Origin of the sequence: Paraburkholderia sp. Tr-20389 (assembly GCF_017104565.1) — a bacterium.
Lineage (GTDB): Bacteria > Pseudomonadota > Gammaproteobacteria > Burkholderiales > Burkholderiaceae > Paraburkholderia.
In genome coordinates, this window is record NZ_JAAGPD010000028.1 from 1 (window position 1) to 115343 (window position 115343).

General features: G+C 60.6%; 114 protein-coding genes and 3 pseudogenes (1 of these 117 running past the window's edge). 64 read left to right on the plus strand and 53 right to left on the minus strand.

Translation table 11 applies throughout. From position 1 onward, the window contains the following. The 5 genes from G3N95_RS23765 to G3N95_RS23785 form a co-directional block, all read left to right on the plus strand. Positions 1-302 (plus strand): citrate/2-methylcitrate synthase (locus G3N95_RS23765; protein ID WP_277398029.1); only part of this gene is annotated, 302 nt, incomplete at its 5' end. Positions 303-551: 249 nt separating this feature from the next. After that, a complete protein-coding gene (gene acnD / locus G3N95_RS23770; protein WP_205972519.1) occupies positions 552-3149 on the plus strand; it encodes a Fe/S-dependent 2-methylisocitrate dehydratase AcnD in 2598 nt (865 codons plus the stop codon). 73 nt (positions 3150-3222) lie between these two features. Further along, on the plus strand, positions 3223-4398 hold the full coding sequence (gene prpF / locus G3N95_RS23775; protein WP_205972520.1) for a 2-methylaconitate cis-trans isomerase PrpF: 1176 nt from the start codon (positions 3223-3225) through the stop codon (positions 4396-4398). Positions 4399-4420: 22 nt separating this feature from the next. Beyond that, positions 4421-5065 (plus strand): hypothetical protein, encoded by a 645-nt coding sequence (locus G3N95_RS23780; protein WP_205972521.1) that lies wholly within the window; start codon positions 4421-4423, stop codon positions 5063-5065. 617 nt (positions 5066-5682) lie between these two features. Next, positions 5683-6783: a retroviral-like aspartic protease family protein gene (locus G3N95_RS23785; protein ID WP_205972522.1), complete on the plus strand. Its 1101-nt coding sequence runs from the start codon at positions 5683-5685 to the stop codon at positions 6781-6783. Between the two features lie 26 nt (positions 6784-6809). On the opposite strand, the gene G3N95_RS23790 is transcribed toward G3N95_RS23785, so the two are convergent. The 5 genes from G3N95_RS23790 to G3N95_RS23810 form a co-directional block, all read right to left on the minus strand. Further along, positions 6810-8126, minus strand: coding sequence for an MFS transporter (locus tag G3N95_RS23790; protein ID WP_205972523.1), 1317 nt, complete (start codon positions 8124-8126; stop codon positions 6810-6812). A 132-nt stretch (positions 8127-8258) separates the two neighbouring features. Next, positions 8259-9188, minus strand: coding sequence for a dihydrodipicolinate synthase family protein (locus G3N95_RS23795; protein ID WP_205972524.1), 930 nt, complete (start codon positions 9186-9188; stop codon positions 8259-8261). 43 nt (positions 9189-9231) lie between these two features. Then, positions 9232-10575 (minus strand): MFS transporter, encoded by a 1344-nt coding sequence (locus tag G3N95_RS23800; RefSeq protein ID WP_205972525.1) that lies wholly within the window; start codon positions 10573-10575, stop codon positions 9232-9234. 74 nt (positions 10576-10649) lie between these two features. Continuing rightward, the gene (locus tag G3N95_RS23805; RefSeq protein ID WP_205972526.1) at positions 10650-12239 is read right to left on the minus strand and encodes an aldehyde dehydrogenase (NADP(+)); all 1590 of its coding nucleotides are present in this window, start codon (positions 12237-12239) and stop codon (positions 10650-10652) included. A gap of 16 nt (positions 12240-12255) precedes the next feature. Further along, the gene (locus tag G3N95_RS23810) at positions 12256-13989 is read right to left on the minus strand and encodes an IlvD/Edd family dehydratase (RefSeq protein ID WP_205972527.1); all 1734 of its coding nucleotides are present in this window, start codon (positions 13987-13989) and stop codon (positions 12256-12258) included. 198 nt (positions 13990-14187) lie between these two features. Here G3N95_RS23810 and G3N95_RS23815 point away from each other — a divergent pair, with 198 nt between their 5' ends. After that, the gene (locus G3N95_RS23815; RefSeq protein WP_205972528.1) at positions 14188-15138 is read left to right on the plus strand and encodes a LysR family transcriptional regulator; all 951 of its coding nucleotides are present in this window, start codon (positions 14188-14190) and stop codon (positions 15136-15138) included. Positions 15139-15155: 17 nt separating this feature from the next. On the opposite strand, the gene G3N95_RS23820 is transcribed toward G3N95_RS23815, so the two are convergent. Then, on the minus strand, positions 15156-15908 hold the full coding sequence (locus G3N95_RS23820; protein ID WP_205972529.1) for an SDR family NAD(P)-dependent oxidoreductase: 753 nt from the start codon (positions 15906-15908) through the stop codon (positions 15156-15158). Between the two features lie 14 nt (positions 15909-15922). Next, positions 15923-16768: an ureidoglycolate lyase gene (locus G3N95_RS23825; RefSeq protein WP_205972530.1), complete on the minus strand. Its 846-nt coding sequence runs from the start codon at positions 16766-16768 to the stop codon at positions 15923-15925. Between the two features lie 161 nt (positions 16769-16929). On the opposite strand from G3N95_RS23825, the gene G3N95_RS23830 reads away from it, so the two are divergent. Continuing rightward, positions 16930-17358 (plus strand): DUF3293 domain-containing protein, encoded by a 429-nt coding sequence (locus G3N95_RS23830; protein ID WP_205972531.1) that lies wholly within the window; start codon positions 16930-16932, stop codon positions 17356-17358. 11 nt (positions 17359-17369) lie between these two features. Here G3N95_RS23830 and G3N95_RS23835 read toward each other — a convergent pair whose 3' ends face one another. Together G3N95_RS23835 and G3N95_RS23840 are read right to left on the minus strand one after the other, a co-directional pair. Then, positions 17370-18281, minus strand: a complete 912-nt coding sequence (locus G3N95_RS23835; protein WP_205972532.1) for a hypothetical protein — start codon at positions 18279-18281, stop codon at positions 17370-17372. 235 nt (positions 18282-18516) lie between these two features. Continuing rightward, positions 18517-19158 carry a hypothetical protein gene (locus tag G3N95_RS23840; RefSeq protein ID WP_205972533.1) on the minus strand — a complete coding sequence of 214 codons (642 nt, stop codon included), beginning with the start codon at positions 19156-19158 and terminating at the stop codon, positions 18517-18519. Between the two features lie 665 nt (positions 19159-19823). Between G3N95_RS23840 and G3N95_RS23845 the strand changes: the two genes are divergently transcribed. The 4 genes from G3N95_RS23845 (at position 19824) to G3N95_RS23860 (ending at position 24359) form a co-directional block, all read left to right on the plus strand. Then, positions 19824-21368 (plus strand): hypothetical protein, encoded by a 1545-nt coding sequence (locus G3N95_RS23845; protein WP_205972534.1) that lies wholly within the window; start codon positions 19824-19826, stop codon positions 21366-21368. Between the two features lie 248 nt (positions 21369-21616). Further along, positions 21617-22252 carry a hypothetical protein gene (locus G3N95_RS23850; RefSeq protein ID WP_241018860.1) on the plus strand — a complete coding sequence of 212 codons (636 nt, stop codon included), beginning with the start codon at positions 21617-21619 and terminating at the stop codon, positions 22250-22252. A gap of 251 nt (positions 22253-22503) precedes the next feature. Next, positions 22504-22797, plus strand: coding sequence for a hypothetical protein (locus G3N95_RS23855; RefSeq protein WP_205972536.1), 294 nt, complete (start codon positions 22504-22506; stop codon positions 22795-22797). 383 nt (positions 22798-23180) lie between these two features. After that, positions 23181-24359 carry a porin gene (locus G3N95_RS23860; RefSeq protein WP_205972537.1) on the plus strand — a complete coding sequence of 393 codons (1179 nt, stop codon included), beginning with the start codon at positions 23181-23183 and terminating at the stop codon, positions 24357-24359. Between the two features lie 167 nt (positions 24360-24526). On the opposite strand, the gene G3N95_RS23865 is transcribed toward G3N95_RS23860, so the two are convergent. Next, positions 24527-25411, minus strand: a complete 885-nt coding sequence (locus G3N95_RS23865) for a LysR family transcriptional regulator (RefSeq protein WP_205972538.1) — start codon at positions 25409-25411, stop codon at positions 24527-24529. Positions 25412-25681: 270 nt separating this feature from the next. On the opposite strand from G3N95_RS23865, the gene G3N95_RS23870 reads away from it, so the two are divergent. From G3N95_RS23870 to G3N95_RS23890, 5 genes and pseudogenes are all read left to right on the plus strand, one after another. Continuing rightward, on the plus strand, positions 25682-26428 hold the full coding sequence (locus G3N95_RS23870) for an SDR family oxidoreductase (RefSeq protein ID WP_205972539.1): 747 nt from the start codon (positions 25682-25684) through the stop codon (positions 26426-26428). 56 nt (positions 26429-26484) lie between these two features. Further along, on the plus strand, positions 26485-27618 hold the full coding sequence (locus tag G3N95_RS23875) for an alkene reductase (RefSeq protein ID WP_205972540.1): 1134 nt from the start codon (positions 26485-26487) through the stop codon (positions 27616-27618). A 16-nt stretch (positions 27619-27634) separates the two neighbouring features. Beyond that, complete coding sequence (locus tag G3N95_RS23880) at positions 27635-28033, plus strand: DUF427 domain-containing protein (protein ID WP_205972541.1); 399 nt, start codon at positions 27635-27637, stop codon at positions 28031-28033. A gap of 9 nt (positions 28034-28042) precedes the next feature. Beyond that, positions 28043-28525: pseudogene (locus G3N95_RS23885) on the plus strand (SDR family NAD(P)-dependent oxidoreductase); the annotation flags it as partial. A gap of 46 nt (positions 28526-28571) precedes the next feature. Continuing rightward, positions 28572-30314 (plus strand): recombinase family protein, encoded by a 1743-nt coding sequence (locus G3N95_RS23890; protein WP_205972543.1) that lies wholly within the window; start codon positions 28572-28574, stop codon positions 30312-30314. Positions 30315-31584: 1270 nt separating this feature from the next. Here G3N95_RS23890 and G3N95_RS23895 read toward each other — a convergent pair. From G3N95_RS23895 to G3N95_RS23970, 16 genes are all read right to left on the minus strand, one after another. Next, positions 31585-32022, minus strand: coding sequence for an Lrp/AsnC family transcriptional regulator (locus tag G3N95_RS23895; protein WP_205972544.1), 438 nt, complete (start codon positions 32020-32022; stop codon positions 31585-31587). Then, positions 32022-32948 (minus strand): homocysteine S-methyltransferase family protein, encoded by a 927-nt coding sequence (locus tag G3N95_RS23900; protein WP_205972545.1) that lies wholly within the window; start codon positions 32946-32948, stop codon positions 32022-32024. Before G3N95_RS23900 ends, G3N95_RS23895 begins: the two co-directional genes overlap by 1 nt. Continuing rightward, complete coding sequence (dapA, locus tag G3N95_RS23905; protein WP_205972546.1) at positions 32945-33892, minus strand: 4-hydroxy-tetrahydrodipicolinate synthase; 948 nt, start codon at positions 33890-33892, stop codon at positions 32945-32947. The genes G3N95_RS23900 and dapA overlap by 4 nt, the downstream gene beginning before the upstream one ends. A 24-nt stretch (positions 33893-33916) precedes the next feature. After that, complete coding sequence (locus G3N95_RS23910; protein WP_205972547.1) at positions 33917-35086, minus strand: aminotransferase class I/II-fold pyridoxal phosphate-dependent enzyme; 1170 nt, start codon at positions 35084-35086, stop codon at positions 33917-33919. Between the two features lie 45 nt (positions 35087-35131). Beyond that, positions 35132-35806: an ABC transporter permease subunit gene (locus tag G3N95_RS23915; RefSeq protein WP_241018862.1), complete on the minus strand. Its 675-nt coding sequence runs from the start codon at positions 35804-35806 to the stop codon at positions 35132-35134. Between the two features lie 33 nt (positions 35807-35839). Next, positions 35840-36517: an ABC transporter permease subunit gene (locus G3N95_RS23920; protein WP_205972549.1), complete on the minus strand. Its 678-nt coding sequence runs from the start codon at positions 36515-36517 to the stop codon at positions 35840-35842. A gap of 77 nt (positions 36518-36594) precedes the next feature. Next, positions 36595-37371, minus strand: a complete 777-nt coding sequence (locus tag G3N95_RS23925) for a transporter substrate-binding domain-containing protein (protein ID WP_205972550.1) — start codon at positions 37369-37371, stop codon at positions 36595-36597. A gap of 32 nt (positions 37372-37403) precedes the next feature. After that, entirely contained in the window at positions 37404-38201 is a 798-nt protein-coding gene (locus G3N95_RS23930; protein WP_205972551.1) for an ATP-binding cassette domain-containing protein, read from the minus strand. A gap of 77 nt (positions 38202-38278) precedes the next feature. Then, complete coding sequence (locus G3N95_RS23935) at positions 38279-39709, minus strand: aldehyde dehydrogenase family protein (protein WP_205972552.1); 1431 nt, start codon at positions 39707-39709, stop codon at positions 38279-38281. Next, positions 39706-40785: a homoserine dehydrogenase gene (locus tag G3N95_RS23940; protein WP_205972553.1), complete on the minus strand. Its 1080-nt coding sequence runs from the start codon at positions 40783-40785 to the stop codon at positions 39706-39708. The genes G3N95_RS23935 and G3N95_RS23940 overlap by 4 nt, the downstream gene beginning before the upstream one ends. Before the next feature lie 151 nt (positions 40786-40936). Next, on the minus strand, positions 40937-41428 hold the full coding sequence (locus G3N95_RS23945; protein ID WP_205972554.1) for an Lrp/AsnC family transcriptional regulator: 492 nt from the start codon (positions 41426-41428) through the stop codon (positions 40937-40939). Positions 41429-41459: 31 nt separating this feature from the next. Next, positions 41460-42011, minus strand: a complete 552-nt coding sequence (locus G3N95_RS23950; RefSeq protein ID WP_346778395.1) for a hypothetical protein — start codon at positions 42009-42011, stop codon at positions 41460-41462. A gap of 545 nt (positions 42012-42556) precedes the next feature. Continuing rightward, positions 42557-42853, minus strand: coding sequence for a hypothetical protein (locus G3N95_RS23955; RefSeq protein WP_205972556.1), 297 nt, complete (start codon positions 42851-42853; stop codon positions 42557-42559). A gap of 302 nt (positions 42854-43155) precedes the next feature. Beyond that, positions 43156-43386, minus strand: a complete 231-nt coding sequence (locus G3N95_RS23960) for a hypothetical protein (RefSeq protein WP_205972557.1) — start codon at positions 43384-43386, stop codon at positions 43156-43158. Positions 43387-44212: 826 nt separating this feature from the next. Beyond that, the gene (locus G3N95_RS23965) at positions 44213-45157 is read right to left on the minus strand and encodes an FAD-binding protein (protein ID WP_205972558.1); all 945 of its coding nucleotides are present in this window, start codon (positions 45155-45157) and stop codon (positions 44213-44215) included. 27 nt (positions 45158-45184) lie between these two features. Then, on the minus strand, positions 45185-45934 hold the full coding sequence (locus G3N95_RS23970; protein ID WP_205972559.1) for an electron transfer flavoprotein subunit beta/FixA family protein: 750 nt from the start codon (positions 45932-45934) through the stop codon (positions 45185-45187). A gap of 199 nt (positions 45935-46133) precedes the next feature. On the opposite strand from G3N95_RS23970, the gene G3N95_RS23975 reads away from it, so the two are divergent. From G3N95_RS23975 to G3N95_RS23985, 3 genes are all read left to right on the plus strand, one after another. Then, on the plus strand, positions 46134-46718 hold the full coding sequence (locus tag G3N95_RS23975; protein ID WP_205972560.1) for a thiamine pyrophosphate-binding protein: 585 nt from the start codon (positions 46134-46136) through the stop codon (positions 46716-46718). A gap of 8 nt (positions 46719-46726) precedes the next feature. After that, complete coding sequence (locus G3N95_RS23980) at positions 46727-47332, plus strand: thiamine pyrophosphate-dependent enzyme (RefSeq protein ID WP_205972561.1); 606 nt, start codon at positions 46727-46729, stop codon at positions 47330-47332. Between the two features lie 118 nt (positions 47333-47450). Then, a complete protein-coding gene (locus G3N95_RS23985; RefSeq protein WP_205972562.1) occupies positions 47451-48218 on the plus strand; it encodes a helix-turn-helix domain-containing protein in 768 nt (255 codons plus the stop codon). Between the two features lie 14 nt (positions 48219-48232). Here the strand turns inward: G3N95_RS23985 and G3N95_RS23990 are convergent, their stop codons facing one another. The 3 genes from G3N95_RS23990 to pruA form a co-directional block, all read right to left on the minus strand. Continuing rightward, positions 48233-49393, minus strand: coding sequence for an FAD-dependent oxidoreductase (locus tag G3N95_RS23990; RefSeq protein WP_205972563.1), 1161 nt, complete (start codon positions 49391-49393; stop codon positions 48233-48235). 56 nt (positions 49394-49449) lie between these two features. Then, complete coding sequence (locus G3N95_RS23995; protein ID WP_205972564.1) at positions 49450-50664, minus strand: pyridoxal phosphate-dependent aminotransferase; 1215 nt, start codon at positions 50662-50664, stop codon at positions 49450-49452. Positions 50665-50744: 80 nt separating this feature from the next. Further along, positions 50745-52298: an L-glutamate gamma-semialdehyde dehydrogenase gene (gene pruA / locus G3N95_RS24000; RefSeq protein WP_205972565.1), complete on the minus strand. Its 1554-nt coding sequence runs from the start codon at positions 52296-52298 to the stop codon at positions 50745-50747. Positions 52299-52578: 280 nt separating this feature from the next. Here pruA and G3N95_RS24005 point away from each other — a divergent pair, with 280 nt between their 5' ends. The 8 genes from G3N95_RS24005 to G3N95_RS24040 all read left to right on the plus strand — a co-directional run bounded on the left by G3N95_RS24005 (position 52579) and on the right by G3N95_RS24040 (position 61134). After that, positions 52579-53490 (plus strand): LysR substrate-binding domain-containing protein, encoded by a 912-nt coding sequence (locus G3N95_RS24005; RefSeq protein WP_205972566.1) that lies wholly within the window; start codon positions 52579-52581, stop codon positions 53488-53490. Between the two features lie 106 nt (positions 53491-53596). Continuing rightward, entirely contained in the window at positions 53597-54466 is an 870-nt protein-coding gene (locus G3N95_RS24010) for a MaoC family dehydratase N-terminal domain-containing protein (RefSeq protein WP_205972567.1), read from the plus strand. Positions 54467-54494: 28 nt separating this feature from the next. After that, complete coding sequence (locus G3N95_RS24015; protein ID WP_205972568.1) at positions 54495-55655, plus strand: acyl-CoA dehydrogenase family protein; 1161 nt, start codon at positions 54495-54497, stop codon at positions 55653-55655. Between the two features lie 10 nt (positions 55656-55665). After that, entirely contained in the window at positions 55666-56844 is a 1179-nt protein-coding gene (locus G3N95_RS24020; protein WP_205972569.1) for a CaiB/BaiF CoA-transferase family protein, read from the plus strand. A gap of 27 nt (positions 56845-56871) precedes the next feature. Continuing rightward, complete coding sequence (locus G3N95_RS24025) at positions 56872-58239, plus strand: MmgE/PrpD family protein (protein WP_205972570.1); 1368 nt, start codon at positions 56872-56874, stop codon at positions 58237-58239. Between the two features lies 1 nt (position 58240). Continuing rightward, positions 58241-59068, plus strand: coding sequence for a CoA ester lyase (locus G3N95_RS24030; protein ID WP_205972571.1), 828 nt, complete (start codon positions 58241-58243; stop codon positions 59066-59068). Between the two features lie 20 nt (positions 59069-59088). Continuing rightward, complete coding sequence (locus G3N95_RS24035; protein ID WP_205972572.1) at positions 59089-60567, plus strand: aldehyde dehydrogenase; 1479 nt, start codon at positions 59089-59091, stop codon at positions 60565-60567. 150 nt (positions 60568-60717) lie between these two features. Then, on the plus strand, positions 60718-61134 hold the full coding sequence (locus tag G3N95_RS24040; RefSeq protein WP_205972573.1) for a PaaI family thioesterase: 417 nt from the start codon (positions 60718-60720) through the stop codon (positions 61132-61134). A 417-nt stretch (positions 61135-61551) separates the two neighbouring features. On the opposite strand, the gene G3N95_RS24045 is transcribed toward G3N95_RS24040, so the two are convergent. From G3N95_RS24045 to G3N95_RS24080, 8 genes are all read right to left on the minus strand, one after another. Beyond that, positions 61552-63351: a methyl-accepting chemotaxis protein gene (locus tag G3N95_RS24045; RefSeq protein ID WP_205972574.1), complete on the minus strand. Its 1800-nt coding sequence runs from the start codon at positions 63349-63351 to the stop codon at positions 61552-61554. Positions 63352-63835: 484 nt separating this feature from the next. After that, a complete protein-coding gene (locus G3N95_RS24050) occupies positions 63836-64309 on the minus strand; it encodes a VOC family protein (RefSeq protein ID WP_205972575.1) in 474 nt (157 codons plus the stop codon). A 74-nt stretch (positions 64310-64383) separates the two neighbouring features. Continuing rightward, positions 64384-65190, minus strand: coding sequence for an NAD(P)H-dependent oxidoreductase (locus G3N95_RS24055; protein ID WP_205972576.1), 807 nt, complete (start codon positions 65188-65190; stop codon positions 64384-64386). Positions 65191-65499: 309 nt separating this feature from the next. After that, the gene (locus G3N95_RS24060; RefSeq protein WP_205972577.1) at positions 65500-66225 is read right to left on the minus strand and encodes an ABC transporter ATP-binding protein; all 726 of its coding nucleotides are present in this window, start codon (positions 66223-66225) and stop codon (positions 65500-65502) included. Next, positions 66218-67069, minus strand: coding sequence for an ATP-binding cassette domain-containing protein (locus G3N95_RS24065; RefSeq protein ID WP_241018864.1), 852 nt, complete (start codon positions 67067-67069; stop codon positions 66218-66220). The genes G3N95_RS24060 and G3N95_RS24065 overlap by 8 nt, the downstream gene beginning before the upstream one ends. Next, complete coding sequence (gene livM, locus G3N95_RS24070; protein WP_205972578.1) at positions 67066-68349, minus strand: high-affinity branched-chain amino acid ABC transporter permease LivM; 1284 nt, start codon at positions 68347-68349, stop codon at positions 67066-67068. The genes G3N95_RS24065 and livM overlap by 4 nt, the downstream gene beginning before the upstream one ends. After that, positions 68349-69266, minus strand: coding sequence for a branched-chain amino acid ABC transporter permease LivH (locus tag G3N95_RS24075; RefSeq protein WP_205972579.1), 918 nt, complete (start codon positions 69264-69266; stop codon positions 68349-68351). The genes livM and G3N95_RS24075 overlap by 1 nt, the downstream gene beginning before the upstream one ends. A 74-nt stretch (positions 69267-69340) precedes the next feature. After that, entirely contained in the window at positions 69341-70459 is a 1119-nt protein-coding gene (locus G3N95_RS24080; protein WP_205972580.1) for a branched-chain amino acid ABC transporter substrate-binding protein, read from the minus strand. 491 nt (positions 70460-70950) lie between these two features. Between G3N95_RS24080 and G3N95_RS40620 the strand changes: the two genes are divergently transcribed. From G3N95_RS40620 to G3N95_RS24100, 4 genes and pseudogenes are all read left to right on the plus strand, one after another. After that, positions 70951-71268, plus strand: a complete 318-nt coding sequence (locus tag G3N95_RS40620; RefSeq protein ID WP_241018866.1) for a hypothetical protein — start codon at positions 70951-70953, stop codon at positions 71266-71268. Positions 71269-71295: 27 nt separating this feature from the next. Further along, positions 71296-71639: pseudogene (locus G3N95_RS24090) on the plus strand (DDE-type integrase/transposase/recombinase); the annotation flags it as partial. A 210-nt stretch (positions 71640-71849) separates the two neighbouring features. After that, positions 71850-71945: pseudogene (locus G3N95_RS24095) on the plus strand (electron transfer flavoprotein subunit beta/FixA family protein); the annotation flags it as partial. Between the two features lie 464 nt (positions 71946-72409). Next, positions 72410-75922, plus strand: a complete 3513-nt coding sequence (locus tag G3N95_RS24100; protein ID WP_205972581.1) for a pyruvate carboxylase — start codon at positions 72410-72412, stop codon at positions 75920-75922. A gap of 294 nt (positions 75923-76216) precedes the next feature. Here the strand turns inward: G3N95_RS24100 and G3N95_RS24105 are convergent. From G3N95_RS24105 to G3N95_RS24165, 13 genes are all read right to left on the minus strand, one after another. Continuing rightward, a protein-coding gene (locus G3N95_RS24105; RefSeq protein ID WP_205972582.1) for an IS3 family transposase occupies positions 76217-77352 on the minus strand; the annotation gives its coding sequence in 2 pieces (ribosomal slippage) (positions 76217-77097 and positions 77097-77352; 1137 coding nt in all). A gap of 215 nt (positions 77353-77567) precedes the next feature. After that, positions 77568-77870, minus strand: a complete 303-nt coding sequence (locus tag G3N95_RS24110) for an HU family DNA-binding protein (protein WP_346778398.1) — start codon at positions 77868-77870, stop codon at positions 77568-77570. 566 nt (positions 77871-78436) lie between these two features. Beyond that, positions 78437-78721 (minus strand): hypothetical protein, encoded by a 285-nt coding sequence (locus G3N95_RS24115; RefSeq protein WP_205972584.1) that lies wholly within the window; start codon positions 78719-78721, stop codon positions 78437-78439. A gap of 221 nt (positions 78722-78942) precedes the next feature. Next, positions 78943-79494, minus strand: a complete 552-nt coding sequence (locus G3N95_RS24120; RefSeq protein WP_205972585.1) for a hypothetical protein — start codon at positions 79492-79494, stop codon at positions 78943-78945. Positions 79495-79507: 13 nt separating this feature from the next. Then, a complete protein-coding gene (locus G3N95_RS24125) occupies positions 79508-79675 on the minus strand; it encodes a hypothetical protein (protein WP_205972586.1) in 168 nt (55 codons plus the stop codon). Between the two features lie 7 nt (positions 79676-79682). Beyond that, positions 79683-80186 (minus strand): hypothetical protein, encoded by a 504-nt coding sequence (locus G3N95_RS24130; RefSeq protein WP_205972587.1) that lies wholly within the window; start codon positions 80184-80186, stop codon positions 79683-79685. 28 nt (positions 80187-80214) lie between these two features. After that, positions 80215-80442: a hypothetical protein gene (locus tag G3N95_RS24135; RefSeq protein WP_205972588.1), complete on the minus strand. Its 228-nt coding sequence runs from the start codon at positions 80440-80442 to the stop codon at positions 80215-80217. Then, positions 80439-81512, minus strand: coding sequence for a hypothetical protein (locus G3N95_RS24140; RefSeq protein WP_205972589.1), 1074 nt, complete (start codon positions 81510-81512; stop codon positions 80439-80441). The genes G3N95_RS24135 and G3N95_RS24140 overlap by 4 nt, the downstream gene beginning before the upstream one ends. Further along, positions 81505-82410 (minus strand): lambda-exonuclease family protein, encoded by a 906-nt coding sequence (locus tag G3N95_RS24145; protein WP_205972590.1) that lies wholly within the window; start codon positions 82408-82410, stop codon positions 81505-81507. Before G3N95_RS24145 ends, G3N95_RS24140 begins: the two co-directional genes overlap by 8 nt. After that, complete coding sequence (locus G3N95_RS24150) at positions 82407-82853, minus strand: hypothetical protein (protein ID WP_205972591.1); 447 nt, start codon at positions 82851-82853, stop codon at positions 82407-82409. Before G3N95_RS24150 ends, G3N95_RS24145 begins: the two co-directional genes overlap by 4 nt. Before the next feature lie 5 nt (positions 82854-82858). Further along, positions 82859-83581 carry a hypothetical protein gene (locus tag G3N95_RS24155; protein ID WP_205972592.1) on the minus strand — a complete coding sequence of 241 codons (723 nt, stop codon included), beginning with the start codon at positions 83579-83581 and terminating at the stop codon, positions 82859-82861. After that, positions 83578-83742, minus strand: a complete 165-nt coding sequence (locus tag G3N95_RS24160) for a hypothetical protein (protein WP_205972593.1) — start codon at positions 83740-83742, stop codon at positions 83578-83580. The genes G3N95_RS24155 and G3N95_RS24160 overlap by 4 nt, the downstream gene beginning before the upstream one ends. Then, positions 83742-83966 (minus strand): DNA-directed RNA polymerase subunit alpha C-terminal domain-containing protein, encoded by a 225-nt coding sequence (locus G3N95_RS24165; protein WP_205972594.1) that lies wholly within the window; start codon positions 83964-83966, stop codon positions 83742-83744. The genes G3N95_RS24160 and G3N95_RS24165 overlap by 1 nt, the downstream gene beginning before the upstream one ends. A 961-nt stretch (positions 83967-84927) precedes the next feature. Here G3N95_RS24165 and G3N95_RS24175 point away from each other — a divergent pair. The 8 genes from G3N95_RS24175 (at position 84928) to G3N95_RS24210 (ending at position 89170) form a co-directional block, all read left to right on the plus strand. Further along, on the plus strand, positions 84928-85635 hold the full coding sequence (locus G3N95_RS24175; RefSeq protein WP_205972596.1) for a hypothetical protein: 708 nt from the start codon (positions 84928-84930) through the stop codon (positions 85633-85635). A gap of 28 nt (positions 85636-85663) precedes the next feature. Further along, complete coding sequence (locus G3N95_RS24180; RefSeq protein WP_205972597.1) at positions 85664-85915, plus strand: hypothetical protein; 252 nt, start codon at positions 85664-85666, stop codon at positions 85913-85915. 71 nt (positions 85916-85986) lie between these two features. Further along, positions 85987-86970, plus strand: a complete 984-nt coding sequence (locus G3N95_RS24185) for a hypothetical protein (protein ID WP_205972598.1) — start codon at positions 85987-85989, stop codon at positions 86968-86970. Further along, positions 86948-87478, plus strand: a complete 531-nt coding sequence (locus G3N95_RS24190) for a hypothetical protein (RefSeq protein WP_205972599.1) — start codon at positions 86948-86950, stop codon at positions 87476-87478. The genes G3N95_RS24185 and G3N95_RS24190 overlap by 23 nt, the downstream gene beginning before the upstream one ends. A 2-nt stretch (positions 87479-87480) precedes the next feature. Further along, positions 87481-87987 carry a RusA family crossover junction endodeoxyribonuclease gene (locus G3N95_RS24195; protein ID WP_241018868.1) on the plus strand — a complete coding sequence of 169 codons (507 nt, stop codon included), beginning with the start codon at positions 87481-87483 and terminating at the stop codon, positions 87985-87987. Then, entirely contained in the window at positions 87984-88208 is a 225-nt protein-coding gene (locus tag G3N95_RS24200; protein ID WP_205972600.1) for a hypothetical protein, read from the plus strand. Before G3N95_RS24195 ends, G3N95_RS24200 begins: the two co-directional genes overlap by 4 nt. Positions 88209-88210: 2 nt before the next feature. Next, a complete protein-coding gene (locus G3N95_RS24205; RefSeq protein WP_205972601.1) occupies positions 88211-88567 on the plus strand; it encodes a hypothetical protein in 357 nt (118 codons plus the stop codon). Positions 88568-88771: 204 nt separating this feature from the next. Then, positions 88772-89170 (plus strand): hypothetical protein, encoded by a 399-nt coding sequence (locus tag G3N95_RS24210; RefSeq protein ID WP_205972602.1) that lies wholly within the window; start codon positions 88772-88774, stop codon positions 89168-89170. Positions 89171-89187: 17 nt separating this feature from the next. On the opposite strand, the gene G3N95_RS24215 is transcribed toward G3N95_RS24210, so the two are convergent. Both G3N95_RS24215 and G3N95_RS24220 read right to left on the minus strand, forming a co-directional pair. Then, the gene (locus tag G3N95_RS24215) at positions 89188-91371 is read right to left on the minus strand and encodes a P-loop NTPase fold protein (RefSeq protein ID WP_205972603.1); all 2184 of its coding nucleotides are present in this window, start codon (positions 91369-91371) and stop codon (positions 89188-89190) included. 216 nt (positions 91372-91587) lie between these two features. Next, the gene (locus G3N95_RS24220; protein ID WP_205972604.1) at positions 91588-92925 is read right to left on the minus strand and encodes a hypothetical protein; all 1338 of its coding nucleotides are present in this window, start codon (positions 92923-92925) and stop codon (positions 91588-91590) included. Positions 92926-93451: 526 nt separating this feature from the next. Between G3N95_RS24220 and G3N95_RS24225 the strand changes: the two genes are divergently transcribed. The 3 genes from G3N95_RS24225 (at position 93452) to G3N95_RS24235 (ending at position 96492) form a co-directional block, all read left to right on the plus strand. Further along, entirely contained in the window at positions 93452-94690 is a 1239-nt protein-coding gene (locus tag G3N95_RS24225) for a hypothetical protein (protein WP_205972605.1), read from the plus strand. 211 nt (positions 94691-94901) lie between these two features. Next, the gene (locus tag G3N95_RS40625) at positions 94902-95147 is read left to right on the plus strand and encodes an HNH endonuclease signature motif containing protein (protein WP_346778396.1); all 246 of its coding nucleotides are present in this window, start codon (positions 94902-94904) and stop codon (positions 95145-95147) included. Between the two features lie 538 nt (positions 95148-95685). Continuing rightward, a complete protein-coding gene (locus G3N95_RS24235; protein ID WP_205972606.1) occupies positions 95686-96492 on the plus strand; it encodes a hypothetical protein in 807 nt (268 codons plus the stop codon). Between the two features lie 418 nt (positions 96493-96910). Here the strand turns inward: G3N95_RS24235 and G3N95_RS41040 are convergent, their stop codons facing one another. Further along, on the minus strand, positions 96911-97096 hold the full coding sequence (locus G3N95_RS41040; protein ID WP_346778400.1) for a hypothetical protein: 186 nt from the start codon (positions 97094-97096) through the stop codon (positions 96911-96913). On the opposite strand from G3N95_RS41040, the gene G3N95_RS41045 reads away from it, so the two are divergent. From G3N95_RS41045 to G3N95_RS24345, 22 genes are all read left to right on the plus strand, one after another. Continuing rightward, positions 97037-97198, plus strand: coding sequence for an HNH endonuclease (locus tag G3N95_RS41045; protein ID WP_346778399.1), 162 nt, complete (start codon positions 97037-97039; stop codon positions 97196-97198). The genes G3N95_RS41040 and G3N95_RS41045 overlap by 60 nt on opposite strands. 201 nt (positions 97199-97399) lie before the next feature. Beyond that, positions 97400-98821 (plus strand): DNA methyltransferase, encoded by a 1422-nt coding sequence (locus tag G3N95_RS24245; protein WP_241018870.1) that lies wholly within the window; start codon positions 97400-97402, stop codon positions 98819-98821. Continuing rightward, positions 98811-99149 (plus strand): phage terminase small subunit P27 family, encoded by a 339-nt coding sequence (locus tag G3N95_RS24250; RefSeq protein WP_241018872.1) that lies wholly within the window; start codon positions 98811-98813, stop codon positions 99147-99149. Before G3N95_RS24245 ends, G3N95_RS24250 begins: the two co-directional genes overlap by 11 nt. Next, positions 99109-100920 (plus strand): terminase TerL endonuclease subunit, encoded by a 1812-nt coding sequence (locus G3N95_RS24255; RefSeq protein ID WP_205972609.1) that lies wholly within the window; start codon positions 99109-99111, stop codon positions 100918-100920. Before G3N95_RS24250 ends, G3N95_RS24255 begins: the two co-directional genes overlap by 41 nt. Before the next feature lie 11 nt (positions 100921-100931). Next, positions 100932-101513, plus strand: a complete 582-nt coding sequence (locus tag G3N95_RS24260) for an HK97 family phage prohead protease (protein ID WP_205972610.1) — start codon at positions 100932-100934, stop codon at positions 101511-101513. Beyond that, entirely contained in the window at positions 101510-102913 is a 1404-nt protein-coding gene (locus G3N95_RS24265) for a phage major capsid protein (protein ID WP_205972611.1), read from the plus strand. The genes G3N95_RS24260 and G3N95_RS24265 overlap by 4 nt, the downstream gene beginning before the upstream one ends. 69 nt (positions 102914-102982) lie before the next feature. Beyond that, complete coding sequence (locus G3N95_RS24270) at positions 102983-103264, plus strand: hypothetical protein (protein WP_205972612.1); 282 nt, start codon at positions 102983-102985, stop codon at positions 103262-103264. Positions 103265-103268: 4 nt separating this feature from the next. Further along, positions 103269-104741, plus strand: a complete 1473-nt coding sequence (locus G3N95_RS24275; RefSeq protein ID WP_346778397.1) for a phage portal protein — start codon at positions 103269-103271, stop codon at positions 104739-104741. Then, entirely contained in the window at positions 104735-106423 is a 1689-nt protein-coding gene (locus tag G3N95_RS24280) for a hypothetical protein (RefSeq protein WP_205972613.1), read from the plus strand. The genes G3N95_RS24275 and G3N95_RS24280 overlap by 7 nt, the downstream gene beginning before the upstream one ends. Next, positions 106420-106740, plus strand: coding sequence for a head-tail connector protein (locus tag G3N95_RS24285; RefSeq protein WP_205972614.1), 321 nt, complete (start codon positions 106420-106422; stop codon positions 106738-106740). Before G3N95_RS24280 ends, G3N95_RS24285 begins: the two co-directional genes overlap by 4 nt. Continuing rightward, positions 106737-107138: a phage head closure protein gene (locus tag G3N95_RS24290; protein ID WP_205972615.1), complete on the plus strand. Its 402-nt coding sequence runs from the start codon at positions 106737-106739 to the stop codon at positions 107136-107138. The genes G3N95_RS24285 and G3N95_RS24290 overlap by 4 nt, the downstream gene beginning before the upstream one ends. Beyond that, entirely contained in the window at positions 107135-107638 is a 504-nt protein-coding gene (locus G3N95_RS24295; protein ID WP_205972616.1) for an HK97-gp10 family putative phage morphogenesis protein, read from the plus strand. The genes G3N95_RS24290 and G3N95_RS24295 overlap by 4 nt, the downstream gene beginning before the upstream one ends. Continuing rightward, on the plus strand, positions 107635-107994 hold the full coding sequence (locus G3N95_RS24300; protein ID WP_205972617.1) for a DUF3168 domain-containing protein: 360 nt from the start codon (positions 107635-107637) through the stop codon (positions 107992-107994). The genes G3N95_RS24295 and G3N95_RS24300 overlap by 4 nt, the downstream gene beginning before the upstream one ends. Then, entirely contained in the window at positions 107991-109199 is a 1209-nt protein-coding gene (locus tag G3N95_RS24305) for a hypothetical protein (protein WP_205972618.1), read from the plus strand. Before G3N95_RS24300 ends, G3N95_RS24305 begins: the two co-directional genes overlap by 4 nt. Position 109200: 1 nt before the next feature. Beyond that, a complete protein-coding gene (locus G3N95_RS24310) occupies positions 109201-109533 on the plus strand; it encodes a hypothetical protein (protein ID WP_205972619.1) in 333 nt (110 codons plus the stop codon). A gap of 11 nt (positions 109534-109544) precedes the next feature. After that, complete coding sequence (locus G3N95_RS24315) at positions 109545-109721, plus strand: hypothetical protein (protein ID WP_205972620.1); 177 nt, start codon at positions 109545-109547, stop codon at positions 109719-109721. A gap of 4 nt (positions 109722-109725) precedes the next feature. Further along, positions 109726-111822, plus strand: coding sequence for a hypothetical protein (locus G3N95_RS24320; RefSeq protein ID WP_205972621.1), 2097 nt, complete (start codon positions 109726-109728; stop codon positions 111820-111822). Continuing rightward, positions 111819-112229, plus strand: coding sequence for a phage tail protein (locus G3N95_RS24325; protein ID WP_205972622.1), 411 nt, complete (start codon positions 111819-111821; stop codon positions 112227-112229). Before G3N95_RS24320 ends, G3N95_RS24325 begins: the two co-directional genes overlap by 4 nt. Beyond that, on the plus strand, positions 112226-112924 hold the full coding sequence (locus tag G3N95_RS24330; protein ID WP_205972623.1) for a phage minor tail protein L: 699 nt from the start codon (positions 112226-112228) through the stop codon (positions 112922-112924). Before G3N95_RS24325 ends, G3N95_RS24330 begins: the two co-directional genes overlap by 4 nt. Positions 112925-112944: 20 nt before the next feature. Next, positions 112945-113727, plus strand: coding sequence for a C40 family peptidase (locus G3N95_RS24335; protein ID WP_205972624.1), 783 nt, complete (start codon positions 112945-112947; stop codon positions 113725-113727). Then, positions 113721-114281, plus strand: coding sequence for a tail assembly protein (locus G3N95_RS24340; RefSeq protein ID WP_205972625.1), 561 nt, complete (start codon positions 113721-113723; stop codon positions 114279-114281). Before G3N95_RS24335 ends, G3N95_RS24340 begins: the two co-directional genes overlap by 7 nt. Continuing rightward, positions 114281-115343, plus strand: the 5' end (the start) of a protein-coding gene (locus tag G3N95_RS24345; RefSeq protein WP_205972626.1) for a phage tail protein. The gene runs 2294 nt beyond the window's last position; only the first 1063 of its 3357 coding nucleotides appear in the window; its start codon is at positions 114281-114283; its stop codon lies off the right edge, out of view. The genes G3N95_RS24340 and G3N95_RS24345 overlap by 1 nt, the downstream gene beginning before the upstream one ends.

Sequence of the window (115343 nt, forward strand, 5' to 3'; positions counted from 1 at the left end):
TCGCGAAGAAGCTGTCGAAGGAGCAGTCGAACATGAAGCTGTTCGACATCGCGGAACGCCTCGAAACCGTGATGGCCGACGTGAAGAAGATGTTCCCCAATCTCGACTGGTTCAGCGCCGTGTCGTACCACATGATGGGCGTGCCGACGGCCATGTTCACGCCGCTGTTCGTGATCTCGCGCACGTCCGGCTGGGCCGCGCACATCATCGAGCAACGTGTCGACAACAAGATCATTCGGCCGAGCGCGAATTACACGGGACCGGACAATCTCGCGTTCGTGCCGCTCGCAAAGCGCGCCTGATCGACCAGCCGTTCTTTCGATTGCGGATGTGAGAGCCGCGTCGAACTTGGGCCCTGGTTCGTCGATACCCGCGAGCCAGGGCTGCTTTTTGTCGAACACCCTTTGCTGCACTGCGCGCCCGTTCACGCGCTAAACTTCGCGGAAAGCGCTCGCACGCGATCCGCCCGTATGAAACGGGAGAATACGGCGTGACGCCGTGGCCTTCCGCGCAAGGCCGCTCCCGATAATTACCGCATGTGTCCCTACGTCATGAATACTGCATACCGCAAACCGCTGCCCGGCACCTCGCTGGACTACTTCGACACACGCGCCGCCATCGACGCGATTCAACCCGGCGCGTACGACAAGCTACCGTACACGTCGCGCGTGCACGCCGAGAACCTCGTACGGCGCTGCGATCCCGCGACGCTGAACGATTCGCTCAAACAGATCGTCGAACGCAAACGCGAACTGGATTTTCCGTGGTTTCCGGCGCGCGTCGTGTGCCATGACATTCTGGGTCAAACCGCGCTCGTCGATCTCGCCGGCCTGCGCGACGCAATCGCCGATCAGGGCGGCGATCCTGCGAAGGTGAACCCCGTCGTGCCCGTGCAACTGATCGTCGATCACTCGCTCGCAGTGGAGTGCGGCGGCTTCGATCCCGATGCGTTCGCGAAGAATCGCGCGATCGAAGACCGGCGCAACGAAGACCGCTTCGACTTCATCAACTGGACCAAGAAAGCGTTCAAGAACGTCGACGTGATTCCGCCCGGCAACGGCATCATGCATCAGATCAATCTGGAGCGGATGTCGCCCGTGATTCATGCCGTCGATGGCGTCGCGTATCCCGACACGCTGGTCGGCACGGACAGCCACACGCCGCATGTGGATGCGCTCGGCGTGATCGCGGTGGGGGTCGGCGGGCTGGAAGCGGAGAACGTGATGCTTGGCCGCGCGTCGTGGATGCGTCTGCCGGATATCGTCGGTGTGGAGCTGTCAGGCAAGCGCCAGCCGGGCATCACCGCAACCGATATCGTGCTCGCGTTGACCGAATTCCTGCGCAAGGAAAAGGTGGTCGGCGCATACCTGGAGTTTCGCGGCGAGGGCGCGTCGAGCCTTACGCTCGGCGATCGCGCGACGATCTCCAACATGGCGCCCGAATACGGCGCGACGGCCGCGATGTTCTTCATCGACGAACAGACGATCGATTATCTGCGCCTCACGGGCCGCGACGATGCGCAAGTGAAGCTCGTCGAAACCTATGCAAAAACAGCGGGTTTGTGGGCGGATACGCTCAAGCACGCTGAATATGAGCGCGTCCTCAGCTTCGATCTGTCGACGGTCGTGCGCAACATGGCGGGTCCGTCGAATCCGCACAAGCGTCTGCCGACGTCGGACCTCGCAGAGCGCGGCATCGCGGGCAAGTGGGAAGAAGTGCCTGGACAGATGCCCGATGGCGCGGTCATCATCGCGGCGATCACGAGCTGCACGAACACGAGCAATCCGCGCAACGTGATCGCGGCCGCTTTGCTCGCGCGCAATGCGAACGCCCGAGGACTGACGCGCAAGCCGTGGGTGAAATCGTCGCTGGCGCCGGGATCGAAGGCCGTCGAGTTGTATCTGGAGGAGGCGAACCTGTTGCCCGATCTGGAAAAGCTCGGCTTCGGCATCGTCGCGTTTGCGTGCACGACGTGCAATGGCATGTCGGGCGCACTCGATCCGACGATCCAGCAGGAGATCATCGACCGCGATCTGTACGCGACGGCTGTGCTGTCGGGCAATCGCAACTTCGATGGCCGCATTCATCCGTATGCGAAGCAGGCGTTTCTCGCGTCGCCGCCGCTCGTGGTCGCGTATGCGATTGCAGGCACGATCCGGTTCGATATCGAACGCGACGTGCTCGGCACCGACCAGGACGGCAAGCCGGTGTATCTGAAGGACATCTGGCCGAGCGATGAAGAGATCGACGCGATCGTCAAACAGAGCGTGAAGCCCGAGCAGTTCCGCAAGGTCTATGAACCGATGTTCGCGGTCACGGCGGCAAGCGGCGAGCCGATCAGCCCGCTCTACGACTGGCGCGCGCAAAGCACGTATATTCGCCGGCCGCCGTATTGGGAAGGCGCGCTCGCGGGCGAGCGCACGCTGAAGGGCATGCGGCCGCTGGCCGTGCTCGGCGACAACATCACGACCGACCACCTGTCGCCGTCGAACGCGATTCTCGCGAACAGTGCGGCAGGCGAATACCTCACGAAAATGGGCCTGCCCGAAGAGGACTTCAATTCGTATGCGACGCATCGCGGCGATCACCTGACTGCGCAGCGCGCGACGTTCGCGAATCCGACGCTGATCAACGAAATGGCTGTCGTCGATGGGCAGTTGAAGAAGGGATCGCTTGCGCGCATCGAGCCCGAAGGCAAGGTCACGCGCATGTGGGAAGCCATCGAGACTTACATGGACCGCAAGCAGCCGCTCATCATCATTGCGGGTGCGGACTACGGTCAGGGTTCGTCGCGCGACTGGGCCGCGAAGGGCGTGCGGCTCGCGGGCGTCGAGGCGATCGTTGCCGAAGGCTTCGAGCGCATTCACCGCACGAACCTGATCGGCATGGGCGTGCTGCCGCTCGAATTCAAGCCGGGCGTGAACCGGCTTGCGCTGGGCATCGACGGGACGGAGTCGTATGACGTGATCGGCGAACGCAAGCCGCGCGCGGACCTGACGCTCGTGATTCATCGAAAGAACGGCGAGCGGGTCGACGTGCCCGTGACGTGCCGACTCGACACGGCAGAGGAAGTCTCGATCTACGAAGCGGGCGGCGTGCTGCAGCGCTTTGCGCAAGACTTCCTGGAGTCGTCGAAAGCCGCTGCCTAAGGCCGACGTTTTTCATGCATTCCATGCGGGCGGCGCGCGATGTGCCGCCCTACTCTCATCAGGATCACCACACATGGCACACGCACCTCAGATCAGGATACCCGCGACCTACATGCGAGGCGGCACCAGCAAAGGCGTGTTCTTTCGCTTGAAAGACCTGCCCGAAGCCGCGCAAGTGCCGGGCGCCGCGCGCGATGCGTTGCTGCTGCGCGTAATCGGCAGCCCCGATCCGTATGGCAAGCAGATCGACGGCATGGGCGGCGCGACGTCGAGCACCAGCAAGACGGTGATCGTCGCGAAGAGCAGCAGGCCCGATCACGACGTGGATTATCTGTTCGGTCAGGTATCGATCGACAAGCCGTTCGTCGACTGGAGCGGCAATTGCGGCAATCTGTCGGCGGCCGTGGGACCGTTTGCGATCAGCGGCGGACTGGTGGATCCGGAGCGCGTGCCGGACAACGGTGTTGCCGTCGTTCGAATCTGGCAGGCCAATATCGGCAAGACGATCATCGCGCACGTGCCGATGACCAACGGCGCCGTGCAGGAAACGGGTGACTTCGAACTCGACGGCGTTACGTTCCCTGCTGCCGAAGTGCAGCTCGAATTCATGGACCCCGCCGCCGAGGAAGAAGGCGCAGGGGGTTCGATGTTCCCGACGGGGAATCTCGTCGACGATCTCGAAGTGCCGGGTGTCGGTACGTTGAAGGCGACGATGATCAATGCGGGCATTCCGACGATCTTCGTCAACGCCGACGCGATCGGGTACACGGGCACGGAATTGCAGGACGCGATCAATGGCGACGATGCCGCGCTCAAGAAGTTCGAGACCATTCGGTCTTATGGCGCGTTGCGGATGGGGTTGATCAAGAGTCTCGACGAGATCGCGAAGCGGCAGCATACGCCGAAGATAGCGTTTGTCGCTGCGCCTGCCGGGTATGTGGCTTCTAGTGGCAAGACCGTGGTTGCTGATGATGTCGATCTGCTCGTGCGGGCGATGTCGATGGGCAAGCTGCATCACGCGATGATGGGGACGGCTGCTGTCGCTATTGGCACCGCTGCTGCTATTCCTGGCACGCTTGTTAATCTTGCCGCCGGCGGTGGGGAACGTGAAGCTGTGCGGTTTGGGCATCCCTCTGGCACCCTGCGGGTGGGGGCTGAAGCCGTTCTCGTGAATGGCGAGTGGGTTGTGAAGAAGGCTGTTATGAGTCGTAGTGCCCGGGTGTTGATGGAGGGATGGGTGCGGGTTTAAGGGATTTGCCTGCGGCGCGGAGTTGCTGGTTTTGGTTTTTTGGTTTTGGTTTTTTGGTTTTGGTTTTTTGGTTTTGGTTTTTTGGTTTTGGTTTTTTGGTTTTGGTTTTTTGGTTTTGGTTTTTTGGTTTTGGTTTTTTGGTTTTGGTTTTGGTTTTGGTTTTGGTTTTGCTTTGGTTTTGCTTTTGCTTTTGCTTTTGCTTTTGCCTTCGCTGGCATCCGCGTTGTGTCTCTGGTTTGCTGGCGTTGCCCCTGTGCGGGGCGGCACCTACTTTTCTTTGCAGCGGCAAAGAAAAGTAGGCAAAAGAAAGCCGCTCACACCGCTAGCTTTTGTACTTGCCTGCGGGCCCCCTACGGGTCCCGCACTCCACACGGCAACACATCGTTTTGCGCCCGTTGCCAGCGCCTCGAACAGGCGCATCACCCACTCCAATCACCCGCAGGCAGCCCGCGGCAGCGACCCGTCCGCGCCGCCCAGGTGGCAAACTGTGTGTAGCTTGTCGCGCCGTATGCGTTGGCGATACTACGACACCGAACCCGCTTTTCAGTCCGGAGTGGTGCACTTCCATCGCGACAGCCTACACACAGTTTGCCACCTGGGCGGCAGTCGAATTCTGGTAACGCGGGCTATGACGTGGGAGTGTGAAGCGGGTGAGGCGTGCACGTAGCACGCTGGCAACGGGCGCAAACCAGTGCGTTGCCGCGTGAAGCGTAAGAACTGTCGGGGGCCCGCAGGCAACAACAAGCACTGGCGGGGTTAGCCCGCTTTCTTTGCTTACTTTCTTTGCGGCGGCAAAGAAAGTAAGTGCCGCCCCGCACAGGGGCAACGCCAGCAAACCAGAGACACAACGCGGATGCCAGCAAAAAAAACCGGCAACGCGGCGCCCTTCGTCGCGCAGCATCGTCACGAAACGCCATTCGGCATTGAGCTTCGAGTTCGATTGCAAAGCGCTCAATATTCCAGCGTTGCAATTGCGCCAACCCGCGCTATCGCGCAACGCGCAACGCGCAACGGTGTTCCTGTCATCTTCGTATGGCAGGTCCGCAATGGGCATGTAACAAATCGAAGCAATTACGCTTTGTAATGCCAATTATTGGATATGCACGGAGCTAACATGCGCACGAGATATCGAGCAAATGTCCCTTGGCACAAAGATCAGCCACGACGCATTTAGCCTACGCAGACCTAGCCCACATGACATCACGATCCAGAATAAGCCCGCCCTATAGAGCGATCTATGTGGTCACTGCCGTGCTCGCCAACAGCACTCCGGCAGCAGCCCAGGTGAACCATGTTTCTTCGAACGATGCGTGCCAGCTTCACGAAGAAGCCCGCTTGCCGATGGTCGAATCGCGCGGCCACTATTTCGTCGCGGTCGATATCAACGACTCTCAGCGGCTGCTCGGTGTCGACACGAGTGCCGAACGAACCATACTGTCCGCTGATACGGCAGACGCGCTCAATCTGCCTGCCGATACGTCAAAAGCCGAAAACCTCGTCAATGTCGGCGAGCGCATGAAGCCGGTTTATCCCCGCGTAGTCGCTTCGTTGAAGCTCGGCCCCGCCGAATGGTCCAACCTCACCGTGCCGACGGTCGAGAGCCTGTTGCCCAGCCCTCATACGCCGACACCCGTCGCTGGGGTGCTCGGCGCGAACATTCTGTCGCGCTATGACGTCGAACTCGATTTCCCCGCCGGCACGATGACACTGTACTCGGCGCAAAACTGCGCCGGACGGTTTGCGCCGTGGCACGGCGATTATCAGGCGTATTCACCCGAATACACGAAGCGTCATCGTTTCATCGTGTCGGTTGCGCTGAATGGTCATCCCATGCGCGCGGTTCTCGACACGGGAGCGACGCACTCTCTGGTATCGCGCGCGGCGGCGCTGGATGCCGGCGTAGACGAGGCGGAACTCGCACGCGATCGGACGGTTTCGGGAACAGGCCTGAACGGCAACTCGATCGGGGTCCACATCCATCGCTTCGAACAGTTCCGAGTGGGTTCGCGGGCGTACGACAACATCGTCCTCGAAGTCGGCGACACGCAGTTGTCGACGGACATGCTGCTCGGCATGGACTTCATGAAGTGGCGCCGGGTGTGGCTGTCGTATTCGACGGGTTGGGTCTTCACGCAACTCGCATCGCTGCGTGCGGATGGCGGTCTCGTAGAGCCGCATTCCGTGTCGGGTCCCGGTCGGGCGCTCGATGCCGGCGCCGAACTGGCCGCGATACCGCATGCGGCCAGCACGCCCGACGCGCTTCCGCTCGACCGTCTCCGTGAGTTTTCAAGTCACTCGCACATCACGTATTACCGAAGCCAACGGCTGATCGAAGCGCCGCGCATGCCATCGGGCGGTTACAAGCCGGGCGATACTTTCCCCTGATGCATACGGGAAGCGCCGGCCCGGAGTCAGATCGATGCAGCCTCGTCCACGATGCGCCGCCGCGCCATGAACCAGTAAAACAACGCCGCACAGCCCGCAATCGCACCGCCGATCACGAACGCAAGCGAGTACGAACCCGTGCGATCGACGATGAAACCCGCCGCCACCGGCGAAAACGCACCGCCAAAATAACCGCCGAAGTTCTGGATCGCACTGACGGAGGCCACCATCGACGAAGGCGCGATATCCGCTGCGAGCGCCCACGCATTGCCGATCGTCGCGGCGATGAACGCGAGCCCGACCGTCATCAGCACGATCGTCATCGTGATCGACTGGGTGAAGGGCAGCGCAATCGCGCAGACAGCCGCGCCGAGCGAACAGCAGACAATGATGATGCGCTTCGCGCCCATCGACGTCGCCACGCCGCGATCGACGAGCTTCGTCGCGATCCACCCCGCCAGGATTTCGCCCAGCGCGCCGCCGAACCACGGAATGCTTGCGTACACGCCAAGCTGCGCGAGCGAAATATGGAAGCGGTCGAGCAAATAGAGCGGCAGGAACACGAGGAACAGATTCCACAGCCAGATCGCGCAAAAGTAGCCGAGGATCATGCCCCACACGCTGCGATGCCCGAACAGCGAGCGCCACTTGATCGACGACGTCGCGAGCGACTGCTCGTGTCCGCCGCCGCCCGCTTCGATATACGCGAACTCTTCGCGCGAGAGCCGCTTGCTCTGCGCCGGGTTGCGATAGAGGAACAGAAACAGAATGGCGAACGCGATGCCGACGGCACCCGTCACATGAAACAGCGAGCGCCAGCCGAAGGCGATCATCAACGCGACCAGCACGGCAGGCGCGAGCGCCGGTCCCCACTTCGACGACGAGTCCCACACGCCCGTCGCGAAGCCTCGCTCCTTGCCGGGAAACCACGCGGCCGTGATCTTCGCGGAGGTCGGCCAGCACGGTGCCTCGCCCACGGCGAGCAGCACGCGCATCACGATCAGCCCGGAGATCGAACCGACCACACCCGTCAGCCACGTCGCGACGCTCCACCAGATCATCCCGATCGCATACGCTTTCTTTGCACCAAAACGATCGATGATCCAGCCTGCGGGCAACTGCATCACCGCATACGTCCACGCGAACACGGTGCCGAGCAAGCCGATCTGCGTGCGCGTGAGGCCGAGATCCTGAATCATGCCGGGCGCCGCAATCGAAAGACTCGCGCGGTCCATGTAGTTGATGATGCCGCCTAGCAGCAGCCAGATCAGCACGTGCCAGCGGAAATTCATGCGCGTCGTGCCTGCCGCCGACGCCTGTGCTGCCGTGAGCTTCTCATCCATTCTGTCTCCTCCTTTCGTTGCCTGCCGTGAACTCTGTCTGGTCCCACTCGATGCTGGCTGGAGTTGTCCCTGCGTTCATACGCCGGAACATGCGCGTCGCCCTTCGAGGCCGGCGCGCATCGCGCTACGCGTTCACTTCCCCCAACGCAGCACCAGCGGATCGAGCCTGCGCGCGATGTCGATCAGTTCGGCACGCGTATCGGGATGCATCGCCGGCAGCGGATGGCGCGGGTCTTCGCACGCGATCACACCGCCCTCCTTCATCAGCGCCTTCGCGGCGAGCAGACCCGTCTGGCGGTTCTCGTGATTGATCAGCGGCAGCCAGCGTTGATAGTGCGCAAACGCTTCGTCGCGCTTGCCTTCGCGGAACGCTTCCAGAATGGGGCGAATGCCGTCGGGATAGCCGCCGCCCGTCATCGAGCCCGTTGCGCCCGCGTTGAGGTCCGCGAACAGCGTGATCGCTTCTTCGCCGTCCCACGGGCCTTCCACTGCATCGCCGCCGAGGCGGATCAGTTCGCGCAGCTTGGCCGCCGCGCCCGGCGTTTCGATCTTGAAGTACGAGACCTGTTCGAGTTCGCGCGCCATGCGTGCGAGGAACGGCGCCGACAGTACCGTGCCGCTCGCGGGCGCGTCCTGAATCATGATGGGAATGTCGATGCCGTCCGACAGCCGCGCGTAGAACTCGTAGATCTGCGTCTCGGGCACGCGGAACGTCGCGCCGTGATACGGCGGCATCACCATCACCATCGACGCGCCCTGTTCCTGCGCGCGGCGGCTGCGTTCGACGCACACCGCACTGCTGTAATGACTCGTCGTCACGATCACGGGCACGCGGCCCGCGACGTGTTCGAGCATCGTGCGCGTGAGCGTTTCGCGTTCGTCATCGGAAAGCGCGAACTGCTCGGAGAAGTTCGCCAGAATGCACAGGCCGTCCGAGCCTGCATCGATCATGAAATCGACGACACGCTTCTGGCTTTCCAGATCGAGCGCGCCCGTTTCGGTGAAGGTGGTCGGCACCACAGGGAAGATGCCGCGATAGCGTGGAGTGGTTTGCGAGGTCATGGCGTGTGTTCCGCTAGAGATGAGTTGAACGAGGCGGCGCGAATCAGCGCGCCGGAGCCTTCGGTTCGGGCAACGATGCCCGCACGACGAATGTGATCACCACGGCGAACAGCAGCGTCGCCGCAAGGAAATAGAGGCCGGCGGCAAGGCTGCCCGTCGCGTCCTTGATTAGACCGATGCCGTACGGTCCCACGTAGCCGCCGAGATTCGCAAGCGAGTTGATCGTCGCGATGCCCACGGCAGCGCTTGCGCCCGTCAGGAATTGTCCCGGCAGCGCCCACACGACGGCCTGAATCGAATACAGCGAGAACGCCGTCAGGCAGATGAACAGGAATTGCAGCGCGGGCGAATGCGCCCATGCGCTCAACGCCATCGTGATGGCCGCGAAACCCGACACGACGACGATATGCCAATAGCGTTCGCGCTTGCGGTCCGAGTGACGCGGCACGACGCACAGTCCGACCACCGCGAACAGATATGGCACGGCGGACAGCAGGCCCGTTGTCGCATCGCTGACGCCGAAGGCCTTGATGATGGTCGGCAGCCACAGCGACAGGCCGTAGATGCTCAACGGAAACGGCAGGAACAGCAGCGCGAGCAGCAGCACGCGTTTGTCCTTCAGCGCCGCAAGCGGATTGCCGTGCGACTTCAGACCGTACGAAGCGCTATCGGCCGCGAGTTCGCGTTCGATCCACGCGCGATCCGATGCCGCGAGCCATTTTGCATCGGCAGGCGACTCGGGCAGCAGACGCAGCGTCGGCACGCACAGCAGCACGGCAGGCAGGCCGCTCAGCACGAACAGCGTCTGCCAGTTCGACAGGCCGAACACGCCATGCGTCGACAGCACGAAGCCCGCGATCGGCCCCGTCAGAATCCCGGCGAGCGGTTGCGCGAGCACCAGCAAACCGATGATGCGCGCGCGATGCCGCATCGGAAACCACTTCGTGAGGAAATACAGAATGCCCGGATACAGACCGGCTTCCGCCGCGCCGAGCAGAAAGCGCAGCACGTAGAAGCTGGTCGGCCCGTTCACGAGCGACATCGCCATCGTGATGACGCCCCACGTAACCAGAATCCGCGCGAACCACACGCGTGCGCCGAAGCGTTCGAGCGCGAGATTGCTCGGCACTTCGCACAGGAAATAGCCGATGAAGAAGAGCCCTGCGCCAAGGCCATACGCAGCGTCGCTGATGCCGACTGCCGCGTTCATGTGCAGTTTCGCGAAGCCGACCACGGAGCGGTCGATGTACGCGACGACGTAGATCAGCGCGAGAAACGGAATCAGCCTGCGAACCAGCAGACTCATGATCCGCTGTTCGTCGGCGAGCGCCGCGCCCTTGTCCGCGATGGGCACGGCCTGCTGTGCGCCGGCGTGAGATGGGGTCATTGCAATGTCTCCATTGATATCGTTATGCGCCGGCTGTCAGTCTTGTCTGTGCTGTCAGCCGGCGTTCCGGCGCGTCAGCCGGAAGTTCGTTCGTAGCGTCCCGCCACACGCCGATGCACGCCGAGCGGATTTGCGTCGCGCAGTGCTTCGGGCACCAACGCAGCGGGCAGGTTCTGATAGCACACGGGCCGCATGAAGCGCTCGATGGCCGCCGTGCCGACCGACGTGCTGCGTCCATCCGACGTCGCCGGGAACGGGCCGCCGTGAACCATCGCGTCGCATACTTCGACGCCCGTCGGAAAGCCGTTCGCGAGAATGCGACCCGCCTTGCGTTCGAGAATCGGTAATAGCGCCTGTGCAGCGGACTGATCGGCATCGTCGAGATGCAGCGTGATCGTCAGCTGGCCTTCGATCCGGTTCAGCACCGTGCGCAACTCGTCCGCGTCCGCGCATTCCACCAGCACGCTGCACGGACCGAACACTTCGTCGGCGAGCGTGTGGTCCGCGAGCAGGTTCTGTGCGCTCACGCGAAACAACACGGCTTGCGCTCGACGGCTGCCGGCTTCCGGCACCTTGCCGCGCGCCAGCGTCGTTACAGCGGGATTCGCAGCGAAGCGTTCGATGCCGGCTTCGTAAGCGCGCAGAATGCCGCCCGTCAGCATCACGCCCGCGCTTACGTCGGCGAGCATCTGCGCAGCCGTTGCAGCGAAGCGCTCGAAGCCTTCTCCCGCGATGCCCACCATCAAGCCCGGATTCGTGCAGAACTGCCCGCAGCCCAGCGTGACCGACGCGACGAAATCACGCGCGAGCGTGTCGGCGCGTGCGGCCAGCGCAGCCGGCATCAGCAGATTCGGATTCACGCTGCTCATTTCGGCGTAGACGGGAATCGGCTCGGCGCGCGCGGCCGCAATCGCCATCAGCGCGCGTCCGCCGGCACGCGAACCCGTGAAGCCCACGGCCTTGATCGCCGGATGTGCGACGAGCGCCGCGCCCACTTCATGCCCCGCGTCGAATAGCATCGAGAACACGCCTTCAGGCAGTTCCGCGTGACGCACGGCTTCCTGAATCGCGCGACCTACCAGCTCCGAGGTGCCGGGATGCGCGGGATGCGCCTTTACGACCACAGGGCAACCGGCAGCGAGCGCAGCCGCCGTATCGCCGCCTGCAACCGAAAACGCAAGCGGGAAGTTGCTCGCGCCGAACACGGCGACGGGACCGATGCCGATGCGCTGAAAACGCAGATCGGTGCGCGGCGGCTGGCGTTCGGGCAACGCGGGTTCGATGCGCGCATCGAGTGCATCGCCGCTGCGCACGAGCGCCGCGAACATGCGCAACTGGTTGGCCGTGCGCGCACGCTCGCCTTCGAGACGCGCGCGCGGCAAGCCCGATTCGCTCATCGCGCGTTCGATCAACGCATCGCCCAAGGCTTCGATGCGTGCCGCGGCATCGTCGAGAAAGCTTGCGCGCCGTTCTGCGGGCAGCGTGCGGTAGACGTCGAACGCGCACTCGGCGAGCGTGCAGGCCTCGTCGACATCGCTCGCTTGCGCGCTGTTGTAAGTCGGCGTGAGCAACGCCTGCTCGCTGGCTGCGTCGATCGCGTGAAACTCAGCGCCTTTGCCGCGACGCGCACGTACGCCGATCAGCAGTTCACCTCTCAGGTCCATGTTCTCTCCTCGATGTTCAATGCGAATGGCGGGGCACGCCTGCGCCCCGGCAGCCGACGAGGAAGTCCAGATCGCAGCCCTCGTCTGCCTGCAACACGTGATCGATATACAGGCGCTGATAACCGCCGCCTGCGGGCATCTCGGGCGGCGTGTGCTGCTCCAGCCGGCGCGCCAGTTCTTCGTCGCCGATATCGACGCGCAGCGTGCCCGCATCGCAATCGAGTTCGATCCAGTCGCCGTCCTGCACGGCGGCGAGCGGACCGCCGTCGGCCGCTTCCGGCGTCACGTGCAACACGACCGTGCCGTAGGCGGTGCCGCTCATCCGTGCATCGGAAATGCGCACCATGTCCTTCACGCCTTGGCGCAACAGCTTCGGCGGCAAGCCCATGTTGCCGACTTCGGCCATGCCCGGATAACCCTTCGGTCCGCAGTTCTTCATCACGAGCACCGAGTTCGCGTCGACGTCGAGCGTTTCGTCGACGATGCGTTCCTTGTAGTGCTCGAAGTTCTCGAACACGACAGCGCGGCCGCGATGCTTCAACAACGCGGGCGTCGCCGCCGACGGCTTCAGCACCGCGCCGCGCGGCGCGAGATTGCCGCGCAGTACGCGGATGCCGCCGTCTTTCACGAGCGGCTTGTCGAGCGGACGGATCACTTCGTCGTTGTAGATCGGCGCGTCCATCACGTTGTGCCACAGCGCCTTGCCGTTCGCGGTCATCGCGCCCGGATGCGGCAGCAGGTCCGCTTCACCGAGACGCCGCAGCACGGCGGGCAATCCACCCGCGTAGTAGAACTCTTCCATCAGGAAGCGGCCCGAAGGCATCAAGTCGACGATGGTCGGCGTATTGCGGCCGATGCGCACCCAGTCGTCCAGATCGAGCTTCACGCCGATGCGCCCCGCAATCGCCTTCAGGTGAATCACGGCATTGGTCGAGCCGCCGATCGCCGCATTCACGCGGATCGCGTTCAGGAAGGCTTCGCGCGTGAGGATCTTCGACAGCGTGAGACCTTCATGCGCCATCTCGACGATGCGCATGCCCGACATGTGAGCGAGCACGTAGCGGCGCGCGTCGACGGCGGGAATCGCCGCGTTGTGCGGCAGCGAGGTGCCGAGCGCTTCCGCCATGCAGGCCATCGTCGACGCCGTGCCCATCGTGTTGCAGGTGCCCGCCGAGCGCGACATGCCTGCTTCCGCCGACAGGAACTTGTGCAGATCGATCTCGCCCGCCTTCAGCGATTCGTGCAGTTGCCACACGGCCGTGCCCGAACCGATGTCCTTGCCGTCGAGCTTGCCGTTGAGCATCGGCCCGCCCGTGACGACAATCGCGGGCACGTCGCAGCTCGCCGCGCCCATCAGCAGCGCGGGCGTGGTCTTGTCGCAGCCGGTGAGCAGCACGACGGCGTCGATCGGGTTGCCGCGAATCGCTTCTTCGACATCCATCGCCGCGAGGTTGCGCGTGAGCATCGCGGTCGGACGCAGATTCGATTCGCCATTGGAAAACACGGGGAATTCGACAGGGAAGCCGCCCGCTTCGTAGATGCCGCGCTTGACGTGTTCGGCGATCTTGCGGAAGTGCGCGTTGCAAGGCGTAAGTTCCGACCACGTATTGCAGATGCCGATCACAGGGCGTCCGTCGAATTCGTGATCGGGAATGCCCTGATTCTTCATCCAGCTTCGATACATGAAGCCGTTCTTGTCGGCCGTGCCGAACCATTGAGCCGAGCGCAGCTTCGATTTCTTATCCGACATGCTTACTTCCTGAAGGCAAGTGCTGATGTTCTGAGCCGCCGCACGGCCCGACACGACGCTGCGTGCGCAACGTTCGGGATGAGGCTGGGTCGTGGTCGCGGATCATGGGGAAAAGAAAAGTGTACGAAGCCGTCTGATATCTTTCTAATGAAAATTGGCGTCAAACTGATATCGCTTTAATTATTGGTATTAACCCTTATGCTCGATTCGAACCCTTGGTACGTCCGCACGCGGCTCAAGACGCGGCAATTGCTGCTGCTCGTCGCGCTCGACGAAGAAGGCAACATCCATCGCGCCGCCGACGCGCTCAGCATGTCTCAGCCCGCCGCGTCGAAGCTGTTGCGCGAACTCGAAGAGATGCTGGATGCGCCGCTGTTCGAGCGGATGCCGCGCGGCATGCGGCCCACGCTGTACGGCGAGGTGATGATTCGTCACGCGCGTTCGGTCGTCGGCAGTCTCGATCAGGCGCGCGAGGAAGTGCTCGCGCTGAAGTCGGGGCAACTCGGGCGCGTGGCCGTCGGCACGATCACGTCGCCTGCCGTCAGTCTGCTGCCCGCCGCCATCGCGCAGGTCAAGGTGAGTCATCCCGGCCTGAGCGTGAGCGTCGAAATCGACAGCAGCAACGTGCTGCTCGAAAGCCTCGCGCAGGACAAGCTCGATCTCGTGATCGGCCGGCTTTCCGCTGAACATGACAAGCTGCATCTGCGCTACGAGCCTCTCGCTGAGGAACAGGCGCTCGCCGTCGCCCGTTCGGGTCATCCGTTGCTGGCGGCGCAATCGCTGACGCTCGCGGACGTCGTCGACGCGTCGTGGGTCGTGCCGCCCGCGCAAAGCGTGTTGCGTCATCGCTTCGAGCTGATGTTCCAGCGTCAGAGCCTCGCGCCGCCGTCCAACGTGGTGGAAAGCGCGGAACTGCTGTTCGTCACGAGCCTGCTGTCGCAAAGCGACATGCTCGCCGTGCTGGCCGCCGAAGTCGCGCATTACTACGCCGCGCACGGCCTGCTGTCGATCTTGCCGCTCGACATGCCGCTGCGCATGGACGACTTCGGCATCATCACGCGCACCGGACAGCTGCTGTCGCCCGCTTCGACGCAGGTCGTGCGCGCGCTGAAGGAGGTGGCCGGCACGCTTTACGGCGCGCTCGCGTGAAGCGCGGTGCGCGGCGCTCAATACGTCGCGCGCCCGCCCGACAAATCGAACACCGCGCCCGTCGTGAACGAGTTTTCCGCCGACACGAGCCACGCGACCATCGCCGCGATTTCCTTCACTTCGACGAAGCGGCCACGCGGAATCTTCGACAGCATGTAGTCGATATGCTGCTGCGACATCTGTTCGAAGATGCGCGTGCGCGCCGCGGCAGGCGTGATTGCGTTGACCGCGATGTCGAGCTGCGCGGTCTCCTTGCCCAGACTTTTTGTGAGCGCGATGACGCCGGCCTTCGCCGCGCTATACGCGCTCGCATTCGGATTGCCTTCCTTGCCCGCAATCGACGCGATGTTGACGACGCGCCCATAGCCGCGCGCGATCATCGTCTTCACGATGGCCTGATTGACGTGAAAGGCCGCGTTCAGATCGACGTCGATCACGCGCGACCATTCTTCCGGCGCGTAGTCGGCGACGGGCGCATTCGCGCCTGCGATGCCCGCGCTATGCACGAGAATGTCGATCGCGCCGAGTTGCGCGACAGTTGCCTGCGTTGCCAATTGCACGTCGTCGCGCTGTGTGAGATCGACCAGCACGGTCTGAACGTCGCCGAAGCGCGCGAGACTCGCCTTGGCTTCGGCAAGCGCCGCCTCGTCGCGGTCCCACAGCGCAACGCGCGCGTGGCCCTGCAACAGCCGCTCCGCGACCGCGTACCCAATGCCTTGCGCCCCGCCTGTCACGACGGCGGCGCGCTGCGTGAAGTCGTACTGGTTCATGCGCGCGCTCCCGGTTATGCCGCGATGGTTCGCTGCTGCTGTTCGCCGAGCCCTTCGATGCCGAGGCGCATCGTCTGCCCGGCACGCAGATAGACGGGCTCGGGCTTCTGGCCCATGCCGACGCCCGGCGGCGTGCCCGTGGAGATCACATCGCCCGGTTGCAGGCTCATGAAGCGGCTCAGGTACGAGACGATCTGCGCGACGTTGAAGATCATCGTGCTCGTATTGCCGTTCTGATAGCGCTTGCCGTCCACTTCGAGCCAGAGGCCGAGGCGCTGCGGATCGGGGATTTCGTCGGCGGTAACGAGCCACGGGCCGATCGGGCCGAACGTGTCGCAACCCTTGCCCTTGTCCCACGTGCCGCCGCGTTCGATCTGATACTCGCGTTCGGAGACGTCGTTGACGACACAATAGCCCGCGACGTGGCTGAGCGCGTCGGCTTCGTCGATATAGGTGCCGCCCTTGCCGATCACGACGCCGAGTTCGACTTCCCAGTCGGTCTTCTGCGAGCCGCGCGGAATACGCACGTCGTCATTCGGACCCACGACAGCGGAGGTCCACTTGCCGAACACCACGGGTTCGGCCGGCACGGGCAGATTAGATTCGGCGGCATGGTCCGCATAGTTCAGCCCGATGCAGATGAACTTGCCGATGCGGCCCACGCACGGGCCGATGCGCTCGCTGGCGGAGACGGGCGGCAACGCGCCGATATCGAGCTGGCGCAGACGCGCGAGCGTTTCGGGCAACAGCGTCGAGCCGGCGACATCGTCGATCGCACCGGACAGGTCACGAATTGTGCCGTTGCCGTCGAGAATTCCGGGTTTTTCCTGACCGGGTGCGCCATATCGCAGCAATTTCATGGTGATTCCTCGTCTCCAGTTATCTGAGCTACATTGCATCTGCCGCACAATGTAGGGAAACTGGTCGCGCTTGAATAATGAAAGCTGCTGCGGGGGTGATAACTTCGAGTTATCTCTCTGGATCGTCGACGCGGCGCTCGCTTCCTTAGACGGAGGGTGGTTTGTTTTCAGACTCAGAGATTCCTCGCGAAACCATCCAGGCTTACCTGGAAACCGAATACTTCGCCTTCGACGACGCATCCACGACATTGAGGATCGGCGAGGCCAATCCGAAGCTAGCCGCTTTGCACGCGGTTTACGGTGTCACGTGCAGCGCATTCATCACTGCGTGTAATCCCTTTAGCCAGGATTGCAGTGCCGAATTCAACGCCGATCGTCAGCAGGCATTGGCGCGCGAACTGGAGAAGCCTGGTCTCGTTGCCATCGAGGGTAGCGGCAGGCATCCGTCGAATAACTGGCCCGGCGAGGCAAGCTTTCTTGTATTGGGACTTTCGCTCGACGCGGCAAAGGCGCTCGGCACGCAATACGGTCAAAACGCGATTGTCTGGTCAGCGGACGACGCGACGCCTCAACTCATCCTTTTGCGTTGAGAAATCACGGCCTACCTCGCGTCGCGCCGCCGCTGCATCGTCTCGCGTGCGCCGCCTGAAGAAAGGAGCCATTTGTCGATCGCTGCCTTCATCGACGGCACGGCGACTCTGAAGAGCTTACGCATGCCTTCATCGCAACCCACTCTGTTTTCGACGTTGTGAACCATCGTCTCCATCACCGACTCGGGATACACGTCGGAAAACGACGTCAGCACGCCGTGCTTCGCGAACACCTCATGAAGATACGAACCCGCCGGCGGCCCGATTCGCTTGAATAGCCCCATTTTGACCACGCGGTTATTCCACAGGTGCAGCGTATAGGCGTTCGAGCACAGCTTCATGCACTCATCGGCGAAGCGCGGCAGAAACACCTTGTAGTAGTCGTCGAAATGAACGGGATAGAAATAGGTGGGCGCATACGTGTCCGCTACGCCATAGACGGCAGTCAACAGACGCGGACCCGTGTCGCCCCATTTGATCGGCAGTTCCTTGATCGCGTCGACCTGGCGAATCAGCGTCGGCAGGCGTGCGTCGTTTGGATCGAGACGCAAAATCGCAGTGCAGGCGCTGTCGGCCGTTTCCCGGCCGATCAGATTAAAGGATTCGGGAAGATCGAATTCCCTGAGCAGCAGCATGTCGGTGTCGACCCAGATCTCGTCCGTTCGGGTGAACATCATGTAACGGAAGTAGTCGGTGAAATGCGCCATCGACGGCAGTCCGTTGACCCTGAAATGCTGTGTGGTTTCGATCGGCAAGATGCGACGGGCGTCCTTGATTTGAATACCTGACGGCACGTTTGTAGGTTTTTCGTAGCAATAGAGGGAAACCTCGTTACCGTAGGCCGTGAAGGACGCGAGGCACGCATGCTCATACGGCGACAGTTCCGGACCATGCCAGAACGACGCGAATTTCACCTCGCTCATTCTCTTCGTCCTCTTTTCGATCACGCGTTAATAGGCACATGCGGGGGCAACTGCGCGATGTAAAAAGCAATAACAGCGCCACCGGTTTCTGCCGATGATAGAGAGGACTCAGGTAAAAGGCGCCAGGCGAGGCGCGAATCGCGTGATGATTGGCGCGTGCTGCGCGACGGAAATGCGTGACGCGAGGCGCGAACTCTGTCAGTGCGGAGCGCGCGCCTCACTTCACACGTGCGAATCAGTCCGCAAGCGAACCGAAATCCGTGAGCGAACTGAGCGCTGCGGCGACATGCTCCGGCTTATCCGACTTCCGCATGTCTTCGAACATATGAGCGGGAGCCGCCGTGCCGGCTGCGGCTGCATTGACCACCGCTCCCGCACCCGTCATTGCGGCGTCGCCGAACTCGAGTTTTGCCCCGTGCTTCAACGCGTCCCCTGCAAATCCAACCGCCTCGGTCAGGTGCGCGCCGACGAGATGCTGCTTGCCCTCATGCAGGCCCTGCAGATTGCCGATCACGCCATCGTGCGACGATTGCGTGATGCCGAACTTGTTGTCCTGCAGCGCCTGGCTCACGAGATGGACGGCGTGCGGGTAATAGGTCGCACCGGGCTTGGCAGCGTATTCGGCCGCTGTCTGCGTGACGTTCGGTCTGAGATCGGCTGGACTCTTTGACGGCGCACCGCCCGCCGATTTGCCGAAACTCGTGTTCTTGTGCCCGCTCGGCTTGTCGATCTCGTTGAACATGCCAAGCGCGGCCGGCAAGGTTTTCTGCTTCGATGGAGTGTGTCCGGCCTTGGGCGCATTCGCCGGACTCGTCGCCGCCGACGACGCTGCCGTGCTTGAGATGTGCGAAGTCTTCGGGAGGCTGTTGATAGGCATTTTCGTCTCCGATAGCAAGCGAAAGAAAGTGGCTCTTCGAGAGCCACATTGCCCGAAGTGTAGGGATCTGCCAGGCGAAGCCATGCGTCGGCGCGAAACAGTCCCGCAAAAAGCGAAGCTGCCTTTTCTGGAGACGATCCATACGCGATCTGTCACCCTTTGAATGCTCATAAAATCGGATCCGATCAGGAATGTTCTTTTCACGGCTCCCATCCGCAGAAGTCGCATTTTTCTCTCGTCCAACCAGCCCCTCAGGCTGCACAGTCAATCAGCGCGTCAATCCGCATCAAAGCGAGAACAATTTCCAAGCCGCCTATTTGTCAGAAGATTCAACCTATTTCGCGCTCACCTCTAACGTCCGGCCGGTTTTGTGCCGACAGCCAGGTATCAATTACATCAGAACAAAGACGATCGGGAATAAGTTACCGATTCGACTCTTGCGCCCTCGTGAATCGGCGAGAGCAGTCGAAGTCCGTGTTCTGAGCGTATTTCGATAACGCATTGCGGCGCCCGGGTGGCACTCCGCAGTCGCGGGCAGATCGATTCGCACCCACGGAGAATTATTAAGGATCCCGAATCACACAAGGATTCCCCGTTCGTCGCGACGCGACTCGGCAATGACCACCTGACACTTTTCGCCGGAACTTCCGGCGGCGGACATTCTCGTGATTAATCGACGTCATTTTCTCGGCTGCCTGACCGCGCTCGGCGGCAGCTATGTTCTAACGGGTTGCGGGGGCGGCGGCTCCGACGGCGGCGCCGTCGCCAAGGCCATGAGCATGGCGGCCGCTAACGCATCAGCGAACGGCACGACCGTTCCACCCGCCGCTTCGATCATCGACTATCAGGGCTCCGTCTGGACCCTGACGGGCGGCTCGGTCTACAAGGACGGCGTGAAGGCCGGCAACAACTACAACGTCTCGCTGATCCTGTGGTTTGGGGGCGGCGTCTACCATCAGGGCTCGGGCGGCCAGTTCTATGGATGGAATGGAACAACGTGGATCGCGTGCAACGATCCGCGGCTTGGCGGCACGTCCGCGGACGGCACGACGATTCCGTCCGCGTCGTACATCATCGACAAGGCCGGCGCCGTCTGGACGGTTGTCAACGGTGTCATCTATCGCAACAACAAGACGGTCGGCAACACCTACAACGTTACGCTGCTGCTGTGGTACGGCGGCAAGATCTGGCATCGCGGTACGAGCAGCCAGTTCTATGTGCTGAGCGACGTCAGCACCAGCTGGCTGCCGTGCAACGATCCGCGTATCGTCACGGCCGCGACGGCGGGCACGTTCTACGGCGTCAACGGACACTACGACTATCGCTACACGCCCGCTCAGGTCGTGTCGATCCTGAAGAGCGCAGGCTGCTCGACATACCGTGTTGGCTGCACCGACGATCCAACGCAACTGAATGCCGTCGCGAACCTCGCGCGTGCGTTCCAATCCGCGGGACTGACGTTGTTCGTGCTCGTCAACCAGGGCATCTACGACAACAATCGCGTGCTGCTCGCGAACGAATCGGTTGCGTACAACCGCGGACGCGCCTGTGCGGCAGCCGTCGCGACGGCGCTCGCTCCGTATGGCGTGACGATGTACGAGTGCGGCAACGAGTTGACGCGCGAGAACGACATCATCCTCGACTCCACCAATGCCGGCACCAAGGCCGTGGATTTCAGCAACACGAACTGGCCGATCATGCGCGGCGTGATGCGCGGAATGATCGACGGTGTGAAGTCGGTACAGCCGGCCGCGAAGTGCGGCATCAATTTCTGCGTGGCCGATATCGGCGCAGCCGATGCGCTGTGGGACGGCATGCAGCCGGACGGCAGCGGTGGCTACCCGAAGGTGCGCTGGGACATGACGACGTGGCACAACTACGAAGTCTACGGCGACATCTTCAACATCGGCACCGACGGCGCAGGCCCCGGCTTCGATCTGCCGACGTATTGCAAGGCCCGTTACGGCGTGCCGTTCCTGATTACCGAGTGGAATACGGGGCCGGAAAGCACCCAGGCGTATCGCGCGACCTACATCAGCACGCAGTTTGCCAACTACTTCAAGGCCAGAAAGACGAAGAACGTGCAGTCGGTGATGTACTACGTGCTCGATAGCGGCGACGCGACATACGGCCTGATGATCGACGGCGCCGTGCTGACTCAGCCGTACGGCGCCTTCACCGGATTCATCGCAGGCAATCCTGACGTCTGATGGACAACGCGCGGCGCGCACGCCGTCGATAGAAGAATGCGGGCGTCACCTGCCGACGGCTGACGTCCGCCCGCTTTTAGCCGAGTCTGTCAAGATATGCGCGGCCCGATCCACTTGATTGTGGCGAAAACACACACCGCATTTTTTCTCTGATCATGCCGCAAACGATTGCTTATACTCTGTGCACCTCTTTCTCCGAGGCGCACTGTATGTGGCAGGAATCGCTTCAATATCTCCAACGAATCAGCTTGAACACGCCGATCACGCTGGCGCTCGCGTCGGGAGCGGTCGGCTCGGTCATCACCCTCGCCTGGATCTCGGCGCGCGACGCCAGGGACCGCAGGCGCCAGCGACGCGACACCGCGCTGGATCTCGCACTCGCGCTGGAAAGCTACGCGCGCACCTGCCGGACCATGATGCACAAGGCTGCGTGGGCCGCTGCGAAACCTGTCGGCCCCATGAGCCTCGAAGCCATCGAGGGCGTGTCCATTCCTGCTTTTGCCTATCCGGACCGGCTCTCGTGGCCCGTCCTGAACCGGAAGGTCATTTCCGAACTGCGCGAGTACCCCGCCATGGTGCACGCCGCCCGCGAATACCTCGAGGCATTCCGCGAACTCGGTGAGCCGCTGGATCTGTGTAGCCGCGTCGAATACGAATGCGCGAAACTAGCCACCTCCGCGTTGGCGCTGGCCCGCGCCACGCGGCGCCGGCACGGTGCGGCGGCATGGAAGCCGGGCGCGAAAGATTCGGTCATGGAACGCGAACTGTTCGACTTCATCGCGAACGCCGAAGAAAAGCGCAAGGCATCGCTTGAGCGTCGCGCGGAATTCTCCGCTGAGCGCCGAGCCGACGCGCAGCCGTTCAATCAGGCGGTAAGCGCCTGAAAGTTGGTGGGTGGGTGCCGCGAGCATCGCTGGCACTCACCCACAGACAAAGCCCGTTTAGTTCGACACGCCTCAGTACATCCACGCGCGGCACCCTCTCTCCATTTCGCCGATTACGCACGAATCCAGCAAGTAAGCCTTCCTGCCGGACGCCTTATTCTCCAGAACTCCGCTGACTAGACTTGGCATCAACGTTGACGCACTGCTGTTCAACGAACTTTCGATCCCTGATCTGTCTTTGGAGAACTGTCATGAAAACCAGGCTCGTCGCCGCTGCCCTTCTTGCCGCTACCGCATTCGTTTCCGCTCCCGTGTTCGCAAGCGGCTTCGGTCCGGCTCCGTACTATAGCCCTGAAGCAGGCGCCCCGGCTTCGCAGCGCGGCCCGGTTGCACAAGCGTCTCAAGCCGGCGACAACGCGGCATCGTCATATGGCGGCACCGCTTCGGGCACCTCGCAAGGAGGCGGCCTGTTCCACAAGCGCAGCACGGGTGCCGATTCGTGCGTGGGTCCTGTCAGCTACTGCAACATCTACTTCGGCAGCTAGGCATTCATGCGTGCCTTCGCGTTCGACATGAACGGTAGTTTGCGTCAGCGGCCCGCTTCGTTCCGAAGCCGCTGCTGACGCGCAGCGCATCGGCCCTTCCGAATCTTCTTTTGTGCGCTTGCCAGTCGCGCAGCGAGCTTGCCCAACGTGATGCGTGAAGCCTCTGAAGAATGATTCGCCATCGTCAACGGCATGACCCATATCCGTGTCGCACCGCACGCAGCAATCTGGCGGTTCTGCCCGCGATCACATAGAGTGTAGAGAGAGCGTCGCGTGATCTCGTGACGATCATTTGCAGGTTGCCGCGTCGTCGCGGCATTCACGTCGTTGTTCAAAGCGTTGCAAGAGAATCCTTTCTCTCGGTCTCGAGCCGGAGCGCACAAATGAACAAGTTGCTTATAAGCGGTGCGACAACGATGATCACGCTGGCCGGCGTAGCGCATGCGCAAAGCAGCATCACCCTTTACGGGTTGATCGACGCGGGTCTGACCTACACCAACAACCAGATCACCGGAACGGGCAGCGGACACAGCAACTGGCAGATGACGAGCGGTGCCGTCCAGTACAGCCGCTGGGGTCTGCGCGGAGCTGAAGATCTGGGTGCCGGACTGAAGGCCGTCTACACACTGGAAAGCGGCTTCAACCTGAACAACGGCCAGTATTCGTCGAACAACCGGATCTTCAATCGCCAGGCTTATGTCGGTTTGTCGAGCCGCGATTACGGCGCGCTCACACTGGGCCGCCAGACCGACAGCATGGTCGATTTCGTCGCGCCGCTTTCATTGACGGGCACGGAGTTCGGCGGCACGCATTTCGCGCATCCATTGGACAATGACAACCTGAACGATTCGTTTCAGATCAACAACTCCGTGAAGTACCTGAGCCCGAATTTCGGCGGCCTCAAGGTCGGCGCGCTGTACGGCTTTTCCAATCAGGCGGGTGGCTTCTCGAACAATCGCGCGTATAGCTTCGGCATGTCCTACGTGTGGGGTGGCCTGAATTTCGGCGTTGGCTATCTCGGGCTCAGCAGTTCGGCGCGCACGCCGGCGGAGTTGAATACGAATGGCGCCGTCACCGATACGACCGGCGCGTCCCTGCAAGGCGCGCTCGCTCCGACGGGTGTGCCTCTAGGCGTGCTGGCCAGCAGCCAGAAAACCTTCGGCGCCGGCGTGAACTACACCTTCGGTCCGGCTGTTGCCGGGTTCGTGTACTCGCACACCAAGCTCTCGCAGTTCTTCCAGTCCGGGCTGAGCGGAACGTTTCAGAACTTCGAAGGAAACATTCGCTATGCGCTGACGCCTGTCATCGAACTCTCCGGCGCGTACACCTACTCGCGCGCAGGCGGAAATGGTGGAGGCGGCCTTCCCCATTGGAATCAGCTCAGTGCGATGGCCGACTACCAATTCTCGCGACGCACCGATGTCTACATTCAGAGTGCCTGGCAACGTGTGAGCCCGAGCGGCACTTCGCCATTGGGCGTCGCGTGGATCAACGGCGTCACCGCGCCGTCTTCCACGACCAATCAGGTCGAGGCCACTGTCGGCTTGCGGCATCGGTTCTAGTGCGTGTAGCAGTCGACGTTACCTGCTTCGCAGCAGCGACATCGCACCAGGTGCGACAGAAATAAAACTTGCTCTGCTCTTGCGCAGCCGCCGAAAACGAACCGGTATCGACGACGCGGATAACGATTTCGATCGCCGCGCGGCGGTCCATCGCGATTCTCCCTCACTCAGTTGGCAGCAATCAGTTCATCCGCTCTCGACAGAAACATCTTCAATACCGGCGATGCATTCGAACGACTGTAGCCGATCGCGAGATCGACAGTCGGCGCCTCGCCTTCCAGCGGCCGGCTCACCACCGACCAGGGCAGCAGGTTGTTCGCGTACTCGGGCATCAGCGACAGCCCGCGCGTCGACGCGACGAGCGACATCGCCATCGCGAGATTGTCGACACCATGCTCGGGCTTCAGATCGAGTCCGTTCTCACGCAGATAACGCGCGACCACATCGTGCAGCACGCGCGCCTTATTCGACGCCATGACAAATGTCTCGCCTCGAAGGTCTGACGGATTGATCGCTGCTTTTGCCGTCAGCCGATGATCGCTCGGCATCAGCACGACGAGTTTCTCGCGATAGACGATGCGATAGTCGAGGTCCAGCCCCGGCTCCGTGCGCACGAATGCGAGATCGAGTTTGCCGCGCGCCACCGCGTCGGCGAGATCGGGCGAGTAACCGCTTGACACCGTGACGTCGATGTTCGGCAACTCGTCGCGCAACACCTGCATTGCCCGCGGAAGCCACGTCATCTCCTGGCCTGTCAGAAAGCCGAGCGCGAAGACCTGCTTAGCGGGATGCGCAGCGCGGCGCGCGGCCTCGATCGCGGCGTCGACCTGCGCGAGCGCAAGCCGCGCATGGTCGAGAAAGGCCTTGCCGGACGCCGTCAATTCGACCCCACGCGCGCTGCGGCTGAACAGTTCTGCGCGGACTTCATCTTCGAGGTCGCGGATCTGCCGGCTAAGCGAAGGTTGCGACGTGTACAGCCGCTGCTCTGCCGCGACGGTGAGACTGCCCGTTTCGGCGACGGCGACGAAATAGCGCAGATGGCGTAGCTCCATGCTTTCTCCGGTTTTGCCCCGTTTACTGGTCCCATTTGCTGGTCCCATTTGTTGGCCCCATTTGTTGGCCCCATTTGTTCCCGCCGCCTCAGGGCCATGCCTCACAGGCATGCCAACAAGCCTACAAAGTCTTTTTCCTTTACGCAAGCGAAGGCTAGATTAGCTGCCAGCAGTCCCATCGCGCAACGCGGAAGCCGACAGCACAGATTCGAAGCCATACCCGCGTGTTATCGCTGAATGGCCCGCCGATCAACCAGACGGAGCTTCGCCATGAATGACCTCGCAGGAAAAACCGCGCTTGTCACGGGCGCATCGCGCGGCATCGGCCGCGCTATCGCTCTTGCGCTCGGCCGCGCCGGCGCGCAGGTGCTCGTGCACTACAGCAGCAACGAAGCGGCGGCCGATTCCGTCGTCGCCGACATCATCGGGAGCGGTGGCCATGCGCAGAAAATTGCCGCCAACCTGCGCATCGCCGACGGCGCGCACACGCTCGCCCGACGTGTGCGCGCCGTCGTCGGCGGACGGCTGGATGTGCTCGTCTCGAATGCGGGCATTGCCAGCGCTGCGAGCATCGAAGAGACGACTGTCGAAAGCTTCGACGACCTCTTTGCTGTCAATGTGCGCGCGCCCTACTTCCTCGTCCAGCAGCTACTGCCGATGCTGTGCAAAGGCAGCAGCGTCGTGCTGCTTTCCTCGCTGGCAGCGCGCGCATCGGTTGGCGATCTGACCGCGTATGCAGCGACCAAAGGCGCAGTCGATACGCTCGTGCGCCACTTCGCTTTGGTGCTCGGCGAGCGCGGCGCGCGCGTGAATGCGGTTGCGCCCGGTGTCGTCGCAACCGACATGTCGAGCTTCGTGACAACGGCCGGAGGCCGCGACTACGCGCTGAACCTGCAGGCCCTGAAGCGCATCGCGCAGCCCGACGATATCGCCGGCGCCGTGACTTTTCTTGCTTCCGACAGGGCGAGCTGGATCACAGGCGATACGTTACGCGTCGACGGCGGATCAAAGCTTTAATCGTCGCCCGATAGTGGCAACGCCATCGCTCCACACCCATCGATAAGGCATCCAAAATGATTAACAAGAACTCTAGATTGTTTTCACCCACGAAGGTAGGACGACTGCAACTGTCACATCGTGTCGTTCACGCACCGATGACGCGCCTGCGCTCCGATTCCGACGACGGACCGAGCGCAATGATGGTCGAGTACTACCGGCAGCGCGCGTCGCAAGGCGGCCTGCTCATCACGGAGAGCGCGCACCCTTCGTACGACAGCCGTGGCTACCTCGGTGCACCCGGCATCTACACAGATGAGCATGTCGACGCGTGGAAAACGATCACCGACGCCGTCCACGCAAAAGGCGCGCATATCTTCATGCAGATCGCACATGACGGACGCCAGTCGCATGTCGATTTGAGCTGGGGCAACCCGCCCATTGCACCGTCCGTCGTGCCGTACGAAACGACCGTATTCACACAGAACGGCTGGGTTCCCAACTCGCCGCATCGGGCGCTGGAAATCGACGAGATTCCGGCCGTCGTCGAGTCGTTCCGGCGCGCAGCGGAACGTGCGAAGGCCGCGGGTTTCGATGGGGTCGAACTGCACAACGCGAACGGCTATCTCGCCGACACCTTTTTGCAGGACGGCACGAACAAACGCATCGACGCGTACGGCGGCACGATCGAAAAGCGCGCGCGTTTTTCGCTGGAGCTAGTGGATGCGTTCGCGTCCGTGTGGGGCGCGGATCGTGTCGGGGTGCGCGTGTCCCCGAGCGGCCGCTGGGGCGCGATATCCGACAGCGACCCCGAAGCGACGTTCGGCCATTTCGCAGCACGTCTGAACGGATATGGCCTTGCGTATCTGCATGTGATCGAACCGCGTGTGATGGGCACGGAAACGCTCGACGAGGGCCAGCCGCCCGTCGCGTCGTCGTTCCTGCGCAAGGTGTTCGACGGCCCGATCATCGCCGCCGGCGGTTTCGATCGCGACGGTGCGGAGCAGATCCTCCAACGCGGCGATGCCGATCTCGTTGCGTTCGGCCGCTGGTTTTCGTCGAACCCGGATTTGCCCGAGCGCTTGCGTCGCAATCTGCCCTTGACACCGTATCAGCGCGACGCGTTCTGGGGCGGCGACGAACGCGCGTACACCGACTTTCCCGCCCACGATGCTGCGCGCACCGATGCGCCGACAGATGAAACCGTTTGATTCGAGGAGTCACAGCATGTCCAACAGCAACAGCGTGAACACGGCCAAACCCGTGAAGGTTCCGGGCAGCGATCACCCCATCACGATCGAACGCAATACGTCGCGCGTGGTGGTGACGGTCGCGGGCCAGATTGTCGCCGACACGCGCGATGCGCTGACCTTGAGTGAAGCGCACTATCCGCCCGTGCTCTACATCCCGAGAAAAGATGTCCGCATGGCACTGCTCGAACGCACCGACCATTCGACATATTGCCCGTACAAGGGCGATGCCGCGTACTTCTCGATCCCGTCAGGCGGCGAGCGCGCGCTCAATGCGATCTGGACATATGAGTCGCCCTATCCGGCCGTCGAGCCCATCCGCGATCATCTCGCGTTCTACACCCACCGCGTCGATTCGATCGAAGAGCATGCGTAAGGAGCCTGCATGAACGAACAGACTGTGGTGCTCGTCACCGGCGCATTGAGCGGCATCGGCCGCGCGACGGCTCTTGCCTTCGCGCGCTCGAAAGCCCGCGTCATGATTTCAGGCCGGCGTGCAGACGAAGGGCGAGCGCTCGCCGATACGCTTCGCTCGCTCGGCGCAGAGGCGGCGTTCATCGAGGCCGACGTACGTGTCGAAGACGACGTGCAGGCGCTCGTTGAGCGCACGGTCGCGCGCTTCGGCAGGATCGATATCGCCGTGAATGCGGCCGGCACGGAAGGTGAATCCGCGCCCGTCATCGAACAAACTGCCGCGCGCTACACAGCCGTGTTCGACGCGAACGTGCTCGGCACCTTGCTCGCGATGAAGCACGAGTTGCGCGCGATGTCGGCGCAACGCAGTGGCAGCATCGTCAACCTATCGTCGACGATGGGCGCGCGCGGCGCGGCGGGCGCGTCACTGTATGTCGCCAGCAAGCATGACGTCCCATTGTATAATTACGCTTTCTTTAGCAAGACAGCAGGAGGTGCGCATGGCTACCTCGCGCACAAAACGGGCAAGCCGGAAGGACGAACCCATCGTCTATAGCGGCCCCGTCTTTTCGTATATCCGGTTCAGTTCAGCACGTCAGGCAGCAGGCACCAGCAAGCAGCGGCAAGATGACTATGCCGCCAAGTGGGCCTCGCGTCATAACCTTCCTCTCGATACCACCCTCAAGATGTTCGACAAAGGTCGGAGCGCCTTCAAAGGCGATCACCTCTCGAACGGCGCGCTCGGACGCTTCATGGACAAGATCAGGGACAGCAGCGTGCGGCCCGGCTCGACACTTATCGTCGAGGCGTGGGACCGCTTCTCGCGGCAGACCCCGATGCAGGCCTTCGCGCAACTGAGCGAGATCATTAACGCTGGCGTGCGGGTGGTCACCTCGACGAATGGCAAGGAATGGACGCCCGAGATCATCGCGCAGAACGACTTTGCGCTGCTGGAGGTGGTCATCGACATGTCCCGAGCGCACAACGAAAGCAAACGCAAGAGCAGCCTAATACAGGATGCCTATGTCACGAAGTGCATGCAGTGGCAAAGCGGTGTGCGCCATGACACGATGAAGGGGCTGATCGGTGGGCCGAACACCGATCCCGAGTGGGTGACATTCAATTACGACGAGAAGCGCTTCGACCTGATACCGGACAAGGCCGGTCCCATCCGCCGCATGATCGAGCTCTACTGCGAAGGTTATGGAGCGATGGCGCTTACACGCGTCATGCGCGATGAAGGATACGAGTTCGGTGGGCGCTTCCCGACGAACCGCGTGAGCCGCCTGGTTTCCAGTCGCGCGCTCATGGGCGACAAGGTGGTCACTGCCAGAGGCCAGCCTTTCGTGCTGGAAGGCTACTACGGTGACGCAGCGCTGATCTCGGCAGAGAAGTTCGAGGAGTTGCAGCACGTCGTTTCGAAGCGCAGCTCGCGCAAGGTAAAAAGCGTATTGCCCGGTATCGTGACGGGGCTGCGCTTGCTGTGGTGCGGACATTGCCAGCAACTGATGGTCAGCCATAGCCAGTTGAAAGAAGAGAACCGGCTCGCGGACGGCACTTATCGGCTCGGCGCGCGACGCCTGCGTTGCGGTAGCTACTATCGGCTCGCGGTGAGGTGCAAGGGTGGCGAGTCCTGTTCGGCGGTGCCTGTCGAGCACGCCATCATGATGTACTGCTCGGACCAGATGAACCTTGACCGGCTACTGGCCACCAAAGGCAAACCCGACGCGCGCATCGCTGCGCTCACAAAACAGCAGGCCGAGCTTGCAAAACTCGAGTCACGGCTGGCAGAGGTGCAGCAGGCGATAGAAAGCGGCAGCGGGAGCGTCATCACACTCGTCAAGGCTGCGGAAACGCTGGAGGAACAGCAGCGCCAGCAGCGGGAGCGCGTAACGACACTCGAACGCGAGATCGCGGTCGACCAGCGCGGCAAACGGTCGACCGCAGAGGCATGGGCGGCGCTGATGGAGGACGTGCGGATGCTCGATTATGATGCGCGTATGAAGGCGCGCCAGCTTATGGTGGATACCTTCGAGCGCATTGAGGTCTACATGAAGGGGGCTGAGGCCGACCAGCCGAACATACTGCGCCTGCATCTCACTTCCAAGAGCGGTGTCGTCCAAGAGATTGAGATTGACCACGTTAGCGGTCAGCGGATCGATGAACAACGCTTCAACCTGAAGGACATCGATGCCAAGGCAAAGCCGGCGCGCGCGCCGCGTACGCGAACTGCACGGAAGTGAGCGAGCGAGATCACGCCTGGCCGAATCCTCGTACACGGCTATCGGTGAAGTCGACCCGATTCGGCTATACCTGTCATCATGATGGATGGCTGCTATGGGAGCGTTCCGAACGGCGAAATGCTTAAAATATCCAAGGCATTTCAATCCGTTAGACGGATATGACCGTGATAAGGCGCGGGTTATCGCGGCCAGATCGAAGTTCACCCGAGACGGCATCTGCGCGGTCCGGTCTGCAGTACATTGGCTGTACATGTCAGATCCGGTGGTCGACCTACGTAGCTCCGCAAACCCTCATGCTGTTGTCTTATCGGGTGACGGTTGGCGCCCGCAGATATACAAAAAGTTGTCGACTTTACTTATGTCGAGTCGTTGCACGAAGCACTGACAATCGCCATGGAAGACTATGCGATTGATCCTAGGATCGATCGCTAAGGGTTCGTCCGCGAACCGCTGGCCGAGTTTGGTTCAGTCTAAGAGGTCGAACAGTGTGACCTACATCTCGCTCCTGTCGCTGAACCCGCGATGCGTTTCGAGTTGAGAGAGCATGATGCCGAAAGTGCACATAAAAGAAACGTGCCACTTGTTGGCGGCGCTTCGTTCCGGGAAGACTTGCTACGATTCTGAGTCCGCAGTACGTGGTTTCCGCACTCGCACTGTCGCGCGATAGGTCTCACGAGCCTTCTGTTCCGTCAATGCGCCGCTCTCGGCCGCTGCCTCCGTACGTTGGAGGATCACGGCAACGCCGCGCTTCTGCAGCGCTATCACTCGGCCGTTTCACGCGCGAACTGCTCGTCGTGTCCTGCGAACGTCATTACGTCGACGAAAAAGACCCAGGTGACGTGTCCCCTCGAAGTCGATGCCGCCAGCCTCGATGGTGGCGTCCACGGCTACCGGCCCGGAAACGCGCAATACGCCCGGACCGCCAGTCCCCGCGGAAAAGGCGCAGCAAGCAGCGCATTGTCTAACTTTAAATAATCCTTTTTTCATGCCTTTGGCAGAAGATAAATTATATATCGCTATCCTAACTAACATCGATAGTTGGTATCATGTCAAATGTTGGCCCACAAACGTCGTCGCGTTCAGGCGTAGACGTAACGTCCGTGATCCCTCTTCTTCCTCCTAACATTCGGAACCAAGAGTTGACGATGACCTGGAGGGTTACTTCTTCATCTTCGAGGACGATCACGACGTGGCTATGTCCGCTCGGCAGACTACGTCGCTCGTTATAGTCGATTTCCTGGAGCGATGCGCAGCCGGCCCATCTCTTCACCTAACGCTTATGTATAACCGAGTCGAGCACGAAACAGGTCGTCATGTTCTGCACGCCGTCCATTGCGCTGATTGTCGCCCAGATTTCGCTGATACGCTCATGAGATGCGGCCTCGATCTGTACGAGCAGATCCACCTCGCCACTCAACACCGCGCAATCGCGCACCTCGGCGATTCGCTCCAGCGCGGCGAGCACGTCCGCGCCCCGCATCCGATCTTTCCGGTAGACGAGCATCACGGCGCGCACTGGCGTCACGTCGTCGGGTAACGCTAGTCGCACCGTATATCCCGCAATGATATTCAACGCTTCGAGCCGGTCGATGCGGTGACGGACCGCCTGTCTCGACAGGCCGATCCGATCGGCCAGCACTGCAAGCGGTATCCGAGCGTCGGCGCACAACGCATCAATGATCTTCTGGTCGATACCGTCGATCTTCATTACGCAGACCAGGGTTGACCGACGTTGCGTGCATCGACCGCGCCGCGCAACGCCGCGATGTGATCGGGACCGATCCCGCAACACCCGCCGACGATCTGCGCGCCTAACGCGATCCATTGCTCTGCCCACTTCATATAGCCGGGTGGGTCGAGATCGCGACGCAACTCGTGCAGTTCCGCGTTTGCCTCCGCGTCATCGCGTTGCGGCGGAAACGCGTTTGCATAAACGCCGATTGGCAGCGTGACGCCAGCGCACTCGAGAATGCCCCGGACAGTTTTCACCGCCGCGCTCATCACCTCGGGCTGGCTGCAGTTGAACAGCAAGGCGGACGCCCGCGCGGACAACGCAGCATCGATCGCCTGATCGAGCGTCTGTCCCGACCGCAGTACAGGCCGCGCACTGTCGTCGATCTCATCGCGCAACGTGAATGACACCCACAACGGTTTCGGGTTCGTGCCGAGTGCGCGCCGAACCGCGCCGATCTCGTCTGTCAAGCTCTGTGTCTCGGCCAGCCACAGGTCGACATACGGTTCGAGTCCGTTGACGAGTGCCGCAAGAATCACATCGGCGCGCGACGCGTCGAACAGGTCCGGCCGGTACGACCCACCGGTCGGTGGCAGCGAACCTGCAACCCGTACCGTCCTGGGCGCCCGGCCAACCGACTGCTTCGCGAGTTTACCGGCGAGCGCCGCGAGCCTGATGCCATCGCGGTGAAACCGGTCTTCGCCGATATGGAACGGTACGATCGCATAGCTGTTCGCGGTGATGACGTCAGCCCCCGCCGCGATGAACGCATCGTGCGCAAGGCCAACGTAGTGCGGCGCTTCCATCAGCGCGAGTGCGGACCATTCGGGCTGCCTGAAAGGCGCGCCGATCCGCACCAGTTCGCGCCCCATACCGCCATCGAGTACCGTGACGTCGCTCACTGTCCGGGCCTCCTTTCCTTCAACCGCCCTTCTCTCACCAGAATCGCCTCGCATGCGGTTTCCGCCCGATCCAATGCATCCGCCAGCGTCGAATGAAAGCGTTCGTCGTGCTGCGTCAAGGGCAGCCGGATGCCGCCACGGATCTTGCCCATTCGCGCGAGCAGCCATTTCACCGGGATCGGATTCGCTTCCACAAACAACGCGTGATGCAGCCCGATCAACTCAAGCTGTATCACGCGCACCGTGGCCGCGTCTCCGGCAAGCGCCGCATCGCACAGCGCGGCCATCGCGCGCGGCATCACGTTGGCCGTCACCGAAATGTTGCCGCTGCCGCCCATCAACATCAGTAACGGCGCGGTCACGTCATCGCCGCTGTAGACCGCGAAGCCGGGCGGTGCCGCGTGCAGCAGGCGCATCCCGCGCTCCAGGTCGCCCGTCGCGTCCTTGATGCCGGCAACACCCGGCACGCGCGCAAGCCGCAGCACGGTTTCGTTGCCGAGATCGGCCCCGGTCCGACCCGGCACGTTGTACAGGATCACGGGAAGATCGACAGCCTCGGCAATGCTCGCGAAATGCCTGTACAGGCCTTCCTGCGTTGGTTTGTTGTAGTACGGCACCACTTGCAGCGACGCGCTCGCGCCAAGCGCTTTTGCACGCACGGTCAACTCGATCGCCTCGGCTGTCGAGTTGGCGCCGCTGCCCGCGATCACCGGGATGCGGCCGGCCGTGCGCTCGACACACGCTTCGATCACGCGCAGATGCTCATCGACAGAGACGGTCGGCGATTCGCCGGTGGTACCAACCGCAACGAGTGCGACCGTGCCGCTTGCGACGTGCCAGTCGACAAGCGCACGCAGTGCCGGAAGATCGAGGCTGCCGTCGTCGTGCATCGGCGTCACGAGCGCGGCAATGCTGCCGCGAATCGGATGGGAAAGATCATTCATGTTTCGTGTGGATGAGCTGGAGACCTAGATATGTTCGAGGGCCTGTGCGACATCAGCCTTCAGGTCGTCGACGTGCTCGACCCCGACCGAGTAGCGGATGAAGTTGAGCGGAATGTCCGCCGCGCGCATCTGCTCCGCGGACATCGTGCCGGCCCACATCGCCGCCGTATGGATCGCTAGCGAATCGACCCCGCCCAGGTTCCCCGCGTTAAGCGGCAACCGCAGCGATTCAACAAAACGCTGGGCATCGTCATAGCCGCCCCGAACGCCGAACGCGACCACCCCGCCGAATCCGCGCATCTGCCGGCACGCGAGCGCATGCTGGGGATGGCTGCGCAGACCCGGGTAAAACACCCGCTCGATTTTTGCGTGCCCTTCGAGGAATTCCGCGAGCGCCTGTGCGTTCGCGTTGATCCGTTCGATGCGCAGCGGCAACGTACGCAGTCCGCGCAGCAGCAGCCACGCATCCATCGGTGAAAGAACCGAACCGAGCGTAATGTGCGTATGCCAGATTTGCTCGGCAAGCACTCGGCTCGTGCAGATCACGCCGCCCGTGAGGTCATGATGGCCGCCAAGATACTTGGTCGCGCTGTGCACGACAATGTCGACACCCAGGCGATGCGGCTGCTGGTTGACCGGCGACGCGAACGTGTTGTCCGCAAGTGTCAGGATGCCCCGCGCCCGTGCGATTTCGGTCACCGCGGCGATGTCGGTCACGAGCAGCAACGGATTGACCGGCGTCTCGAGCACGATCAGCCGTGTGTTCGGGCGGATCGCACGGTCGAACGCGGCCGCATCGGTCTGATCGACGAACGTGACCTCGACGCCGAATTTTCGCAGCATGTCATCGAGCATCTTCGTCGTGCTCATGTAATGACGCGTCTGGCCGATCACGTGATCGCCGGCCTTCACGACACTGAGGATCGCTGTGGCAATCGCCCCCATCCCGGAGGCCGTGACGAGCGCGGTCTCGGTGCCTTCCAGCCCGGCCATGATCGCCTTCACGCGCTCATGAACGGGATTGCCGTATCGCGTGTAATTGCGCGGGTGCTGAGGCACGCTCGACATCTCGGCGAATTCCTCACTGCCTGCGGCCTTGAACACGGCTGAGTAGTGAATAGCCGGCGCAACCGTCTTTTCATCGGTCACGTCGCGGTCAGCGGCAAGCGCCAGCGTTTCAAGCTTGTATCCCATGTCGTCCTCGGATCGTTCGATAGGTTTCGTCAATGCGGTGCCGGGCTAAGCGCGTGCGTTTCTCAAATGCCGGTTCAGGACGCTTTCAGCCCGTTTCAGCACAGCCGACAGGACGGCCGTGATGCCGACGTATACGACGCCCGCAAGAATCAGCGCATCGGTCGTATAGGATTCGATCGAGATGCGCCGCACGACCCCCGTCAGATCGAGCACCGTGATCGTGCTCGCGAGTGCGGTCGACTTCAGCTGCAGTACGATCTCGTTGCCGAGCGTCGGCGCGACGATGCCGATCGCGCGCGGTACGACAACGAACCACGTCAACATGAAACGGCTCATCCCGAATGCAAGCGCGGCCTCCTTTTCGCCGGCGGGCACACCGCCGATGCCCCCGCGGATGTCTTCCGCCATGTAGGCAGCGAGATTCAGTGTCAGCGCGCACAACGCGCACGAAAACGAGCCACCGACCAGCAGCCATAGCGGCGACGCGCGCACCCACGAAAACTGCGCGAGACCGTAATACAGCACGAAGATCTGCACGAGCAGTGGTGTGCCGCGAAATACCGACATGAAGAGACGGCTCGGCGTCGACAGCCAGCGACTGTCCGACGTGCGCGCGACAGCGAGCGGTACCGCGAGCGCGAACGCGAGCGCGCACGACAAAACCAGCAACTGCAGCGTGATCCACAGACCGTGTGCGATGTCCAGGCCAGACTGGGTCATCAGAGAAAAAAGATCGTTCATGACAGGGACTGTTCAGGTGCGTTTCGCGTAACCACGGCCCGCGACGCGTTCGAGCCACGCAAACGCGGGATTGGAGACGGCGAGGAAGCTGAAGTAAACGACGCCGACAGCGGCGTAAAAGACGAACGGCTGCTTGGTGAACTGCGCGGCGATATTCGCCTTGCGCAATATGTCCTCGAGACCGACGATCGATACCAGCGACGTGTCCTTCAGCAGGTTCTGCCACATGTTGTTCAGGCTCGGCAGACAGATGCGCCACGCCTGCGGCAAACGAACGAACCACAGGGTCTGGAATTGCGACATCCCGTACGCGCGGGCCGCCTCGATCTGCCCGACCGGCACCGCGAGAAATGCGCCGCGGAACATCTCCGACGAGTACGCACCGAACACCAGTGCGAGCGCAATCGCGCCCGCCGAGAACGGACTGACCGTTATTGCACCGTCAAATTGCGTATTGAGCAGATGCGACAGCCCGAAGTAGCAGATCAGCAGGATCAGGAATTCGGGAATGCCACGCAGGAAATTGGTGATCGCATAGGTTGCGCCGCTCAGCCACCGGACGCCCGACAACTTCGCCGACGCACCGGCGACGCCGAGCAGCATGCCTAGGCATAGCGCGGCGACTGCCAGTTCCAGCGTGACAAGCGCGCCCGCCGCGATCTGGGCGCCGTAACTCAATAACATGTCCATCGCGTTATCGCTCCTTGTGTTGCGCAGACCGTGCGCGCGCCGCCTGGCTGCGGCCGCGCGATCCGGGGACGCGCGTATTACGGCGCGATGCTGAACGGGAAATATCGCTTGTTGACGGTCGAGAACGTCCCGTCGGTCTGCACCTGCGCGATGCTCCTGTCGAACATCGCCTTCATAGGTGCGTCGCCCTTGCGTACAGCGATTGCCGTGCCTTCGCCAAAGATCTCGGCGTCGGCAATTGGCTTGCCGACGAAGTCGAAACCGTCCTTCTTGCCGGTCTTCGAAAGCCAGTCGTATGCGACTGTGCTATCGGCAAACACCGCGTCGATGCGGCCGGCCTCGAGATCGAGCCATGCCTCGTCGAGCGTCTGGTAGACCTTCACGTTGATGCCCGATTTGTTCGTCGGAAGTCGGCGACGCAGATAGGACTCGTGCGTCGACGCAGTCTGCACGCCGATCGTCTTGCCGTGCAGCGCGGCCGGGTTGTCCGTGACGCCCGAACCTTGCTTCGCGACGAGCTGCACCGGCGCCGTCGTGAAGATGCGGGTGAAGTCGACGGACTGTTCGCGCTCCGGCGTCTTCGACATCTGAGCGAGCACCGCATCGATCTGTTTTGCTTTCAGCGCCGGAATCAGCGCATCGAAATCCATCGTTACCCACTGGCACCTGACCTTCATCTCATCGCACATCGTCTTGCCGATGTCGATCTCCATGCCTTGTAGCTTGCCGGACGCGTCCTTATATTCGAACGGCGCGTAATCGGCGAGCGTACCGACCCGTACCACCTGCTCGGCGTGCGCAACGGGTCCCAGCAATACAGCGCCCAGACACAGCGATTGAAGCAGCTTCTTCATGATTTCCCCTCCTAGTTGACAATGGATCCGCATCAGACGATGCTGGACAAGAATTTCTGGAAACGCGGCGATTTCTGGTTGGCGAACACTTCGTTGGGACTGCCGTCCTCTTCGATCCGTCCCTGATGGATGAACACAACGCGATTCGAAACTTCGCGCGCAAATCCCATTTCATGGGTGACGACCAGCATCGTGCGACCTTCATCCGCAAGCGAGCGCATCACCTTCAGCACTTCGCCGACGAGCTCCGGATCGAGCGCCGACGTCGGCTCGTCGAACAGCATGACTTCGGGATCGGTTGCGAGCGCGCGCGCAATAGCCACGCGCTGCTGCTGGCCGCCCGACAACTGGTTCGGGTAGTGCTCGCATTTGCCCGCGAGCCCGACGCGTTCGAGCATCGCGATCGCCTTGTCACGCGCTTCGCGCTTCGGCACGCCAAGCACCCGAACCGGCACGAACATCACGTTCTGCAGCACCGTCATATGCGCCCACAGGTTGAACTGCTGGAACACCATCGCGAGCTTGCGGCGCACACGCATGACCTGCTTCGGATCGGCAGCGGCAAGCGCACCCTCTTTGCCCACCGGCTTTAGCGTGAGCGTTTCGCCGTTCACGCAGATCTGGCCGCGGTCGGGTGTTTCCAGCAGGTTGATGCACCTGAGGAACGTGCTCTTGCCTGACCCGCTACTGCCGAGGATCGACACGACCTCATGATTCCTGGCGGTCAGCGATATGCCTTTCAGCACCTCGACGCCGCCGAACGACTTATGAATATCCTCGACCACCAGCACGTCAGCCGCTGGTTTGCATGCAGGAATTGCTGCTGGCATTCCCGACTCCCTCTTCGATACGTTGCACATTGCCCCAGTCCCCAAAGTGCCGGTACGCCACGCACCGGCACTTCCCGTCAGATCGGCAGCGCCCGGTTGCGCCTGAAACAGACCACCTTCGGCTGCGTCATCTCCGTCATCGCGAACCGCACCCCCTCGCGGCCGAGCGACCCATACTTGAATCCGCCGAACGGCATGCCATCGAAGCGGTAATCGGATGAGTCGTTGATCATCACGCCACCCGCCTGAAGACGCTCCGCTGCGCCGAGCGCAATCTCGAGCCGGCTCGTGAACACGCCCGCGTGCAGGCTGCTCTCAGACGCGTTCGCGGCATCGAGGGCCTGCTGCAGATCAGTGAACTTTGTGATGGTCACGACCGGCGCAAACACCTCGTCGGTCCATACGCGTGTGTTGCATGGCACGTCAACGAGCACCGTCGGCTCATACAGTGCGCCATGCCGACGATGGCCGGTCAGCACCGTCGCGCCTTGCGCGACCGCCTCTTCCACCCAGCGTTCGGTCCGCTTCGCCTGTTCCTCACCGATCATCGGCCCCATGTCCGTCGTGTCGTCGAGCGGATCCCCGACGACCATCTTGCGGGTCAGCTCGACGAAGTAACGGACGAAAGGCTCGTATGCAGGCTCGGCCACGAAGATGCGCTGTGTACCGATACAGTTCTGACCGGCGGCCCAGAACGCGCCCGACACGCATGACTCAGCAGCATCCTTCAGGTCACAGTCGGCCATGACGATCACGGGAGCGTTGCCGCCGAGGTCCATCGCGATCTTTTTGAGACCTGCGTCACGTGTGATCGCCTCGCCGGTCGCCGGGCCACCGGTGAACGTCACCATACGGATGCGCCGGTCCCGTACCAGTGCAGACGCGATCTCCGCGCCGCCATGCACGATCTGCAGTGCATCGTGCGGCGCGCCTGCTTCCCACAGAATTTCGACGAGCGCCTGCGCGGACAGGGGGGCGAGTAGCGACGGTTTCAGGATCACTGCGTTGCCAGTCGCAATGGCCGGACCAAGCTTGTGGGCGACGAGATTCAGTGGATCGTTGAACGGCGTGATCGCGAGAATCACGCCAAGCGGCTCCAGCGTGTAGTAGCCGTTGCGATCCTCGGAACCCGGATACGAGTCGAATGGAATGGTCTCGCCGACCAGCCGTTTCGCCTCTTCTCCGGACAGCCGCAGCGTATTCACGCAACGCGCCACCTCCTTGCGTGCCTGGCGGAGCGGCTTGCCCGCTTCGCGCGAAATTGTGCGTGCGAGTGTGTCCGCGCGGGCTTCCACGAGCACGGCCGCTTGGGACAGGATGTCGGATCGACGGCTTCGCGGAAGCGCCCCGGCCACGGTTGCCCCCGTAAGCGCACGCTCGACGATTGCCGGTGCCGCATCGAGCGGCGCCGCGCGAACCGTCCCGACGATGGCACCGTCATACGGCGACCGAACATCGATCACGCTGGCAGACTCGAGGGCGCGAGTCACGGCATCACGCGCGGTCATTCGAGCACCTCCGGTGCGGCAGCAGCGATGCGGTCGACCAGCTCGATCAGGTCTGACAGGATCGCGAACGCGGTCTCCTGACGACCCGCGCCGGGCCCGCTAATCGTGACGCTGCCAAGCACGTCGGTGTCGAACATGATTGCATTCGTCACGCCGCTTGCGGCACGCAGCGGATGGCTGGCCGGCAGCTTGCGCGGCTCGACGCTCGCCGTTACCGTGCCGTCCGGTCGACGGACCGCCGACCCGACCAGCCTCCATGACATCCCTTCGGCGGCCGCGACACGCACGTCCTCCCCGGTCAGCCCGACGATACCGCGGCAGTGCACGTCGCGGCGCTGGAGACCCGCGTTCCACAGCGTGTTCGCGAGAATCACGACTTTCAGCTGCACGTCCGAACCGTTGACGTCGGCCGCGGGATCCGCCTCCGCATAACCACGCTGCTGGGCTTCCCTGATCGCCGCGTCGAAGTTCGCGCCCGCCTCGACCTGTCCGAGCACGAAGTTCGACGTGCCGTTCAGAATGCCGGCGAAGCCGTTCACATCGCAGCCACGAAGCGTCGTCGCGATCTGGCGCAGCACCGGCGTGCCGCTCATTACCGTTCCCTCATACATGAGGCACGCATCAGACTTTGTCGCGATCCGGGCCAGTTCCTGCTGCGCCAGCGCAATCGGCCCCTTGTTGGTAGTGATCACGTGCTTGCCGCATTCGAGCGCCGTGCGGCAGTGCGACAGCGCGGGTTCACCCGTGTTCGGATCGGTGAAGGTTGCTTCGATGACGACATCGACGTGCTCCGACGCAATCGCTTTCAGTACCGCGTCGAGATTGACGTCGGGCGAAACCAGCGTGCCGGGGTCGCGGCGCAACGCCATCGCATCAACACCGCGCCGCGCGGTTTCATCGAGCACGTCGAGCGCAATGCCGCGGGGATTCGTCGCGATGCCAAGCCGCAGGTCGGCAACCATCGTAATCAACACATCGAGCCCCGCGCCCGCCAGCGTCTCACGCTTTTTTCTGAGCAATTCGACCAGTCCCTGGTTGACTCCGCCGAAGCCGACCAGCGCCAACTTGAGTTCCATCTCGTTCATCTCCTGTTCAGTGAAATCAGGAAATATATTAGTAGTGCGAATTGCATGACAAATTATGCGATTCGACCGAAATCCACACGAGCGCTTTGCGGTTTGTCATGCGGGACGGACAGATCGGCCGTCCTCGCACCGTGCGTTCCCGTCAGGTCTCGGGGGGCTCGTCGTCTGGCTCGACCGGCACGAATAGCCCTACCTTGATCGAACCCAGTACGACGTTCGTATTGATGCGGCGAATCATGGGATTGCTCTGCATGATCCTTGCGCTCAACCGGTCATATGCCTCGACGTCCGGGGCAGTGATGATCGCGATCAGATCGACCGAGCCCGTCACATAGTAAATTTGCTGGATTTCGTCGTATGCCTTCGACCACTCACGGAACTTTGCAACCGTCTCATAGTTTTCGCGTTCGATCTCCATGGCGGCGATGAACGTCATCGGGCGTCCAACCGCCGCGCGATCGACTACCGCAATTTCTGCTGAAATGATCTTTTCGGTGCGCATCCGCTTCAGACGTTTCTGTACGGCGGACGTGGATAAGCCGATACGGTCGGCGATGGCATCCGCTGTCGCCGTGCAATCGCGCTGGACAATATTCAGGATCTTGCGGTCGAAGGCATCGAGTGCGTCAGTCATGGCTTGAGCTGCCGGTTGAAATGCGTGAAATTCAGAGGTAGAACGGGCGGCCCGACTTGAGCCCGACGAGGTGCCGGACCCTGTCGAATGTCGCAAGGATGGCTTCGCGCCATTGGGTGGCCGGCCCATCAATGCAGACCGGCGCGAAATGGACCGTGTCCACGCCGCTCGGGATGCGGAACGGACGCTCTATGCCGTCATCCGATTCGGTCACGAGCGCAGTACCATCGATCGCCGTGAGGCTCATCAGCATATGCGCGGGCGCCCTCACACCGAGTTGCTCTAGCAGCGGCTGGATGATCACTGGCAACTGCTCGAGGAGCGGCAATTCGTACGTGCCCGGCCACCACGCGTGGTGTTCGGCAACCCAGCGGCCAACACCCGGCATTCCCACCATCTCGATAGTGCGATCCGTGGTCAGGCGTACATAAGCACGGCACCGGCCGTCAGTATCTGGCATCGAACGGGCAAGCCAGCCATTCGAGTAGGTGGCTCCGTGGGTCAACCTAACGTTCGCAGGTTTAAGGCGGGCCAGCAGTTCGGCCGAGCGTGCGAACCGGATCGGCTCGAGGTCGACTTCCACAGCGGGGCCTGGCACAATCTGGCAAACCCATTTCGGACCTTCCTGCAAGGCAACTGGCACGTCGCCAGACCGAATCTCCGCGGCTCTCCTGCGAGCGCTTTCTACGATGACCAATGGCGTGTCCGACATGCAACTCTCTCGATACTGGCGGGACCGGGTCGCAGACATGGACACGCGCCCCTGAGGGTTCAACAAACCTGATGTTGTGTTGGAGAGATAGTATCGCCCTGTCACGATTAACAAAATCTCACTTGCGGCACTCAACGCTCAAAAGCGTACAAATTTCGCATGCAAAAGATGAAATTCGTCGCTCCGCGGCCGAGGAGAAGGCGCGAATGACGATTTGCGGGATCCTCGCCACAAGGATTCCGGGGCGCGGCGGTGGCGATCTGACGCTTCGCGCGACCGTCTGGTTGACATAAATCTAAGCGAGATCCGCCGTAATCGGTCGAAGCCTTGCTGGTCAATTAAGAATATTGCGAAAAATTGATAAATTGGTCTAGTCACATATTTTGGATCTCGAAATTATGTCGACCTGTTCACCGTCAACGACCGACTATGTGCGCCGGACGTTCGGTCAGTTCGTCGAGCAAGTCGTCCATTTCGCACAAGGCACGAAAACCATCCTCGTCAAACTGATCCACGTGATAGCGCCGCAGGTCCCGCATCGTCTCCCCGAGGCGGCGCAACGCATTGGGTGTGCTGTCGATCATCGGCCAGCAATGCATCAGATACACAAGTGGTGTGACGCTGCGCGTCTCGCACCACTTATCGAACAGACGCATGCAGATCGCGTTGATCTGCTCGACGGCGTTCTCCCACTCAGACAAATAGGCCATCATGGCTCAACGGATTTGACGTTGCGTTTCAATGTAGAGACAGCACTGCTGTCGAGTTGCCATCGGAAAATCCCGACGGCGTGCTTTTCAACAACCCGTTAAATTAAGGGCCGGAAAGGGTTTCAGAAACTTCATAGTTAAGCATCCTCGCGGTTGATCACTAGCAAGTCCACCGCGCGACACCTACTTGCACCCTTCGAATCTTGATCTACTGAAAAAGGGCAACTGGCGATCAATTGCGATGACAGCTAGTACGGTTGACGCTGGCTTGGCCCGTTAGCATTGGGTAGGATTCGGCTCAATTTCTAGTCAAGACCGGCAAATGGAACATTCGAGTCCATCCAGTCATAGTCCAAGTGCGCTGTCGTCCATGCCCAGTTCGAGACCGGATTTGACTCGACTTTTTGGTCGTCCTCACTTGAGCGGGCGCGGTTAATTTGTTGGTTCAAGTCACGGTTTGGCTGTGCTGGTGTGCTGGTCGTCTTTCGTTCTTTCTGCAGTTCATTTTGGTCTGCGTCGTCGAAGTTGATGAGCATATAGCGGTCGGGCAACGCAGGATGCTGCCGATCGCAGGAACTCTTGTCGGCGCAGTATCGGGATCAATCGGGCTCGCGTGGCACACGCCAGACTTGAGCCAATTTGGAGACGTCCATCGTCAATCGTCTGGTATCTGGCGGAAACACGTACCACGAGCCGTCCTCATGTCGAAAAAAGATAAGTTCAAGCGTGTCGGCAGAACGTGTTGCCTCGACACGGACACACCTCCACTGTTTGCATCGGATGCGCATGGATCGTGTGACTCGTGCCCGTGTATCTGACCCAGCACCAAACCATTTCTCGACCACGGATCGCAAGGAGCCTTCACGGAAACCCATCGCCCACCTCCATGCGCCATGATTGATTGACTCTTATCCGTACTCCGCAGCCGCTGCGGAGTCAGGAACGTCTTGCGTTTACAACGGCATGTGCAAAAAAAGCCCGGGAACACCGGGCAAAAGGCTCGCGCTCTCACACGCGAACACCGGAGATGCATGCGCGCTCCCAAACTTTTCGCAGCTCTATGCCACGCTTCGTCGTGGTAACTCGCGATTTTCCTTTTCGTCCCATCGTCGACTGCGCTGCCGGGCGGCTCGTATCGCGTGATCAAAATTTTCGTCTGTCGCAACGTGCCTGTGATCCACACTCACCAACCAGCAACCATCAGCAAGACACCATCGGATACGACGCTCCTCGACTAAGCCTGCAAACCATCGCCAAATGTCTGCGTCCTCTGCATTGACCGCATTCGCGGCGTTTTGTCGGATCTGAGTTGAGGTATCCAAAGGCTCCTCCTTCAGTGAAAGGGCTCAAATCTCAAGGAGCTTAGATACCCGCTACCAGTTCGGGCACGACTGTGAACAGATCGCCAACCACGCCGTAATCCGCGACGCTGAAGATCGGCGCCTCTTCGTCCTTGTTGATGGCGACGATGACCTTCGAGTCCTTCATGCCCGCCAGGTGCTGAATGGCGCCCGAGATGCCGACCGCGATGTACAACTGCGGCGCCACGATCTTGCCGGTCTGGCCGACCTGATAGTCGTTCGGCACGTAGCCGGCGTCGACGGCTGCGCGCGAGGCGCCCATTGCTGCGCCGAGCTTGTCGGCCAACGGTTCCAGCACCTTCGTGTAGTTTTCGCCGCTGCCCAGACCACGGCCGCCCGACACGATGATGTTCGCCGACGTCAGTTCCGGACGATCCAGCTTCGTCACTTCACGGCTCACGAACTGCGAGATACCGGAGTCGGCTGCAGCTTCGATCTTCTCGACCGAGGCGCTGCCGCCTTCCGCTGCCACCGGATCGAAACCAGTCGTACGCGCCGTGATGACCTTGATGGGATCAGCCGATTGCACGATCGCAATCGCATTGCCGGCGTAGATCGGACGCTCGAACGTATCGGCGGAATCGACAGCCGTGATGTCGCTGATCTGCGCGACGTCGAGTTTCGCGGCAATACGCGGCGCGATGTTCTTGCCGTAGGCCGTCGCGGGCGCGAGGATGTGCGAATAGTCCTTCGCGATGTTCAGCACCGTCGCCTCGACGTTTTCCGCGAGGCCTTCGGCCAGTTGCGGTGCGTTGGCGAGCAGCACTTTCGCAACGCCAGCCACCTTCGCTGCTGCATCAGCCGCGCCTTGGGCGTTGTGGCCAGCGATCAGCACATGCACGTCGCCGCCGACGAATTTTCCAACTGCGTGCGCGGCAGCAACCGTATTCAGCGTCGCTGCTTTCAGCCCCGCGTTGTCGTGTTCAGCAATTACCAGAATCGTCATTTCATTCGTCTCCGTGTGCCCGAAAAATCAAAGCACCTTGGCTTCGATCTTGAGCTTCTCGACCAGCGTCTTCACGTCGGCCACCTTCACGCCCGCCGAGCGCTTCGGCGGCTCGCTGACCTTCAGCGTCTTCAGACGCGGCGTCACATCGACGCCCAGGTCTTCCGGCTTCACGGTTTCGAGCGGCTTCTTCTTCGCCTTCATGATGTTCGGCAGCGTGACGTAGCGCGGCTCGTTCAGGCGCAGATCGGTCGTCACGACTGCAGGCAGCTTCAGTGACAGCGTTTCCGCGCCGCCGTCCACTTCACGCGACACGGTCGCCTTGCCGTCGGCCACGACGACCTTCGAAGCAAACGTCGCCTGCGGCAAATTCGCCAGCGCAGCGAGCATCTGGCCCGTCTGGTTCGAATCGTCGTCAATCGCCTGCTTTCCGAGAATGACGAGCGAAGGCTGTTCCTTGTCGACCAGCGCCTTCAGCAGCTTCGCGACAGCCAGCGGCTGCAGGTCCTCATTCGATTCGATCAGGATCGCGCGGTCTGCGCCGATCGCCAGCGCCGTGCGCAGCGTTTCCTGACATTGCGTGACGCCCGCCGACACGGCGATCACTTCCGTCGCCACGCCGGCTTCCTTCAGGCGCACGGCTTCTTCGACGGCGATTTCGTCGAACGGATTCATCGACATCTTCACATTGGTAATGTCGACACCCGTGTTGTCCGACTTCACGCGCACCTTGACGTTGTAATCGATGACACGTTTGACTGGCACAACAATTTTCATGAATATCCTCCAATCAGGTTGATGACAAGTTTGCTCACTACCGCTGTCAGACGGAATTCGCCATTCGCAAACAGCGCGTTTCAACGACTCGAACACTTTTGATGTCACTCACCAGTGGCGGAATCGTTAACCTGAAGCTAACCACGCCTTCCGGAATCAAAAATTGAGTGAACGGTGTCGCCAGGGCACGCTGTTATGCATGACGGCGCGTCCAAGCAACAACTTCGGCCGCATCCCTTTTTCAACTCATCAACGTGATTTCGACACCATGTCCGTTACCTGGCCTGAAGCAATCTTCGAGCATTTCAAAGCCGCTGACGTGCGGCAAGTCGCGTATGTGCCTGACGCGGGACACAAACGCCTTATCAACCTCTGCGAAGAAGATGCGGAAATTCACGCGGTTTCGCTTACGACTGAAGAGGAAGGCGTTGCCATGATGGGCGGCGCTTGGGTCGGCGGACAGCGTGGCGTGCTTCTTTTGCAATCGAGCGGTGTAGGCAACTGCATCAACATGCTTTCGCTGCAGCACGAATGTCGCATGCCCATCGTCATGCTCGTCACCATGCGCGGCGAGTGGGGCGAATTCAACCCGTGGCAAGTTGCGATGGGTAAGTCGACGCAGGACGCACTCGAGTCGGCAGGTGTCTACGTCTACCGTGCCGACGATGCAGACGACGTCGCGGAAACCGTCCAGGCAGCGTTGAACTTCGGCTACAACACCTCCCGTATGGTTGCCGTCCTCATCGGACAGCGTGTGATCGGCACCAAGAACTTCAAAAAGTGAGTACAGACATGACACAGCAGACGAAGCCCTTGAACCGTCGGCTGGCGGTGAAGCGGATCCTCCGCGATCGACAGCAGGACGTCCTTGTTGTAACGAGCCTCGGCAATCCGACGTTCGATGTCGCCTCCGCCGGCGACACTCCTCAGAATTTCTATCTGTGGGGTGCAATGGGCGGGGCCGTGACGTTCGGCCTCGGGGTTGCGCTGGCGCAACCGAAAAAGCGCGTCGTCGTTTTCGTCGGTGACGGGGAAATGATGATGGGCCTCGGTTCACTCGCGACGGTTGGTGTCGACAAACCGTCGAACCTATCCATTGTCGTCATCGATAACGAACACTACGCCGAAACAGGAATGCAACTCGCGCACGCCGGGCGCGGCGTTGACATCACAGCCATCGCGCGCGCGGCGGGCTTCGAAAACGCAGCAACGCTCGAAAGCGAGCGCGAACTGGACGACTTCGTCGACGTCATACTGAAGGCAGCTGGTCCTGTCCTCGCGACGGTTAAGGTTGGCACCGACCCGGAACCGACCGCCCTTCCTCCGCGCGACGGCCCGTGGCTGCGTAGCCGCTTCCGTGAAGCGTTGCTTGGAAGCGCCGCACACGCGAGTCAGTAAGTTCAGGCGGTAGCCGTGTCGCAGGGCGGGCCAGCATACGCTGCCCGCCTGTTTTCGTTCCGGTTCAGATTTTTCGAGCCTGTACAATCGGAGTCAACCTGACCCAGACGCTGACTCCATGCCGCCCCCGAAGGTCTTCTCCGATATGCTGGTTGAGGTACTGAAACAACTAGACACGCAGCCCGATCTGCTGGCACGCGTGTTCGATTGCCTGCCGGACGTGCTTTACTACATCAAGGACGCGGAGGCACGCTATCTCTCGTTCAATCAAACCCTGATCGAGCGCAGCGGCCTTCAGCGCGACGAAGTAGTCGGAAAGACTGCTGACCAGCTGTTTCCGGTAACGGGTGCGAGCACGAATGCACAGGATCTCGGCGTCATCGAAAGCCGCACCCCCATTCTTGAACGGCTGCGTCTTTACTCGACAGCGTCAGGACATCGGTATTGGTGTCTCAGTTCGAAATTCCCCGTTCTCGACGACCAAGGACACGCTATTGGCTTGATTGGCATTTCCCGCGATCTGCCGAGGCCGGACGAGCGTCATCACGGCTACAGGCGTTTGCAGGTCTATCTCGAGTATCTTGAGGGAAACCTCGGACAGAACATTCTCGTCAGCGAAGTCGCCGAACGCGCATCGATTTCGGTCGACACGTTGGAGAGGCTTTCGCGCGAAGTCTTTCATCTCACGCCGAAGCAGATGCTCATGAAGCTTCGCGTCGATCACGCATGCAAGCTTCTTGAAACGACGGACCACAGCATTACGGATATCGCGACCGAGTGCGGGTACGCCGACCATAGTGCATTCACCCGACAATTCAAAACGGCCACGCACCTCACACCCCGGCAGTACAGGAACGCTCGAGGGCGAGGCCTGAACCCGCACTGATGTGCGGGCTCCTGTCAGTAGACGCCCTCTTCGACGATGAGATTTCCAGAGGACAGTCGAGCCGGCGACAACGACGACAGGTCAATGGTGCGGAACTCGCCAAAACCAAGCAATTCCGCCATGCCTCGCCCTACGCCAGGACTATGCATCATGCCGTGACCGCTGAATCCAGCTGCCACGTATGAGTTCCCCGGCCCCATTTGCCCGACAAGGCCGTTATGGTCCAGGTAGTTGTATTCGTAATAGCCTGCCCAGGTGTGCTCAATGCGCAATGCCTCGAACGCCGGGATTCGTTCCGCCAGCGCCGGCCAGATAATCTCTTCGAATTCGGCAAAATTCGCATCGAGCGGCAAGTCGTCCAGATCCTGTTCAGCGCTTGGCGATACGATACAAAGAAAGTGATTCTGCTCGCGACGCAGATAAACACCTGACGTATCGATCAGGATCGGGAGGTCAGCTATCGGCGTCGGGCAAGACACGACAAAGGCAGAGCGCCTCCGCGCACGCACCGGCAGCTCAACGCCTAGCGAGCGAGCCAGCGGCGCACACCACGCACCGGCCGCATTGACAAACACATCCCCTGCGATTTCCCTGCCGTCGGACAGTTCGACGTGCGTGATCCGCTCGCGCGCTGTTCGATACCGAAGAGCTTCTCCCGTCACGAAGTGAACCCGAGCTTCGCGTGCACGGTTGCGGAACCATTGCATGACGCTGTAACCGTCGAACCACCCTTCGCCGCCCAGTCCTTCGACAGCGTAGGCCAGATCGTCGGCGTTGAGCCAGGGATAACGTCCCTTGAGGTCCGCGGGCGTGTATTCGCGCAAATGCACCCCAAGCGATTTCGCGAGCACACTGCGCCGCCGGAGCGCTTCTTCCTGTTGCTCATTCCCGAGAAACAGGTATCCGCAGTCCACGAGATCGACGCCCGCACCATAACGGGTCTTTTCACGCTCGCACGTCGCGAAAAACTCGTAGCCGAACTGCGACAACTCGATGCAGACTGGCGTAGAGAACTGTTGTCGAATGGAGCTCGCCGAAAGCGCCGACGAGGCTCTCTGGTAGGTGGGGTCTCGCTCGACGACCCAGATTTCCCGATCAGCGGATTGCTGACTCAGGAAATAGGCGATGGAACAGCCAATGGCGCCGCCGCCGACAATTACGACACGTTCACTCATGATTTACCTTTAACCGCGCGAATGGCCTTCAGGAGCCGTCGTGATGCGGTAATGATTCAGGCTGTCACAGCCTCAAGAGATTCACACGCGGACCTGATTCGGCCAAGTGCCTCGTTCAACTCTTCGATGGACGCCGCATACGACAGCCGGAAGTAGGGCGACAGCAAGAAGCCGGAGCCGGACACCACGGCGACGTTTGCGTCCTCAAGCAGATACATGACGAAGTCCTGATCCTTGGTGAGCAGCTTTCCGCTCGCAGTGCGCCGCCCCAGCACGCCGTGGCAACCTACATATGCGTAGAACGCGCCTTCCGGTTCATGCACCTGCAAGCCCCGGATCTCGCGCAGCCCGTTCACCACCCGATTGCGCCGTTCATCAAACGCAGCCAGCGACGCTGCAACGAACGACTGATCGCCCGTCAAGGCCTCCAACGCCGCGTACTGCGACACAGAAGACGCACTCGTGATGATTTGCCCCTGCACCAGATTCATGGCCTGGATCAGCGCCGTAGGTGCAGCTGAATATCCGATCCGCCAGCCCGTCATCGAATAGACCTTCGATACGCCGTTGATGACCAACGTTCGGTCGTAGAGATCGGGCGCAACGTTCAGAATGTTCACGAACGCCCGCGACGTGTAGACGAGCTTCTCGTAGATGTCGTCAGACAGCACCCAAACATGCCTGTTACGCCGCAGAACGTCTGCAAGCGCCTGCAGTTCTTCGGCTGAATACACCGCTCCCGTCGGGTTCGACGGCGAGTTGAGCATCAGCCATTTGGTCTTCGGCGTGATCGACGCTTCCAGTTGTACGGCCGTCAGCTTGAAACCGGATTCTTCGCCGCAGGTCACAACGACAGGCGTCCCTCCGGACATCTTGACAATCTCCGGATAGGAGACCCAGCAGGGAGCCGGAACAATCACTTCGTCGCCCGCGTTCAGCGTTGCGAAGAAAGCAGCAAAGATCGCCTGCTTGGCGCCTGCCGACACACTGATCGCGTCGGCGGCATACTCGAGGCCATTGTCGGTTTTCAGCTTCCCCGCGATGGCCTCACGCAATTCCCGCGTACCGGCCGCTTCCGTGTAGCGGGTCTTCCCATCCCGCATCGCCCTGATAGCAGCTTCCTGAATGTTCGCTGGCGTGTGGAAATCCGGTTCACCCTGGGACAGCGAAATCACATTCTTTCCAGCTCGGCGCAGTTCGGCCGCCTTCGCCGCCATTGCCATTGTTTGCGCGGGCGCAATCTGGCCAATGCGGTCTGCGATGAAGCCCATTCTCGTGTTTTCCGTTTGTGAGTGACAAAACATGTTTGCCCGGAGCGCCGTAGAACCGGCGCTCCGACATTCGCCCTTGATTACAGGCGCTCGGCGACTGCCTTCATCTGCAGGAATTGCAGCAGATAGTCGGGACCACCCGTCTTGGTGTCAGTGCCCGTGAGGTTGAAACCGCCGAATGGCTGAATCCCGACCAGCGCACCCGTGCACTTGCGATTGAAGTAGAGATTGCCCACGTGGAAATCCCTGCGCGCGCGTTCGATCCGTGCTCGGTCGTTCGAGAACAGCGCCCCAGTCAGTCCATACACCGTGTCGTTGACGACGGCCAGTCCTTCCTCAAAGTCCTTCACCCGAATAGCAGCGACGAACGGACCGAACACCTCTTCCTGCGCAATGCGCGCTTTCGGCGAAACATCGCCGAAAATCGTCGGTTCGATGAGGTACCCGGCTGCACCTTCGACAGCCTTGCCGCCTGTGAGCAGCTTGCCCTCGCCGCGACCGACGTCGATATAGGACAGTACCTTCTTGTACTGCAATTCGTTGCAGACCGGACCGAAACTCGGGTTGTCCTGCGCCTGCGCGACGACCAGTTCCTTCGTCTTCGCGACGACCTTCTCCAGCAACGCATCGTAGACGGAGTCGACCACGATCAGGCGCGAGCACGCCGAGCACTTCTGGCCTGAATAACCGAACGCCGCCTGAATGACCGCTGTAGCCGCATCGTCGAGATTCGCTGTTTCGTCAACGAGGATTGCATCCTTCCCGCCCAGTTCCAGAAACACGCGCTTGAACCACCGTTGTCCGTCCGCGAGTTTTGCTGCCGACTCGTTGATCTGCGCGCCAGTTGCGAGCGATCCGGTGAAGTTGATGAAGCGCGTCTTGGGATGCGCGACGAGATAGGAACCGATATCGCGACCCGTGCCCGGCAGATAGTTCACGACGCCCGGTGGCAGACCCGCCTCGGCGAAGATATCGAAGATCTTTGCGAGCGACACGATTGTGTCCTCGGCTGGCTTGCAAACGAGCGTATTGCCGACGACGATCGCGCCCACCGTCATGCCCGTCATCAGCGCCATCGGGAAATTCCAGGGTGAAATCGTCACCCCTGCACCCAACGGAATGTAGAAACTTTCGTTCTCCTCCCCCGGATAGTGGATCAGCGAACCCAACGCACCCACGTGCTTCAGCGCCTGTCGGGCATAGTATTCGGTGAAGTCGATCATTTCGGCGACTTCAGCGCTCGCTTCGACATAGTTCTTGCCGATTTCGTAGACAAGCCATGCTTCTAGCTCGCGCTTGCGGCGGCGCATGATCGCGGCGGCCTTCAGCATCACCCGGCTACGGTCTTCCTGGGTCCAGCGCTTCCACGATTCGAATGCCTGCCACGCGGCGTTGAGGGCTGCGTCGGCATGCTCTTTTGTTGCTTTCGCCGAGTAACCGACGACGTCCGAAGGATTCGACGGGTTCGTCGACGTCAGCTTTTCCTGCGTTTGAATCCGTTCGCCATTGATGATGAGCGGATAAGTCTGACCGAATTCGGCGTGCACCTTTTTGAGTGCTTGCTGCATCTCGGCCTTCGCGCTATCGGTGTCGAAGAGATCGAACGGCTCGTTCTTGTACGGCGCAATCAACATTGCATTCTCCAGGTTGAATGATTCCGGTTGCGGCGCTCGACGAGGCGCGCTTCCATTCATTGATTGTCCCGGGCGAAAAACCGTCCGTCTTGATCTGCCTCCACGATTTTCTGCGGAAATTTGCACAGTCATAAAACGATCAGGGAATACCTCTCCCAATGAGTCTCCGCCTGATAAGGCATACTCGTCGATATCACGCGCGCGCTGAGAATTAGATATTGCGGTTTTTCGTCAATTGGTAGACCATGAAAAAGCAACGAGACTTTTCAGGACACGCAAAATGGGCATGCACTTCGATCTTATTGATCTTCGCCTGATTACCTGCATCGCGGAGACCAACAGCCTGACGCGAGGAGCGGAACGGTTTCACATGTCCGTCCCGGCAGCGAGCACGCGCATCAAGAACCTCGAAGAGAGCATGGGCACGAAGCTGCTCTATCGAACGAGCCAGGGGGTCACACTGACTCCGCCCGGACAGGCGTTCTTGCATCACGCGCGGCTCGTGCTGTCGCAACTTGAACAGTTGCGCGGTGACATGCAGGAATATGCGCGAGGCGTTAAGGGCCATGTCCGTATTTTCGCCAATACGACGGCCACGACCGAGTTCCTGCCCAACGATTTGCGGGACTATCTGGCGAGCCATCCTGACGTCAACATCGAACTCCGTGAGCGCCTGAGTCACGATATCGTGCGCGCTGTCAGTGAGGGCACGGCAGATGTAGGGATTGTCGCGGGCAATGTGCGACCCGAGTCGCTACAGACACTTCCCTATCGATCAGATCGCCTGATACTCGCTGTCTCGACCTCACATCCATTGGCCGAACGTGAATCGGCGTCATTTCGCGACGTTGCGAACTATGACTTCGTCGGGTTGCCCGAGGCCAGTGCAATCCACACATTCCTGATCCGCGTGGCCAGCGATCTGCACACGAAGCTGCACGTGCGGATAGAAGTCGGAAATTTCGAAGCACTGTGCCGGATGATCGAAGCGAACGTCGGCATCGGCGTATTGCCAAGGTCTTCGGCAATACGCTACGCGAAGACCATGCAGATCCGTCTGGTGGAGATTGAAGATGAATGGGCGACCCGTGACCTGCTCATTTGCGTGCGCAGTCTCGATCTCTTGCCCTCATTCGCGCGTGAACTTGTCGATCAATTGACCCGGAAGTGCGCTGGCACGGCGGAAGTCTGACACCGGCAAATAGTTAGGCTCTGCCTAAAGCCCCCTTCTCCACACACAAATTGTAGTCAGCAGTCCGGTGCGTCAATCTATCGTGACTGACGCCAAAGGACTGCAAATGCCCTCCAACAACGATCACCCGCGCTCATGGATCGGTCGCACGCAGACTGAAAGTGAGCTTGTCTCCCCTCGCCTCGCCCAGCAACTGGCTGCCACATTGGACTATCCACGTGCGCCGAAGGCAGGTGAAGCGTTGCCCCCGCTGTGGCACTGGGCTCTGTTCCCGCATATCGCAACGCAATCGCATATCAGCGCGGACGGACATCCCCAGCGCGGCGGGTTCCTTCCCCCTATTCCGCTCCCCAGACGCATGTGGGCGGGAAGCCGGGTCAGGTTCGAGCGCCCCGTTGTGGTCGGTAGCGAGGTGACGCGCACGTCTCAGATCATCGACGTCGCCAGCAAGGAAGGACGGAGCGGGAAGCTCGTGTTCGTGCGCATTCGCCATGAGTTGGAAGATTACGAAGGGCCGCTGATTTCAGAAGAACAGGACGTCGTCTACCGCGAAGCCGCCGCCGAGCCCTTCGCGCCGGCGACAGGCCCGCTTGCCCCGACCGAAACGACGTGGAGCCGGACGATCGTGCCCGACCCAGTTTTGCTGTTCCGCTATTCGGCGGACACGTTCAACGGTCATCGTATTCACTATGACCGGACCTATGCAACCAGCCAGGAAGGCTACCCCGCACTCGTCGTACACGGCCCCCTCACGGCCACCCTGCTGGTCGATCTCGTGACGCGCAACGCACACGATGAGGACGTTGCATCGTTCTCGTTCAGGGCGGTGAATCCTCTTTTCGACAACGCCCCCTTTCAGGTCTGTGCCGCCCGTGCGCCTGATTCGGACGAAGTCAGACTGTGGGCAGTCAATGAGGCCGGCGTTCTGTGCATCGAAGCGACCGCAACGCTGCGTGCATCCGTCGTTGCCCTTTGAACATTGATATGACAGGAGTAGACACAAAGTGACGCACACCATTGACGCATACCAGGACATTCGTGAAGCCGTCCGCGACCTTTGCTCGAATTTTCCGCCCGAGTATTTCCGGAAGACCGACGAAGAGCGAGCCTATCCGGAGACGTTCGTCCAGGCACTGACGGACGCTGGCTGGCTGGCCGCGTTGATCCCGCAAGAATACGGCGGATCGGGACTCGGCTTGACTGAGGCGTCGGTCATCATGGAAGAAATCAATCGCAGCGGCGGCAATTCGGGTGCTTGCCATGGACAGATGTACAACATGGGCACCTTGCTGCGGCACGGTTCGAAGGAACAAAAAGACCACTATCTGCCGCAGATCGCCAGCGGCAAGCTTCGACTTCAGTCGATGGGCGTCACCGAGCCGACGACGGGCACCGATACGACGAAGCTGAAGACAACTGCGGTCCGCAAGGGTGACCGGTACGTCATCAACGGGCAGAAGGTCTGGATCTCGAGGGTTCAACACTCCGATCTGATGATCCTGCTGGCACGGACCACACACGTCGACAAGGTTGCAAAGAAGTCTGAAGGCATGTCCATCTTTCTGGTCGATCTGCGCGAGGCAGTGGGACATGGGATGACTGTGCGGCCCATCCCGAACATGGTCAATCACGAGACCAACGAACTGTTCTTCGACAATCTTGAGATTCCTGCGGACAACCTCATCGGCGAGGAAGGCAAAGGCTTCAAGTACATTCTTGACGGCCTCAATGCCGAGCGCACGCTGATCGCCGCCGAATGCATCGGCGATGGGTACTGGTTCCTCGACAAGGTGAGCGCCTACGTCAAGGAGCGCGTCGTGTTCGGCCGGCCAATCGGACAGAACCAGGGTGTGCAGTTCCCGATCGCCCGCGCATTCATCAACGTCGAAGCCGCGAGCCTCATGCGCTACAAGGCATGCGAGCTGTTCGATGCGAAACAGCCGGCCGGCGCGCAAGCCAATATGGCGAAGTTGCTCGCCGCAGATGCTTCCTGGGAAGCCGCCAACGCGTGCCTTCAGTTCCACGGCGGGTTCGGCTTCGCCAACGAGTACGACGTGGAACGCAAGTTCCGCGAAACCCGTCTTTACCAGGTCGCGCCGATCTCGACCAACCTGATTCTCTCGTATGTGGCCGAGCATCTGCTGGGGCTGCCGCGTTCATTCTAAGGAGGCACTCATGAAACCGCTGGACGGGGTCAAGGTCATCACGCTTGAACACGCAATCGCAGCGCCGTTCTGTACGCGCCAGCTCGCCGACCTCGGCGCGCGGGTAATCAAGGTTGAGCGTCCGGGAGTGGGTGACTTCGCGCGCGCATACGACGAAAGGGTGAACGGGCTGGCCTCCCATTTTGTCTGGTGCAATCGTTCAAAGGAGAGCCTCTCTCTCGATGTCAAAGCACCGCAGGCTGAGGCCATCCTTGACGGCCTGCTCAGGGACGCCGATGTGCTTGTGCAGAATCTGGCCCCCGGTGCCGCAGCCCGATTGGGCCTGTCTTTCGAAGCACTGCACCTAAAGTATCCAAAGCTGATCGTCTGCAACATTTCCGGATACGGATCGGACGGCCCCTACCGAGACAAAAAGGCGTATGACTTGCTCATCCAGAGCGAATCAGGTTTCTTGTCGATCACCGGCGGGCCCGACTCGCCCGCGAAGGCGGGTTGCTCGATTGCAGACATTGCCGCAGGCATGTACGCGTACACCAACATTCTCTCGGCGTTGCTACAACGCGCAAAGACGGGACTTGGGCGCGAGATTGACGTTTCGATGCTCGAAAGCATGGTGGAATGGATGACGTATCCCCTCTACTACGCCTTCGACGGAGCGTCTCCGCCCCCTCGTGCCGGCGCAGCTCACGCGACTATCTATCCCTATGGCCCCTTCCCGGCGGGCGACGGCAAGACGGTAATGCTCGGCCTGCAAAACGAACGTGAATGGGCCACGTTCTGTTCGAAGGTACTGCTCGCGCCTGAACTCGCAACTGACTCGCGCTTTAGCTCGAACTCGAAGCGCGCAGCGGCGCGAGACGAGTTGCGAGACATCATCTGCGCCGCGTTCAGTGAGCTGTCATCAGAGGAAGTGATCCGTCGACTCGACACTGCGCAGATTGCCAATGCGCGAATGAATACGATGGAAGACGTGTGGTCGCATGAACAGCTGAAAGCACGAGGACGCTGGACGACCGTCGGAACGCCGACCGGTGATGTCCCGGCGCTGCTGCCACCGGGCATCGCTCATGTCGAAGAAATGCAACTGGAAGCCGTTCCGTCTCTCGGTCAACACACGGAAGCGCTCCTCCTGGAAATGGGCTATATGCCTGAAATGATCCGTGACCTACGCAATGCGGCTGTTATTTGATGACATCATCTCGTCCGGAACCATGACATGACCAATACCGAAATCCTGGCTGCGTTCGCGGCCAACCTGAAATACGAACAGATTCCCACCGAAGTCGTACGACGCACCGAAGACCTTTTCCTGGATTGGTTCGGCGCAGCGTTGGCGGGACGCGGCGCGCGCCCGGTGGAATCGATCCAGAAACTCGCGCTGGATTTTGGCCCGCAGTCGGGCCCCTGCGAAATCCTCATATCGCGTCGGACTACAAGCCCGCTGTTTGCGGCCATGGTAAACGCCGCCGCGTCGCACCTCGCAGAACAGGATGACCTGCACAACAGTTCGGTGCTGCATCCGGCCACGGTTGTTTTTCCCGCAGCATGGGCTGCGGCTCAGGCGCTGGGACGCAGTGGCAAGGAATTCATCGCGGCCTCAGTCGCCGGCTATGAAGTTGGCATCCGGATCGGCGAGTTTCTCGGCCGATCGCACTACAAGATTTTTCACACGACCGGCACGGTCGGCACATTGGCCGCCGCAGCCGCCGTCGGCAGCCTGCTTCGTCTCGACGAGGTGCAGATGCTTCATGCCTTCGGTTCGGCGGGCACACAAGCGGCCGGATTGTGGGAATTTCTGCGCGATGCGGCAGATTCCAAGCAGTTGCACACCGCGAAAGCCGCGGCGAACGGGCTGCTTGCAGCCTACCTTGCAGCGGACGGATTCACCGGCGCGGAGGACATTCTGGAAGGCGTCAAGGGTATGGGCGCCGGTATGTCGGCGCAGACGCACCCACAGAAACTTGTCGACCGTCTGGGCGAACGTTGGGCGCTCGTCGAAACGTCGTTCAAGTTCCACGCTTCCTGCCGGCACACTCATCCCGCCGCGGACGCTCTTCTCGATGTGTTGAGGCGCGAGAAGCTTTCTCCTGGTGACATCGACACGGTCGTCACGCATGTGCACCAGGCCGCGATCGACGTTCTCGGACCGGTCACGGATCCGAAGACTATTCACCAGGCAAAGTTCTCGATGGGCACCGTCCTTGCACTGGCCGCCGAATACGGTCACGCAGGCGTTCGCGAGTTCGACGCACACTACAAGGAAAGCCGTATCGCGCGGTTCCGCGACAAGGTTTCCATGGTGCTCGATCCCGAAGTCGACGCGGCCTACCCTACGCGCTGGATCGGCAAGATCACCGTGCAGACAAAGGACGGACAGACATTCACTGGCCGGATCGACGACCCGAAAGGCGATCCTGGCAATACGCTGTCGCGCGCCGAGCTCGAGCATAAAACCACGACGCTGGGTCTCTACGGTAACGCAGCCGCCGAGGATGAAATCCAGCATGCGATTGCGTCAGTATGGTCTCTTGCAGATTACCCCGTCGTTCCGCGGCTGCTTCCTGAAGTCACACTGGAGTCATAACATGGCTGACCTCGCCCCCCGCTCATATCTTTTCGTTCCGGGCAACCGGCCGGACCGGTTCGCCAAGGCGGCCGCGTCGGGCGTCGATGTGGTTGTCATCGATCTGGAAGACGCTGTTCCTCCCGAAGAAAAGAAAGTCGCTCGCGCTGCGCTATCAGAGTGGCTTTCCGCAAATGACACACCGATTACCGTGCGTGTGAACGACGTCAACAGCGAGTGGTTTCGCGACGATATCGGCGTGTGCCGCGCGCCCTCCGTAAAGGCCGTGATGTTGCCAAAAACAGAACGAATCGACGATATCTTCCTGTGTGAATTCGCCGGCAAGCCGACGGACATCCTGCCGATGATCGAGACGGCCCAAGGGTTTCGGAACGTCGCCGCAATCGCCCAACATCGCCTGACGACTCGACTCGTATTTGGCAACGTCGACTTCCAGCTGGATCTGGGCATCGACGGCGACGATGAGCAACTGTTGTATTTCAGATCGCAAATCGTGCTGGCCTCGCGAATCGGCAACCTTCTGGCGCCGGTTGACGGCGTCAGCATCACCCTCGACGACACAGCGCAAATCGAACGCGACACACTGCGCGCCCGGCGGTTGGGATTTGGGGCCAAGCTTTGCATTCATCCCAAACAGGTCGCAGCTGTCAACGCGGCCTTTGTCCCGACAGCAAAGGACGTGGAATGGGCCACGAAAGTAGTCGCTGCGGCAGCCGCGTCGCATGGTGCGGCTGTCGCTGTCGATGGCCGTATGGTCGATCGGCCCGTCATCCTGAAGGCTCAGGAAATCCTCGCTGAATCGCAGCGGCGCGTGCCTGTCGCGGCCTGACATAAGTGGAGCGTTTACTCATGCAGCAATTCGAGATGTATATTAACGGCGAGTCTGTGTCCGCCTCCTCGGGCGAATGGTTCGATACCGAAAATCCGTTCACAGGCGAAGCATGGGCGAGGATTGCCAAGGGCACTACCGCCGACGTGAACCGCGCAGTGGAGGCGGCTCATGCAGCGTTCACGACTGGGCCGTGGGCGGAGATGACGCCAAGCCAGCGTGGTCTCCTGCTGCACCGTGTGGGCGACCTTATCGCACGGGACGCCAAGCGGCTAGCGGAGCTGGAAGTGCAGGACAACGGCAAGCTGATGGCCGAGATGTACGGGCAATGTCAATATCTCCCGCAGTGGTATTACTACTTTGGCGGTCTTGCGGACAAGATTCAGGGCGCGGTCATCCCGCTCGACAAGAAGGGGTACTTCAATTTCACCCGCAATGAGCCGCTCGGCGTGGTAGCCGCGATAACGCCGTGGAACTCGCCCCTGCTCCTCGCGACCTGGAAGATTGCTCCCGCTCTGGCTGCGGGCTGCACTGTCGTCATCAAGCCGTCGGAATTCACTTCGGCATCCACAATCGAGTTCGCAAAGCTGTTCACCGAAGCCGGCTTTCCGCCTGGCGTCGTCAATGTCGTCACCGGGTTCGGCAAGGATGTCGGCTCTCCGCTCGTTGAGCATCCGCTCGTCAAGAAGATCACGTTCACGGGCGCAGACTCGACAGGACGCGCCATTAACGAGGCCGCCGCGCGCCAGTTCAAACATGTCAGTCTCGAACTGGGTGGCAAGTCGCCGAACATCGTGTTCGAGGACGCGGACCTTGAAGACGCCGTGAACGGCGCCGTATCGGGCATTTTCGCAGCGACCGGTCAGACGTGCATCGCGGGCTCACGACTGCTATTGCAGGACAGCATCTACGATACCTTCGTCGATCGCCTTCTGACACTTGCGCGCACAGCGAAAATGGGCGATCCATCGAAAATGGACACACAGGTCGGCCCGGTGACGACGCGCCCGCAATATCAGAAGGTCCTGTCTTATATCGAGACCGCGAAGGAGGATGGGGCAACGCTGTTGCTCGGTGGCAAACCCGGTACAGCACCTGAATGCGGTCGCGGCTGGTTCGTCGAACCGACGATCTTCGGCGACGTGAAAAACAGCATGCGAATCGCACAGGAAGAAGTATTCGGTCCGGTGCTTTCGATCATTCGGTTCAAGGATGAAGACGAAGCCGTCGCCATCGCCAACGATGTGCGGTTTGGCCTGGGTTCCGGCGTATGGACCAAGGACATCGGCCGATCCATCCGGGTAGCGGAAAAAATCCAGGCCGGCATGGTCTGGGTCAACAGCTATCGCGCCGTAAGCTACATGTCCCCTTTCGGTGGCTACAAGGACTCCGGGCTCGGGCGCGAGAACGGTATCGACGCGATCCGCGAATACCTGCAGACCAAGAGCGTGTGGATCAACACGGGCGTGAAGACGGCAAATCCGTTCGTCATGCGATAAACGAAAGGCTCAACGGCGAAGCGGCCATTGAGTACATCTACACCAAAACGCCCCCGCGCTTCACATGAATGGGGCGTTTTACATTCGGACCAATACTGCATCAGATGCCGCGCAATGCGCTGCTTTCATGCTTCTAACGCGATAGACCAAATGTCCCCCCCTCCTCTTGCGCAAGCGTTCACACTCGACAATCCGTTCCTTGAAAACCTAGGCGTGCGCCTGTCGGTTTGGCGCGAAGGCTACGCGGAGCTGGATATGCCGATCGATGCAACCAAGCTCAATCGCCAACGCGTTCTTCAAGGTGGAGCAATTGCCACGCTGCTGGACGCAGCCGCCGGTTACTCGGGACTCTTCACCGAGCCGGGGGAAGCCGCGCGGCATGCCTTCACCCTTTCCCTCACGACGAACTTCCTCGACAAAGGTCTCGGGCAGACCGTTACGGCGATCGGCAAGCTGGAGCGAAAGGGTCGATCGATTTTCTTTGCGCGTGCCGAAGCGTGGATTGATGACACGCTTCTCGTTGCCACTGCGCAAGGGACGTTCAAGTATGTAGGTGCCTCACGCTAAGCGCCTCTTCAAGGCGCGGTGCGGCGCGCATGCGACGTGACCATTCCGGGGACCACGACGAATGCGGCATACGGACAAACAAGGCCTTTACCACAAGGTAGCAAGCAACAGGATTGCGGGGTCGATCCGTGCCTGGTCCGCTGAATCACCGCTGGGCGCATAGAGTTCACGCTCGATTCCGGCCAGCGGGTTGAACAAGGCGGCACAGCAAGTCTTCAGTTTTTTCCCGAAAGACACAGCCGCGCGACTGTCGATTGCGTTTGAGCGAGGGGGTGTCACGTGTGACGGACGCATAACATAGTCTCCTAGGAACGGGCCACCGAAACTTCGATCACCCTGTTTGTCTATGTGCGGGCCGCAAGGAATTAGTTCTTGAGGCTCTAGTTCGCTTGAGTGTTCGCCTGGCGCCATATCCGGTCAGTCTAGTTTGAACTGGCTGACTGAAGTTGCGAGACTGCCGGCCTGTTCCCGAAGAGCACTTGCAGCGGCCGTCGACTGCTCTACGAGCGCAGCGTTTTGCTGCACCATCTCGTCGAGCTGGCTCACCGCGCGATTCACTTCCTGTATGCCACGAGTCTGCTCGTCGGCTGCATGGGTGACCTCCGCGATGATTGTCGTAACCCTCGAGACATTCGCAACGATCTCATTCATCGTTTCGCCTGCTTGCCGCACCTGCGTCGAACCGGATTGAACACTTGCGACTGTGGACTCGATCAAGTCCTTGATTTCACGCGCCGCGTGGGCGCTGCGCTGCGCGAGACTGCGCACTTCGCCGGCCACGACCGCAAAGCCACGTCCATCTTCGCCGGCGCGCGCCGCTTCGACTGCAGCGTTCAGAGCCAGGATATTAGTCTGGAACGCGATGCCGTCGATAACGCCGATGATGTCCGCGATTTTCACTGAGGCGTTTTCGATCTCGCCCATTGTCGTCACGACTTCCGCGATCGCCTCGCCGCCGCGCGATGCCACGCGCGACGCAAAAGCGGCGGTCGTGTCGGCCTCACGCGCAGCACTCGCAGATTGTCCCACGGTGGCGGTGATTTCTTCCATCGACGCGGCCGTCTGCTCGAGACTCGCCGCTGCCGATTCTGTGCGGCCCGAAAGATCTATGTTGCCAGCAGCGATTTCATCTGATGCAACTCGTACGGATTCACTCGCTTCCCGAATCTCCAGCATCACGCAACGAAGCATGTCCATGAACGAATTGAACGCACGCGCAATCTGCGCTACTTCGTCACCGCCATCTGCCGGCAAGCGCTGTGTAAGATCACCTTCGCCTGCGCTTATTGCCTCCATCGCGTTGCGCACCTTGGCGAGACGTTGAAACGAAGCTGCCGTTACCGCCGCGACCACGCCCGCCGCCAAGCAGCTAATCACGATAAGCGCAATCACTGATGCGTGCAGTAGCGATCGCATTCCCGACGTGGCATCCCACTTGTCGAGTGCGACCACGATACGCCAGTCGGTTCCAGGGACCACCTCCGCTCGCACGAGTTTCGTGCTGCCGGCGATCTTTACATCCACTGGGAGTGCTGCATTGAGGGCTTCTGCGATCCGTTCGAGCGTAAGATCGGGCGTAAGAACCGCAAGTGGCTTCAACGTCAGTTTCTCGTCCGGATGCGCGATGATTTGTCCGCTGCTGTCCACAAGCATGCCGAAACTGCCAGGTGTCGGACGAATGGCCTTCACATTGGCGATCACGCTGTCCATTGCAACATCACCGGATACGACGGCCTTGACGACCCCGTCACGCACCACTGGGGCTGCGAACGCCACCACGAGCTTGCCGGTAACAACATCGACATACGGAGGCGTGACTACTCCTCTGCCGGCCGCTGCAGCCTGTTTGTACCACGGTCGGCCAGTAGGATCGTAATCGGCAGGAACGCCTGCTGCATCCGAAAACCTCGCTGTCTTGTTGGCATAACCGACGTAGACATTAGTGAACCCTCCCGCAGCTGCGACATGCTTGAGCGCGGGGACTGGATCGGATTGCAGCACCGCATCTTGCAGAGATCCGATCATCTGTCCGTGTATAGCCGCCCACTCAGCGATGGCATTGGTATGACTTTCTTCGACGGCGACCAACGTACGGCTAACTGCATCAAGGTTGTAGCTGTTGGCAACATAGTAATTAAGGCCTGCATTTGCCATCAATGAGGCAATTACGATGACGACACAAAGCGCGACGATACGGGCGCGGATTGACGTGAACATGGGTTAAGAGAACAAGGAAAAAAGTGGCTTCTTGAGATCTAACTACGACATTTCTTTAACTGACACCATTTCGTGCGCTCCTGATCCTGTTCAGGACAAACCCTGCGCACCTAGCCTTCCGTCGATCGGCACGATGCTTTCGCACTGCAGTCTGGCGCCTCCCTGGTCAGGCCGCGCGGCCACCCTCTCCCTCCAAGCTATTCCCGATGACGGTCTGGTCGATCAGTTGAAGAGATGAAGTCGGAAACGGTGTATCCGTCCGCCGATATCGACAGATCCATTACCAGCGCCGGGGACCCCGTCCAGCATCGAACACGGTCTGTACGAGCGGCGGCGCGCGCTGCACCGTCGTGCTCCGGGGAAACGACGGTTGCAGTGAGCGCCCCGGATAGTCTGGGGACGCGTACCGGCGCATGCGGGTGCGAACTTCGTCTTGAACGACAGCTCGCTACGTTGAGCAGCGGACTACACTGTAATGGCGCTGTTAGGCTTTAATGCCCTTATTCGCTTGAGCGCTTGCCTTGCGAACCACCAGCGTTACGCCTGCTCCTTTTTCGGCCGTGTTGAAGTAGGTAAAGCCGCTTCGATCGTCAAGACGCCCCGATCCAAGGAGGGGTAGACCTGCATCGACACCCTGCTGCTGGGCCGCATCAACATCGTCAACCATGAATCCCAGATGGAACACACCTTCACCACACGTGCCCAGGAAGCGACGCTGCGGCGTATCGCCCTGCCCCGGTTGACACAGCTGAATTTGCACGTTGTCGCACGTCGCAAACTTGTAGCGCAGCTGCAGGAACGCTTCGCGGTTATAGCCGTTGAGTTCATAGGCATCCATCGGCGGGAAATCTTTCCACGGACCCACACCGGTGGACTCATAAAACTTCACCGCATCCTCAATATCGCGCACGACGATGCAAACATCGTGCAACTGCCGAAAAATGCCAAGGTCTTTCATTCGCAACCTCACCTACGTTTAACCACAACGGTCGCACGCGCGAGCAGCGCGTGCATCGCCTCGTGATGATCAGTTCAGCCAGCGCTTGCGAACTTGCGGGTGAATTCGTCAGCCGCTTCATCGTGCGCCTGCCCTGCACCAGGATTCCATTGAAAACCCGAGCGGGCGATCACACCGGGCTTCAGACGTTGGTCCGGACCGTAGTCAGCGAACGGGTGGAAGAACAGTGGGTCCGCGTTCTCGATTTGATGAAGGCGCGTCGCATAGGAGTCGAGATATGCCTGACGCTCGTCCGCCGACACCCGCGACGGCATCCACGATACGTGCGGAGGCAGGACCTCGAAACCGAGGTAGCGGAAGATACCATTGTGAATCGGCCAGAGAATGTGATTGATCGCCCCATCGACGCCGTCGGGCTCATACAAGCTGGAGGCGGTGCCCGTCGTCGTCGATATCATCGCTTTCTTACCGTTGAACATCCCCGTGTCGTACTTGCGGCCCGTGGCGTAGGCGAACCCGCGCGTCATCACGCGATCAACCCAGCCCTTCAGGATGGCAGGCATGCCGAACCACCACATCGGATACTGAAAAATCACCATGTCGCACCAAAGCACCTTCTGCTGTTCCGCGTGAACATCGGGTGTTGGCGGTGTCGACGTCGTGAACATGTGTTCCTGTTCGACCGAGAGGTCGAGGAAGTCGTCGTTCAAACGTTCGCCTACGAAATCGTCGACGTTCAGCTCCGCGCGCCAGTTCAGCTTGTACAGATCACTGACCTGGACTTCGTGACCGAGCGACTCCAGTGTCGCGACGGCGGTGTCCTTGAGCGCGCCGTTGAACGACTTCGGTTCGGGGTGTGCAAATACGATGAGGACTTTCATCCGATAACTCCCGACTTTCTTCGTATTGGAGGCGAGTCATTAACGCTCGTCTTTCTTCATGTTTCTCGCCGAGGATGGCTCCCCGCTTTTCGAGCTTGTCGCGCAGCGATGACGTCACCTCTTGATCGTCATTCTGCCCTGTTCACTGCTCTTCGGCTTGAACCGGTTCAAGGCTGGTGGTGCGGTATTCTGCACAATCGGCCACCGCATGCTGACGGGACATCACCCAACGCTTTCGCCATGCCGTGCATGAGGCTTCGATGAGGATGCGGATATCCGCCGGATACCCGCATTTACCATGCCGCGAGGTCAGGCCGCGTCCAGCTGAGCCGTATCACCTTCCAGATAGGCTGCGCGCACCGCAGGGTTGGCGAGCAACTCGCTTCCCGAACCCTCCAGCGCGATTTCCCCATGCTGGAGAACATATCCGCGATGGGCTACGCGCAATGCGTGGTGTGCATTCTGTTCAACGAGCAGGATCGTCATGCCCATCTGCTCGTTCAACTCTTTGACCACGGAGAAGATCTTGCGGATGAAGAGCGGGGCAAGTCCGAGCGACGGCTCGTCAAGCAGCAGCAATCTCGGGTGAGACATGAGGGCCCGTCCGATAGCCAGCATCTGCTGCTCGCCTCCCGACAGGGTTCCCGCGCGCTGTGAGGCCCGGCTCTTCAGAATCGGAAACATCTCGTACATCCCATCGAGATCCTTCGCAGTCGTCCGCCGATCCGCCGTACAACCCATCAGCAAGTTCTCGAGGACAGTCATCCGCTGGAAAATGCGACGCCCTTCAGGCACCACCGCAATGTCTAGTCTCCCAATCGCATGCGATGGAAGCTTCGATATATCCTGCCCCTCGAACAGGATCCGGCCACCGCTCGCGCGCGGGACACCGAAGATCGAATTCATCAGCGTTGACTTTCCGGCGCCGTTAGCACCGATCAAGGTAACGACTTCGCCTTCGTTGACCTGGACGTTAACGCCGCGCAGCGCCTGAACGCTTCGATAGTGCGCGCTCACATTCTGAATTTCAAGCATGAGCCGACCTCTCATGGGACATCGGTTCGTCCGATGACGAATCATCGTCTTCGCCAAGATAGGCACTGATGACGTCCGGATTGGATTTGATCTCGGCCGGGCATCCTTCAGCGATCTTCTTCCCGTGATTCAGAACAACGATGTGGTCGGAAACCTTCATGACAACGCTCATGTCATGCTCGATCAAAAGAATGCCGATGCCCTGCTCTTTTGCGAGCGACCTGAGAAGCGCCGTCAGTTCCGCGGATTCACGGGGATTCAGCCCAGCGGCAGGCTCATCAAGGCAAAGCAGGATTGGTCCAGCACACATGGCACGCGCAATCTCCACCCGGCGTTGCACGCCGTAGGGCATATCGCCGGCGGCCTTCTCGGCCACGTCCCGTACACCGAGCCGCCCCAGCCACGTCAAGGCGTTGTCAATCGCCTGCTCACTCGCACGCCGGTACGATGCCAGGTTGAGCGCGCCCGCGATCGAGAAACGTGAGGCCTCCTGCAAAGTATTGTGCTGCGCGACCATAAGGTTTTCGAGCACCGTCATACGGGGAAACAGACGAATGTTCTGGAAGGTGCGGACAACCTGCGCAGTGCGCGCCACATTGACGCTGCGCATCGTATCCAGACGCAGTTCACCACGCCGCGGATGAGACAAGGTGAGCGCGCCCCGTGTTGGCCGATAAAACCCGGTCAGACAGTTAAAGAAGGTTGTCTTTCCCGCGCCGTTCGGACCGATCACGGACGTGACCTGAGCCGCTTGCGCGCGCATCGAAAGGTTCTCGATTGCGCGCAAACCGCCGAATTGCATGGTCAGTTCTTCAACGCGAAGCAAAGGATGATCGATTGTCATTGTTTTACCTCCGACGGCACGTTGATGGTGGCACGACGGTGGCTAATCAGCCCGCCCGGTCGCACTATCATGATCAGCACCATCGCCACGCCGAACGCGAGCATGCGGTATTCTGAAAAGTCACGTCCAAGTTCGGGCAATACCACCAGGACGGTCGCGGCAAACACCACGCCAAGTTGGCTGCCCATACCTCCGAGTACCACGATGGCCAGAATGGTGGCCGACTCCGGAAACGTGAAGCTCTCCGGCGAAATAAAACCCTGACGCGCAGCGAAAAATACGCCAGCGAATCCGGCAAGCATTGCGCCCGTCGCGAACGCTGAGAGCTTGACGTTGGTCACATTGATGCCCATCGCCTTGCAGGCGATCTCGTCCTCGCGCACGGCCTCCCACGCTCGACCGACCGGCAACCGTCGAAGTCGGTTAACAAGCAGGCTGGTCAGAAGCGCCAGTCCGAGGATGAGGTAGTAAAGAAAGACGACTCGCTGTCCCGGGGTGTAATCGATTCCGAACACACTCGAAAAGGTCGCCCCCTCGGCGGAGGCGGCCATCGGCAACCCGAAAAACGTTGGCTTCGGAATCGACGAGATGCCGTTTGGCCCGCCGGTAAGATCGCCCCAATTCACCAACACCAAACGGATAATTTCCCCAAAACCCAGCGTGACGATCGCCAGATAGTCGCCACGCAGCCGCAAGGTCGGATAGCCAAGTACCATACCGAACAATGCAGCGAGGGCACCAGCAACCGGGAGGGCCTCCCAGAAGCCAAATCCGAAGTGCGTCGACAGAAGCCCATAGGTATACGCACCGACGGCATAGAAGGCGACATATCCCAAGTCGAGCAGCCCGGCAAGACCTACGACCACGTTTAATCCCCAGCCTAGCATCACGTAGATGAGTACCGTAGTAGCCGTATCGACCACGTATCTATTACCTGCAAACAGTGCGGGTAACAAAACGGCAAACGCGACACATCCGGCGCCCACCCACGCGAGCGCACCATTACCCGCGACACTTGGAGCGGGACGTGTCGCTGCCCGTCGCTTCGGGACAAGGTTCAGCCGGTGCATCACGGTCTGGAGGGCGAACCGTCCCGCAAATGCGATCGCGATAAACGCTGCCAGCAGCGGCCAACGAGTCTCAACCTGTAATCCGTGCATGCCATCCCGTGTCGTGAGGCCAAGCAACGGAAGACCAATCAGTCCGGCAATGACGGATGCCCAGAGGGCATCGCGTACCCTCAGTGACAGGCCAGATTCTTTCATGATGGTTGCGCTCATTACACTTTCTCCACTTCCGGGCGTCCAAGCAAACCTGAGGGACGAAACATCAGAACAATGATCAGGATGACGAACGTTGCAACGTCTTTGTACTCGGGCGAAAGATAAGCCGCCCAGAATGCTTCGATGAGTCCAATGATGACGCCACCAAGCATTGCTCCCGGCAGAGAACCGATGCCGCCCAGGACTGCGGCAGTGAACGCCTTGATGCCCGCCTGGAAGCCGATCGAGAAGTCCACTACACCGTAGTAGAGCGTCACCATCACACCAGCGACCGCTGCCAGGCCCGCACCGATCATGAAAGTCAACGCGATAATTCTGTCGACGTTGTAGCCGAGAAACTGCATCATGCGTTGGTCCTGTTCACACGCGCGCTGTTGCCGGCCGAACGGGGTTTTGTTGATAAAAAAGGTGAACCCGCACATCAGCAAAACCGTTACTGCGACGATCAGAATTTGCGTGTACGAAACGTACGCGGCATGATGACCTTCTTCGGCAATCAGGTTCACGCCACCCGTCACCAGCGGCTGGATTGATTTTACGCGTGCACCCTGTGTGATCTGCACTGCGTTCTGAAGGAAGATGGATATGCCGATAGATGAAATCAGCGGTGCCAGACGGCTCGAGCCGCGCAGCGGACGATAGCCGACCCGCTCGACCGTCCATCCAAATGCCGCTGTGAGTGCGATACAAACGACAAGCGTGATCGCGATACTCGCGACCACCGACGATATGCCGGAGCTCGCCACCAGTGTGAAGCAGGTCACGGCGATGAAGGCGCTGACCATATAGATGTCGCCGTGCGCAAAGTTGATCATGCCGATGATGCCGTACACCATCGTATAGCCGATCGCAATCAAGCCATAGATGGCACCCAGGGTGATACCGTTAATCAGTTGTTGCAACGCCTGGCTCATGTCTACTCCGGTGAGGCTTGTTCGGAGGCGGCGCAACATACACGCACCGCCTTAATTCATGCCAGTCCAGGCGCCTACTTATTCACATACTCGTAGTTGTTGCCTTTCCATCGATAGACGGCGTAGCCAGGGCTTTTGAGATCGCCCTTCGCGTCGAAGTCGACCGGACCCACGACGGTGTTGAAGCTCGCGTTGTGCAGTTGTTTGACGACAGCCGCGTAATCCGTCGAGTTCGCGCGTTTCGCGGCGTCGGCGAAGACCTGCATGGCGGCGTACGAATACAGCATGTAGCCTTCCGGTTCGATCTTTTGCGCGCGCAATGCTTCCACGACTTTTGCCGCAGCAGCGTTCTTTCGCGGGTCTGGCGGGAAGGTGAAGATGACCTTGTTGATTTCGGGTCCCGCAGCATTGACCAATTCGTTGTTGGTCAGGGTATCGCCACCGATCAGCGTCAGCTTCAGGCCCGCCTGCGCCGCCTGCCGCAGAATCAGCGCGACCTCCTGGTAGTAGCCACCATAGGCAAGAACCTCGACGCCGTTTGCCTTGAGCTTGCTAACGAGGCCCGAGTAGTCCTTCTCGCCTGCCGTGATCGATTGACGCAGAACGACGGAGGTCTGCTTTGCCGAAAGTTCCTTGGCAATTTCGTCAGCGAGACCACCGCCGTAGGCAGTCTTGTCGTCGACGACGGCGATCTTCTTCCCCTTGAAATTCGCGGCGATGTAGTCGCCCGCTACCTGCCCTTGTTGATCGTCCCGGCCAGTAATGCGGAAGATGCCTTTGATGCCGCGCTCGGTGATTTTCGGGTTAGTCGAAACTGTCACCTGAGGGATTTGAGCATCGTTGTAGACATCCGATGCGGGCAACGTCGAACTAGAGCACCAGTGTCCGTCGACGAATGCAACCTTCTTGTTCACGAAGCTGTTGGCGACCGAGACAGCCTGCTTGGGATCACACACATCGTCGCCCACGACCAGATCCACTTTCTGCCCAAGCAAGCCACCGGCCGCATTGATGTCCTTCACAGCCTGCTCGGCGCCTTTCCGGAACTGCTCGCCGCCCGACGCATATTCGCCCGTCATTGGACCCGCAACCCCTACAACGAGGTTTGCAGACGCGGCAACTGACCAGGTCAACGCAAGGCCGCCCAACCCGATTCCCGCAACTATGTTCATTGAATTTTTCAGGCCGTTCATTCCCATCTCCAAGTGCACGCTTTCGATGCGGAAACGATCGGGGCTTGCTTCGATCGTCTCCTGTGGGGCCTCGTAAAACACGAGGTTACGTGGAGGTTGCCGAAGCCAAAAACCATCTGGAATTTGATTGTGCGAAAGTTGGGTTTAGGCCGCGCCTAATGATGCGAAAACCCTTCGCTCCATCCCGGAAAACTGCACATTCTGGCACTAAGGTTGCCCGATGGCGGCGTTTCTCAAGCTGCTAGTGAAAACCCCAAGACGCTGTGCTGGACAATGAATTGGGGGCGTGCGGGATCCGATGCAACTGAAACTTCCCTGTCGCCGAGGAGCGTCAACACATCCAATTACGCAGTCACTGAAACTGGTCCGTAATGGGACTCTTTTGAACCTTCCCGTCCTGGATAACCCATTCGACCGTTTTGTTCGATCGCGAGAGCACGCCGATATCAACGAGAGGATCGGCGGCTTCGTCGTCAATGGAGCAATTCGGGATGTATCCATCCATTCACCAAGATCGCCTGCCCGTGTTCGCGGCCGGTGCAACGCACCGCGGCCCCTACAAGGATGGCCCAGGTGCGATTAATGTCCCTGCTGCAGTATGGGGGATGTGCGTCGAACCCGGTGACCTCATAGTCGGCGACGCGGATGGCCTGCTCTGCATCCCATTTGATCGGGTCGATCAGGTTCTTGCCGCCGCTCAGACGAAGAGCGCGGGCGAAGAAAAGACGCTCGCCGAGATCGCGGAGGGGCGACTCGACACGAGTTGGATCGATGAGCGGTTGCGGTCACAAGGCTGCGCAGGTATTTGACCGGTCCGAACCTCTAAACGAGGACGCATTGAGTTCATCGCAAATGCAGCAGACGTGATTCTGACGTGCGCGCGTTGTTATGTGGCGTATCCGCTGAGCCTTTGACACCTGGAAGAGACGATGGCGGAGCGTGGAACCCCGGTCGACCAAAAGGCCTTTCGCCGCCATGAGAAAGCCGTCGGTCGGAGCTGGCGAATGGATGAAACGGATATCAACGTCCACGGCTAGTGGAATTACTTGTACCGCGCAGTCGACGAAAGGAGGCTAACACGGTGGATTTTCTGCTGCGCCCCCATCGTGACAAAGCTGCCGCGCGACGCTATTTCGAAAAGTCAATCGAGCAAAACGGTGCCACTGTCAGCATGAAGCGACACGCCGTCATCCATAACAGCGTGCCCTGGCGACATCGTTCATCCAATTAGTGATTCCGCAACGCGTTGTTAGCTTTAGGTTAACGATTCTGTCGCTGGCGATCGAAATCAAAAGTGTTAGACGCGTTGAAACGCGCCGTTTTCGAATGGGGAATTCCCTCCGCTAGCGGTAGTGAGCAAACTTGTCACCAACATGATTCGAGGACGCTCTTGAAAATTTTGGTGCCAGTCAAACGTGTCATCGATTACAACCTGAAGGTGCGCGTGAAGTCGAACAACACGGGCGTCGACATTGCGAATGTGAAGACTTTCTTCCGCACGAAGTGTGCGCGTGAGGCAGTTGAAGGGATGAACCAACGAACTCTAAGGAGCAGGTCAATCATGAAATACGGTGCAGAGGTGCAGGATGCGGCCCGAGGCGATGACGGGCTGAATAATGCGCAGGACGGTCTAGACCGAGACGGTCGCAATGTGCCGTCAGATTCGGTCAGAAACTGGGCGTGGACCACCTCGCACAGTCAGTACGATTGGATGGACTCACATGCGCCGTTCGCGTGCGTCGACTAGATTTTGAGTGCAGTGGTGTTCGCGGGTTTCTCGTGCCACCAGTGCCCGGGGCTTTCCCTATATTCACGCGGCATCCGCTTAATGGGGTTTTCCGTCCCGTTCGCATTGTAATCCTGAGTGGCTTTTGAGACCGTCGATCAATCGCCTGCCTAATGCCGCGCGACGCGTAGATGTAGTTTGCGTCCAAACAAACAGTGCTTATCATGAACCAATCTCCAATCCGATCGTTGCTGATTGCCAACCGTTCTGAGATCGCGATTCGCGTATTGCGTGCGGCCGCCGAGATGGACATCCGCACTGTTGCGATCTACTCAAAGGAAGATCGCCTCGCGCTTCATCGCTTCAAGGCCGACGAAAGCTACTTGGTGGGCGAGGAGAAAAAGCCCTTAGCCGCATACCTTGATATAGATGACATTCTGCGTATTGCGCGGTTGGCGAAAGTCGATGCCATACATCCGGGCTATGGCTTTCTTTCAGAGAATCCAGATTTTGCACAAGCCGTTATCGATGCGGGCATACGTTGGATCGGACCGTCGCCGAAAGTCATGCGCATGCTTGGGAACAAGGTGGCTGCACGCAACGTTGCTATCTCTGCGGGCGTTCCGGTCATGCCTGCCTCGCCCCCCCTTCCTCGAGAACTCGACGAATGTAAGCGACTTGCGGTCGAAATCGGTTATCCACTGATGCTCAAGGCAAGCTGGGGCGGGGGTGGGCGCGGCATGAGGGTACTGGAAAGTGAACTCGAGCTTGAGTCAGCGATCGTCGGAGCCAGACGGGAGGCGCTAGCCGCGTTTGGTAGCGACGAGGTGTATCTGGAGAAGCTTGTGCGCAATGCCCGCCACGTCGAGGTGCAGGTGCTGGGCGATACACACGGAAACCTAGTGCATCTCTATGAACGCGACTGCACTGTTCAGCGGCGCAACCAGAAGGTCGTGGAGCGGGCTCCAGCGCCGTATCTCGATGACGGCGCCCGTGCAGTGCTCTGCGAGTCGGCACTGCGTCTGGTGCGCGCTGTCGGCTATACGCATGCAGGGACGATTGAGTTTCTGATGGACGCAGACTCAGGCGAGTTCTACTTCATCGAAGTCAATCCGCGCATCCAGGTCGAACACACGGTAACCGAAGTCATTACCGGCGTCGATATCGTCAAGGCCCAAATCCGCGTCACTGAGGGCGGGGCCATAGGACTTGTGGACGACGTCCTTGACCAAGATGGTGTGGTCGAACAACGTGCAGCGGGCGTGCCAGCACAAGCGGAGATCCCTCTGAACGGCCATGCCCTTCAGTGTCGCATCACGACAGAGGACCCTGAAAACGGCTTTCTGCCCGACTACGGACGGCTGACCGCATACCGGGCAGCATCAGGATTTGGTGTCCGTCTCGATGCCGGCACAGCATACAGCGGAGCAGTTATCACGCCGTACTACGATTCACTGCTTGTCAAAGTGACGACTTGGGCGCCGACGGCAGCTGAATCAATCCGGCGGATGGACCGCGCGCTGCGCGAGTTTCGGATTCGCGGTGTCGCGTCGAACCTTCAATTTCTCGAGAATGTCATCAATCATCCCGCTTTTGCGCGAGGCGAACTAACGACGCGCTTCATTGACCTGACACCGGAACTGCTCGCTTTTGCGAAACGCAGGGATCGCGCTTCGAAGCTGCTGCGCTATCTTGGTGAAGTGTGCGTCAACGGACACCCGGAAATGAAGGGCCGTTCATTGCCCACGTTGCCGCTACCGCAACCGGTGCAACCAAAATTGGCCGCTGTCGGTACTATACCTGCGGGTACACGAGATCGTCTTAAAGAATTGGGCGCTGAAGGATTTACGCGCTGGATGCTGGACGAAAAGCGGGTGCTACTTACCGATACCACGATGCGCGACGCGCATCAATCGCTCTTTGCCACGCGAATGCGCACGGCCGACATGCTACCGATCGCTCCGTTCTATGCCGGAGGGCTATCGGAGCTGTTTTCGATGGAGTGCTGGGGCGGAGCGACTTTTGACGTGGCACTCCGCTTTCTCAAGGAAGACCCATGGCAGCGTCTTGCGCAGTTGCGCGAGCGCGTGCCTAACATCCTGTTCCAGATGCTCCTGCGCGGCTCGAACGCCGTGGGCTACACGAACTACGCGGATAATGTTGTTCGCTTTTTCGTGCAGCAGGCGGCGGATGCTGGCGTCGACGTGTTTCGCGTGTTCGATTCGCTCAATTGGGTGAGCAATATGCGTGTCGCAATTGACGCTGTACGGGAAAGCGGAGCGCTGTGCGAAGGGGCAATCTGCTACACAGGCGATCTGTTCGACGCTTCTCGCTCGAAGTACAACCTCAAATACTATGTCGGGATCGCCCGCGAATTACAGCGCGCCGGCGTGCACATTCTGGCCATCAAAGACATGGCGGGCATCTGTCGTCCCCACGCTGCTGCGGCGCTCGTGAAGGCGTTCAAGGAGGAGACAGGCCTGCCCGTCCATTTCCATACGCACGACACCAGCGGCATTTCGGCCGCTTCGGCACTCGCCGCGATCAATGCCGGATGCGATGCCGTGGACGGCGCGCTCGATGCGATGAGCGGCCTCACGTCGCAACCGAACTTGTCGAGTATTGCTGCTGCACTGGCAGGGACCGAGCGTGATCCCGGGCTCAGTCTTGAGCGGCTGCACGAGGCGTCGACGTACTGGGAAGGCGTGCGCCGGTACTATGCACCATTTGAATCAGAAATCAAGGCCGGCACGGCCGACGTCTACCGTCACGAAATGCCGGGCGGCCAGTACACGAACCTGCGCGAGCAGGCACGATCGCTTGGAATTGAGCATCGCTGGACAGAGGTGTCGCGCGCGTACGCCGACATCAACCGGGCGTTCGGCGACATCGTAAAGGTCACGCCGACCTCTAAGGTGGTCGGTGATATGGCATTGATGATGGTGGCCAACGATCTGAGCGCTGCTGATGTCTGCGACCCCGCGAAGGAAATTGCTTTTCCTGAATCAGTGGTGTCCCTTTTCAAGGGAGAACTTGGGTTCCCCCCCGACGGATTTCCAGCGGAGCTGTCACGCAAGGTGCTGCGGGGCGACCCGCCCGTGCCATATCGTCCAGGAGATCAGCTTCCGGCAGTCGATCTGGAAGCGGCGCGCGCGCAGGGCGCGGTAGCCTGCGAACAACCGCTCGATGACCGTCAGCTCGCTTCGTACCTGATGTATCCGAAACAGACGGCCGACTACTATGCCCACCTGCATTCGTACAGCGACACTTCCGCACTGCCTACGGCTGCGTTCCTGTATGGCCTGCAACCGCAAGAAGAAGTTGGCATCGATATCGACGCCGGAAAAACGCTGCTTGTGTCGCTGCAGGGACATCACAAAGATGTCGACGAAGGGGTGGTGAAGGTCCAGTTCGAACTGAACGGTCAGTCGCGCACGGCCGTCATCGAGCAACGTAATGCTGCGCAGACGGGGCCAACACGTAAGAGCCGCCCGATCGCCAACCCGGAAAATCGTTTGCATGTCGCCGCACCGATGCCGGGCCTGATCGTAACCGTGCCGGTTCAACCGGGGCAGCGCGTGTCGGCGGGCAGTACGCTCATCGCACTGGAGGCGATGAAGATGGAGACGCATATCGCCGCAGAGCGCGACTGTGAGATCGCCAGCGTGCATGTGCAGCCGGGTGAACGCGTTGCAGCAAAGGACCTGTTGATCGAATTGAAAACGCCAGCAGAATGAAGCCGGACATTCGTTGAACGCCGATTTGCAGAGGCTTGACGCCCTCCCCGCCCTCAGCCTGCGGCTGCCGCGCATGGCGCGGAAAGGACGGGGATTCCTTCTGCAAGACGGCGACGTCCCGCCGCGAGAATGTTCACTGCCGCATTGACGCCGCACTGGTGATACGCGCCACATTCGAGACAGGCTCAATCCCTTATTCCAAGACCTTCCCGGCCCTTCGGGCCAGTGCGCCTAGAGGTGGCGCCGCTTGTTCGGACAGGGTTCCGAGATTTTTAAGTGGAATTGTTGGGGGAATCAAGCTGCCGATTTTATCGCTGGCAGCGTGGCGAAGCATGCTTCATCCGGCGTCTGATCGGCTAGCCTCGAATGAGGTCGATTCTGGTTATACCAGTTCAGGTAATTGCCGATTGATCGACGCGCGTGACCTACCGAGTCGTACGCTTTCAAATAAACCTCTTCATATTTGACGCTGCGCCACACCTGTTCGACGAACACGTTGTCACGCCAGGCACCTTTTCCGTCCATCGACAGGAGAACCTTCCGGCCGAGAACCGCGTCGGTGAATTCGGCTGCAGTGAACTGGCTTCCTTGATCCGTGTAGACGATCTCAGGCAGCCCGTATTTCGCAAATGCTTCCTCCAGCGCCTCGACAGCATGGCAGCTCTCCAGCGTGGTCGCCACCCGGTGCGCCAACACCCGGCGGCTCGCCCAGTCCACGACGGCCGTCAGATAGACGAAGCCCCGCGCCATCGGGATATAGCTCGTATCGAGCGCCCAGACCTGATTGGCCCGATCGATTTTCCGGTTGCGCAGCAGGTACGGCCAGATCCTGTGGGCTGCATGCTTGCGGCTCGTATTTGGCTTGCGATACAACGCCTCGACGCCCATGCGCTTCATCAAGGTGCCGACGTGCCTGCGTCCGACTGAGATACCTTCGCGACGCAGTGGACGTGCCAACATTCGCGCCCCGGCAAATGGATGCTCGAGGGGAAGCTCGTCAATCCGGCGCATCAATTTCAGATCCGCTTCGCTGACCCCACGCGGCTGATAATAGGCACTCGAGCGGCTTATGCCTAACAGCCGGACCTGCTGCGCCACCAGCAGGGCGTGATCACGATCGATCATCGCTTTACGCCCAGCAGTCCCGCCTTGCTGAGCGCGCTTTCTAAAAAATCATTCTCCAACGTCAGCTGTCCGATCTTCGCGTGCAACACCTTCACGTCGATTGGCGGTGCAGCTGGGGTCGCGTTGCCCGCGTCGAACACATCGGCAACTCGCTCCTGCAACTGCTTCTTCCAGTCCGTGATCTGGTTCGGATGGACATCAAATTGCTGGGCCAACTCTGCCAGCGTCTTGTCGCCCTTGAGCGCCGCTAGTGCCACCTTTGCCTTGAATGCCGGTGAGTGTGTCCGTCGGTTTCGTTTCGTCATCTTCTGGTTCCTTTGCCGGCATTATGCCAGGCTCACGCCCCAGCTTTTCCACTCAATGATCTGTCCGAATTTCCGGAGCCACCTCTCCGTTTTCCTATCGCCAACGCCGTGCTGTCTCGAAAACCGTCACGATGATCTGCGCCTCAGTAGGGGTAACAAACGCACGCACGTCACGAACCGTGGCGGACAGACGAAGCCAAGTGGGATGCTCCACGTCAGGCACCGTTCACCGCATCCTTGAACGCCTTGCCCGCCGTAAACTTCACCGTCCTCGCCGCGGCAATCTGGATTTCCGCACCGGTGGCGGGATTGCGGCCCGTCCGCGCGGCACGTTGACCCGTCGAAAACGAGCCGAAGCCGATCAGCTGCACGGTCTCGCCCTGCGTGACGGCCGTGGTGATGGTGCCGATCAGTGCTTCGAGGGTGTCGGCGGCGGCGGCCTTGCTCGCGCCGGTTTCAGCGGCGACCGCGTCGATGAGGTCCTGCTTGTTCATGGGGGTGCTCCTGCTGGTTGTTATGGATGCCGTCACCCTACCCGATCCCTGCGCGTCCGCGCAATCCACGCGCGCTGACACGAGCGGAACGGCCGGACGCGCGTCCGGTGCTCACCCGACCGGCCGCCCCGTTAATCGAGTAATTGGTTAGCTAAAAAAATGTCCCGAAATGAAGGGTATACTATGGCCCTAATTATCTACCCCTTCATTTCGCCGTTCTTTACTTCCCCACCGGGGGGCTTTAATTGCCATCTTCCTTCAGCATGACCAGACGCCCGCTGAAAGGTATCGTGAACGCAACCAATCGCAAGGCGGCAGCCAAGCCGAGATAACTGCCTCATTATCACGGCCACCCCGCCCCGATGCGATCGACCATCCAATCGATGCCGCCCCTTCGCTATCGCACGACACCCGGCCATTTCAGTGTCTCTTGCCAAGGTTGAACCGCCGCTCGAATGACCATACGCGGACGTCAGCGAACGGCTGCCACTGGCCCGAGTATCGACGACGGACTTCAGGTCTCCTCGCCGGACTGAATCCGATAACTGCTCGACCGTCGTCGCGACACGTTTGGATTTGGATCTCAGGGTCTAGCGGCCCTTTTCCTGAAAGAGCCCGTCGGGCGACGATATGATCGTCCGAAAGGTCTCGCCCTTCAGATAGCGACGGTACGCGAGAATCGCAATATTCCAAATCTCGCGTGCGACCTCTGGGCCACTGTCCAGCACGTTGCCGTCTCGGTCAATGATAGCCAGCGTGGCGGGTTGACCGCGCTCGTCCATAAAGACGTAACGGTCCCAGGCTCGGGCGCTGACAATCGAGTGCTTCAGTATCGGCCCGCTCTCCGGGTCATGTTCGATCTGATCCTCTCGCATCTCCGTTCTCCCTCGGGTGTGATCCCGTTCGGCAGCGTGCTCCTCCGGAGCCGGCAGGCTCGCCCCACGTGTAGACGCATCACTTGGTCCCGTCGTACACAATTACACCATCCGCCCATACTTTTCATACAGGCGATTCTCTGCATGCCTCGCAATGCCGAAATAGTCGCCCTCGCTTTTCGACGCTCACCGCATCGAATACGGACGCAGGCTCGGGCACCCTAAGATTCACACGTCACTTCACGTTCCGCGCAGCCATAGTCGACTCCCTTCGAAACGGGTTTGAGCTTCTTGAGATCGAACAGATACGTTGGCGCAACGAGCCGCATGATCTGGCGGCGCGTAGGCTTCACGACCGGCACCGGCTTAAGGCGTGCATGGACGTCGACAACATCCGCGTGCAGGCGGAAGGCATATGCGATCTCACGCAGCGTCTGAGGCCATTCGGCGGGCAGGTTCGCGTCATGCATGCCCTGCAGGTCGCGTAGCAAAGGCATGTGGATGTAAAGGAAGCGTGCGAAGCGTCCCGCGTCGCCGCTTTCCGTGGCTAAACGCACAGCGATGTCGCGTACGCCGAAGAACTCAAGCGACTTCTCATAGACCTCGTCAGGTACCAGCCAGCCGATCGCGCAACGCTTCCCGTCCGGTGCGCGGTACATGCACTTCACGCCGTCAGCGGTGGCGCGCGCGTTCTGCCGGAGCATGGCGGTGGCCACGATATCGAAGACGTCCTGCGCGCTCAGGAGCGGTAGCATAGTGGTAGTGATTCGCATGATATTGGACTCCTTAATTTATGGGGCAAACTGCGAGAACCGCGAACAGCCACCGCACGATTGCCACGATACCCGCGAACGAACCGATGATCATCAGGCTAATCAGCCCGAGGCTCGCCAGCCCGATCAGCGCAACGACCGCGCGGGCGATCGGCGGCAGCGGGCGGCTCGGCTCAGTCATGGTCGTCCTACTCGTCGGTGTAGAACGCGTTCGTCATGTCGACCGTAGCGGGCACCTCGTGCTTGAGCAGGCCGACGAGCTTTGCGGTTTCGTCTGGTGTGGGAAGCACCTGCGCACGCGCCACGCAGGCGCAAGTGCCGCCTTCCTTCGGGGTGACCGTGAGCTTGCCGAACTTCGACTCGATGAACAACAGGTCGCCCTTGCCGCGTCCGTTGCCAAGATGCAGGTGCAGGCTCACCGACTCGAACTCACCGGCCCACCTGAGCGTGCCGAGCTGCGGATAGCGCACATGCGTGAGGTGATCGTCATCGGTCCCCGGCACCGGCATGTTCCGGTCGTCAGGCGGCGAATAGAGTGCACCGCGCAGCCCGAAGGCGAGCGAGTCGAGATAGCGGTTCGGCACATCAAAACCGAGCTTGATGTCAACGGCGGTCTTTTCTTGGTCGCCATGCAGTTCGCTTCTGACGTTCAGGCGCAGAATTTGTACGGGATGCTTCTGTAGCGCGATCATCGGGTTCTCCTCGCGATCATGGTGCGGATCAGAGCGAAGCGCCGAAACGGTGCGACTCAATGTGAAGCCCTTCGAGTTCGAGCACCGCGCTCGCCTCGTCGAGTTCGGCGATCTCAAGGTTCGCATCAAGCATGGCCTTAAAGCCCGCGTAAAAAGCGATACGCAGGTCATGCACGACCGCGGGCGATGCATAGGCGATGTGACGCGCGGAGAAGTCGTTCCAGCGCGCGTCGATCGACTTGACGCCGGGCTTCATGACTGCGCTCCCTCGAACTCGGCCATTCGTGCGCGGAACAGTCCTTCGAGTTCGACTCGCTGCTTCTGGTCCTTGACATACCGGATGAGGTCTGCCGCTTCGTTTGCAGCGTCGGGGCCGGTCGCAGCGTTCAGCGCATCGGCCACCTCGGCATAGGTAACCATGCGCTCGTCGCTGCCTTTGTTCTTCTTCGCACTCGCCTTCATGCGACTCTTGACGGCAGCGGTGCCGCCCCCCTTGCCGTCTGGCGGCGCACCATCAGCATCAGCCGGTTCAGCCGCTTCCTCACTACCCGTCTCAAACCATTCCGACGCCTCGCTCATCTCGTCCCGCAGCGATGCATAGATACGCTTCAGGCTGACCACCTGTGCGGGCGTGATCGCATCGAGCCTGCGCTGGATGCGCTTCTCGATCTGCTCTTTCGTGACGCTGAAGTGCGCGAACGCCTCGACCATCTTGCCCATCGCCTCGGCGCTGGTGTCGGCCCTCGCCTTGAGCGTCGCGTCGGCCTGCGCCATCGCCGCGTCGACCACGTCGCCCGGTATCACGGCTTCGAGGCACGCACGCACCCGGCGCTGCGCCATGTTTGCGCACAACTCGTAGACGTCGCGCTCGTCCTTGAGCGCGTAGCCCCCCTGTTTCGTGTCGCGCCAGTGCGAAACAACGAAGCCGATGCGTTTGCGCGTGCGAGTCTGCATGTCGACCGCGACCGCCTCGACTTCGGAGTACGGGATACCGCGGGCGTCGACGCCGCGTGAACGGATGCGCCATGCAGCATCGACGTTTTCCCACTCTGCGGCGATCGCCTCCATTGCCTTGATCGACGGGCCGCGAATGTCGGTGCCACCCCGCGCATACTGGTACTGACTCTTCTCCGCGAGCGTGGTGCGCGTGAAGGCGTTCAGGATGCGGTCCATTGCCTTGACGGGATCACGCGGGAAGCGCTGCGCCATCATGAACACGACCTGCATTTCGGCCATTTCGCGGCTCTGGTCCTGCCGCGCGCCGGCCGACTCGGTGACATCCTTGCGCGGGCCGCCGCCGAACGGGGACTCGACGAGATCACTCATTCGTTGCTCCTTTCTTTGCAGAAAAGCGGAAGTCGATGTACCGCATCGCCGCCACCTCGTATGCCTTGCGGTCGATAACCTTGCGCGTGTAGCCACCGCCGTTCGGCAGCAGGCCCACGCTCGCCTGACCCATCATCTGCAACAGCCGCGCACGCGCCGCGTCCGAGCCGGCATTCATGAGCTTTTCCTGCTCGTCGAAATCGAGCTTCGCGTAGTGCATGGCCTCGGCCTCGGCCGGAAGGCGGATCGTTTCGCCATTGGTGCCGTGATACAGACGTTTCATGAAACCGATCGCGGTGGCGTGATTGAAGTCGAGTTCGGGCGGCTCGCGCTTCTCGACGTGTTGCCAGAACCGATGCTCGCCCTCGACCAGCATTTCCTCGAGTTCGAGATCGCGCACAAGGTGATAGACCACGAGCCGGTTGCCACCGACACAGGCGGCAAGGTCCCACTCGGGATAGTCGAGCGTGGCCATGTAGTGCGCCGTCTGCAGCAGGTAGGCAGTCGGCACCTGATCCGATCCTGGCTCACCCCATTCGTCGTTGAAGCGATAGGCGATGCTGTCGACATTCTTGATCTCGACGCCACGCTTCTTGCCTTCGATCAGCCGGTCGACGTTGGCGAGCATCCACGGATGCTTCGGGTGACGGATGATCGCGTTGCGCCGTCGCAGCTTCACGTCGAAGCACCGCGCGTACTGCGCCGCGATCACGTTTTCCATCAGCCTGCCGAAGTCAGTGCGCTCGTCGTCCGTATCACGCGGTGCGAACGGAGTGCCGAGCTTGATGTGATAAAGCTCCAGCGCGGTCATGTGCGGGCTCTGCCCCAGCGCAGCGGCGGCGTCGGAACCACCGATGCCCGTCTTGCGCTGTTCGAGCCACTCTTCGCGCGCGTTCATGACTGTGCTCCCTGCTCGCGCGAGGCCGCGCGTGCGAGCCGGTAACGCTGCAGTTCGGCAGCATGCTCGAAGCAACCGGTGCCCATTACGGTGAGTTCGGCTTCCTTCTCCGCAATCTGCTCGTCGGTCATATCGTCAATCGGGATCGAAACGGTAACGCCTTCTTCCTCGATCAGATATTCCTTCTGGACGCGCGTGAAACCCGGCAGCACCAGTTGCTCGTCGGGCACGATCGCGGTCGACAGCTTCGCCCGACCGAGCCGCTTGCCGACCATCGAGCGCACATACCCGCGTGCGCACACGAGGTAAAAATCCCGGTCCTCACCATCGGGCTGGTTATGCCGTTGCATGACGACCTCGGTAATCCAGTCGGGGGGCTTCTTTCCCACCGTGGCCTCGATCACTTCATCGATCTCACAGTTCAGGTCGTTCGCGTTGAACATGCTTGCTACTCCGGCAGATTGACGACGAACCTGTCGAGCCACGCATCAATGACCGCGATGCGATCGCGCAGGGCCTGCCGCTCGTGCGGCTTGAACGCGCGTGCGATGCGCGCGGGATCGTGTGCGGCGCAGTAGTCGGCCAGCCTGTTGAGCGCGCCTTGCGCCTGCGTCGCGCTGGCAAAGTCGGCGGGGTCGATGCCTTCAAGGTCGACCAGCGGTCGCACCTTCTTTCCCTGTTGCGTGAGCGTTGTCACGGTCGGCGGCGCGTCGCTCTCGACCTGCCGCTCGAAGTCAGCCTTCGGCACGGCAGCAACACGCAGCGCAGCCTTGATTTGTCCCGTGCTCATGTTGGCATCGTGACCAGCCGCGTAAATTCCATCGACGCGCTTCAAGCCGTCTGTAACGAATTCGCTCGAAGGACTACTTGGATTGACGCCTGCCCGAGTAGCTTTGTGCGTCGGGCTACCGCCCGGATTGCGTGGCACGCTCGCGAGCAGTTCGCCGCACCGGCGCGTGGCGCGCGCCTGAATGCGGATTGCCATCTTGTGCAGCCGGTCGTCGCGTGACTGTCGTGCATAGGATGCGAGCGCCATCGCCTTGTCGGCCCACGACTGGCACTCGTCGATCGCGGTGGCCTGCTCCAGCGCGGTGACCGCGTGCTGGTATGTGTCGGGCAGGCGCGCCTCGCTGATCGTGGGTAGCGTCGCCATCATGAGTGGCGTGTTCATGCATGCCACCCGGCATCGCCATGCATGCGCCTAATCGCGACGCGCGGCTCGGGATAGCGCCAGCGCATCGACCACCACCTGCGGCGCAGCGCCTTCGGCATCGAGCGCAGCATCGCGCGATAGCTGAACGGTGAGCGGCTCGTGAAACGATAGCAGTTCATCACGCCTCCTCCGCGCGCAGCGTATGACCGGCCTGATGCATCGCGTGCTGAATGTCACGGATCGATCGCGGGCCAATGCCGGGGAACTTGCGCAGGTCACTCGCGCGACACGCACGCAGATCTCGCACGCGCAGGATGCCTTCCGAACCGAGCCGGTTCAGGATTCGCAGGTTCAGGTCCAGCGTGTCAAGCCACGTGTCGATATCCACCGCGGTTTCATCCATGACTGCCTCGCCACGAAATTTGAAAACTTCAATCGGCTATCTCGCGTTTTTGTATTTTTCGATTAAGCGGGATCGCAATTTCGATTAATCGTAGCCATTCGATTTTTCTTCGCAAGGGGCGTTATGTCGACAGTGCGGATTAACGAGTGGAATATTGTGTCTGCATTAAGTTCGCGATATCGTTTATTAAGTGATTTGAGAATGTCTTGTGCCGTAAGGGCCAGGAGGAAATTCTCGCCAGCAGTTCGCCATCTGCGCGCCACGAACTTCGCCAGCGCTTCGCCACCCAGAAGAAAAACCCTGATCGGGTTTACTCTACTTGTCGCCGCTACTTGACACAAAAGTCGATGTTGGCAACGGGCGCATCAAGGGTCTACACTCACCTGACGTTTCCCTCACGTCCACGGTCTGGAGGCCAGCGGAAATGGGTTTCGGTCGAAAGGTGAGTCGTGTGCCGCAGCAGCTAGAGCCGCTGCAGAGGGCGATCGCGATCTGTGGATCGCGGCGCGAGCTTGCGCGTCGCCTGCGTCATTACGAGCCATGCACGTCGGGCAGGATCGATATGTGGTTCACCCGCGATACGGTCGTGCCACTCCACATGGCCCCGCTCATTTCGGCGGCGGTCGAAGGGCAGGTCTCGGTTGAGGAGCTTGAGAAGGCAACTCAGCGTCACCTCAGAAAGCGAGAGCGGGGTCGAGGTTTAAACACCTCTGATTGAGGGACCCGGCATCTCCTAATTACTCGAATAAAGCGGGTTTCAGTGCCAAGTAATTGACTAGGCGTGGGCTTTCTTTCGCCTTTTGTCCTGAAAAGAAAGACACCGGAGGAGCTAACTCCGGTGTCTTTTGAGCCTTCCCGTTTGTTAACCGGGAGAGAGGACGAGCGAAAAGTATCACGTTGGACTTAAAAAGCAAAACCGGGGGAACGCTTAACCCGATATCTAGATACGAGGACAGTTAAATTGCACGCCGATATCTTTTACCTCGAGGGCGCTGAGGTGGGTTCGCTGGAAACACACCCTCTCAGCGAGTTTGCGCCGGTCAGCACAAAGGTGGACGTGCGCGGCGAAATCAGGAATCCGATCGTGCTTCTCGACGGTCGGGTGTTCGATGGTCGTGCGCGCGTCGCCGCCGCCGCTCGGGACGGCCTGCGTTGCCCATGCGTGCGCTACCAGGAACGCGATCGCCATCCCGCGATGGTCATCGCGAATACGGCTGCCGCCCGTCTGTCGAAGCAGCAATGTGCGGTGCAGGCGGTGCGCATGCTGGCGCTGTTTGCGAGCCGTCCGGAGTGGCTGAGCCGGCTCGACCCTTCGATGCCTGACCGCGTCACACGCACGCACGAGGGCCGCGTGCTGGTGCTGGACGCCTTCGGCGTGTCTGAGCGCAATTACCAGCGTGCGAAGGCACTGCCCGACGATCTGCTTGACGCGGTTTTCGATCATTGCGCCTCGCTGCCGAACGCTTTCTCCATGCGCGATCTTCCATCGGCCACCCGTCGCCGCGTCCTCGGACATGCGCTTCCCGATCAGCGCACCGCGATCAATCGCGCGCTCGCCAAGCACAGGAAGCCCGTTATGGCGCGGAAGTGGATCAAGAACTTCGACGCCGCCGAGATCGCAGCTTTCCTCGAAAAGCAGATGGGCCACGTTCGCAAATTCAAACCGTGAGCGGCGCGGCGTCTAACCGGAGACAACGATGGATAAGCACGTAAGGATCAGCTTCGAGATTAAGGCCTCGCCTGCTGCGGGCCGCGATGCATGGCTGGCAGCGACCCGCGAGCTACGCGCCCACGGCGTGCTCGACGCATGCCGTCGCCATTCGATTGTCGACCCGGGACATACCCACGGTCGCGAGTGGCTTTATGCAGACTCCCATGTGGATCCACAGCGCGAGATGATGGCGCGCAACCTGATGAAGGTGCGGCGCTTGCCGTGTGATCGCGAGTAGGCCGGAGCGCGATCATGCCTATGAACTACCCGAACAAGGCGCGCGGTCGCTTTCGCACGATCTACATGCGCATGTGGGGCGACGAGAAGTTCCGCAAGCTCTCACCGATCCCGGCGTGCGGACAGGGCCTGTGGGTGTATCTGCTCACAGGACCTCACACCGGGCCGATTCCCGGCATTTTCGAAAGCGGTCGCGCCGCGATGGCCGAATCACTTGGCTGGACCTTCGAAGACTTCGATAAAGCCTTGGGGGAAGTCTTGTCGCAAGGCCTCTGCGAGGTGGACTGGGACGCGCGAATGGTATGGGTTCCGAAAGCTGTCGAGTACAACAAACCGCAGTCACCGAATGTCGTGCTGTCGTGGCTGGCCGAGTGGGAAAAGCTGCCCGAATGTGATCTCAAGTGGCGCGCGTGCGAAGCGCTCAGAGCCTTTATCTGCGGGCTAGGAGAAGGCTATAAGGAAGCCTTCGCGCAGGCTTTCGGGGAGACTAGGCATAAGCCTTCCCGAAAGACTATCGGGAAGTCGCGCGCGCGTGGAGAACAGGAACAGGAACAGGAACAGGAACAGGAACAGGAACAGGAAGAGAGTCAAAACCATATGTCGACCTCGTCGCACGCGACGACGCTCGACCACGCGAACGGACACGACGAGATCGCCAAAATTTTTGCGTACTGGCAGGAGCGCATGCGCTCGCCACGCTCGGGTCTGAGCGACAAACGCAGGCGGCTGATCTCGACCGCGCTCAAGGCGCACAGTCCAGCCGACCTGTGCAGGGCCATTCGTGGCTGCTCCAAGGACGCATGGCATATGGGCACGAACGATCGCGGCAGGCCGTTCAACTCGATCGAACTGATCCTGCGCGACGAAAAGCACATCGATCAGTTCATGGCTTACGACGAGAACGCGCCGCTGCCGGTGCGCAATGCCGGCCCCGTCTCGCGGCAGGATCGACGCCGCAAGACTGCTGAGGCGTTCGGCTTCGTGCCGCATGCACCTGACGAGTCGATCGTTGATCTGCCACCGGAGGACGTCCATGTCGTCGACGTCAAGCACTGAATCGCGCGGCGCATGGCTGTGGCGAAAGATGATGCAGGTCTACGGCGCGCGTTTCCTCGACATGTGGGAAGGCGTCGACGTCGACGAGATGCAGGTGACGTGGACCGAGGGTCTGCGCGGCCTGTCGCGCGAAGCGATTCAGCGTGGCATCGCAGCGCTATTCCACGCAAAGCATCCGCCGACGCTGCCCGAGTTCATCGCGCTATGCGACCCGCCGTCGACCATGCACCAGCAGCATCCGCTCGTGCTCACAGCGGAGAACCGCACGTCGCCCGAGCAGGCACGCGAGCAGCTTGCAAAGGTGCGGGAGGTTGCGCAATCGATCCTGCGTGATCCGGGCGCGCCTTGCAACGGCATCGCGTGGGCACACCGACTGGTCGAGCGGGCCGAGCGCGGCGAGCACGTGACGCTGCAGCAGATCAACTGCGCGAAGGCCGCAATCGAGCTGTGGCAGATCACCCACGGCACGATGCGCCACGAGCGCGAACCCGGCAGCGACGACGAATGAGGATGAGCACCATGCGAATCGAGTTCACGATCTACGGGCAGCCCGCCTCGAAGGCGAACTCGCGGAAGATTGTTCCGCGCAAGATCCACAGCAAGACGACCGGCGAACTCGTCACGCGCCCCATGTCCATCAAGAGCGAAGCCGCGCGCGAATACGAAACGACCGTTCTCAAGCAGGTTCCACCGAAGGCCCGCCAGCGCCTCGAAGGTCCGGTGCGTGTCGCAATCCGTATCTGGTACGCGAGCGAGCGGCCCGATCTCGACGAGAGCGTGATCCTCGATTGCCTGCAGGACCGCTACGACTGGGTCAAACGTGGCACCGGCGAAAAAAAGGTGCTCGTGCATCGAGGCGTCTATCGCAATGACCGGCAGGTTCGGCAGAAGGTGATCCTGCATGGCATCGATCGCACGAACCCACGCGCTCATATCGTCGTCGAGCCGCTTCACGCGCAGCAGATGCAACTGGCGCTGCTCGACTCCACTGACCCGTTTGCAATGATCGAAAAATGAATCGCAACCAGTTGAAGACCCGCGCGTTGCATGATCACAAGCGCGCATCGCACCTCGCTCACGACAACGATCGTATGCGCGAGGCCCTCGCCACGATTGCCGACATGGCCGAGCACACCACCAGCGCGCTTACCATGACCGATATCGCGCGCATCGCACGCTCGGCGCTCGTCGGTGGCCCGCCCGCAGACCCGACGCTTCAACATCCCAAAGGAGCGTGAACATGGGCTACGCCATCCAGCATCAGATCGCCTTATCAACGATCACCTGCTGCTCGTGCGGTGTCGTGTTCGCCATGCCCGATCAGTTGAAGAACCAGCTTCGTCAAAGTGGTGACTGGTTCTTCTGCCCGAATGGCCATCGCCAGCACTTCGCGCAGACCGAAGCCGATCGCTTGCGCGCACTGCTCGAACAGGCGAACCGGCGCAACACCGACCTCGTCGACGAGGTCGCGCGCGTGCAGCGCGAGAAGAAGCGCATCGAGCGGCGCGTGAATGCAGGCGTGTGTCCCTGCTGCAATCGCACGTTCGTCAATCTCGCGCGCCACATGGTCTCGAAGCACCAGGACGCGAAACCATGAGCCACCGCTGCCGTTGGCCAGGATGCACGGCGATCGTCGGCAATGACCTGTGGGGCTGCAAACCTCACTGGCGTGCGCTGCCCGACAGCCTGCGAGCATGGATAGGTCGCTCGTATCGCTACGGCATGGATACCGATACGCACCCCACCGCCAGCTACGTTCGCGCACATCGTGCGGCGATCGCTTTTGCCAGGGAGGTCGAACGTGGACGCCATTGATCGCCTGCTGCTCGACTGGCACGAGTGGAACCTCGGATGGGAACTCGTTCCCGGCTATCCGCGTGATGCTGGCCTTGGGGGCTTCCAGAGCAGCAGGCAATGGATGGACCTTGACGACCTCAACGATGAAGTCGATCGGCGTATCATCGAAGGCCACGCCCGCGTGATCGATCCACTCGTGCTCGCGCTCGATGAGCGCCTGCGCGTCGCCGTCAACATTGCCATGCTCAACCTTGCTGCCGGTGTTGAGGTATGTCGCAACCCGCGCTGGCCAGCAACGCAGGATGCCGACTATCAGCGCGCGAAAGAGGTGCTCGAACCGCAGTTGATCCAGCGTGGCCTTCTTGATCCGGGTATATACGACATACAACATCCGGTCCGTTAGGATGTGATCTTTTTAGGCTAGCCAGCAGACCACGCGTCGTCGAGATAGAACCCATCTGGATCTTTGCCTTCTCTGATCCGTTGCATGCCTTTTAGATATCGATTGATCGCAGCCCGTTGACGAACAGTCAGGTCGTTTCGGGCTTGCAGGGAGAGAATTCGAGGCTCAATTTCCTCCAGGTTCATCACCGCACCTAGCGTCGCCATCGAAAGATGGTAGGTTTCAGAGAACTTCTTCCCCGTCTGACTCGATCCCGTCCTTAGGAACTTTTCGAGCAGGAGTAACAAACGATCGTCATCGACTGCAGGTTGGAAAATAGCTCGCATTCGATCGGGATCTCCCCATACCTTCCATCGATCAACGAGGTGATCCAACTCGCCCATAGACAACAGTTCTTCGAGAGAAGCTTGATTGAGTCTCGATCCGAGTTTGGCCGCAAGAGATTCCGGAAAGCCTTCCTCGAGATCAAGCAAACCCTTTGGCGCCTTTGCTGGATCTTTTTTTGCGTCTAGTGCTAGGTCAGCAAGAAACACGAGTCCCGTTAGGGCTGGCGACTGTTCCGCGAGACTCATTAACAACTTCTGTCGATCTGACGATTCAATTCGCTCCAGCAGCGCGGTTATCAAAAAGATGATTCGCCAACGATTCGGAAACGTAAGAAAGCCGCGCTCGTCGTCTCGACGTAGCAAGACGTCCGATACAGAGATGAGGGCAGTGATCAACTTGGATGCTTGCGCTGCATCGAGGTCGTCAAAATCATGGAGACGATCGATTAGATCTCGAGCCTTCGAATGGCCGTCAGGAAAGATAAAATCTTTCGAGTCTCGTAGCAAAGCAGCCATCTCTTCCGAAGTATCACTGTTCACAAGACGTTCCAGTTCGGCTCGCGTGACATGTCCCTGTGGGACGCCAAACTGAAAATACACGTCGAAGCATTCAGGACTGCACGGTCGAAGCTCTTTTCTCCACTCTTCTTCTCGTCCTCCTGACGATGTCCAAGAATCACGAAGTATTTGGTTTACTTTGGGAAATAGCCTGCCCACCAACGACACGACCCTCTCCCTTTTTTCTTCGGGCAAAGACTGCTTCCATTTCTCGAAGCTCTTCTTCTCCGCATCCTTCCGATAATCGACGTTCGTCGGACGCCCGCAAAAGAATTCTTTACCATCTCGAATACTTGCATAAGCCGAGGGTTCAAATAAACGCAGAAACTCCAGCGCGATCAGATCTACAGGATTAACCTCACCAGCGAGCGGCGGGTACACAACCGAAATCGCGTTTAGGACACGGACGATATCCCTAGGCTTCTCGATGCATCTGTCGAGCCCGTTGGAAAACACCTCTACCCAGCGGCTCTGATCAAATGGAAACGGCATAGGTCGCGATTCGAGAATCGCGTCGAGACCCTTGAACAGTTTGAGCTGCAATCTACCTTTGTCGACAGCGGGCAAATGAAATGGGGCTTGGATGATTTTTTCAAGGTACGCTTCACCGTTCATTTTCAGCGAGGAGCTTAATGCGTCGGCGACCTCATCGCGATCGAAGAAAAGAACATAGACGACCTCTGGAAAATCGGCCAGTGCCTTGATCGCGCGGAACAGATCTCTTGCCTCGTCCGGTGTGAGTCGATCAATGTCATCTACAAAAAAAACAAAGCGCTTGCCGCTTGCCTTCAAAGCGGCAGCGACTTTCTTTTTTACCTGCGGCACGCCCGTCTTTTCGGTCAAAAACTTCAGTCCTGGAATTTTTCCAAGCGCCCACGACAAGGGACCTTTTATCCATGACGTCCCGGAGTAATCTGCGGCAACCGAAGCGATCTGCTTGGAGTACGTCGCGACAAGTTTGGCAAGCGTACGAACATGCTTCAGTCTGTCCGGTAACTGCGCGGAGAACTGCTCAAGAAGCTGCGTGGCAATCTGCTCCCGACCTTCGAACCACCAAGGGTTGAAATCTATCAAGATTGGCCGAGCGCTCTCCGGCAACTCTTTAAGGTCATGCTTGATAAAGTTCATGAGGCTAGACTTTCCACTGCCCCACTTCCCATGAACGGCTAGAACTAACCCTTGCGGATTGCTGTTTTCGACTATGGCCTTACCGAGCTGGGAAGCGAACGGCGCGTACCCAAATTCATCACTTGCGGGGTCAATTAGCGGCAGATCCGATCCCAAGTCCCAGTTGTTTGTGGCGGTCGCTTCAACCATCAAAGCACATCCTTTTAGTTGACTTATGTTCACTCAGGTGGCCGCGGTCGTGGGCCACAAACGGCATCCCGGTGTCGTAGCCGCCAATATCTTCAAGTTTTCGTACGCTCGGCCATCATCGACACCGCCCATAACATCCGCGCGCGAACTAGTTGTACAGCGATCGCTGTCAAATAAGCCAATCAGCGCGCGGAGGCTGGACGTACAAGGTTGCCTCTACGAACTGACAGAACTACTGCCCTCTGCGCCCTTTTTGTGACGCAGCTTTCTGAAGAGTTCTGCAAAATCAATCTCTTCGCAAGACTCACGAGCTATCCTCAAATCTTCCAACTCTTGCGCATAAACGCCGCGGAAATCGCTCAGCAGATCACCTTGTCCTAAAACGGAAAGCGCGCGCTCAACGAGGTCGGGCCGATCAGAGACGCGCCTTGCTAGATAATCGGGTGCTCGTTCGAGATCGAACTGAATAGCAGCATCCTCGTCGGTCGGTCGAGGTATCAAGAATGACTCGAACTGCTCCGGATAGACGGTAGGCGAACCGACCTGCAAGAGCCCAAAGACTGCTGAACGTTCCTCGAGATCCAGGGACGCCAAGGCGCCCTGAGATCCGGTCGAGGCGCTATGCAGGCGCACAAAGGTGTCCCGCTTTAGAGCGTCGATCGGGATAGACTTGCCGATAAAGCGGGCGAGTGCTCTTTTTTCCTGAATGATGTCGCAAGCTTTTTGAAAGTCCCTGGACAAAAGTTGGTAGGAGCTGCGAATATTCGTTCTGGCCTCATCAAACGAAGGACTTCCCCATTGATCGCGAGGCGGCAACAGCTTTGCGATCTCCACAAGCTGATCGCGATTCAGCTTGCTTGTAAAGCTGCCCATAGAATATTCAACGACCAGAGCGTTGAGGCGCAGCTGTAGCTCCTCAAGTAGTGCGCACACTTCTGCGTATCCTTCCGCGAAGTACTGGAGATTTATATGAGATGTACCGCTTAAATGAGCACTTGAATCTTCGGCATTCGACGCATACCTGAATGTTTGTCCAGATCTGTCAATTTGATCTATATCAATGACGTACGGCTTTAGGTTTTTCACGAGTACACTAAGCCTCGGATCTGCGGTTTTTTCGCAGATTGCGTCGAGGTTCGACCATACGTCAAGTACGCTATGCGTGAGTTCGTTTTGACGCGGCTCTGATAGGCCGTGCGAGTCGTTCGGCGATCGCATCTTGAAGATTCTCCAAGCCCGTGGAACGGCTCGCTTCAGTGCCAGTTCTACATGATGTCGGGCGGAATAGCAGATCGGATAGACGAGAGTATCGATTAGCAGGTCTGATCCCCAATTCTCGTCAGCTGCGGCTGGTTTATCCACGTTCAAGAGCCTCAGCATCAATTCGGCAGCAGCCTTAAACCCTTCGGCGTATCCATATGAGTTATCTGAAGACCCAGTGTTGCTGCCAACGCATGCGTTGAGATGCCAGTTGTCACCAGGGCTCATATAGCCTTTGATCAATTTGTTGCTTATGTTCGTGCTAACGGACGATGTGCTCGAAGTGTTGTCCATATCTATATATCCAGGCATGAAAGCATTGTGGTGAATAACACAGGGAAAGACGACGCTTTCCCGCACGTTTTTTTCGACTACCGGATTGTAGCTATTTCGCCACTACAACTCAGTGCAGTGATGCAAGCACTGGCGACCCACGAAACGGGTTGTGCTTCCTCGATTTTTGTGCTCTATCGTCCTCGATGACGTCTCGCTCGTCCGCAAAACTCGACGGCCCGCTCAGGTAACTGCTGCGCCTTTCACTTCCCTCCCCGCAGCCGCAACCGACTCGGCGTCACTGTCATGTGACTGCCCAGCGCCACACACAGTCCGGATACGGGGAAAGGGTTTGGATCTCTCCTTAGCAGTTCGATGACGCGACTCAATGCTTTGTTGGTCACCCCACACAACAAGCGCGTGAAACTTGTCAAAACCGCTGAACGCGTATATCGACTGGAATAGCAAACAGCATTCGAGGCGATCGCTGTTAAGGCGCTCAGATCCCGAGTGCGCACATACCAAGTCAATAACGACGGAACCCGCCATGATGAGAATTGCTTTGGCTGCGCCGATTGTCGTACTTTTACACGCCTGTACATCCACCGATCCTGGTAGCGCAGCAGGAATCGATTATCATTTCCCAAGGACCGATGTCAAAGTCACACTCGGCGTCGATGTGACCCAATGCGACCCGAAGGTCGAAGTCGAACTATCGCTTAAGGCTGATGCCGTGGCGAGCGCTGACACAACATCGAGGCACCGCATCGATGGTGCTCAATTATTGTCTAGCGTGACAAAGCGCGGGCTCACCATCGATGTCGATGACAACGGCGTCATCTCATCCGTCAACATGACGGCGACGGATCAGGGTACGGTCATCTTAGGCAGCGCGGTCAAATTGATTAGTACGGTGGTCGGTGGGGTCACGTTATTCGATCTAAATACTGGCAACGTGAAATTCACGTGCAAGACAGATACACGTAGTGCCCTGCAACAGCTCCAACATGCGAAGCGGGAGCTCGCTGATGTCAAACAAGCTTCGTTGACTAGCGGAAAGGGACAGTCGGCCATCGACACACAGAAGAAGATCAATGCTCTTGCTTCAATGATTGCTAGCCTGAAGGAGGCGCTTCACCGCGACTTGACTGCTACCGTTGACCCAAAGGTCGTCGCCGACAAAGGAACCTATGATGTTCCGTTCGGCTTCAAACCACTCGATGAACTACTCGACCCTGAGCCAATGAATAACATGGCCGCCATCCTGAATGATACGGATGCGCAAACGGAAGTCGCTCATAGCTTCGGCATAGAGGCAAGCCTCGCTAGTCCACCCGCATCGATCACCGATAGCACGATAGCAGGAAATTGCGATCAATCAATTTGGATGCCCGACGCTGTTCCCGTGACCATGAAGTTCACTTCGTCGATGAAGGATCGGAAAGTCGAGAAGGAGGTTTCGGTTGACCTTTATGCCAGCCAGCTATCGCCGAAAGGCCGTCCGCTTTGCATCTCCGCTGGCTTCGGCGAGAACCGGGTCGTCGGTCTAAAGTTAGATAAGTTCGGCAGAGTCACAGAATTCACATGGACTTCAGACGCGCGAGCTGCCAACGTCGCCGCGGCGTTCGCCGGCGCCGCACCGGATGCGACAAGCGCATATAAATCCATCCGCGACGCGGGCATTAGTAAGGACAAGGCAGAACTGGACAAGCTGACGACGGAACAAGCGCTGCGCAAGGCAAGACAATGCCAAGCAATTCTTGATGCGGGTGGAACATCGTGTTAGCGAATGAGCCATTTCCCTTGTGCTTGCGTTTTTCAGCATTCTGGTATTGAATCCATCTAGAGGACGTTTCGCTCGTCCAAAGGATTCAAGAGGCTCGGTCAGGTAACTGTCCGGGCCTTTTGTTTTTGCATCTCGCCGCGCCCTACTACCCGATCGTAGACCATGTCCGCACCTACGCCTCGCACGGTCGGGAGCAGGTGGAGGGTTATCCGTGCACGTCAGCTTCGGCACCATCGCTCTGCGCAGAGTGTGCCTGCGTCATAGTCACGTCACCGAGGCAACCGAAGTGGATCACATCATCCGGCTTGAGGAAGGCGGCACCGACGCCGACGCGAACCTCCAGTCGCTTTGCCACGACTGCCACGCACGCAAGACCGCAAAGGAAAACGGCACGCGTCCTCGCGGCTGCGACGTCAATGGCACGCCCACCGACCCGGAGCATCCGTGGTCACGGTGACGCCCTCGCCCCCTCGCCCGCTCCTCGCCGGGGACGCGTCTCAGGGAGGATTGTGTAAATTATTCGCAACGCTTCGCTTCACCCCACCATCACCTTGCAAGTCGTTGGGTCGCGATTCATAGACACGCCTCGATTCAACATCTAAATTCAGAAATATGTCGCGAAGTAGATTTCCGGTTTGCAGTCGAACTCCGGCCTAGGAAACAGGCTGAATGCGTCCCGAGCGGGCGTCATTTGGATTGGATTCGTAACCGGGTGCATATTTGACACTTCCCTGATGCCCATGACACCCGCAGATCCATCACGTCGGCTTAGCATCAAACCCGCACCAGTAGCGCGTCGATTCTAAAGCAACGTGTGTCACGTGCTTTTTCAAAAAAAGTGAGACCTAGCGGAACATTCAATACGAACCTCATTTGAACATCTGTCAACCGGACAATTGTGATTTACTTTCCAGAATGTGCACGCCTGCTCTTCGAACCATCTTCTACGCTCAAAGACGCCGAACCACAATCTTCTGACAAAAACGGGCCTAAACATGAAAGTCGCAAACATCTCGACATTTCGCCGGCGAACGAGGAAGCCCGACCAATCATCGGAACCCGCCGAGGTGGACTTCTCCCTAGCAATTCAGAAACTAAGGATCCGCGCAAAACATTCCCGCAGGAGTCTCAGCGTTGTTGCTTTCATCGTGACAATGGTGATCACGTTTTCTGCAAGCTTTATCTTCCTTCGGCTGACGCATGCGAGTGCAAGCGAAGAGATGGAAAAAGCCCAACTGAATATGGAAGCCGCCATGTACCGCTACCAAGAAAAAGAAGAGCCTCTCTCGCCGCGCTTGCTCATTCTCCCGCGCATCGAATCTCTGCTTCATCAGATTTACCCCGAGCCGATTCTAAAGTACGATCGTGCGGGAAAAATCGTTTCGAACACTCCAAGCCCCTTGCTTCCACCGCAGGACGCGAACGCGCGCGTGAACGATATAAACCAGCTCGTGACAATCTACGAAAAGCTGCAGAAGGCTAGTCCAGCCGATAAGCGGGAGACGTCGGAAAAGGACTATGCGCCTGTGATCGCGACGATAGCCTTTTCGGCCGGCGCCGTGGCATTCGTCATTCTCGCAATCCAGATTTCCGTGATGTTCATGCGCTACTACGCTCAACTGGCCGAATTGTACGAAGCTCAAGCGGTCGCCCTCGAAGCATCGGGCGGCAACGTCCAGACTGCAATTAAGTTTATGGAAAGCTTTTCGCCGAATACGATACAGCTCGGCAGAGCACCAATAACTCTTTTCGAGAAATCTCTTGAAGCGGTAACGGAAGTAGCGAAATCAAAAGCCAAGTAGCACGTATGTCAAGCCAATCGCACTCCGTACACACAAAATGATCGCACCTTCTTTTTGCGACGGGATGTTTCAGATAGCAGTTTGCACGGACTATGGCCGCAAAAGCTTTGCGCGAGTATCTGCGTTGCACAAATCGAAAAGTCGAAAGCCAGCCCTTAACGTCTTCTCAACGTGAATTAGACAACGACACATGGAGGCATCGATACTGTTTGAAACTGCGCGTTTATGGCACTCTCCATTGCCCACTCCTGATTCAATCAGTTCTGGCAAGGTTGCATTTTCAGTTTTTTTGGTATTCAATCGTTTCCGAGGACATTTCGCTCGTCCGCAGAAATCGTAAGGCCCGGTCAGATAACTGCCCGGGCCTTTTGTTTTTACGTCTAGCCGCGCACTACTATCCGATCGCCAAGCTATGTCCTTACCCACGCCTCGCACTGTCGGAAGCCGGTGGAGGGCCATCCGCGCGCGCCAGCTTCGACACCATCCGCTCTGCGCAGAGTGTCTGCGGCTCGGTCACATCACCGAAGCCACCGAGGTCGATCACATTCTCCGGCTGGAAGAAGGCGGCACCGACGCCGATGCCAATCTGCAAAGCCTTTGCCATGACTGTCACGCGCGCAAGACTGCGAAGGAGAATGGCGCGCGTCCTCGCGGCTGCGACGCTAATGGCATGCCCATCGATCCGGAGCACCCGTGGTCACGCTGACGCACTTGCCGCCGCAGGTGCCCACTCGCCGGGGATGGCCTCGGGGGGGATTGTGTGAGTTTTTGGCAACACTTCCCGTCACCCCGTGGCCTCCTTTTTTTTCAGAAATCCACATCTCCGTTCGGGGGTCGTCACAGGCCGGCAACGGGCCACGCGGGTCCACGTACCGGCGCACGTGCCAACACAGACGGGAGGTCGGCTATGTGGGCTGACGTAATTGAGCAGCGGCCTGTGGCGGCGCTGAACGCCTACGCGAAGAACGCGCGCACGCACTCCGAGGCGCAGCTCACGCAGCTTTGCGAATCGATGCGGGAGTGGGGGTTCACGATCCCGGTTCTCGTCACGGAGGAAGGGACGATCATCGCCGGTCACGGCCGGGTCGAGGCGGCGAAGCGGCTCGGTTACGAGGCGGTGCCGGTGATCGTTGCGCGCGGTTGGACCGCGCAGCAGATTCGCGCCTACGTGCTCGCGGACAACCGTCTAGCGGAGTACGCTGGGTGGGACGACGCGCTGCTGCTCTCCGAACTTGAAGCCCTCACGCTCGACGGTTTCACGATCGGGCTGGCTGGCTTTTCCGACTCCGACATGGACCGGCTTTTGCGCGGCACGCGCGGCCAGGACGACGAGGACGATATACCTGAGGCCCCGTCGAACCCGGTCACGGTCGAGGGCGACGTGTGGTTCCTCGGCGGGCACCGACTCGTTTGTGGCGACTCGACCAATGCCGACGTGGCGAAATCGGCACTCGCCGGCGTGCGCCCCTCACTGATGATCACCGACCCGCCCTATGGCGTCGACTATGACGCCGACTGGCGAAATCGGGTCGTGATGGTCGAAGGCGAACGACGCGGCGCGCACGGCTCCCGCTCCACCGGCAAGGTGCTCAATGACACCCGCGCCGACTGGCGCGAGGCATGGGCACACTTTTCGGGCGACGTCGCCTACGTGTGGCACGCGGGCATCTACGCTGACACCGTCGCTGCCTCGCTGCGCGCGTGCGGCTTCGATATTCGTGCGCAGATCATCTGGGGAAAGCCCCGTTTCGTCGTCTCGCGCGGGCACTACCACTGGCAGCACGAGCCCTGCTGGTACGCAGTGCGCGAAGGCAAGACGGCTGGCTGGACGGGTGATCGCTCGCAATCGACGCTCTGGCAGATCGATCACCGCCGCAGCGAGTCGGGTCACTCGACGCAAAAACCTGTCGAGGCCATGCGCCGGCCGATCGAAAACCATACCTCTCCCGGGCAGGCCGTCTATGAGCCCTTCTCCGGGTCAGGCACGACAATCGTTGCCGCCGAATCTGTGGGCCGCACGTGCCACGCCATTGAATTGAATCCCGCCTACTGCGACGTGGCGATCCTGCGCTGGCAGGCCGCGACGCCACAGCAGGCAGTCCGTGAGCGCGACGGACTCACTTTCGCGCAGGCCGCAGAGGCCGCAGGCATCGAGGTCAGCAATGGCAAGGACACGACCACCGCTTCCCACGGAACTGAAGCTGGTGCAAGGGACGCTGCGCCCGTCCCGAGCAAACAGGCGGGAAGCAAAGCCGCAAAAGGCGATGCCAACAACGCCCGCGCATCTCGGCGAGATCGCAAAAACCGAGTGGAAGCGCATGGCACGTGAGCTCTTCGATCTCGGGCTGCTCACACGCGTGGATCGCGCCGCGCTCGCTGCCTACTGTATGGCCTACGAGCGGTGGGTGCTGGCCGAGCAGGCGCTCGCGAGGATGGCAGCGCGCGACCTGCTCACCGGTGGCCTGATGATCAAGACCACCAACGGCAACGCGATCCAGAACCCGCTGGTCGGCACCGCGAACAAGGCGATGCTGGTGATGGTTCGCATTGCCACCGAGTTCGGCATGACGCCCGCCGCACGCGCCAGCATCGAGGCGGGTGTGCCCGGAGACGGTGATGGCAAGCAAGGCGACGTCCGCCAGAAGTACGGCTTCTGATCCGGCGACGCAGTACGCGCGCGCCGTGGTCGAAGGCCGGATCGTCGCTGGCCCCGACGTGCGCAATGCCTGCAAGCGCCACCTCGACGACCTCGCGAGTTGCGCCGCGCGTGGATTCACATGGCATCCCGAAGTCGCGCAGCGCGTCATCGACTTCTTCCCCGATGTGCTCTTCCTGAACGGCGGCGACTTTGAAGGCGAGCCGTTCCACCTGCTCGACTGGCAGAAGTTCATCGTCGGTTCGTTGTTCGGCTGGCTGCGCGCGGACGGCTCGCGCCGCTTCCGCGAGTCATATGTCGAAGGCGGCAAGGGCTGCGGGAAATCGCCGCTCGCGGCAGGTATCGGGCTTTACATGATGCTCGCCGATGGCGAGCAGCGTGCCGAGGTCTATGCAGCGGCGACGCGCCGCGATCAGGCAATGATCCTGTTCCGCGACGCCGTGGCGATGGTGCAGCTTTCTCCGAAACTGCGCGAGGCCACGTCCACGCAGGGCCGCGACGATCGCGTGTGGAACATCGGCCATCGGAGGAGCGGATCGTTCTTTCGTCCGATCGCAAGCGACGAGTCCGGGCAGAGCGGCCCGCGTCCTCACTGCGGCCTGATCGACGAAATCCACGAGCACCGCAACGGGACCGTCATCAACATCATGCGCGCAGGCAAGAAGGGGCGCCGCCAACCGCTGATCTTCATGATCACGAACTCGGGTTTCGATCGCACCTCGGTCTGCTATGAGCAGCACGAGTACGCGATCCGCGTCGCGGGTGGTGCGCTGGACGACGACAGCTTCTTCGCCTTTGTGTGCTCGCTCGACGAGGCTGATGATCCCTTCGACAACGAGGTTTGCTGGATCAAGGCCAACCCCTCGCTCGGCCAAACGATCAAACCGGACTATCTTCGCGCCCTGGTGCATCAGGCGCGCGGCATGCCTTCGCTCGCATCGACCGTGAGGCGCCTCAACTTCTGCCAGTGGGTCGACGCCGAAGATCCGTGGATCGAAGGGCCGCTCTGGTTCGCCTGCGAGGTGGGTCGCCCGCCCGAGTCGGGCGACGTGCTGCGCGGCGAGACCGATGCGCACGTCCTCATGGCCCGGGCCGAGGCTGCGCGCCGTGACATGCGCCTCGCGTTCAAGGGAAAGAAGGTCTCCGGTGGCCTCGACCTCTCGGGTACGCAGGATTTGACCGCTGCCGCGTTCGTGACGGTCAACGAGGACGAGACGGTCGACGCCTTCGTCGACTTCTGGACTCCCGGTGAAACCATGATCGAGCGCGGCAACCGCGACAAGGTCGGATACGACGCTTGGGACCGCACGGGCTTCATCCATGCCACCGATGGACGATCGGTCGCCTATCGCGAGGTCGCACGCGGCCTTGCCTCGCTCGATGCCGAGATGGAGATCGAAGGCATCGCCTGCGACCCGTATCGCATGAAGGACTTCGAACGCGAATGCGATGCCGAGGGCATAACGCTGCCGTTCGTGACCCACGGACAAGGCTTCGGACGCTCGTCCGAGTCGGGCCTGTGGATGCCGCGCTCGATCGAACTGGTCGAGCAGCTCATCTTCGAGGGCAGGCTGCGCGTGGTGTTCAACCCATGTCTGCGCTGGAACGTGTCGAACGCTGTCGTCGAGGCTGACGCAAAAGAAAACCGCATCTTCCGCAAACGCAAGGCGATCGGACGTATCGACGGCCTCGTCGCTCTCACGATGGCAGTGGGCCTCGCACTCAACAGGAGCGCCGAGCGCGAACCCGAATACCAGATGTATTTCCTCTGAGGACGCCCATCATGGAACGTGCTTACTCGCTGCTCACAGTACGCAGCGCGGATGATGCTGCCCGCGTGATCGAGGGTATTGCCTCGACACCTTCGCCTGATCGTTACGGCGATATCGTCGAACCGCTCGGCGCGAAGTTCAGGACGCCGATGCCGCTGCTCTGGCAGCACGACGCGCGAGCGCCCGTGGGCCAGGTTGAGTTCGCCAAGGCGACCACGGACGGCATCCCCTTCCGCGCGTCCATCGCGAGCGTCGACGAACCCGGCACGCTGAAGGATCGCCTCGACGAAGCATGGCAAAGCGTGAAGGCGCAACTGGTGCGCGCCGTCTCGATCGGCTTTCGCGCCATCGAATACTCGTTCATGGAGGACGGCGGCATTCACTACCTCGAATGGGAGTGGCTCGAACTCTCACTCGTCACGATCCCCGCGAACAGCGAAGCAACGATTCAGACCATCAAGTCAATCGATACGACCACCCGCGCCGCGCTCGGCATCGGTGGGGGTCATGTCGTACGCCTTGAACAACCCGCGCGCGCTCGCGCATCCAAAGCGTTCGTCATTCAGACGATCCATCGGGAGAACCAGCAATGAAACCCACTATTGCAGAACAGATCGCCGCGTTCGAAGCGAAGCGCGCGGCATCGTGCGCGCGCATGGCCGAAATCATGGATGCCGCTGCCGCCGAAGGCGCGACACTCGACGCCGCACAGCAGGAAGAGTTCGACACGCTCGAAAAGGACATCGAGTCGATCGACGGCCACCTGCGCCGTCTGAAGACCATCGAGTCGCAGATCGTGAAGGACGCTACGCCCGTCAACGGCGACAACCCGCAACGCTCCAGCGTGTCGCGTGCGGTCGGTGCAGGCCCAAACCCGATCATCACGGTTCGCGCCAACGTGCCCAAAGGCACCGCCTTCACCCGATACGCAATCGCACTCGCCCGCTCGCAGGGCAACCTCATGCAGGCCGTCGAGATCGCGAAGCACTGGCACGAGTCAACGCCGGAAGTCGAGAGCATTCTGCGCGCAGCGGTCGCCGCAGGCACTACCACTGATCCCGCATGGGCAGCACCGCTCGTCGAGTATCAGAACATGACACAGGAGTTCATCGAACTCCTGCGTCCTGCGACGATCATCGGTCGCATCAACGGTTTCCGCCGCGTGCCATTCAACGTGGCCATGCCCGCGCAGACCTCGGCCTCCTCCGCGCAGTGGGTCGGTGAAGGCAAGGCAAAGCCCGTCAGCGTGCTCGGCTTCGAGACGATGCGACTCGGCTTCGCGAAGGTCGCGGGCATCGTCGTACTGACCGACGAGCTTGTGCGCTTCTCGAACCCGTCGGCAGAGCCAATCGTGCGGCAAGACCTGATCGATACGATCACGCAGCTCATTGATCACGACTTCGTCGACCCCGACAAGGCCGAGGTCAAGGACGTGTCGCCCGAATCGATCACGCATAACGCGACGTATATCGACGCGACGGGCACCGACGCCGACGCGCTGCGCAATGATGTGCGCGCACTCTTCGCGGCCTTCACTGCAAACAACGTCTCGGTCGCGGGTGCCTACTGGATCATCGACCCGGTGATGGCGCTGACCATCGGCATGATGCAGAACGCCCTCGGCCAGCCCGAGTTCCCAGGCATCGACATGAACGGCGGCACCTTCTTTGGCCTGCCGGTTGTCTGCTCGACCAACATCCCGAAGGACGCGAGCGACCTGACGCGGATCATCCTCGTCCAGCCGCGCGAGGTGCTCATGGCCGACGACGGCGGCGTGACGCTCGATGCGTCACGTGAAGCGTCGCTGCAGATGAGCGATTCGCCAACCGGCGACGGCACTAACCTCGTATCGCTCTGGCAACAAAACATGGTCGCGCTGCGTGCCGAGCGGTTCATCAACTGGAAGCCACGTCGCATGCTTGCGTGCGCGTATATCCGTGGTGCGAACTATGGCGCGCCTCCGGCTGATGACACTGGCGGTGGAGGAGCGTGATGGGCTCTTTGTACTGACATGGGTGGGACCCTTCGCGGGTCCGCCCGCTTTCGTAAGGAGCGCACCACCATGAAGATGATTGCGACAAAGAGCTTTAGCTATGGCGGCAGGTCACGTAGGCCCGGCGATGAATTCGAGGTCGCCGATCGCGATGTGAAGCTGCTCGCCGCAGTCAAACGCGCCAAGCCCGCCCCGCCATCACCGCCACCACCCTTAACAGAGCCAACGCCGGTCGCTCGCGACATGCCGGCGGATCAGCCCGTTACAACGGAGGCTGACGAAGGCAAGCCACGCAAGGGCCGGTATCGACGCCGCGACGTCCGTGCCGAAGACGACACGACGGACGAGTAACGTCGTGCGCATCTTCGGCCTTCAGATCACGCGGGCTGCGCCGCGTGCACCCGTCGCGCAGAACGCGTCGCCGGTCAGTGCATACGGCGGCAACGGTGGCTGGTGGCCGTTGATCGTTCGCGAGCCCTCCTCGGGGGCGTGGCAGCAGAACCGCGAACTCGCGCCCGAGACCCTGCTCGCCTACTACGCAGTCTATGCATGCGTTACGTTGATCAGCGCGGACATCGGCAAGCTGCAGGTCAACCTCATGCAGCGCGAGCCGTCCGATATCTGGAGCAAGGCACAGAGCGCCGCGTTCTCGCCCGTCCTGCAGAAGCCGAATGCCTACCAGACGCACATCCAGTTCATCGAGAACTGGGTCATGTCGAAGCTCACGCGAGGCAACACCTACGTGCTCAAGGATCGCGATGCGCGCGGTGTGGTGAACGCGATGTACGTGCTCGATCCTTCGCGCGTGACGGTGCTGGTGGCCGACGATGGATCGGTCTATTACCGGCTGAGTTCCGACAAGCTCGCAGGCATCCCCGATGCCGATAGCGACGTGACGGTCCCGGCCAGTGAGATCATCCACGACCGGATGAACTGCCTGTTCCATCCGCTCGTCGGCACCTCGCCGCTGTTCGCGTGCGCGCTCGCCGCACGGCAGGGGCTCGCTATCCAGAACAACAGTGCGTCGTTCTTCGAGAACGGTGCGCAACCGGGCGGCATCCTCGTTGCGCCCGGTGCGATCAGCGACGAAACCGCGAAGCGCCTCAAGGACAAGTGGGAGGAGAACTTCGGTGGTGTGAATCGCGGTCGGCTCGCGGTGCTCGGCGACGGCCTGAAGTACGAGGCGCTTACGATGAACGCGGTTGATGCGCAGTTGATCGAGCAGCAGAAGATGACCGCGGAGATCGTGTGCTCGGTGTATCACGTGCCGCAGTATATGGTCGGCGTCGGCACCGCGCCCACTTATAACAACATCGAGGCGCTCTCGCAGAACTACTACTCGCAGTGCCTGCAGTCGCTGATCGAATCGATGGAACTGTGCCTCGATGAGGGGCTGGCGCTGCCGAAGGACTACCGCACCGAACTCGATCTCGACGGACTGCTGCGCATGGACACCGCTTCGTTGATGAAGACGCTCACTGATGGCGTCGGCGGCGGCATCGTTGCGCCGAACGAGGCGCGCCGAAAGATCAACCTCAAGCCGGTCAAGGGTGGCGCGTCGCCATATCTTCAGCAGCAGAACTACTCCCTTGCGGCACTGGCCGAGCGCGATGCGAACGAACCGTTCTCAAAGCCCACCGCGACGACGCTTACTGATGCAGGCAATCCAAACGCCGAACCGAGCGACGATCCGAACCCGGATCCATCCATCGGCCAGCCATCCGGGGAGAAGGCGCTCAACATTCAGGACATCGAGCGTGAAGCGCAACAGCTGATGTCCGCGGCCATTGCCGAAGCACAACGATCAGCGGTGCGCGAGCAATGCTGACCAAAAACGATATCGCCGCACTCGTACGCGGCCTGCTGCCCTCCGTGACGCGTTACGTCGACGGGGCGGTCGCCACCATGACTGCGCGCATGAAGGCCGTCGAAGAACGCCAGCCCGAGCGAGGCATCGATGGCGTCGATGGTCGCGACGGAAAGGACGGGACCGATGGCCGCAATGGCTTCGATGGCAAGGACGGACGCGACGGCATTGATGGCAAGGATGGTGAGCCCGGGCCAGGCGGTGTCGACGGCAAGGACGGTAATGACGGCCGTAATGGCGTCGACGGCAAGGACGGTCGGGACGGCATTGATGGCAAGGATGGCGAACGCGGGTCCGACGGTGTCGACGGCAAGGACGGAAATGACGGCCGCAATGGCGTCGACGGCAAGGACGGACGCGACGGCGTCGATGGCAAGGATGGTGAGCCCGGGCCAGGCGGTGTCGACGGCAAGGACGGTAATGACGGCCGTAATGGCGTCGACGGCAAGGACGGTCGGGACGGCATTGATGGCAAGGATGGTGACCCCGGGCCTGGTGGCGTCGACGGTAGGGACGGAAACGACGGCCGCAATGGCGTGGATGGCAGGGATGGACGCGACGGCACCGATGGCGAACCCGGGTCCGACGGTATCGACGGCAAGGACGGAAATGACGGCCGCAACGGCGTCGACGGCAAGGACGGTCGGGACGGCATTGATGGCAAGGATGGCGAACGCGGGTCCGACGGTGTCGACGGCAGGGACGGAAACGACGGCCGCAATGGCGTGGATGGCAGGGATGGACGCGACGGCACCGATGGCGAACCCGGGTCCGATGGTATCGACGGCAAGGACGGAAATGACGGCCGCAACGGCGTCGACGGCAAAGACGGACGCGACGGCGCCGATGGCAAGGACGGCGAACCCGGGTCCGATGGTGTCGACGGCAAGGACGGCATCGACGGCATCGACGGTCGCAATGGCGTCGACGGACGGGATGGCACCGATGGCAAGGATGGTGATCCCGGGCCTGGTGGCGTCGACGGCAAGGACGGCAAGGACGGCATCGACGGTCGCAATGGCGTCGACGGACGGGACGGCACCGATGGCAAGGATGGTGACCCCGGGCCTGGTGGCGTCGACGGCAGGGACGGAAACGATGGCCGCAATGGCGTCGACGGCAAGGACGGCATCGATGGCAAGGATGGTCGCGACGGCCGGGACGGTCGCGATGGGATCGACGGGCGTGACGCGTCCGATCTCGATGTGCTGCCCGCGATCGACTTCAGCAAGGTCTACGGGCGCGGCACGCTAGCCAGTCACAAGGGCGGATTGTGGCGCGCCTTCACCAACACAGATGGCGAGCATGGCTGGGCCTGCATCGTGGATGGCGTGGACGGCATCGTGATCGAAGCAGAAGGACGTGGCTTCGTGATCAGCATTACGCGCTCCACGAGTGCGGTGCAAACGTTCCGTTGCGGCCTGCCGGTGATGATCTATCGCGGCGTCTACGAATATGGCCGGCGCTATGAGGCAGGCGACGTAGTGACCTTCGGCGGCTCTGTGTGGCACTGCAATGCGGACACCGGGGCCAAGCCCGACGAACACACCGACGGCGCGATCAAGCCGTGGACGCTAGCGGTCAAGCGTGGGCGTGACAGCAAGGACGCCCAGGCCCGCATCACTCAGGGAGAGCGCACATGAGCACATCCAGAAGCTACGAGATCGTCACTATCGATCAGGCGAAGGTCTGGCTTCGCGTCGATGGCACAGCGATGGACGCCGATATCGAACTCGCGATCGCGGGCGCGACAGCCTCTGTCTATGCGTATCTGAAGCGGCCCGAACCGTACTCAGAATCGGACCCAGCTCCCGCCAACGTCGTGCAAGCGATTGTTTTGCTGGCCGGCATGTTCATTCGAGATCCAGATATCGCAGACGCCTCATCGTGGCAGGCAGGCTATCCGCCCTCGCCCGTCGTCTCGATCCTGTATCCGCTTCGCGACCCCGCGATCTCATGATCAGGCAAAGCGGCATCAAGGCTGGTCCGCTGAACCAGCGCGTCACGATCCAGCGGCCCATCGTGATGGTCGATAGCGATTCGGGCGAGCCGGTCGTAACCGCGTGGGAGGACTTGCCCGCCGACCCGGAGGTGTGGGCCGCGATCGAAACGATGAAGGGCATGGAGTACCTCGCTTCCGCCGAGTTCCGTTCGGGCGTGACTACACGCATCCGCGTGCGCTGGCGCGACGACCTTAACTCGGCCATGCGCGTGTTGTTCCGGCTGATGAAAAGCGACGGTACCCTGGTGCGCGAGACGGTGTACGAAATCCAGTCGGTCCTTCCGCAGTACCAGTCCATGTCCGAGGTGCATCTGATGTGCGCCGATGGCGTGATCACCGAGGGAGGTCAGCCTTGAAGATCGATCTCGAGGTCAAGGGTCTCAAGGAGATCGAGCAGTTCCTGGCGACGCTGCCCGACGAGGTGTCGCGAAAGATGCTCTATGGCGCGCTGATGGGTGGTGCGAAACCGATCATGGATCAGGCCAGGGAGAATGTGCTGCGCAACTTCGGCAATTCAGCGCGCTTCACGCACACGCTCGAAGAGTCACTCGTCCGTGGTCGGGTTCGCAAGACGGGCCTCGCCGCACGCGTCGACGTGAAGATCAGGAAGGGCAAGGTCCGCGATCGCATGATCAAGAACGGCGTCATCAAGCCGCACGGCGACGACGCGTTCTACGGTCGTTTCCTCGAGTTCGGCACCTCGAAGATGCCCGCCTACCCCTTCCTCAAACCCGCCGCCGATGCGAAGGCTGGCGAATCTATCAAACGCTTCAACGGCACGCTCATGAAACGCATGGCGAAGTGGTGCAAGGAGAACGGCGTGGTCTATCGCTCGCCGGGAGGCATGACGTCATGACGGGCGACGAACTCTTTGCGCTGCTCGATCAGGCGCTGCCCGGTCGGGTGTTCAAGGCGCTCGCGCCTCAGGGCACCGCCGAGCCGTATGTGATCTATGCACTGACCTCGGGTATGCCGCGCAACACGATGTGCGGCAACGCCCACTGCACGCAGATGAGTTACCGCGTGGACTCCTATGCGAAGACACAGCGCGATGCGTTTGCCGCGATCGATGCGATCGGCGTGCTGGTCGACGCGTGCGAGGGCGATCCGCTCATCGAGAACCGGCAGGACATGTACGAGCAAGACACGCGCATCCACCGTGTGAGCGTGGTTCTTTCAACCTGGCAGCTTGACGACGAGGTGCTGAAATGAAGAAGGCTATCAGCGCGCAGAAAACGCGCATGTATCTGGAGAACCCCGATGCGTCCGCCGCTGCAACGGGCCTTCTCAAGGGTGGATCGAAGTCGAAGCCCTGCGTGGTGATCTTCAACGACGCATCGAAACTGCGCAATGGTGCTGCGATCCTGCTTATCGGCACCGGGTGGGCGAGCCTCGACGGCGGCACGTGGGTCTTGCAGAACATCGACTTCGATGCCAAGACCGCCGAGCTTGCGAACAGCGACACGAGCGCCGAGACGGAGAACTTCGGTTCAAACGCCGCGTGGGTACTGCACGCCTATATCGACGTCTGTGCAGTCTCCTATCAGATCAACCAGAACGCCGCCGCCGATATCGACACGACGACGCTCTGCGACGAAGAAAAGACCTCGCTAGTCGGCTTCGGGGACCCCGGCACGCTTACGTTCGACTTCTTCATCGATCCGACCGACCCGGACTATCAGGCGCTGCGCGACGCGCAGAAGGACGGCAAGACGCGCATGTTCGAGATCGTCTACCGCAACAAGGCGGTCCGTACGCTGCCAGTGATCGTACAGTCGGTCAACGAGTCGGGTGGTGTCGATCAGGCGGTGCAAGGCTCAGCCACGCTGAAGATCACCGGCCCCGATGTGCTCACCATGCCGCCCGGCCAGACGACCGATAACTACGTGCTGATCCCGGTGCTCTCGCCGACCGAGGGTCCGCAGCCGCTCGAAGTCACGCTCACGCTCAACGAGGCAGGCGGTCAGGCCACCAGGTTCGCGATCGACTGGAGGGACGGCGGCTCACCCGAATATGTGACCACGCATCAGGCGAAGCACACCTACGACAAGGCAGGCACCTTCATGCCGTCCGTGATCGCAACTGTCGCTGGCTCGCTCACGGCACCCTTTAAAGCACAGAACGCGGTCACGGTCGCGGCTCCACCTTATGTGCTGACCGCCTCAGTCGTCCCGACCGATGGAGTCGCGCCGCTTGCCGTGACGCTCACGCTCGACGAAGCGAACGGCACTGCCGATTACTTCGACGTCGATTGGGGCGAAGGCGGGTCCGCCCAGCGCGTAAGCGATCTCACGCAGCAGCATTCCTACGCGAACGCGGGCGGTCCCTATGCGGTGTCTGTCACGCCGACCGTCGGCGGTGTGTCGGGTGCGGCGGTCGCGGCGGGCAGCGTGACCGTGACGGCTGCGGGAGGTTGACATGAACGATCGGCTTCCTGCCCCGCAGCGCGAGAAACTCTTTGTCGTCCAGCCGAAGGAGACGGTCGTCGAAACGGACTCCTTCGGCGCGGTCACGCTGCGCGCGATGAACGTGCGGCGCTTCCGCGAGCTATCGCAGAAGCTCAATGACGAGCGGCCCGAGGACTTCGGTTACGACATTTTGTGCGAGATGGCGCGAGGCCCGAACGGCGAACGCTTCACCCCATCTGCGATCGCGGGCCTGCCCGCCCACGTGCTGCCCGATCTGCGCAAGCTGGTCGACGCGGCGGTGCTGCTGTGTGGTCACAAGCCTGCCGATGCAAAAAAAGGCTGACCGACCCGGTGATGCGCCTCGTCTTTGCGGTGGCCTCACACCTGCATATGACGGCCGGGGAAGTCGAAGCGCGCATGGATTCGGACGAGCTTTTCATGTGGGCGAACGTTCTCTTCGGGTGGGGCAACGTCCCCGGCGACGATGCCGAGGTGCTCTCTGTCGAGGATGAAATAGCAGCATGGAGGTAAGGCAATGGCATCCGCCGGTTCGCTGATCTTCGAACTCGCCGCAGACGTGGCACACCTTCGTCAGGACATGGCGAAGGCGAACGACACAATCACGTCATCGCTCAAGGGCATATCGAACTCTGTCGCGGGCATTGCGGCCCTTCAGGGCGCGCAGTTCGCGATGTCTTTCGCGAAGGGCTTCGCGGACAAGGTTAAGGAAGCCATCGACGAGATGGATGCGCTCGGCAAGCTGGCGCAGCGCATCGGCACCACCACCGCCGAGATCTCCGCGCTCGCCTATGCCGGTCAGTTCGCAGGCGTGGGCCTCGACGATCTGACGACCGCGTTCAAGGGCCTAAACAAGTCCCTGCTCGAATCGCGCGATCCGTTGAGCGATAGTGCTGCCGCGTTCAAGGCGCTCGGCCTGAACGCTGAAGAGTTACGCAAGATGGACCCAGGCAAGGCGTTCGAAGAGATCGCTGCCGTCTTTCCCCAGTTTGCGGACGGAGCCGAGAAGGCCGCGGTAGCGACGCAGCTTTTCGGCAAGCAGGGGCAGGCGCTGATCCCGCTGCTGAACGGCGGCAAGGACGGCATCGAGGCGATGCGTAAAGAGGCCGAGGACATGGGCCTCATTGTGTCGACCTCGACCGCCAAGGCGATGGGCGATCTGAACGACGACCTCACGCGCATCAGCAATCTCGGCAAGGGGGCAGCCGCCGTGATGGCGACCGAGATGCAGCCCGCCATTGCCGAGGTGGTCAAGATTCTCAAGGACGCCGCCACCGAGGGCACCGTGTGGAACGGCGTGCTCGAAGCGATCGTCGGCACCGCGAAGGTTGCCATGCAGGTGATCGTCGGTCTGACGGGCACCCTCTCCGCGTTCGCGAAGCTGGCCTCTGCAGTCGGCACCGCGCTCAATCAGCCGGCCTCGCTCGAAGGCATGAAGAACGCCGCGAATATCGTATCGGACGCGTGGAATCAGGCGCGCGACGATCTCACGAAGGTTCACGACGCGCAGGTGCGTATCGGCAAGTCCGCCTCCGAGTCCGAGAAAGCGACGAAGGCCGAGGCCGATGCGGTGAAGTCGATCGACTCGCGGCCCGTCCTCCAGTTCACTGCGAACCTCGATGCGAACGCGAAGGCGGCAAAGAAGGCAAAGAAGGAGGTCGACGAGTACGCGAACATGCTCCAGTCGCTGCAGGAGCAATACCGCTCCGCGCAGGCGAACGGCGACGAGATGCTCATGCTGCTCACCGATCCGAAGTTCGCCAAATTCACCGCCGAGCAGCAACGCAACCTCACCGACATCAGGCAGGCCACGCTCGATCTGACCGCGGCAAACGAAGCGGCGAAGAAGGCAGAGGAGGATTTGCAGAAGGTGCGCGACGACGCCGACAAGGCCGAGATCGCGCGTGTCGAAGGGCTGCGCACGCTGGCCGATACGACGCTCGATGCGCTCGATCCGACGCGCGAATACGTGCGCACGATGACCGACCTCGTTGCTGCGCAGCAGGCCGGGTTTCTCTCGACCGAGCAGCTTGCCGCCGCGCAGGAGGTGCAGGCGAAAAAACTGCAGGAGGCAATGGACAAGACCGATCCGATGAAGGATCAGATCAAGTCGCTGCAGCAGGCGATCGAAGGCTTCGGCAAGAATTCGAGCGACGCCCTCGTGGACTTCATGTTCAGCACCAAGGACGCGAGCGTGAGCTTTGGCGAGATGGTGACGGCAATGCTGAAAGACCTCGCCAAACTGCTCGTCTATAAAAACGTCTTTGAGCCGCTCGTCGGCAGCATCAACAGCAGCGGCTGGACGAGCGTGCTGGCGGGCGTCTTCTCCGGCAATCGCATGGCCGGTGGCCCGGTGCAGCCTGGCTCGATGTATCGCGTCAACGAGACGCCGCTGCGCGGCGAGTACTTCGTGCCGAACGCACCCGGTCGCATCACGACTGGCGACGCCAGCGGCGGCGGCACCTCGATCGTCATCAACGTCAACGCCGACTCAGGCGCGGTCACCGCCGATGGCGACGGCGCGAAGGCGATCGAACTCGCCAAACGCATCGCCCTGATCGTCAAGCAGGTCATCGCCAACGAGAAACGGACGGGAGGTCTGCTTGCATCATGATCACTTCCACCTTCGACGAATGGCTGGCGCGCTGGAAGAACCCATCGCTCAAGGCCAGCGGCCTGATCTTTGACTGGTGCGTGACGAGCGCGCAGGCGGACGTCGAGCCGCGCGTGCGCATTGCGCAGTTCGGTGATGGTTATGCCCAGCGCCGCCCCGCAGGTATTAACACGCAGGATCAGATGTGGAGCGTGTCGCTGAACAACGTCACCGAGTCGAAGGCGCAGGCCGTGCTCGACTTCCTCTCGGCGCGCAATGGCGTCGACGTGTTTAACTGGACGCCGCCGCGCACTGACGTTGCGCTCGATGTGATCTGTGCGTCATGGTCGTGGACGTATGGCGACATGCTCCTTGACGGCGCGCGCACGATGAACGTGAGCGCCAGGTTCCAGCAGGTGCATCAATGAGCACGATCCAGGGCGCGGCACAGTCGCTGAACCCCGGTGCCGAGATTGCGCTGTACGTGCTCGACCTTTCCCGCTTCGGCGCGCAGACGGTCTACATGCACGCGGGCACCAACGCGCTCGACGGCGACGTGGTGTGGCAGGGCATCACCTACCAGCGTTATCCCGTCGCCGCGACCGGTTTCGAGATGAAGGGACAAGGCCCGCTGCCGCGCCCGAAGCTGGCGGTGTCGAACGTGACCGGGATCATGTCGGCGCTGTGCCGCCTCTACGGCGATCTCGTCGGGGCGAAGGTGATCCGCAGGCGCACATTGATGCGCTACCTCGATGCCGTCAACTTCCCGGGCGGTGTGAATCCCGACGCGGACCCGAACGCGTACTTCCCTGACGACCTGTTCTTCGTCAACCAGAAGACGCATGAAGACCCGACCACGATCGAGTTCGAACTCGCGGTGGCCTTCGACGTACAAGGCGTGCAACTGCCTCGGCGCCAGATCATTCGCAACTCGTGTCCGTGGCGCTATCGCGGCGACGGCTGCGGCTATGCAGGGCCTCCCGTTGCGGACGTCAACGACAACCCGACCACCGATGCGAACAGGGACGTCTGCGGCAAGCGGCTCAAGTCCTGCAAGCTGCGCTTCGGTGATGCGGGCTGGCTTCCCTTTGGCGCGTTTCCGGGCGCGTCCGCCTACCGATAGCCGAGGTGAGGAGATACGGGATGAACACACCCACGCCCGACTTCACTGCGGTGCTGCCAATGATCCAGCTTCACGCTGACGCCGTGGCCCCGCGCGAGTGCTGCGGCCTCGTGGTGCGCAAGCCCGATGGCGCGTTGGAGTACATGCCATGCCGCAACGTCGCGCACGCCGACGACCAGTTCACGATCTGCCCCGAGGACGCGGCGCACGCCGAGGATACAGGCGTGGTCGTCGCCTATGCGCACTCGCATGTGTTCGTGCCGCCCACCCCCACCGACGCCGATCGCGCGTCGATGGCGGCGACTGGCCTGCCGTGGATCATCGTCAACCACCCGCTCGGCTCGTACACGGTCAACCAGCCGTTGCCATTTTTGGCACCGTTTGTCGGGCGCGCGTTCGTGCATGGCGTGCATGACTGCTACGGCATCGTGCGTGACTGGTATGCGGGCGAACTCGGCATCACGCTCAACGATTACCCGAGGCAGTACGGCTGGTGGGATCGCGAGGACGGCCCCGACCTCTATCGCGAGAACTTCGGGCACGAGGGTTTCGTCGTCGTGCATGAAGGCGCACTCGACGCGGCGTCGCTCGGCTCGCTACGCCCGCACGATCTGCTGCTCATGCGCATCCGCGCCAAGCGCGACAACCACATGGCGGTCTACGTGGGTGGCAACGTGATCCTCCATCACCTCGTCGACCAGCTGTCGCGCCGCGAGACATTGCAGGAGTTCTATCAGCGCCGCACCACCGCCGTTCTACGGCATCGCTCGATGCTCGACCTCAAGGAGGAGGTGCAATGCTGACCGTGCGCTTCTACGGCGATCTGCGTCGCCGCTTCGGCGGGGAATGGACACTCGCGGCACGCAGCCCGCGCGAGGCGCTGCACGCGCTGATGACACAGCTACCCGGCCTGCGCGGCTATTTCCGCAAGCACGCCACGCGCTCGTTCCTCGTGCGCGGCAAGGATCAGGACTACGACGGGCACGACCTGCACTACCCCCTCGTAACGGGCGTGCTGAAGGTGGTGCCGCTCGTTCAGGGCGCAGGCGCCTTCGGCAAGATTCTCGCGGGCGTCGTGATCGCGGCGGTCGGCGTGTTCGTGCCAGTGGTCGGCACGGCGATGATCAGCCTCGGCGCGTCGCTCGCGCTCTCCGGTATTGCGCAACTGCTCGCGCCGCGGCCGAAGGCGACGGCCACGCCCGAGAAGGCCGACAACGAGCCGTCACTCGCGTTCGATGGCGCGGTCAACACGATGGGACAAGGTGGGCCGGTGCCCCTGGGCTATGGGCGACTGCTGGTCGGCAGTGCGATCGTGAGCGTGGGCTTCTCGACCAATAACGAGATCGTGGTGAACTGATGGGTTCGCGCAACCTTGTTCCTCTCATCCCTTCCGCACCGCGCGATCTCGTGCCCGTCACTGGCGCGGGCGGCGGTGGCGGCAAGGGTGGTGGCGGCAGTTCGCGCTCGCCCGTCGAGGCACCGGATTCGCTGCGCTCGACGCAGTACGCGCGCGTCATCAACCTGATCTGCGAGGGCGAGGTCGAGGGCATCGTCGGTGATGCGATGGGCATCTATGTCGACGACACGCCGTTGCAGAACGCGGACGGCTCGTGGAACTTCGTCGGCGCAGGCATCGAGTGGCGCAACGGCGCGGCCACGCAGGCACCGATCAACGGCTTCTCCACCACCGAATCCGAATCGAGCGTGGGCGTCACGGTCACGCAGGCCGCGCCCGTGGTGCGCAGCGTGACGAACCCGAACCTGAACTCGGTGCGCGTGACGCTCGGTTTCCCGAGCCTTTCCTTTACCGATACGACGACCGGCGACGTGTCGGGCACGAGCGTGCAGCTTGCGATCGACGTCCAGAAAGACGGCGGCGGATTCCAGCAGGTCTACGTCGACACAGTCACCGGCAAGACCACGAGCCGCTACCAGCGCAGCTATCGCATCAGCCTCGCGCGCTTCGGTACGGTCGGCGGTACCTACGATATCCGCGTGCGCCGCCTCACAGACGACTCGACCACGCCGTATCTGGTCAACGCGTTCCAATGGGAGACGATGACAGAGATCGTCGAATCGAATCTGATGCACCCATACTCCGCGATCTGCGGGGTGCAGGTCGACGCATCGACGTTCCGGCAGATTCCGAAGCTGTCGTTCGATATCAGGATGCGGCGCATTCAGGTGCCGTCGAACTATGACCCGGCGACGCGCACCTATAGCGGTACGTGGGACGGCACCTTCAGGATCGCATGGAGCGATAACCCGGCATGGGTGCTCCACGACATCGCGACCACCGAACGATTCGGCCTCGGCGGCTATGTGACGCCCGAGATGATCGACAAATGGACGCTCTATACCATCGCGCAATACTGCGACGGCAGCGTTCCCGATGGCTTCGGTGGCTACGAGCCGCGCT

Bases quoted from the DNA above. Each gene is read 5' to 3' on its own strand.
- acnD (WP_205972519.1), top strand. From the start codon at position 552: ATGAATACTGCATACCGCAAACCGCTGCCCGGCACCTCGCTGGACTAC.
- prpF (WP_205972520.1), top strand. From the start codon at position 3,223: ATGGCACACGCACCTCAGATCAGGATACCCGCGACCTACATGCGAGGC.
- G3N95_RS23790 (WP_205972523.1), bottom strand. From the start codon at position 8,126: ATGGATGAGAAGCTCACGGCAGCACAGGCGTCGGCGGCAGGCACGACG.
- G3N95_RS23795 (WP_205972524.1), bottom strand. From the start codon at position 9,188: ATGACCTCGCAAACCACTCCACGCTATCGCGGCATCTTCCCTGTGGTG.
- G3N95_RS23800 (WP_205972525.1), bottom strand. From the start codon at position 10,575: ATGACCCCATCTCACGCCGGCGCACAGCAGGCCGTGCCCATCGCGGAC.
- G3N95_RS23805 (WP_205972526.1), bottom strand. From the start codon at position 12,239: ATGGACCTGAGAGGTGAACTGCTGATCGGCGTACGTGCGCGTCGCGGC.
- G3N95_RS23810 (WP_205972527.1), bottom strand. From the start codon at position 13,989: ATGTCGGATAAGAAATCGAAGCTGCGCTCGGCTCAATGGTTCGGCACG.
- G3N95_RS23815 (WP_205972528.1), top strand. From the start codon at position 14,188: ATGCTCGATTCGAACCCTTGGTACGTCCGCACGCGGCTCAAGACGCGG.
- G3N95_RS23820 (WP_205972529.1), bottom strand. From the start codon at position 15,908: ATGAACCAGTACGACTTCACGCAGCGCGCCGCCGTCGTGACAGGCGGG.
- G3N95_RS23825 (WP_205972530.1), bottom strand. From the start codon at position 16,768: ATGAAATTGCTGCGATATGGCGCACCCGGTCAGGAAAAACCCGGAATT.
- G3N95_RS23835 (WP_205972532.1), bottom strand. From the start codon at position 18,281: ATGAGCGAGGTGAAATTCGCGTCGTTCTGGCATGGTCCGGAACTGTCG.
- G3N95_RS23840 (WP_205972533.1), bottom strand. From the start codon at position 19,158: ATGCCTATCAACAGCCTCCCGAAGACTTCGCACATCTCAAGCACGGCA.
- G3N95_RS23855 (WP_205972536.1), top strand. From the start codon at position 22,504: ATGAAAACCAGGCTCGTCGCCGCTGCCCTTCTTGCCGCTACCGCATTC.
- G3N95_RS23860 (WP_205972537.1), top strand. From the start codon at position 23,181: ATGAACAAGTTGCTTATAAGCGGTGCGACAACGATGATCACGCTGGCC.
- G3N95_RS23865 (WP_205972538.1), bottom strand. From the start codon at position 25,411: ATGGAGCTACGCCATCTGCGCTATTTCGTCGCCGTCGCCGAAACGGGC.
- G3N95_RS23870 (WP_205972539.1), top strand. From the start codon at position 25,682: ATGAATGACCTCGCAGGAAAAACCGCGCTTGTCACGGGCGCATCGCGC.
- G3N95_RS23875 (WP_205972540.1), top strand. From the start codon at position 26,485: ATGATTAACAAGAACTCTAGATTGTTTTCACCCACGAAGGTAGGACGA.
- G3N95_RS23880 (WP_205972541.1), top strand. From the start codon at position 27,635: ATGTCCAACAGCAACAGCGTGAACACGGCCAAACCCGTGAAGGTTCCG.
- G3N95_RS23890 (WP_205972543.1), top strand. From the start codon at position 28,572: ATGGCTACCTCGCGCACAAAACGGGCAAGCCGGAAGGACGAACCCATC.
- G3N95_RS23895 (WP_205972544.1), bottom strand. From the start codon at position 32,022: ATGAAGATCGACGGTATCGACCAGAAGATCATTGATGCGTTGTGCGCC.
- dapA (WP_205972546.1), bottom strand. From the start codon at position 33,892: ATGAATGATCTTTCCCATCCGATTCGCGGCAGCATTGCCGCGCTCGTG.
- G3N95_RS23910 (WP_205972547.1), bottom strand. From the start codon at position 35,086: ATGGGATACAAGCTTGAAACGCTGGCGCTTGCCGCTGACCGCGACGTG.
- G3N95_RS23915 (WP_241018862.1), bottom strand. From the start codon at position 35,806: ATGACCCAGTCTGGCCTGGACATCGCACACGGTCTGTGGATCACGCTG.
- G3N95_RS23920 (WP_205972549.1), bottom strand. From the start codon at position 36,517: ATGGACATGTTATTGAGTTACGGCGCCCAGATCGCGGCGGGCGCGCTT.
- G3N95_RS23925 (WP_205972550.1), bottom strand. From the start codon at position 37,371: ATGAAGAAGCTGCTTCAATCGCTGTGTCTGGGCGCTGTATTGCTGGGA.
- G3N95_RS23930 (WP_205972551.1), bottom strand. From the start codon at position 38,201: ATGCCAGCAGCAATTCCTGCATGCAAACCAGCGGCTGACGTGCTGGTG.
- G3N95_RS23935 (WP_205972552.1), bottom strand. From the start codon at position 39,709: ATGACCGCGCGTGATGCCGTGACTCGCGCCCTCGAGTCTGCCAGCGTG.
- G3N95_RS23940 (WP_205972553.1), bottom strand. From the start codon at position 40,785: ATGGAACTCAAGTTGGCGCTGGTCGGCTTCGGCGGAGTCAACCAGGGA.
- G3N95_RS23945 (WP_205972554.1), bottom strand. From the start codon at position 41,428: ATGACTGACGCACTCGATGCCTTCGACCGCAAGATCCTGAATATTGTC.
- G3N95_RS23955 (WP_205972556.1), bottom strand. From the start codon at position 42,853: ATGATGGCCTATTTGTCTGAGTGGGAGAACGCCGTCGAGCAGATCAAC.
- G3N95_RS23960 (WP_205972557.1), bottom strand. From the start codon at position 43,386: ATGCTCATCAACTTCGACGACGCAGACCAAAATGAACTGCAGAAAGAA.
- G3N95_RS23965 (WP_205972558.1), bottom strand. From the start codon at position 45,157: ATGACGATTCTGGTAATTGCTGAACACGACAACGCGGGGCTGAAAGCA.
- G3N95_RS23970 (WP_205972559.1), bottom strand. From the start codon at position 45,934: ATGAAAATTGTTGTGCCAGTCAAACGTGTCATCGATTACAACGTCAAG.
- G3N95_RS23975 (WP_205972560.1), top strand. From the start codon at position 46,134: ATGACGGCGCGTCCAAGCAACAACTTCGGCCGCATCCCTTTTTCAACT.
- G3N95_RS23980 (WP_205972561.1), top strand. From the start codon at position 46,727: ATGACACAGCAGACGAAGCCCTTGAACCGTCGGCTGGCGGTGAAGCGG.
- G3N95_RS23985 (WP_205972562.1), top strand. From the start codon at position 47,451: ATGCCGCCCCCGAAGGTCTTCTCCGATATGCTGGTTGAGGTACTGAAA.
- G3N95_RS23990 (WP_205972563.1), bottom strand. From the start codon at position 49,393: ATGAGTGAACGTGTCGTAATTGTCGGCGGCGGCGCCATTGGCTGTTCC.
- G3N95_RS23995 (WP_205972564.1), bottom strand. From the start codon at position 50,664: ATGGGCTTCATCGCAGACCGCATTGGCCAGATTGCGCCCGCGCAAACA.
- pruA (WP_205972565.1), bottom strand. From the start codon at position 52,298: ATGTTGATTGCGCCGTACAAGAACGAGCCGTTCGATCTCTTCGACACC.
- G3N95_RS24005 (WP_205972566.1), top strand. From the start codon at position 52,579: ATGGGCATGCACTTCGATCTTATTGATCTTCGCCTGATTACCTGCATC.
- G3N95_RS24010 (WP_205972567.1), top strand. From the start codon at position 53,597: ATGCCCTCCAACAACGATCACCCGCGCTCATGGATCGGTCGCACGCAG.
- G3N95_RS24020 (WP_205972569.1), top strand. From the start codon at position 55,666: ATGAAACCGCTGGACGGGGTCAAGGTCATCACGCTTGAACACGCAATC.
- G3N95_RS24025 (WP_205972570.1), top strand. From the start codon at position 56,872: ATGACCAATACCGAAATCCTGGCTGCGTTCGCGGCCAACCTGAAATAC.
- G3N95_RS24030 (WP_205972571.1), top strand. From the start codon at position 58,241: ATGGCTGACCTCGCCCCCCGCTCATATCTTTTCGTTCCGGGCAACCGG.
- G3N95_RS24035 (WP_205972572.1), top strand. From the start codon at position 59,089: ATGCAGCAATTCGAGATGTATATTAACGGCGAGTCTGTGTCCGCCTCC.
- G3N95_RS24040 (WP_205972573.1), top strand. From the start codon at position 60,718: ATGTCCCCCCCTCCTCTTGCGCAAGCGTTCACACTCGACAATCCGTTC.
- G3N95_RS24045 (WP_205972574.1), bottom strand. From the start codon at position 63,351: ATGTTCACGTCAATCCGCGCCCGTATCGTCGCGCTTTGTGTCGTCATC.
- G3N95_RS24050 (WP_205972575.1), bottom strand. From the start codon at position 64,309: ATGAAAGACCTTGGCATTTTTCGGCAGTTGCACGATGTTTGCATCGTC.
- G3N95_RS24055 (WP_205972576.1), bottom strand. From the start codon at position 65,190: ATGAAAGTCCTCATCGTATTTGCACACCCCGAACCGAAGTCGTTCAAC.
- G3N95_RS24060 (WP_205972577.1), bottom strand. From the start codon at position 66,225: ATGCTTGAAATTCAGAATGTGAGCGCGCACTATCGAAGCGTTCAGGCG.
- G3N95_RS24065 (WP_241018864.1), bottom strand. From the start codon at position 67,069: ATGACAATCGATCATCCTTTGCTTCGCGTTGAAGAACTGACCATGCAA.
- livM (WP_205972578.1), bottom strand. From the start codon at position 68,349: ATGAGCGCAACCATCATGAAAGAATCTGGCCTGTCACTGAGGGTACGC.
- G3N95_RS24075 (WP_205972579.1), bottom strand. From the start codon at position 69,266: ATGAGCCAGGCGTTGCAACAACTGATTAACGGTATCACCCTGGGTGCC.
- G3N95_RS24080 (WP_205972580.1), bottom strand. From the start codon at position 70,459: ATGAACGGCCTGAAAAATTCAATGAACATAGTTGCGGGAATCGGGTTG.
- G3N95_RS40620 (WP_241018866.1), top strand. From the start codon at position 70,951: ATGTATCCATCCATTCACCAAGATCGCCTGCCCGTGTTCGCGGCCGGT.
- G3N95_RS24100 (WP_205972581.1), top strand. From the start codon at position 72,410: ATGAACCAATCTCCAATCCGATCGTTGCTGATTGCCAACCGTTCTGAG.
- G3N95_RS24115 (WP_205972584.1), bottom strand. From the start codon at position 78,721: ATGCGAGAGGATCAGATCGAACATGACCCGGAGAGCGGGCCGATACTG.
- G3N95_RS24120 (WP_205972585.1), bottom strand. From the start codon at position 79,494: ATGCGAATCACTACCACTATGCTACCGCTCCTGAGCGCGCAGGACGTC.
- G3N95_RS24125 (WP_205972586.1), bottom strand. From the start codon at position 79,675: ATGACTGAGCCGAGCCGCCCGCTGCCGCCGATCGCCCGCGCGGTCGTT.
- G3N95_RS24130 (WP_205972587.1), bottom strand. From the start codon at position 80,186: ATGATCGCGCTACAGAAGCATCCCGTACAAATTCTGCGCCTGAACGTC.
- G3N95_RS24135 (WP_205972588.1), bottom strand. From the start codon at position 80,442: ATGAAGCCCGGCGTCAAGTCGATCGACGCGCGCTGGAACGACTTCTCC.
- G3N95_RS24140 (WP_205972589.1), bottom strand. From the start codon at position 81,512: ATGAGTGATCTCGTCGAGTCCCCGTTCGGCGGCGGCCCGCGCAAGGAT.
- G3N95_RS24145 (WP_205972590.1), bottom strand. From the start codon at position 82,410: ATGAACGCGCGCGAAGAGTGGCTCGAACAGCGCAAGACGGGCATCGGT.
- G3N95_RS24150 (WP_205972591.1), bottom strand. From the start codon at position 82,853: ATGTTCAACGCGAACGACCTGAACTGTGAGATCGATGAAGTGATCGAG.
- G3N95_RS24155 (WP_205972592.1), bottom strand. From the start codon at position 83,581: ATGAACACGCCACTCATGATGGCGACGCTACCCACGATCAGCGAGGCG.
- G3N95_RS24160 (WP_205972593.1), bottom strand. From the start codon at position 83,742: ATGAACTGCTATCGTTTCACGAGCCGCTCACCGTTCAGCTATCGCGCG.
- G3N95_RS24165 (WP_205972594.1), bottom strand. From the start codon at position 83,966: ATGGATGAAACCGCGGTGGATATCGACACGTGGCTTGACACGCTGGAC.
- G3N95_RS24180 (WP_205972597.1), top strand. From the start codon at position 85,664: ATGGATAAGCACGTAAGGATCAGCTTCGAGATTAAGGCCTCGCCTGCT.
- G3N95_RS24185 (WP_205972598.1), top strand. From the start codon at position 85,987: ATGTGGGGCGACGAGAAGTTCCGCAAGCTCTCACCGATCCCGGCGTGC.
- G3N95_RS24190 (WP_205972599.1), top strand. From the start codon at position 86,948: ATGTCGTCGACGTCAAGCACTGAATCGCGCGGCGCATGGCTGTGGCGA.
- G3N95_RS24195 (WP_241018868.1), top strand. From the start codon at position 87,481: ATGAGCACCATGCGAATCGAGTTCACGATCTACGGGCAGCCCGCCTCG.
- G3N95_RS24200 (WP_205972600.1), top strand. From the start codon at position 87,984: ATGAATCGCAACCAGTTGAAGACCCGCGCGTTGCATGATCACAAGCGC.
- G3N95_RS24205 (WP_205972601.1), top strand. From the start codon at position 88,211: ATGGGCTACGCCATCCAGCATCAGATCGCCTTATCAACGATCACCTGC.
- G3N95_RS24215 (WP_205972603.1), bottom strand. From the start codon at position 91,371: ATGGTTGAAGCGACCGCCACAAACAACTGGGACTTGGGATCGGATCTG.
- G3N95_RS24220 (WP_205972604.1), bottom strand. From the start codon at position 92,925: ATGGACAACACTTCGAGCACATCGTCCGTTAGCACGAACATAAGCAAC.
- G3N95_RS24225 (WP_205972605.1), top strand. From the start codon at position 93,452: ATGATGAGAATTGCTTTGGCTGCGCCGATTGTCGTACTTTTACACGCC.
- G3N95_RS24235 (WP_205972606.1), top strand. From the start codon at position 95,686: ATGAAAGTCGCAAACATCTCGACATTTCGCCGGCGAACGAGGAAGCCC.
- G3N95_RS41040 (WP_346778400.1), bottom strand. From the start codon at position 97,096: ATGGCAAAGGCTTTGCAGATTGGCATCGGCGTCGGTGCCGCCTTCTTC.
- G3N95_RS24245 (WP_241018870.1), top strand. From the start codon at position 97,400: ATGTGGGCTGACGTAATTGAGCAGCGGCCTGTGGCGGCGCTGAACGCC.
- G3N95_RS24250 (WP_241018872.1), top strand. From the start codon at position 98,811: ATGGCACGTGAGCTCTTCGATCTCGGGCTGCTCACACGCGTGGATCGC.
- G3N95_RS24255 (WP_205972609.1), top strand. From the start codon at position 99,109: ATGGCAAGCAAGGCGACGTCCGCCAGAAGTACGGCTTCTGATCCGGCG.
- G3N95_RS24260 (WP_205972610.1), top strand. From the start codon at position 100,932: ATGGAACGTGCTTACTCGCTGCTCACAGTACGCAGCGCGGATGATGCT.
- G3N95_RS24265 (WP_205972611.1), top strand. From the start codon at position 101,510: ATGAAACCCACTATTGCAGAACAGATCGCCGCGTTCGAAGCGAAGCGC.
- G3N95_RS24270 (WP_205972612.1), top strand. From the start codon at position 102,983: ATGAAGATGATTGCGACAAAGAGCTTTAGCTATGGCGGCAGGTCACGT.
- G3N95_RS24280 (WP_205972613.1), top strand. From the start codon at position 104,735: ATGCTGACCAAAAACGATATCGCCGCACTCGTACGCGGCCTGCTGCCC.
- G3N95_RS24285 (WP_205972614.1), top strand. From the start codon at position 106,420: ATGAGCACATCCAGAAGCTACGAGATCGTCACTATCGATCAGGCGAAG.
- G3N95_RS24290 (WP_205972615.1), top strand. From the start codon at position 106,737: ATGATCAGGCAAAGCGGCATCAAGGCTGGTCCGCTGAACCAGCGCGTC.
- G3N95_RS24300 (WP_205972617.1), top strand. From the start codon at position 107,635: ATGACGGGCGACGAACTCTTTGCGCTGCTCGATCAGGCGCTGCCCGGT.
- G3N95_RS24305 (WP_205972618.1), top strand. From the start codon at position 107,991: ATGAAGAAGGCTATCAGCGCGCAGAAAACGCGCATGTATCTGGAGAAC.
- G3N95_RS24310 (WP_205972619.1), top strand. From the start codon at position 109,201: ATGAACGATCGGCTTCCTGCCCCGCAGCGCGAGAAACTCTTTGTCGTC.
- G3N95_RS24315 (WP_205972620.1), top strand. From the start codon at position 109,545: ATGCGCCTCGTCTTTGCGGTGGCCTCACACCTGCATATGACGGCCGGG.
- G3N95_RS24320 (WP_205972621.1), top strand. From the start codon at position 109,726: ATGGCATCCGCCGGTTCGCTGATCTTCGAACTCGCCGCAGACGTGGCA.
- G3N95_RS24325 (WP_205972622.1), top strand. From the start codon at position 111,819: ATGATCACTTCCACCTTCGACGAATGGCTGGCGCGCTGGAAGAACCCA.
- G3N95_RS24330 (WP_205972623.1), top strand. From the start codon at position 112,226: ATGAGCACGATCCAGGGCGCGGCACAGTCGCTGAACCCCGGTGCCGAG.
- G3N95_RS24335 (WP_205972624.1), top strand. From the start codon at position 112,945: ATGAACACACCCACGCCCGACTTCACTGCGGTGCTGCCAATGATCCAG.
- G3N95_RS24340 (WP_205972625.1), top strand. From the start codon at position 113,721: ATGCTGACCGTGCGCTTCTACGGCGATCTGCGTCGCCGCTTCGGCGGG.